Here is a 115,343-nt window from a genome sequence, read left to right on the forward strand (position 1 = left end):
GTGTTGAATGTATTCCCGGTAATCTTCACAATTGGGAATTGATGCCGGCGAACGCGGGAACTATCAGTGGACAAGGAACGTGTTGTGTTACCATTCAATGGACACCCGGATTTTTTGGCAATGTTACCCTCACCTTGAATTACCAAAATGTGCTCACTGGTTCCGGATGTAATCTTCCTGGTAACTGTAGTCATGATCCGGGATGCGGAGGAACAGCGACAATCAATATTACTGTGAAGCCGATCTTTGGAATTTCCGGACCAACAACTGTTTGTCCAAATACAACCAATGGTCCCTTCAATGGAATGAATCTTACCAACAACACTGTTGTTACGGGAACATCCTGGAAAGTACAGACACCCGTACCAACCACACTGACATTCGGTTCTACAGCAGCATTTAATGCCTATACATGGAACGCTGGTCCTGGCGCTTACTATGTTACTGCGTATGCGCCTGCAGGCGTATTCTGTAACGATTCAGCTTTTCTTCCTGTGAATGTTGTGAACATGATTGCACCCGATACAATCACAGGCCCGGATACTGTTTGCGCGGGAATTCCCTTCTTGTATAACACTGTTCCGAATATGGGCGGTGTGAGTTATAACTGGACAGTTACAAACGGAACAATCATTGGACCCAGTAATGGAAATAGTGTAATGATCCAATGGAATTTGGGTGGAGGAACCGTTTCTGTTTCACAGACACTCAACAATCCACCCGGTTGTACCAGTCCGCCTTCTCCGGTATTCTCTGTGTATACCTGGCCAAATTTTAGTTTGCCTGTAATAACACCGAGTGCTTCTATCGCATGTGTAAAGAGTACCATCACTTATTCGATACCACCTTCGCTGATAAACAATGGAACCTATACCTGGTCTGTGAGTCCTGCAACAGCAGGTAATATCGTTAGCGCGAACGGAACAAATCAGATTGTCATCAACTGGATTGATGCCTCCAATACTCCGATTTTTGTCAAATTAAAAATCTCCAGATGTTATACGGATTCAGTGATGTTTCCTGTGAATCTTCTTGGATTGCCACCTGTGCCTAACATCATCGCACCTGCAACTGTTTGTAAGAATAGTCTTGTCAGTTTTTCAACTTCAAGTCCCGGTCCGATCTGGAACTGGAATTTTGGTGATGCCGGTACCGCGAACACACAGTCAACTACGCATACATATCTGAATGCCGGTGACTACAATGTATCCCTTACCATTACTAATGTCAATGGCTGTTCGGATACCGCGTTTACAAAAATTCATGTCGACGATATTCCTCAGACGCCTGTAATCACCGGTCCTTCATCGGTGTGTTCAGGAAGTACTGTATCCTATACATTCTCACAGCCTGTATTCAACGGAGCAAATTATATATGGAGTGTAACTCCTCCCGGCGTAATTCAGACAGGGCAGGGGACATCTTCTATTGTGGTTAAATGGAATTCTCCTACTCTGACAGGTCTCGTTTCGCTGGTAGTTCAATCAAATTGTCCGCCTGCACCCGTTACACCTTTCCCAGTTGTTGTGAATGCACTTCCTGTTGCAGGTATTGCGATACCTTCACCGCTTTGTGTTGGTGCGCCACTCACATTTACCGGAAGTGGTGGGACAACCTATAACTGGAGTTTCCCCGGAGCTTCAAATGTAAACCTTACAAATCCTGCTGCACCTGTTGTTACGTATGGAGTTGCCGGAAACTATTCCGCTTCATTATCTATCATTGATGCAAATGGTTGTACAGCGAATAAGACTGTAAACTATACAGTAAATCCTTTGCCACTTGTTAATGTTACAGCGAATGGTGTTTGTACTTTCCCTGCAACTGTGAATATCAATACCATTAATACGGGAGGATATACTTATTTGTGGAACACGAGCGCTACAACAGCTTCCATTACACAAACCCTTACAGGCCCTACTTCATTCTCTGTGACTGTTACAAATTCTTTCGGTTGTACAAATACCGGATCAATTTTAGTAGCTGGCGGAATATGTGCACCAATTCCGGGAGTTTGTCCAGTGAATGATAGTCTTGATTTCATTGCTACTCCGCCTGTTTGTCTCACAGATTCATTTTTCAAATTGTACAACGGTAACCATACCGGATGGGATTTTGGAGATGGCGGAAATGCAGGAGCGATTAACCCTGTAGTTCACACTTTCCCGACTCCTGGCATTTACAATGTAACCATTATGGGTACTGCTTATGGTTTGGATGCGTTCGGTCAACCTTGTACCACTGCCATTGGCGCGGTTCATCCAATCACCATTCCATTTGATGCGGCCTTTAATGTTACTTACCAATGCAATGGTTTGGGACAAATGCAAACGATCATCAACAATACTTCTTTGTATTTGAACAGCGCGACTTCTTATTCATGGAAATGGTATCTGGATGGAAATTTGTCACCATTCAGTTCCGTACATTCTCCCACAAATCAATTATTCAGTGCGGGATCACACAACATCAAATTAATTATCTCCGATCCGGGAGGAACACAGGCAACTTGCACTCTGACGGTAGCGATTAATGTACCGGTTCCTGTAACCGCTGCGATGAATGCTCCTTCACCGGCACCTTTCTGTGCCGGCACTCCGGTTAATTTTTCTGATGCATCTTTTACTGCACCAACAGCATGGAACTGGGATTTCTACAACAATGGAGTCTCTACATCCAATTTGCAAAACCCACAATTTACTTATCCTTCCCCGGGTACTTTCACTTACAAGCTCACGGTTTCTGATCAGTACAGTTGTTCCAGTGTGACAACAAACAACATTACGATCAATGCGGCAGGAACAGGAACTATTACCATTGATACGACCTATTGTGATTCAATAAAACTGACTGCTTCAGGAATTGGTCCTTTCGTTTGGTCAAATGTGTTTACACAGCCTGTACCGGACAATCCTTTCTATGTTAAACAAAACGGTTACTACTCTGTTGTCGGAAACAATCCTTCCTTTGGTTGTCCATACAGAGTAACAGTTGGGCCACTCACCATTCGTCGCACTCCTAATCCTACAATCACCGGAAGGGTGCGTTATTGTCAGGGAGAAAACCTGGATTTGAAAACAAATACTGCAGGTGTTACAGTTGCATGGACACCTTATCCGACTGGTCCGGTACTGGGTACAAATCCAAATCTGACAATTGTCGCAAACACACCCGGAACATTTACTTACAAAGTCACTCTTACTTCAGCCAATGGTTGTTCCGCTTCGGATACAATCAGTGTTACTGTGGATCCGGTTCCATCCAGTGCAGTGATTGTTGCTTCTGGACCATTGACTTTCTGCGAGGGAGATTCAATTAATTTACAACTTTCTCCACCTGCAGCAACTTATCTCTGGTCAAAATCTCCAACACCACCTCTGTCTCCGCCAACCAATGCGGCTCCAATTTTGTGGGTGACACAGAGTGGGACGTACTCTCTGATCGCTCAAACACCTAACGGTTGTGCCTATCCGGCAATACCTCCTGTTACGATAACTGTTAATCCGCTTCCTGCAATAACCATCAGTGGGGATACAGTTATTTGCCAGGGAAAAACACTGAGCCTGACAGCAACTCAAATATCGGGGGCCTCCTATGTCTGGGTTGGACCTGCTACCAATACAAACACGAATCCTTTGGTGAAAACAAATATGCAATTTTCGGATGCAGGTGTTTATGTTGTCACTGTTACGAGTCCGAATGGTTGTACAATCACACGTTCAGTAAATGTGATTGTCAATCCAAGTCCTGCTCCACCATTCATAGTGTCTAATCCCGGAGGAGTATTGTGCGAAGGACAATTGTACAATCTCTTTGTGACAAATCCTGCCGGAGCTGGGCACGTTTACAATTGGAGTACCGGTCAAATGGGACTTAGCATAAATGCCGTGTTACAGGGTGATTATTCAGTCGTGGTGACCAATAACTTCGGTTGTAAAGCGAACTCGAATGTCCTCACCATTCATCCGACACCGGATCTTAGTTGTGCTCCAACCGGTTGCTATGAATTCTGCAATGAATGTGATTCCGTCACCATTCCCGGTCCTGCAGGATTAAATACATACAATTGGAATATTCTTGTAGGTAATGTATTCCTTCCATACAGTACGAATCAGAATCTCACAGTGCTTCCTCCCGGAGGGGCCTACCAACTGGTTGCAACGAATATATTTGGTTGCGCGGATTCAACAGATACGTTGAAAATTGATTTCAAAGATTGTTGCCCGGCTCCGGATCCATTTGCTTGTCTGGATACCTGTGAACATTTTGATAATAACATGCTCAATGATTTTGGCCCGCATCCAAATGCACCGAATGTAATTGTGTCTACATCAAATGTAAATTCACAGGCCGGTCCATCAGATTATTATTTATTTGTTCAGGATCAGCCCGGAAGTTCAAGAGTACTTGCCAGTTATTTATACGATGGTAAATGGTGTTGCGGAAGTTTCTGCTATGATTTCAGATTGATGAATGATGGTGGAACAGGTGCGAATGTCAACCCTTCGTTCACCATCATGAATGGAACTCTGGGCTTTACGTTTACTTCAACAGTCGTTGCCAACCAGGGTAACGGTTGGCATTCAATCTGTGCTCCGATTACCGATTGTAATCCTCCTCCTGTAAGTGGTGCTGGTATCTGGACTCCTGTAGGGGCGACTCTTCCGACGGATTGGCTGACGGTCCTCGGAAATGTTACTGAAGTTGTATTCCCGGCTGATTATACAGCCGCAACGAATGAGGTTTCCGCACTGGATAATATTTGTATTAATTCAAATGTTCCGAATATAGATGCCGGACCGGATACATCTGTTTGTATAGGTACAGTCCTTACACTTCATGTTACAGGATGTACAGGAACTCCGCAGTGGTCACAAATTTCAGGTGATACTTTGATTCCTGTTGGCAACGGTCCTATCGTTGATGTTATTCCAACTCAAAATACATGTTATGTAGTAACATGTTGTGGTATTCAGGCATGCTGCTGTGATACGGATACTATTTGTGTGAATGTATTGCCTCTCCCGATTATACAATGGAATTTTAATTACGGCCCATTGTGTCAGGGTTCTGATTCTGTATATCTCGATACAGCAAATGTGAGTGTCTATGTATACAATGTCTGGACTCCTCTTGCCAATGCGGGTGGAACCTGGACCTGGTCGGGTGTAGGTGTGATCGGAAATTATTTTTATCCAAATCTTTTAGGTCCGAATGGAGTTACATTAACCTACACCGACAGTGCAGGATGCAGCGCGTCACTGACCAAATATTTCAATGTCATTTATTGCTGTCCGGATACTTGTCAGGCCGATGCCGGTCCCGATCATGTCGTTTGTCTCGGCCAGCCATTTACTTTGAATACGAGCGGATGCGATTCATCCAAGTGGTATCAGCTTTCAGGTGATACGCTGATTCAGGTTGGAACGGGTAACATTGTCGATATCTTCCCTCAACAGGATGCATGCTATATGTTGGTGTGCTATCAGGGTTGTTGTGTGGATTCAGATACTGTTTGTGTAATTGTAAGTCCGCCACCTGTGATTCAGTGGAACTTTAGTTATAATCCTGTTTGCCAGGGATCAGACTCTATTTATCTGGATACGGCAAATGTCTCTGTGTATATTAATAATAACTGGGTTCCATTAAACAATGCTCCCGGTACATGGATCTTCTCCGGCGTACAGGTGATTGGAAATTACTTCTATCCAAATATTCTTGGACCGAATGCAATCACAATTACTTATACTGATAGTTTGGGTTGTAGTGCATCCATCACAAAATATATAGGTGTCATCTATTGTTGTCCGGATACTTGCCAGGCGGATGCAGGTCCTGACCATGTTGTTTGTCTTGGTCAACCGTTTACTTTGAATACGAGTGGATGCGATTCATCCAAGTGGTATCAGCTTTCCGGTGATACGGTGATTCAGGTTGGAACGGGAAACATTGTTGACATCTTCCCGCAACAGGATGCATGCTACATGCTGGTATGCTATCAGGGTTGCTGTGTGGATTCAGATACTGTTTGTGTAATTGTAAGCCCGCCTCCGGTTATTCAGTGGAACTGGAGTTACACTCCTGTTTGTCAGGGATCGGATTCTATTTATCTGGATACTGCAAATATTTCCGTTTACATTAATAATAACTGGGTGCCGTTAAACAATGCGCCGGGAACTTGGATATTCTCCGGTGTACAGGTAATCGGAAATTATTTCTATCCAAATATTCTGGGCCCGAATGCGATCACAATTACCTATACCGATAGTCTTGGCTGTAGCGCATCAATCACTAAATATATCGGTGTAATAAGTTGTTGTCAGGATACATGTAATGCCGATGCGGGACCTGATCATGTAGTTTGTCTGGGCCAGCCGTTTACTTTGTATACGAGCGGATGCGATTCATCTAAGTGGTATCAGATAACCAATGATTCATTGATTCAGGTAGGTACAGGTAACATTGTAGATATATTCCCACAACAAAATACATGTTACCTTCTTGTTTGTTACCAGGGCTGCTGTGTGGATTGGGATACAGTATGTGTTATGGTAAATCCACCACCAGTTATTCAATGGAACTGGAACTATACTCCTGTCTGCCAGGGTTCGGATTCCATTTATCTGGATACAACGAATATTTCTGTATACATTAATAATAACTGGATACCATTGGCCAATGCCCCGGGAACATGGAGTTTCTCCGGAGTACAGGTGATCGGAAATTATTTTCATCCGAATATAATCGGCCCGAATGCAGTTACAATTACTTATACTGACACTTTGGGTTGCAGTGCTTCTGTTACACAGTATATTGGAGTTATCTATTGCTGCCCGGATACATGTCAGGCCAATGCAGGTCCAGATCATATAGTATGTCTCGGTGAACCATTTACTCTGTATACAAACGGATGCGATTCATCGAAATGGTATCAAATACTGCAAGACACATTAGTGCAGGTAGGAACGGGAAATATCGTTGATGTGTTCCCGCAACAGAATTCTTGCTACGTCCTCGTTTGCTATCAGGGTTGTTGTGTGGATACTGATACCGTGTGTGTAATTGTGAATCCTCCTCCTGTAATTCAGTGGAACTGGAGCCATACTCCAGTCTGCATTGGTTCAGATTCTATTTATCTCGATACAGCGAATATTTCAGTTTACATAAACAATAACTGGATACCGCTCGCCAATGCTCCGGGAACGTGGACTTTCTCCGGTGTTCAGGTCATTGGTAATTATTTCTATCCGAATATTCTTGGTCCGAATGCAATCACCATAACATATACTGATAGTCTTGGTTGCAGTGCATCCATCACCAAATATATTGGTGTAATCAGTTGTTGTCAGGATACATGCAATGCCGATGCAGGACAGGATCATGTGGTTTGTCTCGGACAACCTTTCACACTCTATACAAGTGGTTGCGATTCGTCGAAATGGTATCAGATGATAGAAGATACTCTGGTGCAAGTCGGAACAGGAAATATTGTTGATGTTTTCCCGCAGCAGAATACATGTTATGTATTGGTGTGTTACCAGGGTTGTTGTGTAGACTGGGATACTGTATGTGTAATTGTAAATCCACCACCGGTTATACAATGGAATTTCAATTTCACACCGGTTTGTTTCAACGGTGATTCTGTATTACTCGATACTTCATTTATTTCTGTTTTCATAAATAATACCTGGGTACCACTTGCAAATGCTCCTGGATCATATTCATTCAACGGAGTAGGAGTAGTCGGAAATTATTTCCATCCTTCTTTGCTTGGATTGAATGCAATCACCTTCACATATACTGATAGTCTTGGATGCAGTACATCCATAACTAAGTATGTCAATGTGATCACATGTTGTATTAATACTTGTCCCGCGAATGCCGGACCTGATCAGACCATCTGCCAGGGTCAACCGGCGATTTTACAAACACAGGGTTGTGATTCTTCCGCGACGTGGTACCAAATGGGGCCTGAAGGACTCACACAAGTTGGTATCGGACAAATTGTAGACGTTATTCCTCAGCAAACTACTTGTTATGTGTTGATTTGTTGCGGAGGAAACAATTGCTGCTGCGACACAGATACAGTCTGCATCTTTGTGAATCCATTGCCGATATTACAATGGACAATGGTGTTCCCGGATGTATGCTCCAATGCTGGTCCTGTTTTGCTTGACACTGCAAATATTTTTGTCTTCATCATCAATGCATGGGTGCCGGTTGCAGGAGCAGGCGGCTCCGGAATATTTGTTGGGCCGGGAGTGACAGGCAATACATTTACACCTCCGGGATTGGGTACATTCACCATTACTTACTACTATACGGATGCTAATGGTTGCAGTGCTTCCATCAGCAAAACAATTAACGTCATCAGTTGTGGATGTGATCCGATCAGTTGCGGATGTAATAATGTGCCTCCGCCACCGGCACCGACAATCACTGTGATAAGTGTTGATCCGGATAATTGTCATAACGATGGATGTATTCACATTACCGCAACAGGTTGTTGTTTGCAATACAGCTACAGTTACTTTGATCCATGTAATCCGTTGTTGTCATACAGCGTACCACAGAGCCCGAATCCGTCCATACTTTGTAATCTGAGAGCTGGAAATTATATTATCTATGTTCAGGATGCATGTGGAAATTTTGCCCAGCAAAATGTAACCGTTCCATTGGCTTCCGGACCGCTCACTGCTTTCGTTCAGTATGGAATGTGTGGTGATTCAATCTGTGTTCAGGTAGAAGGTGGATGCCCTCCTTATTCATATGATTGGGGTGGAGGAGTGACAACACAATGTATCCATGTTACTGAACGCTGTGTAGGAATGAGCGTGACGATCACGGATAGTCGTGGTTGTTCGATTACAAAATTGCTTTCAGCACCGCAAATCAATTTCACTGATGTTGTGAATCCGGGATGTTGTTCCCCTACAGGAAGTATGTGTGTCACCGGTTGTTTTGGTCAGCCTCCTTATTCTTACTTATGGAGTAATGGCGCCACAACTCAATGTGTGTCCGGACTTCCAGCCGGTAATTATTGTGTGACAATTACCAACGGTGCAGGCGAACAATTTACCTGCTGTCATACTCTTGTGGATATGTCATTCACACCGCCAAATGTGAGCTTTAACTTCAACAATTGCGGAAGTATGGTTACCGCTGTCATTTCACAAACAGGTTGTGGTCAGTACACCTATCATTGGGAAAACAACAGCACTGAATTGTTCAGAGAAAGTGTGCATCCATGCGATTCACTCACATTTACAATTGTGGGCTGTGACGGGTCTCAAACACACTTCGGATTCAGAGTACCACAGGTGCTCGCGTCTATCAGTCCTGTGAATTGTGCCACAGGTTTTGGTACCATTTGCGCTTCTGTTGAATGCTTCCGTTGTCCTCCATATTCTTATTCATGGTCACCTTCGTTGCCATGGCAGGATAACGGCTCAGCTTGCTTCAATGCGCAGCCAGGTTTCTATAATCTGTGCGTAACGAATTCGTGTGGCGATGTCATCTGTTGTCAATTCTATTTGCCTCCGGTACTTAACTTCTCGCTGAACTTTAATGTAATTGGCGCGTGTATCGGAATTAACAATGGATCCGCGCATGCATTCGTTTCGGGAGGAACACCGCCATATTCCTATAGCTGGAGTAATGGAGGAACAACTCCTGCAATCAGCGGTTTGGCTCCGGGTGTCTATACATTAACTGTAATGGATGCAAACGGTTGTGTTACCACTTCCTCAGTAGTGGTTCCTTCACGCAGATGTGGTAAATGGATTGATGTGCATGTACTTCTCGATGGATTTTATCAAAACACAGGTTCAACTACTCCTATGGATAACCTCGGTGTAGGAGGTTGTTTGCACCTTGCCGGTGTTTCCGCGAATCCTTCGGATGTGGATACTGTTCGTGTTACACTTGTAGATCCGTTAACTCTTTCTTCTGTTGACTCCTCATTCGGTATCGTTCAAACAGATGGAAGTATGACTGTAATATTTGAAGACACCACACTTGATGGTCACAGTTATTATCTCAAACTCAATCATCGGAGCTCTTTGGAAACATGGAGTTCGGTGCCGGTGTCCATGACTGATCCTGTATACTATGACTTTACGGATGCTGCAACCAGAGCCTTCGGAGATAATCTCCGGGATCTTGGCAACGGTTTGTTCGCGGTATGGAGTGGTGATGTTGATCAGGATGGTGTAATCGGATTGACTGATTTTAGTCTTGTTGAAAGCACAAGTCAGCAATTCGTGTACGGATATGTTGTCAACGATATTACCGGTGACATCATGGTCGAATCTGCCGATTATAGTTTGATTGAAAATAATGCACAGTTATTCCTCATCAGTCTCAGACCGTAATTTTGAATGAAGACTTTCGAGCAATGAATGTTTTAGAAATTTAACAATTACCCCAACCCCGATTGTTAATTCAAAGCCTGCCAGTGTAACATTGGCAGGCTTCTTTATTGTTTTCTGTATCAGGAAAGGCAGAAATGTCAGTATTCTCCTGAAGCAGCGAATCTATGTTTATCATCTTTCACTGTTAATTATTTAATTCCCCCCAACTGAATTGGCGCAAATTGACTTTCTATATTTCGATAATTAAATATCTCCGGTCCACTCATGAAAAACAGACTTCTTGCTCTCCTGCTCCTCTCAGGAATTACCATGGTTTCCATTTTCTCCTGTAGCAAAGACGATAATACGGAACCCTCAAGTGGAGGAACTCCAAGTTCTAACCCTGAAAGAGACGCGGCACTGGCAGACTATACCAACAATTATCTCGGCAGTGCAGTCAGCTCTGCCGGTTGGACAGGTAGTACTGCTACTTGTAATGCCGGCACTGTGGCTCAGGCCACTCACGCTGCCGTGATTAAGAGGATCAATTATTTCCGCAGAATGGTTGGTTTGAATGATCACTGTACTTTGGATTCAACATTATTTCCTCAGCAACAAGAAACCGCATTGATCATGGATGCCAATCATTCCCTGAATCATAATCCACCGAATACATGGTTGTGCTGGACGGCAACTGCAGCCAACGGAGCGGGAGCAAGTAATCTTGCTTTAGGAAGTCATTCTTCCTCCGCGATTACAGCATTCATGAATGATTTTGGTTCGGGTAATGAACCTGTTGGACACCGCCGCTGGATTCTGCATTCACGTAAGCAAAAGTTCAGTTATGGATCGACTGAAGGTGCTATGGCTCTGTATGTTTTTGCAAACGATACAAATACAATTGTTCCTGATTTTATAGCCTATCCTCCAAAAGGGTATGTTCCGCAAACATTGGTATTTGGCCGCTGGTCATTCAGTATTCCGGGTGCAGATTTTTCTGCAGCGACAGTGACGATGACCGGATCGGGAAGTACTACTGTTCCGCTTAACGTTGTTTCAAGTACAGCGAATGGATATGGAGACAATACGATTGTTTGGGAACCAACCGGGATTAATTTATCCTCAACGAGTGATCAATCATATACAGTGACAGTTGCCGGTATTGGCTCAGCGGCCGCCGCATCTTATTCCTACACGGTAAAAATATTTAAACCCTAATCAAGGGAATCTTCCCGACTAAGTAGCGGGAGACCGGTTTCACCTGACAAGCGTATCGAAAGCTGCTTACCTTCCTCACTAAATGCCCAAACGTATAAATAGCGTATTGGATATTTTTTCCGGATGGCATTGATTGCATGTAAACTGAGATTCCTTGCCAGCCCTTTGTGTCTGAATTCTTCAAGAACAAGTGCAGAACAGAGATAAAGTGCCTCGTAGTTCTGACCAGGCTCAGTTTCTTCGAAAAGTTGATTTTCCGTAATTTCATTTTTCAGAAAACGGTGCATGACATCACTGGTTGTCGGTATTAGCAAAATCCAGACAACAGGACCGTCCCCATCAATTTCCTCGGAAAGAGTATTGGGATCAATGGTGTTCAGTTTTTCAAGCACATTCTGATCCACCTGCAATTGTTCCGGGTCATGTCTTACATCGAAAAAACTATCCGCGAGTGCGATCATTCGTTTCAGATTTTCAGACATAAACAGGATATTTTAATTAGTGAGATTCACATTACAAATATAGAGCATACTTTTCTGTTTCTGCAAAGTTTCAACTTGCGATCTGTTTTAAGACAGCAACAATTGAAAGTACTATTCTAAGTATTTCAGAAGAAAAATCAGGTCTAAAAAAGATAAATTGTATCTTCAGCTACGAAAAATCAAGCGGTGAAATCTATTTATATACGAAATTCTATTCGGGTAATTTTTCCACTTCTCTTTGTCTTTTTAATGGCAGGGAAAGATGTCAAAAATTCAGAGCAGGGAGTTTTTGATCAGGAGAATTGCAGAATTCAATTGATGAATAGTGTTGATAGTCTCAAACATTCACTTTCTCTACTCGAATCAATGGTCAGGCAGAAAATGCTCTCCGGTTCATCTGAATTTCGGAATGCATGGCATACATGCAGAATTTACTATCGTGCTATTTCTCCCTTTGTAAGTTTTTACAGACCGGAACTGGCTCAACTCTTGAATGGTCCTCCGGTTGCTTTGCCTGAAGAAGAAGATGAAGTTGCGGCCTTTCTTCCGCCGCATGGTTTACAATTGATTGAGGAAAAACTATTTCAGGGTTCAGGAAATTATAACCAAACGGAAGTCATTTCGGAATTAGCACTTTGTAGAACCAATCTTGAAGCGTATAAAAGTTCTGTAAAAGATACGCTGCTCCGTGAGCAGGATATATTCCATGCTCTCGAACTCGAAATGCTTCGTTATTTTCTACTGACCGTCACCAACATGGAGTCTCCCTATACACACGTTGCTTTTAAAGAGGGCGTTTCATACTATCACAATTTACCTGAGTTTTTTAGTAGCTGTTACCCTGAACTAAATGAAACAGACAGGAACGCTTGTGAATCTCTAAAGGCTGCAAGTTTGTCCTGTGCTGATTTTTTAAGCGAGCAGGATCATGTGAATCATCCCGATTATTTTCAACTCTATTCTAAATTCTACATTCCGTTGAGTGAATCTTTATCGAGATTCTTTTTTCTTCGGTGTCCGGATTATAATTTTTCATCCGGACCGGTAAATTTTATCACCCGATCAGTTTTTGATCCCGGCGCGTTTAATGTTTCCGGTTTTTTATCAGGGGCTGAAGCAAGGACAGGCACCTTGAGTGCTCAGTTGGGAAGATTGTTATTCTTTGATCCCGCGCTCTCCCAAAAAGATCAGCGAAGTTGCGCATCCTGTCACGATCCGCGAAAAGCATTTACGGATGGTTTGCAAAAAAGCATGGGAGCTCAGCACGGTCAGCAATTTCTCAGGAATGCACCGACAATAGTGAATGCTGTCTTTCAAAGAAAATTATTTCACGATGGACGCGCCTTTACTTTCGAAAATCAGGCCAGTGAAGTATTGAATAACCCGGATGAGATGCAGGTTGATTTTTCTGTGGTGCCTGACAAAATCAGAAAGTCCTCTGAATACATTCGATTATTCAAAGCATCTTTTACCGGAACTGAGGATACATTAATCAGCAATCGAAGTATTTTGAAAGCTATTGCAGCTTATGAGCAAACCTTATTTTCATTGAATTCGCGTTTCGATAAAGCAATTCGCGGAGATGAAAATATACTGGAGGCGAATGAAAAGGAAGGGTTTAATATATTTATGGGAAAAGGGAAATGTGGTACCTGTCATTTCCTTCCTTTGTTCAATGGAACCGCGCCTCCATATTATTCAGAATCTGAAATGGAAGTTCTTGGTGTGCCTGCATCGCCGGATACTGTTCATCCAAAATTGGATACTGATCCCGGAAGGGAAAAAGTTATTCCAATGCAGGAGTATCATGCAGCATTTAAAACTCCAACACTTCGAAACATTGAATTCACCGGCCCTTATATGCACAATGGAGTGTACACTTCACTGGAACAAGTTATTGAGTTTTATGAAAAAGGAGGAGGGAAGGGATTGGGATTAGAAATTAAAAACCAATCCCTGGCACATGATAGGTTGAATTTAAATCAGGATGAAAAGAGAAAATTGATTCTTTTTCTTTCGACACTCTCAGATACCAGCGGTTGTACAAATGCTCCGGTACGATTACCTGCTTTTGATTTGTCTTCTGATACGAGGGAGAGGATTGTTGGAGGGGATTACTAAGAAAGAGAGTAGTTGAATGCAACAGTTTAGTTTAATTTTGAATTTTTATCGGTATTTGAACTTGAGCTTGTAATTTATATGAATTTGGGCCTTTTTATTGTTATTTAGATTGGCTCCGACCGGATTCTCTTTTGTAAGCGGATTGTAATTCTTTATTAAAATATTGTTATTGAATATTATTTCATTAATTTTAATCTATGAAAGTTTGAGGCGCGTAGGAAGCGATACTAATCTTGATTTTTAAACAGCGATTTATCATGAAAAGCAGAATATTTTTCCTTTTAATTTTTTCATTGTTATTTTCAATATCCGCGAATTCACAGGATATTATCCGCACCAAAACTGATACAATAAAAGCCAAGGTTCTGGAAATTGGTCTTGATGAAATCAAGTATCGAAATTATAATAACCTTGACGGTCCCATAGTGGTAATTTCAAAATATGATGTTTATGAAATAAATTTTGAGAATGGAACAAAGATGCGGATCACGCCTGATCCCTATGATGTAAATATTGATGTTACTTTGAGAAATAAGTCAAGGTCAATTAAGTTTGAATTTTTTTCTCCTCTCACTAATGACATTGCATTTGGCTATGAAACGATGCTAAAAGTTGGTACGAACCTTGAATTCAAAGCAGCTGTGATTGGGCCCGGGGTCAATCAAAATACCAAGAAAACTTCTGGTTTTTTTGTAAAAGCTGGTGTTAAGTTTCTGAATAGGCCATCATACACTCAACGAGGTGTTAAGCATGTGCATCAATTAAATGGTGCTTATATTAAACCTGAAATAATTTTCAATATGTATTCTTACGATTTTGAGGATTATAATTATTCATATCCCTATACTTATCCTGTGACAAAAAAAATAGTCAGAGTGAGCTATACAAATTTAGCGGCGGATATTGTTTTTGGGAAACAACATATACTTGGCAATTTTATTACTCTTGATTATTATTTTGGTTTTGGTTATGGAATACGTTTGGCAAACAAAAAAACAAATTCACCTTATGACTATACCGGGAATTCAAGTTCCTATGAATATAGTCACGTCTTGCTAGGAAAAAACTTCCCATTAGTTTTGACTACGGGATTAACAATTGGTGTTCTATTTTAACTTGAATTTAGAAAAATTGTTAGAAGGAATGTGCATGAAAGTGGATGATTGTATACAAATCTTATGCAGGTTTCTGAAAATAATGGATGAATAACTTGCATTAGAATTGGTTATGCCGCTTCGCAAATTGAAGTGTAAGTGTATAAATTTTTCTTTTTTTTCAGGTGTGATTTGTTTTGGATTTTTTAGCTAAGTAATGATGGTATCTAATAGCTATGATTAGTGATTGTTTTTGCTAATTCTTTGATCAAGGATTTATTATAATCCATTCTGGGGATTTGGTGTTGGCTTCCATTCCGGTTCTTGGAAATATGAAAGTACTGCCTAATGGAACATATGATCTCAGTATTTTCAATCCAATTCCACTCGGATTTGAAACCACTGTTGGTGCCCGCTATTACTTTACTGACAATATCGGCACATATGTTGAAGCCGGACTTGTAAAAGTTTTATTCAGGCCTGATTAAATTTTAAATTCTTAACTTGTAAAATTCCTGAATGAAAAGCGCGGCTCTCACCGAGAGTCGCGCTTTTATTTTCTTAAAACTTTAAACCTACACTTACTCTTACTCTTACACTATATTTTTATCTCACCACCACAAATTTCTTACTTGACTTAATTTCATTTTGTAACAATTCTAAAGTATAAACACCGGCTGTCAGATCCTGAATTGCAACCCGTACATTTTCTCCTTTTATAGTTCCGGCCAATATGTTTTTTTCAATGGCTACTTTTCCATGACTATTCATCACCCTCAAACGAGTATCATTTTTTGAAAATGAATTCCAACTGATTGAAATTTCATCTCGTGCCGGACTTGGGCTTAGAATAATTTCAGTGACATTTGTATTGAATGTAACAACACTCGGATCCTCATTAATAATCAACGAATCACAGGATGTACATCCATTGGCATCTGTGACACATAGTTGATACTGGCCTGCGGGCAATCCTCCGATAGTGTCTGTACCTGTACTGATGACTGGTGGATACAAGGTATACTGATAAGGAGTAACACCTCCTTCAGCAGTAAAGGAAGTTGCTCCATCAAGGCAGCCTATACAACTTGTTGGGTATGTATTGATAGTAGTGAAGTGTACTGAATCCGAAATTGTAAAGTAAAGTGTATCCGTACAATTAAAAGCATCCTCAAAGCTGATCATATAATTATCGGGTTGCAAATTTTGAACAACGATGAGACCTGAGGAAAAGACAGTGTCAATAATATTAGCTCCAGCCTGTGTATGGATAAAAATGTGGTTTGGTATTATACCGAAAGTGTCGATCGAAATTGAATTGACAGAAGGAGTACATAAATCCTGTACAAAAATATCCGCGTTAGGCAAACAGTCGGGAGGGAAAGGCAAAGTAATTTCATACAATCCTGAGGTGCCGCCATATCCATTTTCCAATACATAAATACTATTCATGTGAATGTCGTCGTCCACGGGATGCGCAAAATCAGAAACAATCCGTGTGGCATTCAATGTATAATTTTGTAATGAAGAATTGAAAGAAAGATCCAGATGAACAAGATCCTGTGATGGATCCACAAAAGGTCCTATGGAAGTGTCAGGAACAGTTGTACATCCGCAGGAATCAAGACCTTCAGTCCAGCTGAGCATAAAACCGTCCATGCTGTAATCAGGATGGAGGATGAAAGATTTGTCAAATACTAATCCCAATGGCGAACGGTGCGCGGTGAATGTTCCCATGGATATTCCAAGATCACTTGCATCCAATACATTTCCATTGATAGTATCGCGGAATTTATCACAATCAGGACCAAAATTCTGGATAGGTTCGTCCGGAACTGTTAATGGATCTAATTGCGGGAAGTCAGGATCATTGTTCCAGAATCCATTTCTCCAGGAACGACTAAAATGTGGGATCAGCGGATCTGTGGCAGGATCAAAAGATGCATCCTGCTGTGGATTACGTGTATCTCCCATTCTCCATGGAAATCCATAGTGATGATTTCTTCTCAACCAGTTCATTTCTTCATTGTGATCACGATCACCGGAATTTTCTACACCAAATAAATTACCATCATGATCAAATGCCATATCAAAGGTGTTACGAATACCATTTGCGTAAACATAACCGCTATTCTCCAGCCATGCGCTGTCATTTTGAAGAATGATGGTGTTCGCATCATGAGTGGGAAGTTTGAAAACTCTTGCAGTGAGTGGTTCATTACGAACTCCCGGGTAGATTCCATAACGTGTCTGAATTTCACCGTGGTCTCCACGCGCTCCAGAGCAAATTACAAGACTGTCACCACTTGGATCCACTGTCATTCCACTGTATAAATGATCAAAATAATCTGCAGTCTTGTATGGGTCGGTTTCCATGAGTGTGGACCAGGTGCGTGTACCATTTGGCTCCAATACTCCACGCGCAATGATTCCGATAGTGAGTGGAGTGGAAGAACCATTGTTTCCACTGACATACATTATGCTGTCATGAATATCCATTCCCTGAATGTATTCCACTCCATGATCAGCAGTAGTATATACGAGTGAATCGTATGCAGGTCCTGATGAAGGTCGGATAACGACATAAATATTCCCCTGTGTATCCGTATAGTAAAGCTGTCCATCAACCGGATTATAGGAGACACGAATTGCGCCATCCCGTATTGTCAGAATTCTGGTTATCCCTATTCCGGGCGCCAATGCCTGAGGGTTGCTTTGAGCACAAACATCAAGAAGTACATTTTGAAATATCAAACTGAAAAGTAAAAAGAGGTAAGTAGAATGTTTATACATGATATAAATTTTTAGAATATAGAGTAAACATACAAAAAGTAAATTTGAGTTCTAAGGTTGAGTGATTGGTTGTCAATTGATATTAGATTTAATGTTGTCTATCCGGTCAATATTTTAGTAAATTTTCCTTTGACCCGTTTAGTTGTAAGAAGCTGAAATACAACTATATAGGAGGCTTTGAATAGCGCTGTTGATTGTCATGGTTGTGAATCAATTTTGTGTCAGAATTGTATCCTGAAATAAGTACCCTGAGATTAGGTTATATTTTGAATTGTCCTTATTTTTAAAAATAATATTGCTTCCTTGATTTCATGAAAAATTACCTGACACAACCTATTAATTTTGCCGGACTGACAAAAGGCGAAGAGCAGAGTACCTGTGGCTTGCATCAATCCATTGCGCAAAGAATCCACCTTTTGCTTGTAACCAATCTTGGTGAATTCAGAGTCGATCCGACCTTTGGATGCATCATTTGGGAGCATGATTTTGAAAATATGTCGAATCTCAATTTGTGGAAAGACAAAATGATGCGTTCTGTAAAGGAAGGTCTCGAGAAATTTGAAAAACGATTGTTTAATTGTCAGGTGAATATTGAATTGAGTCAGCAAGAATTTGATGGAGGAGAGGCATTAAGAAGAATAAAAAGAAGAGTGGACATTAAGGTGAATGCAAAGATCAAAAAAACAAATGAAGCATTTTTATTTGAAGAGACATTACTGATTAGTCCTGTTTGGCTGGATTAAGTTTTTATAATCTTAAAACAGCAATTATTTCTAGACTAAATTCTAAAAGCTCATTATTACTTGAATGGAGAGTAGCGAACTAACAACAGAACGCATCCGAAGCAGGATGCTTAAAAATGCGGCCAGGATCTGGGGAGCGGAGAGCGAAGATGTAGAATCTTCCTTCGACCCGCTTGTTACAATGATGATTGAGGCCTGTGCCTCTGAATTGAATAAAATCAATGGAGAAATACTGACCTCTCAATCCAGAATTTTAAACAGACTGGCGCAAATCCTGTCACCTGAAACTTTGGTTGGGCCTCAGCCTGCCCATGCGATTGCGCATGCTCGGTCTATAGAACCTTTCAGCGACCTGTCGAGAGATGTTCAGTTTTTTACCACTAAAAAAGTTCCTTCGTCGAATGCTTTACAAAAAGAAGTAAACAAGGAAATTTATTTTTCACCTGCGGATAACTTTCGAATATTTGACGCTGATATTAAGTACACGGCTTGCAATAATTTGTTGTATGAATACAAAACACCTACTTCAAGGCAACTGATTACAGAAGGTCCGGTTACTTCTTATCTCAATCCATCTGAAATGTGGATTGGGATTGAGCTTCAGTCCAGGATAACATCCATACGACAGCTTTCGTTTTATTTTGACTGGAAAAATGATCCGGAAGAAGAAAAATATTTGCACATGCTTCCGCTGACTAAATGGTCGCTCAATGGTATTCCACTGAAAGTAGAGCATGGAATTGTGCCATCTGAAGAAAAAGGAAGTCACACAAATGGAAAAATATCTGATCAATATGATGTGACCCTTCGAATCGAGGATTTCATTGGAAATTTTTACAAAAATCAATTCTATTCTCTTGAGGGTACTGAAATTCCGGATGGGAAGTTACAGGAAATGAAGACGTCTTATCCGAAGGAACTGGAAGAAGTTTTTTCCAATCAGGTTTTGTCAAAGATTCAGGGAAATTACCTGTGGCTAAAACTGCAATTTACTACTGCTTTTCCTATGAATTCTATTTCAGATTTGTATGTGTCTATTAATTCTTTCCCCATAATTAATCGTCAATTAAATAAATTTACATACCGTGTACAAAACAATCTGAATATTGTTCCTTTGGCAACAGACGATCTTTTTTTGGATCTGTTGAGTGTTCAAACTGCCGATGGAAAACCTTTCCTTTCCAATCCTCTTGGGACAGGTTTTAACAATGAAGCTGGTTATTACACTTTACGCTATGGTGGAGTAGAGAGATTCGACGATCGTCATGCAGTGGAATTATTGAACAATGTATTGGATTTGTTACGCGACGAAAGCGCAGCATTCAGCTCTCTTGGCAACGATTTCATAAGCGCGTATATTCGCCAAATCAATACGGCAATTGCAATGATTGAACACAGTATTGAGCAGAAAGGTCAGAAAGCAAGACCTGGAAATTTTCTACTCATCAATCCATACAATACGGATGAAAACATATATACGCTCTTTTGGTCTACAAATGGTTTCCTTGCAAATCAGATTAAAGCCGGAGTGAAGCTTCAGAATTACTCCGGTGTGGATGCTCGTGCCGAATCCTTGATGTTAATGTCAACAACCAGCGGCGGGAAGGATCCACTTAGTGAAAATGAAAGAATAACAGCATATAAAAAGGCATTGTTGACTCATGATCGGATTGTGACCGAACAGGATATTCGAAACATGTGTTTCCATGAATTTGGTAATCTTATTCAATCTGTTTCTGTAAGAAAAGCTTGGGAGGTTGTTGCTGATCGTAAACAGGGAATTCGCCGTGTTCTGGAAATCAATATCGTTCCTGCCAGAAACAATTCCTTAAATTCATATGAATGGAGGAATTTGGCAAAAGAATTCCAGGTAAAGTTGGATCAATATTCTGCGAATCTTATTCCACTGAAAGTTCTGGTGACCGGCCATTGATGATCTATAAAATTTGCATATGATTACTGAAGCTGAAATCAAATCATTTCTGTCGGATTTACCACTGGATCTTCGCGTCGAAGTCTTACTTACTGACTTGTCGAAGAAAGGCTATAACATTAATGACCTGCTCATTCAGCCTGTTGGTATTTTTAAAAGGAAATTCAGCAGAGATATTGCTCATGTGGAAACGATGGAAATGTCGAATTACAATGAGACAGTTGTACTGAAAGTAAATCGTGAAGGACTTTACGATGTGCTTCCCCAGTCTGTTTTTCATTATCCGGCCCAAAAGCCAAAACCTTTCAAGACAATATCTGAAATGGTGGAGGAGACAAAGCAACGGATTTTGGAAGAAGCTAATGCGAGGAAGTATTTTTTTGCATACGAGTCGGAGTTTTTTAAGCATCGCATCGCAACCGAAATACAGGAAAGAAAATTACTCGAAACCATTACCTACACGATGGATGATGAGAAAATTCTTTCTTATTGGGATCTGCCTGACTTTTTGGATGCACGTCAAAAGGGTATATTGTTTTACCTTTTCCCGATCATCTTTCGTATCCGTGGCTCCCTGGATCTCATGCGGGAAACTTATTCTATTATGCTGAGGCAAAAAGTTGTTTTTCAAAAGACTGAACCAAAATTGATTTCCAAACCTGCCGGATTGGGATTGAATAGACTTGGAGAAATGATACTTTCTGTGGATTCAATTGTTGGGGATAACGATTACTCTATATTTGAAGCCATTAAAATTTCTATTGGTCCGGTACAAAAGGAAAACCTGATTAATTTTTTACCAGGCGGAAATGGCAAGAGAATTTTAGATCATTTGAATTCAATGTTTATGCCCTTCAATGTTGAGCCTGAAATTGAAATTCTTACTGTTAAAAACACCTGGACGCTTGACAGCAAAGATAAAAAAGCCAGTCGTTTGGGCTATACTGCCTTTCTGACTGCATAGAATAAAATTTGTCCTGATAGAATGTCGGAATATTTCTTAAACCAAACCGCTTTTGAAGGCTTTGGCTACAGCTTCAGCTTTTGAATTTACCTGAAGTTTTTCGTAAATATTTTTAATGTGAAATTTGACAGTATCAATACTAAGATAACAGGCATCTGCAATTAATTTATAACTCATGCCTTTGACAAGCAGTTGCAGAATTTCTTTTTCCCTTTCGGAAAGATCAAATTCATTTTTTGTGGATACTTTTTGTATGGTAGAAAAGCGTTCAAGCACTTTTCGGGCTACAGAAGGACTCATTGGAGAACCTCCCAGATTTGCTTCGTGTATCGCTTCGAGAATGCGTGATGGGGCTGTATTCTTCAGCAAATAACCAGAAGCGCCGGCACAAATCGCGTCAAATATTTTATCGTCTTCTTCATTCGCAGTTTGCATCAACACCAGGGTATTCGGGAAGTGCGATTTAATAACCTTTACCGCTTCAATACCATTCATTCCGGGCATTTCAATATCCATTAATATGACATCTGGTAAACTCCGGTTCATTTTCTGGAGAATGTTGTTTGCATCCGGGAATGAACCGGTGCAAATTAAGCCTGGAGAACATTGAACAAGATCAGTGAGCAGTTCACGAAACATTCTGTTATCCTCGTAAATGGCGATTTTTAATGACATTCTTTAGCTTTCACTCTATGCAAAGCAATCTGTGAAATTGCTGATTTTACTTACCCAAGATAGGAAATTTATTCCAAGTATTGTGGCGCATTGACTCCCTTGAAAAGCATATAATTACTCAGTTTCATTGAACAATATTCCGGAACAATTAATTGGTTTGGTGAAGAGAGTTCAAATGATACTAATGTATGATTTTATTTTTTGGCATAGATGACTATTGATCCGGAGGCAAAATCATGAATGGCACGTTTGGATTTATTGGATGTTACAGTGAAGAAAGAAATTACTCCAAGGATTAACTTGACAACAAAGCGAACATAGGAATTTGCAAGAGATAAACGTTTCTCCTCATTTTTAAATCGTCTTACCCGTATTCCTGCGGCCAGATTTCCGACAGTAGTTCCAACACTCAGGCAAAATGGTTCGTAGATTACAAACAGTCCAAGGAATAAAAATCCACGAAGAGCACCATTGCTTTCTTCTTCTGATGTGCCAAACAAATTACTGATGATAAACATGCAAGTAATTAGTAAAACCTGGTCAACGATCAGCGACTGAAACCGTTTAATCAGCGGTGGATAATTGACTGGTTCGCTTTGAATTTCATCAAGTACATCTGGTTTCATTAGATAAATTGAAGTAGGGGATATGATAGAAATCGGAAACTGCCTGATGAATTAATCCATGGGGTAGCGAAGAAATCGAACGTTATCAAAGGGATCGAATTCATATTCTGCTTCTTCGTCAAGCAGAGTGAAGTTCTTGTCAAACACACCTTGCTCACATTTATAAAACTTGGCTTCATCAGGAAAGATCCATGCAAAAAATGCAAGACCATGCTTAGAATCCATATAAAATCCATATCCATTTTCCTCATGAAAATTATACTTACGGTTCCATTCACTATTTTGAGCGGATATTTTCTTGAACATTGCGGATGTAAATTTGAGCTTATTTTTTCTATACTATGAAAAGGAATTTTACACAACCGGTTTTCCGGTGATCTTAAAGTCGCCAACAGGGGAGACAGTTCGTCCTTCATAAGTAATACCCTGATCTATCAACTCTGCTTCTTTTTTTCTTCTCATAGAATAAGTCCGTATACTTTTTAACGTATCACGAACATTCTTCCAGTCACCTGCCAGAGCGAATTTCCACACTTTATTTACCTCATAACTTTCACTGAAGAAGTGATTCTGATATTGATGGAAGATTGAATACAATACCGTTTGGTACATGATATTCAGTTTATCGAAATTAACGGTAGAAGAACCATTGAATTTATCAGAGAGTTTTGGGAGTTTGGTACTGATTACTTTGTAATCAATTTCTTTAAGTTCTGAATGACTAAAGCTTGGTTTTTTAGATGGCGGTGGACCTGCGTAGCCCGCTGAAAAAGGAATTAATTTGTCTTCAAGATGACTATTAAATCTGAATTTACGTAAATCGTTAATGTTGTGTTTGGAAATATCAAATCCTGCGGCAATTGTAAATCCACTGTTTCCTACAGGTTTCCAGGTACGAGCCTGACTGGTTTTGCACAATGTTTCCAATCCGGGTATTTCGCCATTACGGCCTTTTCCCGGTTTCAGGCTTTGATTGTATTCACTTTTCAATTCCTGCGCCGGAACCTGGGTGGATCCTTTGGCAATGAAACATCCCATTGGGATATACAATTCTGAACGGAACCCCTCAAATTCGGCGGAACGTAATGTGCCGATGATGAAATCAATGTTATCGGTGGCGGCCATATGATGAAGTTGTATTGTAAAAATATGTGAAAATTTCAAAAAATAAAATACTTGATTTTTTCTGAATATTTAAAGCGGCACTGTAGAATGAAAATAACAATCTTTTTTCAATTTACGAAATTTTGGGAGAGATATAACGACAATTAATGTTGGGTATAGGCGAATAATTTTTACAAACCTTATAAAGATGGGAATAAATATATAATTATTGATTTCTTTAGTGATTAAATAAGGAAGCTGGCAGATAGCAAACATTCAGACGAGTAATTGATTCCGAACATTCACCTATCATGGACTGTTGCGTATCAGGTGAACCTGGGCGGCTCTCCAACAGTGACGCGGCAGGACTTACTATGAGTTCATTCACAAGACCGCTACTACTTCCGACAATCGAGGAATCCATGCCATTCACAATATATTGCCCTGCTCCGGTAATGACTCCAACCTGGAATTCCCTCATGATAGCATTGGAAATGTTGCGTTCTGTTTGTAACAAATTTTCAACTCTGGATAGATGTGCTGCAAGTGCTGCACGTCCTCGGGCATGCGCCGCAGTTCTTAATTCATCTAACAAAGATGTACGTGCGCCAGCATATGCTTCATGAAGTGAATCGGCCGCAATCCTTGAACTTGAAGCTGCAGTTCGTTCGGCGGCCTGCACATATTGCTCAAAGGCTGCACGTACCTCTCTACTTCTCGCGCCACGGCGTAAAGCTTCTGCAAGTGCTGCCCTTTGTTGACTTTGCGAAAGTCTTGCGAATTCCTGGGAACTTAACCTCATGAATCCACCACTTCTCAGAACTTCAAGAATGCCTGCAGCGCCGGCTAATATCCCTAATGCATCGATTATGCGAATAGACCAGGCATATATTGCATCATTATCCAGTTCTTGAAGACTATTGGTGTCAGGATCTGTAATTGCAACATAAAGACGACCTGCGGAAACTCCGGTTTGAATTCCACCGATTATAGCACCACCTGCTGCGATCCACCCAATCGGGCCCGAAGCAATGGCCAACAAGCCAAATCCAATAATGGTGAAAGTTACTCCCAGAGTAAGACTGGTTGCTTCTGCACTTATTCTTGAACGGTTTGTCATCGTACCATCGGGAATGTCAGGAAGCTCTGCTGTGGCGGATGTCGCCAGTGACGCACTTGGAACGTTTATAGTACTTTCTTCCACTAAAACTGCGTCCGCACGTGGAGGTATTGCATTCCTGATGATCTCACAAGTATCATCCCCATAATATCCGATAGCGCATCCCCTGATTTCAGGAATATTGTCAATTGCCCTGATGATTGCCTCCCGTCTTGCTCCAAAGATCATAATACGATAAATTGAAATTATTTAAATTAATTGATCATTACCATCGCACCTTTAACCTCTGTCATCGTTGTCCCCTGAACAGATACCATTGTTCCTTTCATTTCTGCTTTCACTGTTCCTTGTAAGGACAGATTCATGGTCGCTGAAATCTTCGTGTCCATCATTGAACTGGTAGTAAGCTTGTCCATAGTGGAAACCTTAAACTCTTTCATGGAATCCTGCTTCATGGAATCTTGCGTACTGAGAGACATTGCTTTCGTTGATTTGAGATTCAACTCACCACCAGCCTGTATATTTATGTTGTTGTCAGCTTTGATGTCAATTTCCGACGATTTAATCAGAATCTTCTTTTTGGATTTTAATTCGATTGTGTCGTCACCTTTTAAAATCAATACACTTCCTTTTGCATCCTGAATGGTAATACTGCCATCCTTATCATTCATGATGATGGTATTTCCACTTCTGGTTTTTAAGGATTTGATATCGTTGTTGTCATCACCTAATCCGGATTTAGCGGCACCGGTATACAAAGAGCCTACAATAAAAGGTTTGTCAACATCTCCGCCTTCGAAATCCACCATTACATCCTCGCCAATTTCAGGAATAAAATGCCATCCCTTTCCTTTTCCGCTATGTGGGGTGGCAATTCTTACCCATGGAGAAATTTCAGACCATGAAAATTTTATTTTTACACGATCCAGTTTGTCACTGTCCTTGTTATCCTTTACAATTGCAGGTTGCATTTCTCCTTTTCTGAAAACATGAGGATTTGTATAAGGAGGAACTTCAACTTTTGCAGGAATCGCAGTGAAACTGTTACTGTAGTTTCCCAGTCGGGCTGAACTGTGTGTTACCGAAAGGACAATATATTCAGGGCTGTTACCACCGGAACTAATTTTAAACCGATGGCCTGGTTTTAATTCCGCCTTACTGCTTTGACCCCGCACAGTAAGTGCTCTTGCCGTTGCCGCTTTACTGTCAAGGTCCTTGGTGATGTCTAGCTGTTTTTTGTTTACAACATTCAACAAATGCACTCTTCGGTTCGGATCAGTTCTTGCAAAGAGGCTTTTGGATTTTGATAATGCAGGCTGTGAAAAACCATCCCCGGATTTCAATGCCGCCATATCGCCTTCAATTTTTTCACCCTTGTGCGCGTCAGTGCCGCTGTATGAAAACTTATTCGGTTGGAGGTTGGCCTGATATGTAATGTGTTGGATGTCCACTCCATTCTGTAAAGTCAGACCGCTGTTTTTTGTTTTTCCGAAATTTAATTTTTCTCCATCATAATAAAACCACTCACCGAAACGTGTAGCCAGCCTGGAGATAAATTGAAAATCGGTTTCATTGTATTGAGCAATGTAATGCTGTTCGTCTTTATTTTCCGGATCAGCAGTAACATTAACGCCACTGTCGCCACACGATTTTTTTACAATCTGATCCAGTGGTTTTTTATAATAAGAAGTTGAACGTGGTGCATCTTCAAGCAGTATTGTATGACTCTGCCCGGAAATATGGAAAACATGACTATCATCCCGATCTTCAATACTGATTTCGGTAATTATCCCTTTGAATTTATTTTGTCCCATGGTTATGGAAACTTCCTTGCTTATGAAATTCATGACCTGAGTCTGGATATCAGAATTCGACATGAAATCCTTGTATTTCCATTGGAAGCTGAAATGATGATGTTTTGCAACGGATTGCTCCAGGACGAGATTGTTGAAGATCACTTCCTCATCAGCGATTTGAATTTTAACTTCCGGGGCATTCAGATAGGTAGTCATTTCTGGAAAATTTCAGGTGATTAATTTTTTATTGGAATGAATAGTGCTACTCGTTTGTAGGCCATAAATTTCGGTGTTCAACCACAGTGCCACCTGAGCTCGATGTACTGGTGATCGTGAGTTGGTTCGCGGAAATGATCACACGTTCAACCATAGCATTATCTCCGAAATTGCTAAAGCTGTCAACATAAGAGACCATGAAAGCTGTTTTGAATTCTATTTCTTTCAATCGCTGTTCGCCATCACGCTGGTAGAAGGTGATCTTCCCGTCTTTCACCATTGTTGGATCAAGTGTCCACTGGGCAAGCGAAAGATCTCCTGTGGATTCTACCTCCAGTTCAACTGTTCCACCGTGTACACGGGAACTTGGAAGTCCGGATGAATCAGTGGGCTGCTGAAAAGCATAGCGACAACTAAAGACCCTCCAGGTTTTTCCTTCTATGGTTAATGTGGCTTTAAATGACATGGCTCTTGATTTATTTAGTTAGTGTTATTGTTGAATTCTTGAATCAAAGATATAGGCGATGAAACCCTTCGTCAACTACCCAAAAGGGTGGAACATTCCCAGCTTATTTTTCCTTTCCAGACAATGGAACGGTAACTTCTCCTTTGGGATGATTCGTTACTTTGACAATAAATTTTGACAGCTCTCCACAATTCGGGCTGATTCCATTCTGTCTGATGAAAGAAGAAATCAATCCGCCTTGCGAAGAATTTTGTCGAGCAGGAATATGCCCGATAGCAGTGCTGCGTCCACCTTCCAGTGTGCATGCAAATGGATATTCGTCACGACTAAGTATACGTGGGACCTGGCTAGTTGTATTTCCATCGACGATCGTCATTGCCTCTTTTCTTCTCCCGGGATCAGAACCGGCATAAGTTAGTATTTGAGGATGTTCTGACATTTGTGCATGCCAGATGTTGTCGGCAAGATCAGGATATTGCAAATAATTAATTTCAAGTACAGGGTATTTTCCAGAGTTTTTCATAGGTCGTTTTAAAATTTGATTAAATAAAAAGAAACAGAATTTGATTTATTTTCATCTGAATGATTGGTTTGAGGAAATTCAATTCTCAAAAGATGCTTGTGGTCCATTAATGCAAAACAGGACTTTCGATTGAATATCTCAGGACGATAGTATTGCAGTAATTATTCTCATTTAAAAAACCAAAGCTAAGTGTGTTGTTTTTGCCATCGATTCGGTAATAGGTTGTTTGTTCTCCCATTTGCCCCGGACGAGGAGGAACAACCTGAATTGAATCTCCGAAATGTTCTTTGACATAGGCCCTGGTATAACGATTGTCTTTTGTAAGTTCGAAAATAACGAGACATTCTTTGATCGCTTTTGAATCCGCTATCGGAAGACGCAATTCTAATCCGCTGAACGGAAATTCCGATTTGTCTGAATGCCAAGAATAGACGGTAAAAAAGGCGTTTGATGTAATTGAGTCAACTTCTGTTTTCAGCGTCAGCAACTCTTCAATCTTTTCAATATCGCCGGAGCGATTCACTATCAATTTTTGAATAATCTGTTCCATTTCGTTATCGGGTAGTTGGCCTTTAATGTTGCTGAACGGTAGGGTGGTGGTCATGAGAATAGCAATTATGAAAGAGAGGTTCATGGTTTTACATTCTTGTCATAATAATCATTATAAGGCTTAGAGTAATATTCCCTATATGTTTGACCGGGTGCGGTACTGGGATGTTCTCCGTCAGCGAATATATCCGCAATCTCCTGACGTGATTTTTCTCTGTCACCGTTAACCTCGTAATCATCGTATGCTTTTTGATAATCATCCGATTTGGATCCGGCAATACCGATATCATCACCTCCATTTGTATTAATCTCATCCCTAACCTGTGCATTAGTGAGAGTGGCTTCACCTTCATCCTTCAAACCCGAATTTGCATTTTTACTTGCATAATCTGCCTTGGAAAGTTTACCGGGTGGAACGTATGGATCAGGAGTATACATTGCGTGTCCTGATTCATGTGCGAGAGACTGGGTCATTTGTACTCCGTCAGTATTGTTGGGGTCCAATACTATTTCTGATTTCGTGCGGTCGGCAAATGTGCCTTTACCGGGAGTGCCATATTTAAAAACCCATCCTTTACTTTGTAATGAAACCAAATTGTTGGCAAGGGTCGGGGACATTAAAACCAATTCCTGAACTTTTGGATTTGCCAGAGGGTTAGGTGGATTGTTGATCGCATCCATAAGCATGGCAATCAATACAGGTAAAATGGCCGGTGGAATCGAAGCAGCGCCAGGTCCCATTTCGCCGATCATTACAGTTGGAAGTCCGACAACAATAGATCCGCCGTGTGCAGTCATATCACCCATTCGGGCCGCTGGCTGTTTACCGATCATTACTCCCATACTACCGAGAATGATACTGTCAGGAGGACCTGTGCAAACGCACATACTTCCCATCGTTGCGGCAAAAACTCCTCCGATCATCACATTTGGTTTTCCCGGTGGCATAATTGGTCCGCCAACATGAGGAATTGGAGGAACTCCGGGTGTAACCATTGGGCATACATGCATATCTCCTACCCGTGCAGCTGGTTTTCCCATGGTAAAAAAATTAAGAGTTATGATTTAGAAATTAATATTCGAAAAGGAGAATTTAATAAAGGTTGATCCCTGAACTTACGGGTTCAGATGATTCACCTTTTTTATATCAGATCGGCCATTCGTTTTTGTGTTCCGCGTCGCCAACCTTGAGTTCTTTCGCGGAGATTACAAAGTGCTGACTCATTGGATTATCACCCATGTTGGTGAATGTCTCAGAGTAATTTACGATGTAACCGTTTTTGAAGGAAACTTCTTTCATTTTCTGTTCGCTGTCGCGTTTGAAAAAAGTAATCTTTCCGTCTTTGTGTTTGAAAGCATCCATCATCCAGGCTGCAAGGCCTGCATCTTCTGTGGATTCAACTTCCAGCTGGATGGTTCCGCCACGAACTTCTGAAGAAGGACGACCGGTTTTGTCTACATCCTGTTGCAAGGAATAAGAGCAATGAAATACACGATAATCTTTACCGTCTACTGTGAATTTGGCTTTGAATGACATGGTTTTTGGTTTTTAGAATTAGAAAATTATTGAAGTGTTTGGATCGGGAAATCAGATTGGCCATTCGTTTTTGTGTTCCGCATCAGCAACTTTGAGATCTTTAGCAGAGATCACCAGGTGTTCGCTCATCGGGTTTTCTCCGTGATTCGTGAAAGCTTCAGTGTAAGAAACAAGGTAGCCGTTTTTAAAACTGATCTCTTTCATTTTTTGTTCGCTGTCGCGTTTGTAGAAAGTGATCGTACCATCTTTGTGTTTAAACGCATCCATCATCCAGGCAGCGTGCGCTGAACTGTCTGTGGATTCAAGTTCCAGTTGAACAGTACCACCGCGAACTTCTGAAGAAGGGCGACCGGTTTTGTCAACATCCTGTTGCAATGAATAAGAGCAATGAAATACGCGGTAATCTTTACCGTCTACTGTGAATTTTGCTTTGAATGACATGGTTTTAATTTTTAAAGGGTGATTATTGATGTTTGAATTTGATAGATCAAATGTACAGCCCGGAGAGGGGGGGTGTCAACTACCTAAACGGGTGGAATATTTTTGTTTGGATTCCCGGGATTTAAAATTATTCCTAGGCTGAACCTGATTCAATAATTTCAAGATTTGCCCGAAGGCACAGGTCGAATTAAAAGCGTTTCAAGGTCAATCAGGAATAATTATTTAAAGGGGGTTTCAGGATGATGAATCAGCGTGTGATACTGGAGGAAAATCCGGCCGGTCAGAACCTATCTGACCGGCCGGATACTATTTTGAAAATACATTAAAGCTTTATCAGGCTTTATCGTATTTAGCAGTCCATTCCGCTGAATTAGGATCATCGCCTTTCTGACCATCCATTTTAATCATGAAGTTCTTCGCAGGGAAGTATGGCGTCATGTGAATATCCAGATAGATACGATCCTTTTGCTGAGGATCCTGTTCGAAACGCATGATCTTGAACGATTCAATCAATTTATCCGGACCGGTTACACTGTCCAGAAATTTGATGATCTGTGAACGAAGATCTTTCTCCGCTTTTGAATTCCAGTTTTCAAATGCACGGCGGTTCAGGAAGTCAATGAGCACCTTGGTGATGTAGTCGAATACACGCACTACAGAATAGGTTTGTAAACCGAGGTTATCTCCGTTGAAAAGTGTCTTCGCGGAGAACGCCATTACTTTACCATATTCATTTACCATTGGAACCAATCCGAGTTTTTCCAGGTTGGCGATTTCACTTTTCTTCAGATCAAAAGCTACACCATCCACCTCATTCATACCACCGTGTTTTTTACCGGCTGTTACCTGAGACATCAATGTAGTATACATTTTACCTGCCAGCGCACCGGAAGGAGGAACGTACAAATCTTCGTCTTCTCCAACATCCTGGAATTTACCGCGACCAACCAGCCAGTTGCAGGCCATCATCACATTCGAACGGTAAACATCACCACCGGTGAGATTAGCCGATTCAAAAAGTTCCATGACATCATCCGGATTATCCAGATGCTGAAAATCGGTTACCAGCATGACTTTGTTTTCATGGGCAAGTTTCGCCCATTTTTCAACCACTTTATTTGAGCCCAGGTAACCGGGTAACAACAAAATAGAGTAGTTGTCACGCAAATCCAGACGGTCGTAATTCGCTTTTAATTCTCCATTGACAGCATCGATGAAACGTGGATTGTCAAGGTCTTTCAGTTGCTCCGGATCGGCATTCATGATCGTGACATTTTTCAATTTGTCACTCTCTGTATTCTTATAAAATAATGCGACTGAGCGATAGGAACGTTCAAGATCACGCGTTGCTTCAACCGATTTGAGAAGGTTTTTCTTCAAAAGAGCTGCAGCGGAATCGGATTTCTGCTGAGCCTGATCAACTGCAGCGGAAATATTATCACTGTTTTGGAGCAAGTCAGCCCAAAGTTGTAGTGATTTTTTAATGGATTCGCGCTCTTGTTTTTTGTCGGATTCAGTAAGGAAGATTTTTTTCCTTGCTTTCCGTTCGGGGTTCATGTTCTGAACTCCGTCAATGACTGCTTCGAGTATATCAAATCCACCGAATTTGGCCAGTTTATTAGAGCTTTCTTCAAGGACTTGTGCCGGGTTCGCTACGCGTTCTCTTTCTTTCGCCTGGCCCTGTGATTGCTGTTGTTGTTGTGATTCTTCCATGTTGTTCTTAATTGGTTGAATAAAATTTAAAATACTAAATCAACGATTGAATTATTTAGCGTCTTCAATTTCCTGGATCAAAGCAAGCAATGCACCTACAAAAGCGCCTTTAGTATCCGGATTTTCAAGGATGGTTTTGAGCGATTTGTTGGATTTCAATTGCTTGATAATCTTCATGTATTGATCCTGCTTCTGATTCAGATCCTGAAGAAATTGGTTTTGGTTGGTAATTCCTTTTGTACCGAAATCCCCAAGATTGGAAAATGATAATGCTTCGTTAGTACTACTGCCATCTTCTTTTTCCAGTTCAACTTCAACCTTTGGCTTAAAATGAGCAAAGACTTCATCAACATTTTTTAAATCATAAACCATTTCAGGTTTTACCGGTGCTTCGTCGGTTAATTTCTCTACAACAAGTGTTCGGTTTTTTGGGATGTCCGCAATTGCCTCGCTGGCATCGGGCCGTATTTCATTGCCCCCAATTCCATAGTTAAACATAGTTTTAAAAGTTTGAGTTTGGAACAAATATACAAGTTTTGAGATTCAATCCAAATCAATTTCATCGTCAGAAAGGCCTTTTCCGGCCTGAATTTCAAGGGAAATTGAATACATAAGCCAATGCTCGGAAAATCTGAGAATTTAGAATATGCAAGGAATCAATAGCTCACCTGCCAGGGAAAGCGATGCCTTGGGTAACATCCAGTTGTTGTTCAAAATTTCTTTCCTTGCAACACATTTCCTCTGAGAGTACCATTTACCTTATATTGAAAGCCTCCATCAACGTCATCTCATCAAAAAAATCATCTAATCATAGTCCGGGTTTGAAAATTTCAGTCTTATGATTAACTTGGTCGCTAATTAAAACTTGGATTCCTTTTCTGATTGACTTCCCCTTCCCGAAGAAAGAAATCGGAGGAATATGTTCATTTATACCTGATTCAATTTAAACTAAAAAATTTTTATGGCTGATGTGATTAATTATTCAGAGGATCTGAAAAAAGCTGTTCGTATTGCACAATCTGTAGCGAAGGAATTTTCCAACCAGAATTTCTCCGCTCCACATTTATTAAAAGCTTTATTGCACAAGGATGTCGGTCTGCAACCGCTGCTCGAGAGCATGGACAAAGACATCTATTTTCTTGAAGAATGGGCAGAAGTTCGACTGGAAACGTTTCCAAAAGCCGGCAAGGTTACCGAGGACCCATCCGGCGATGATAAAATCTCAACCCTGATGGACGAAGCGGATTCTATCCGTTTGAAATTGTCCAAAGATGAAATTGACGCGACCTGCGCTCTTGCTGCATTGAGTATTCCCGGTCTCGGATTTTCTTATGATCAGCTGAAAACATTCCCGATGACGCACCATGAAATCATGACGCGGCTTCTTGAAAATGTTACACTGAAGCAGGCAGTGTCCGGTTCCGGTAATGCCGCAAATGCATCCGGTGGAAATCAGGGCGCAAAAGGTTCCGGATCAGCCTTGCTTAAATACTGTGTCGATAAAACAGAATTGGCCCGCGAAGGAAAAATTGACTCCATTGTCGGCCGCGAACGCGAAACACGTATGGTAGCGGAAATTCTTGGACGTCGTTCTAAACCAAATGTCATCATCTCCGGTGAGCCCGGCGTTGGTAAGACGGCTCTTGTGGATGGATTCGCATTGAGTATCATCAACAATCAGGTGCCTGATAATTTCAAGAACGCGAAAATATTTGAACTTGATTTCGGAGCACTCGTTGCCGGTGCTTCTTACAAAGGAGAAGTAGAAGATCGCTTAAAGAATATTGTCAAGGAAATTAAACAATTTGAAAGAGCAATCTTATTCATCGACGAAATTCATATGTTGCTGGATAAAAATGGCGGAGCCGCCGGTTCTTCCAATATCCTCAAACCTGAACTTGCAAGAGGTGAGCTCACCATTATCGGAGCAACCACGAATGATGAATACAGAAAATTCATTGAAGCCGATGAAGCTTTCAATCGTCGCTTTGAATTATTGCGCATTGAGGAGCCGGATGAAAAGACATGTCGAAAAATGCTGTCGACCATCATTCCTTACTATGAAGAACACCACGGAATAAAATTGGCTCCGGATGCTATCCCGGAAGCCATTAAACTGGCTAAACGTTATATCAAAGAACGTCGCTTGCCTGATGCCGCGATTGATCTCATCGATCGCACAATGGCTGTAGTAAAGATGACCGGAGCAACTTCAAAAGAAGAGGTTGTCGCCTTGCATGCCGGACTGGAAGAACTCCTCGCGAAACGCGAAGAATTAAAACCCGGCGAACTGGGAATGGAATTGAAATGGTTTTATACCCAGGCGAAAAACAGAATCTCCCATGTCCTCTTCAGTCAGCTCGAAGAAGAAAAAGACATTGACAAGTTTGATACGGATGAGGAGATCATCACCTACATCCGCAGTGTATTGCTTCGTTTGCAGGAACTCGCCGAGATCAAAAAAGAAATCGTAGACAAAGGAGATATTGCTTCTGTCGTTGCGCACAAGACCGGCATTCCGATGGGAAAACTTCAATCCCAGGAGAAAGAGAAGTTGATGAATATGGAGGGCATCCTCAAAAGTCGTGTGGTCGGACAAGATCACGCTGTGAAAGCAGTGGCGGAAGCGATCCTCGAATCAAGAAGCGGATTGAGCAAGCCTGGCCAGCCAATCGGTTCATTCTTCCTCCTCGGACCAACAGGAACAGGAAAAACAGAACTTGCTAAATCACTCGCCGAATTTATGTTCATGGATGAGAATTCCCTGATTCGTTTCGATATGAGTGAATTTAAAGAAGAACACTCCGCGGCATTACTTTATGGAGCGCCTCCCGGATATGTAGGGTACGAAGAAGGAGGGATGCTGGTGAATAAAATCAGACAACAACCCTACGCAGTTGTCCTCTTTGATGAAATAGAAAAAGCACATACATCGGTATTCGATCTTTTCCTTCAGATTCTGGACGAAGGAAAACTTCATGACAGATTGGGTAAAGAGGGCGATTTTTCAAATTCTGTAATTCTGTTTACCTCTAACATAGGAAGCGATTTTATTGTCGATAAAATCAACAAAGGACAAATCCCGGGAACGAATGAGATGATGGATATTATGGGCAAATATTTCCGCCCGGAATTTCTTGCCCGTCTTACTGAAATAGTACCCTTCGCTCCAATCTCAGAAGGTATCGTGTTGAACATCTTTAATATTCAGCTCAAGAGTCTTCTGGATCCGCTCACCAAACAAGGTATTGCTTTCACCATGACGGATAAGGCAAGAGAGTTTCTCGCTAAATCAGGCTTTACACCAAAATATGGTGCCCGGCCGATTAAAGGTGTAATCCGCAATCAACTGCGCAGACCAATTTCAAAAATGATTATCTCCGGTCAGGTTGGAAAAGGAGATACCATTACACTTGATATCAATGATCAAAATGAATTGCTTTGGGCGATCAATGGTAAAAGCTGATAGAAACTATAGAGAAAAAAAATGCCCCGCTGTCGGGGCATTTTTTTTGAACTGAAACTATTCAAGAGGCTTTTTCTTTTGACATTCGATCAGGTCTTTCTGTAATTCTTTATTTTCCCTGTCAAGTTTATCATTTTCAAGTTTCGTTACATCGAATTCATTCGCTTTCGGTTTGGCAGTTTTAAATTCAGAATATAAATCAAGAAAAGCTGTTGTTACTGTGGCAAACCTTGAGTACACGCTGTTCTTGAGAATTGAATCTTCGGATACCTTTACAGAAAATTGAGACACCTTTGTATTTGCAGTACCATACTTTGTATCCATTCCCGCAGGATCTTTAATGTTCAAAAGTGTTATGGCGCTCAATACACTATCTGCCATGCTGATATATTTATCATTGGCTTCCAGCTGTTTCTTCAGATTTGCATTTTCATCAATCAAAAGCCGATTGTGTTCCTTTGGATTTGCGAAATCAAAGTAGGTTACCGCGACAACAAGCCCGACTGTAACAAGGAAAAATGCCAGGAAGATGAAAAACTGCTTCATTCTGTCCTGTGAATTCAAAGGTTTCATAGATTCTTCTTAATTTATAACTACAATCAGAAAATTAGTCGGCAAGAAAACTCCAGCCTTTTTGTTTTGGTTTTTCTTCCTCTTTTTTATTCGTCTCCGCTTCGACAATTCGTTCACGAACGAATGAACCTTCTCCTTTTCGTTTGCCGATAAAGTCGAGCTGGCTGAGTTTACCAAAGAGATTGAAAAACATGCTAAGCATGCGATCTGCCGGTACAATACTTTCAGAAATATCCAGATGATTGTATTCAGTGCGAATTACATCCGTCAAAACACTCTCAAATTGTCCGGCACTTACTTCCGACCATTCGCTCAGATAATTAATCAATTCTTCTTTGTCCCGGTCCACCAGGCAATCCAGGGAAGTCTTCATCACATAAGCGAAACGGATAAAATACTCCAGCATATGTACCGGAGGTTGTTCCGCGATGATCCAGCGATAACGACTCAACTCATTTGCAGTAAAGAAAACTACTTTTTCCGCCATGAAATTGAAATTCTGGGTAAGGCTGGTATTCTGACTCTTAGTTTTTATTTTATGAATAATGCTGATTAGTGATTTACTGATTTCGCCAAGCTTATTTCCAAAATCATAATAGTAATCATACAAAAGTGAATGATTACGAACTGAACAACAAGGAGGAATGTAAGAAGTGTCAACGCTGAGACGCCCTGCAGACAAAAGAATTTTGCCTACAGGAATGAAATAATCCGGAATAGAATTGCTGTTTAGCTGATCCCCCGGTAAAATGCTCACACTATAAGCCGGAATCGTATAAGGCATACGTGGAGGCACTTCATCGGTATCCGGTTGTCCAACCGGGATACGTTCGAATGGATTGGCATTGATCAGAACATAAAACGACTTAGCCTTACTTTCGCCGGCATTGAATGAAGCATTCAACTCCTCAAATGTGAAGTGGTATTTTTGTGCAAGATTACTGCTGATTTCAATCCTTGCGCCTGAACGGGTGATGGCGCGACAGGTCAGCAAATCCGCGGAAATAAGTTTGCTCTGATCTACCTGTAATTTTACATCGAGTGATTTATCATTTTCTGTAGCGGCACTGACCAGTCCGTAATTATAATTGTTCAGTCCAACCCCGGCTGCATCACGTACATGATCAACTACCGACAATTCCAATTGCTTGAAATGGTCTTCGTTGATTTTCATCCCGTCGATCCAGTGAACAGGCAGATATTTAATTTCTTGGAACATAGTTTTTAAAATTTCCTGTTTATCGGATTAGGCAACAATGTATCGCTTTGGAGCAATAACTTCATGTTCTTTCATCTGATTTTGTTTCACTGATAAATGCGGATCAAGAATCCTGGATGTTTTCCACCAGGCGTTCGGCTTTACATAGAAAATCCACCCATAGGATTTGCTCATTCCATCCTGGTACTCAATTGGGTTTTCCCGATTCTTGTCATTGTATTCGGTAATATACATGAAGAACAGTTCTCCGAATTGCATATCCAAAGGAGCTTTGAATTTGAAATTGGAAATAGAAGTATCGTTGTATTTTTTAGGAAACTCGAAGCTCAGAATATAACTGTTTGAAAAATCTACAAGATCCAGATCAGGCATCTTAGTATTATCACTGTAGAACCAGAGTTTATACTTGCGTGAGGGAATCTGCATTGCTTTATCAAAAGTCGCGACAAAAAAGAATGGTAAAATAAATACCAGAAAGGCGGGAAGAAACAATGAAATATACTCCGGGTTTTTTCTCAGAATCAGGAATTTTGACAGTAGGAAAAAAAAGATCATACTGCACAACACAACACCAAGCGTGAATGAGAATTTTTTAAGGAAGATCATGTTTTCATTCCACTCCAATCGCGTATTGATATAATAAACATGAAAAATCGCGAAGCAAAGGGTAGTGAATTGTAATAAAACAAAAAGTTTGGAAGCCTCACCAATTCCCCCCAGGAGGATGAATCCGGGCAATGAACAAACAAAACTCAGCAGGATCAAATACCAGATGAATCGTTTGTTTGTGGAATTATTGATTCTCCCAACCGCACCCATCCCTGGTTTCGGGACCGAGCCTGCTGATTGTCCAAATAAACTCATTTCAACAAAAATTTAATAATTTAATGGCTAAAAGTAATACATTTATGAAAAGGGGTCAAATTATATAGTTCTCTAATAATCAGTTTATTAGCAAATATTTGCTTTTTTTGGATACGGATTAGAGTTATTTCAAATCAAATTGTCCTGCATTCAATTTTAACCGTTCATTCATAATTCAGCAGAGCATGTGATTCAATTGGAAATGTATGAATCATACAATTCAACCATATTGGATTCAGGAGCAAGAAAATTTGGACTCTGATAAGACTCTCAATCTGTTAACTTTTGTGACATTGTATGTTTGCATTTTCTTTATGGTGTAATTAAATAAATTCACCGACAATCTCCATGCGTTTACCGCCTTTGTGAATTCGTTGAGCCAAAAACAATGAATATTTCATTTAACAGACTAAATTTTTAGATAGCTTGCGCGTTAATTAATCTGCTGCGTCACGACCCCTGTTGGTCATAATCATGAATTTTGTGATTTCAAAGTATTCATGCAATTCATGAATCTGTGTATTAAGAAATGAATCATTTGTTTACTGTACGTATTCCTGTTTTTTGGACAGTGGTAGCTGTGGTGATTACAGCAATCCTGAGTTATTATTTTGTGAATACCATTTCCAATTCACACCGTCCCGTTCAGGTCACTTCGAACAACCCGATCCAGGTGAATTGTAATGAAATTAAATTTCACAGGAATCAACATTTCAATCTCATTCATCCACTTCTGTTTTCAGAAATAAGCGCTGAAGATGATTCGCTGATGGCAATCAAAAATGAAATTTCCCGATTCATCAATGATGAAAAAACTGCCGGAAGAGTTCAGGATGTTTCTGTTTATTTCAGAAGAATGGATACTCCTTCCTGGTTTGGAATTAATCAGGAAGAAGAGTATATTCTCGCCAGCTTGTTCAAGGTTCCAGTGATGGTCGGTATTCTGATGCAGGCGGATCGTGATCCTCGGTTCATGGATAAAGGTGTCTTTTACAAAGAGTATCCAAAAGAAGTGTTCAACCAAAATGTTCCGCCATTACCCGGAGGACATTTCTATCCCATCCGGACTCTGCTGGAAAGTATGGTTTCCAGATCTGATAACAATGCTTATGATCTTCTCTGGAAGAATATGGATAAAGCGGATTTCGATCAGTTCCTCGAAGACTTAAAATTGAAACCCTTTCATGTTACCGATACTGGCGAGTACAAATTAAATGTGATGGATTACAGCAAAATTTTTCGTGTCCTCTACAATGCAGGGTATTTAAGTCCGAAAAACAGCGAATTCGCATTGAAACTTTTGTCAAAAAGTGATTTCCAGGAAGGATTTATTACCCACATTGATAAGAAAGTCGTGGTTCCAAGAAAATTTGGATATCGTGTAAATTCAACCGAAGGAGATCTGAGTGAATTCGGTATCTTCTATGTGAATGACCATCCTTATCTGCTTGGGGTGATGACCCGTGGACTGGAATACAAAAATCTGAATAACATTCTCTCCTCAATTTCAAATATGGTTTATCAGAGAATGAAAGTTAGCCCCGCGAGTTAACAATTATATTTTCTTGGTTCTTTTTAGAGGTGCCCTTTAATTAGTGATTTCCTTTTTTCTTCTTGCACTCCATTCTACGTAAGTAATTGCAAGAATCAGCCAGGACAATCCCAATAAATATCCTCCTGCAACATCGCTCAAATAATGTACGCAGAGATAAATGCGACTGAATCCGATTCCGAAAATCAGGAATATTCCTGCAAGGAATGCATAAGACCGCATTTTTATACTCCGTTCACTTCGAATATACAGATAAGTAAGATACCCGTAAAACGCGACGGCAATGGTGGAATGACCGCTTGGGAATGAGAAGGAACCTTCAGCATAATATGCAAATTCGTCTGGCCTGTTTACCTTATAGATGTTTTTCCCCAGAACGATGGTTACTGCGCTCCCCAGAACAGTGAACAAAAGCGGAACAAGGTAATTGTACAACTTATAGTAAATAAAAATAATTGTGAGAGCCATAGTTAAACAAACTATCGTTATTTCATTCGCGATTTGTGTAAAAAGGAAAATTGATTTGGCTAAAAAATCCGTTCGAACTGAATAAAATAATCTGGCTACAAGTGAGTCAATGAGGGTTAAGCCCTGACTGTTCATCAGCTTTTCTGTGAGCTTAAATAGTAGTAATATATTCAATATAAAAACCACTGCAATAGCGCTCAGTGGTAATCCTTGAAAATGTAAAATCGAAAAACGATCCAGGATAAATTTCCAGGATTTTGGAAATTTTCTTTGCATATTGATTGCAATTCGGCTTCCCAGTAACTGGTCTCGAAGTCTGAAAAGGAATTTAATCAATCGATCCGCCATACTTTAATCTTTAAGAATAGGAATTAAGAAATTTGTTTTTGGGGATTCAGGCAGGAGGTTGAATTCTGTAATATTTCTGATTTTGATGGAAAAATTAAGCCTTTTACCCCGGATTTTATTGTGATTTTTATCATGCATTCTCACCATAATTTTAGTAAAATTGCATCTCCTAACCTAAAAAAAATCTACACATGAAAAAAGGGAATATTTTATTTCTTTCAATGTCTATCGCCGGTCTGGTGATGAGTACGCAATCATTCGCACAGGATAAGAAAGAAGAAACAGAAAAAACTGTAGCACCTGCAAAGGAAGAAATTGTCTGGAAAGAACGTTCAGATTTTCATAAAGTAATGTCAACCACATTTCATCCTATGGAAGATGGTGATTTTAAACCGATCCGTGAAAGAGTAGGGGAAATGGTAGCTAAGGCGGAAGCATGGGCCAAATCCGAAGCACCGAAAGGAATGGACAAGCCGGAAATCAAAGAGAAGTTACAACAACTGGTGAAAGAATCAGGTGAACTCAGAGATATGATCGTAGCGAAAGCAACAGATGCTGACGTGAAAACAAAATTAACGGCTTTACACGAAACCTTTCATCAGATTGCGGGGTTGTGTAAACCGGGAATGTAATCCTTTGTTTTTTCGATTAGCAGAAGCAGTATTCATTGAATAATAAAACAAGGCCTTTGAATTTTCAAAGGCCTTGTTTTATTTATGAATATCAATAGTTTTATTTCTATAGTCTCACTTTTCTGAACTTTATGGTTTTGCAAAAGCAGGATTGGAAAGAAAGTCATAATCCGTAAGTGTTTTCAAAAAAGCAATCATATCATCCATATCTTGTTGACTGAGCCGGCCTTTTTGAATCGCCTGCAGATTTGGATCCAGGTTTGCTGTGTAATGAAAATCGGTGTTGTAATGATTCAAGACCTCCTGCAATGTTTGGAAACGACCATCGTGCATGTACGGAGCTGTTACTTCAATATTTCGAAGACTTGGAGTTTTAAACTTCCCCATATCAGTACTTCTTAACGTTATCCTTGCCCGGCCACTGTCAGCAGAAATAGAATCCAGACCATTATTTCTGTATTCAAAATCTGTAAAAGTGCTTCCAAGGATATGGCAATGGTTACAATCACCTTTTGCCGGATCGGCAAAAAGGTTCATTCCTCTTGTTTCAGTTGCAGTGAGCGTAGCCTGCCCCAATTGATATTTATCATACTTTGAATTCGCGGAAAGCATGGTTCGTTCAAATTGTGCTATAGCCTTCATCACAAGTGGTGTGGTAACCGTAGATGTGCCGAATGCAACCTGGAATAAAGGGGGATAAACGGAGCTATTATTCAATTCAGAGATGCAGTTCGTAAGTTCCTCATGCATTTCTACCGGATTTTGTATCGGGCCGATTACCTGAGACTCAAGATCCGCAGCTCCTCCATCCCAGAAGAATCCATTTGCATAGCCAAGGTTAAACAATGGCATGGCGTTCCTTGTTCCCGGTACATGATCGATGCCGATACTGTACTGCAGCGTACTGTCAGCAAACCCATACGACTGCCGATGGCAGGAAGCACAGGACATCGTGTTATCACCAGAAAGGAGAGGGTCGTAAAACAGCTTCCTGCCTAATGCGATGCCCTCTACAGTCGTTGGATTGTCTGCAGGGATATTCATAGCCGGAAGCCCGGGTGGAATTGGTATGTGAATATGCGTATGCCCGTCACCGGTGGTCACAACCGGATCCTCGGTTTTGTCCTTCGTGCATCCGAAAAAAATAATGAGAAAAGAAGTAATACTGAACAGGATCTTTTTCATCTTCCTTTTTTATTCAATGTGATCAATCGAAAAAGATTGCGGGAAATTACCAAAGAGATCACTCATCCAGGGCCTGTCGTCAACCGAAGTGGATTGATGGTAATTGTTGTTATTGAAATCCACTGTAACCGGATTGGAGTACAACTGATTCAGGTTGAATTTCAAAAATACTTTTCGTGAATTACCATTGATCTCCAGATTAGTCAATGGAAGATCAACGGTCACCAAAACATTATCTGTGCCGTAATGGTACAGCAAGGAAGTATCACTTCCGGCAGTGGTTCTGAAGATTCCTTCATGTTTGAAAAAGATATACCCTGTATTCCAGGTCCAGATCATGCCATTAATCGGATCCAGATCACCTTCCTGTGCACCTGTATGATTTCGGGCGGTATCGATACCCAGATAAAAGCGCATTCGGGTATAAATGCCGTTAGGAATTCCGGATGCTGATATATGACAGGTAGTATCGATCGCGGCATTGATCAGGTCATAATTGTGTAGATTGTATTCCGTACTGTCTGCTTTAATCAGGGTAACATTTGTGAGATAGTACTTCAGCAAATCAACCTGGTACAAATTTCCGGCTGCATTCGTATAGATTTGTTGACCAAGTTGAATCGGTTGGCCATCCACTTCGTTACTGACATTGATCCGTAAACTACCTGTAGTTGAAACAGGCTCCGGTGAATCATCAACAGGGTCTTTCTTACAGGACGAAAAAAAGAGAATGGTTGCCAGCAGGCTGATTCCTGTCAGCTTCATCAGTATACTTTTGTACATTTTTCGGGTATTTCTGCTTGAATACAAATATAGGAAATTTAGGTGGATTTTAAGACGAGAAGTGATGCTCTCAGGCTGGTTTTTTCGCTGAATTCACAATTTGCAACTGACCTACATCATCATTGGCATTGACTGGAGTCATACGGAGACCGTTCGATGAAGCGCTAACTTTGTTATAAGTTAAATACCGGGAATCAATTTTGAATTCCGGTGTTTTCGATGAATGAATTGCATTCGGAAATAAACATTATTAAATTATGCCTACGCTCAATGAAAGAAGTCTGATCGGTCACAAGGAATTTCCGGCGGTATCTATTATCCTGCCATCACATCCTCAGACTCCTAAATCAAAATTGGATCGTGAATATCTCAACAGTCTTTTGTCGCAGGCGGAAGCACAACTGCTGACTCAATACAGCAGAATAAAGACAGAAAACCTGATGGATAAATTGCATCATGCAGTGAATACCATCAAACCAAATGAGATATCGAAAGGTTTAGCGATTTATGTTTCGGATACAATTGAAAAAGTCATTCACCTTCCATTTTCTGTTACCGAAAAAGTGATCGTCGACAGTTCATTCGAGATCCGGGATCTGCTGATGGCGGCAAAAATGAACAGGAATTATCTTGTTCTGATTATTTCTCAAAATAAAGTGAAATCATTCTTTGGCTATGGTTCTCACCTTATACCGGTTCACTTTGAAGGAATGCCGGATAATGTAAAGGATGTTTCAAATGAACACAGCTTTCCTGGTTGGGATTATCTGGATGCTCATGCCTATGAAGAGAAAAACATCCACAATTATCTCCGCTTTATCGACGATGTAATTGAGCAGGAAACCAAAGGCACCAACGATCCTGTCATTGTGATGGGAGATATTAAACTCATCGGTTTTCTGAAACACCACACACGAAATGCCAAAAAAATCATTGGTTTTGTAGAGGGGAATTATGAGCACGCTGATTTTAATGAAATCCGGACCAGGATAAGACCCTATTTCGATACCTTTGAAGGAAAGGAACAGGATTCAGCTTTCGAACTGTTGCAAATCGCGGTAAATTCAACAACTTATTCCGCAGGGATCTCTGAAGTATGGCGGGCAGCTGCTGAAGCGAAAGGAAGATTACTACTGGTAGAAAGAGATTACAAACAGTCAGCACGATTTGGTGATGATAGTTATTCAATACTCATTGACAAAGAAGTTGAAAGATCAAGGAGTAAAATTGTGGATGCTGTTGATGATATAATTGAAATGGTTTTGCTCAATCACGGGGATGTGGTATTTGTTGAAAATGGAAAGCTGACTTCCTTCCAGCGGATTGCATTGATCAATCGATATTGAGGAAGGAAGGAATCTGAATGTAGGATGACTTGGTTGTTGGAGAATAATATATAGAATTTAGGATTTCCTGATCATAGTTTAAATTCGTTCTAACCTTAGCAAACTCAAAGTCATGAAAAATGTACTTGTGCCAACTGATTTTTCCGGCAATGCAATGCATGCCATTCGATTTGCAATGGAATTTTGTCGCAAACAAAATTCAAAGGTTGTACTTTTTCATAGTTTCATAATTCCGGTTTACGCAACTGATATTCCTGTTTTTCCTCAGGCAGATGAAGAATTGCGCAAGGTTTCTGAAGAAGCGATTCAAAAATTGGTTTCTCAACTCAAATCAGAAAATCCTGGCGTTGAAATAGAATCACTGGTGACTCAAGGCTATGCGGAGGATGAAATTGTGGAAGCAGCTACTACTAAACATGCAGATCTTATCATTATGGGTACCCAGGGTGCTTCCGGATTGCGTGAAGCTTTGGTGGGGACCATCACCGCTTCCGTCATGGAAAATGGCCCTTGTCCTGTCATTGCTGTTCCGGAAGGAGCGTCAGTTGCTGCTTTCAGTAAAATCGTGTATGCGACCAGCTACGCTGAAGGAGATTTTCAACATGTGGAGGAAATCATTGACTTTGCCAGACCTTTTAACGCTGAAGTTGTTATTCTGCACATTTCTTCCGGTGAAATTGAAGCTACCTACGAATACGAATCTATCGAACGCTTCAAAGAGAGAATAGCCGAAGACAGTAAGTACGATAAAATTTCATTCCACCTTCTCGAAAACAAAAGTGTATACGAAGGCCTGAATAAATATCTGGATGAAGTAAACGCTGACCTGGTCGCCATGACCATGCACAAACGTTCTTTTGTACAAAAAATGTTCAACCGGTCCATCACCAGGAAAATGGCTTACCATACCCATATTCCGCTAATCGCTTTCAAAACCAACGAGCCTTTGTGAGTATCTGGTTCCTGAAAGTATTGTAATCATCTCAGAAGATATTGCACCGATCGTTTTGATATCCCGATCTCAAAAGGTAATTTTCTTCTCAAATTCTTTCCCAATGAAAAAACTATTTTCAATCCTGCTGGTTTCAGTTTGCTTCTGCAGCTTCAGTCAGGCCCAGGACCTGGCCTCTTTACGCGAAAAAATTGACGGAATTGCCGGAGAGCATTTGAAGAAAACGGATGGAATAGGTTTTGCCATTGTTATTTACAACAAAGGTCAGAAGGATTATTTTTATTATGGGATCAACGACCCTGGTACACGTGAACGTGCTGATTCATCTACCGTATTCGAAATTGGCCCGATTACAGAATCATTCACAGCTATAACATTTGCCGCTTTGACAGTGAAAGGGAACATTGGTCTGGATGATCAATTACAGAACTATCTGCCTGTTGATGTACCTGCTCCGGTTTATCAAAAAATAGTCTGTAGCCCGATGAAGGATCCTGAAAATCCATATGGAGTAGGGCAGGAAGGCACGAAGAAATTTACACCCTATGTTTGCCTGCCCGATGCATCGGAAAAACCTCAGCCAATTCTATTGTGCTATCTCGCGACACATACCAGCGGATTACCTGCCTATCCAAGTAACCTGAAATCTCCAATGGGTAAAAACGATCCGTATGTGAATTATTCAAAAAGTGATTTGTATTCTTTTTTAAAAAATTACCGACTGCTTGAGCCTGTCGGTTACGATTACCTTCATTCCCCGCTTGGAATTTCAATCCTTGGTCATGCGATTGCCTTGCATGAAAAGGATTCGTATGAAAATTTGGTTACAAAAAATCTGCTTTCTCCTCTCGGTATGAATCAGACTACCATCAACATTTCTGAAGAGGCGAAGTTTCATTTTATCAATGGATACAATGCTACAGGTAAAAAAGTTGCTCACTGGAATTATGATATCCTTGCTCCATCAGGCGCTTTTCATTCAACTCCTGCGGATATGATGCGTTTTCTGGAGGCGAATTTGTCAACCGGTAAATCTCCAATTCACGACATTCTGGATTTTACCCACAACCCTCGTATCCGCCTGAATACAAGTAATGGTAATCAGCAGGAAATTGCGTTGGGATGGAAAATCAGTCCACTTGGAATTGAAGAAAATAAGATAGTCTGGCAAGGCGGCCTCACAGGTGGTTTTGCATCTTATATTGGTTTTGTTGAAACCTCACACACCGGTGTAGTCATTTTATCCAATTGCTCGGTTCCCCTTGAAGACATGGGGCAAGCGATTCTCAAAGCGATTAATTAAAAAATGATAGAGCAATTTTTCCCAGCTTGAATTAAAACCGATTCTTCACATCTTCAAGAAAGTAAATTTGTGGGGTGGAATTAAATTACCACTTCTTGCTTTGGATTTGCAAACTTCCAAATACCGCATTTGTTTCCAGTCGTACACACGGCATTCCTTCTTTATAGGCTGAAGTTGTATAAATAGAGGTTCCAAATCCTGCTTTGTTTCTGTCTGGCGCCTGTATGCTACCAAACACGACATTCATCTCTATCCGCATCGGAATGCTGTCGTTGATGATTAGTTTGCCAGATCCGAAAACAACATTCATTTCAAGCTTCTGATCGCTGGTAGGCATTTGCATTTTAAACAAGTCGACTCTGCTGCTGCCAAATACCACATTATATTCTTTTTTGGTGCCATCGTCATCGATGTTCGCCTCATTAAATACAATATTGTTACTACCCCAGCTCCTGTTGAAACCTCCTGCAATTACTTTTACTCCCCAATAAATGAGAAGAATTCCAAAGAATACACGGAGGAAAGGGAAATGTATATCAAATACTTCACGGAGTATGATCGATAAACCGATCAATATAATTACTACACCCCAAAATACTGCTGAAGAAACAAAGCTCATGGTTCGGAGATTAGACATGTTCAGGAATTGATGGAAATAAAATTAGCAATTAATCTCAAATTCAGGAAGAATACGATGAAAAATTAAAGCTATGTAAGTGAAGAGATTCTCTATGACGTTTTCGCCGCTTATTAACCGATGGATTCACTTATTTTCTTTGGCTTTTTTCCGGAAGTACTTTTTGAAAAGAAAGTTGCTCTGAAGTGCCTTCATGTTTTCATTAAAATTCGCTGAACTTGAATCCAGATTCGCCAAAGTTTTTTTGAGATGTTCAGCAGCTACCGGATCGTTCAATAAAGTACCTGCAGGACCTTCACCGGAATTGATTTTTGCAACGGCAGTGTTAAGTTCAGATGTAATTTTGTTCAGATTTATACTCGACTGCTCAATTTCGGTCAGCGACCGATGGAAACTCAGGGAAAGATTGCTGCTGTCATTAATCAGACCTCCCAGTGTACCATGCCCTTCCTGCACACCTTTCACGACTGAGGATAATTCACCCGTGAAACTTTCCAGGTTCTGACTGATGTCTTCAATGTTTGTAAGTGTCTTTTTCAGACTGAATGCAAGAGTGGTATCCATCAGCACAGTATACAAAGTACCTCTGCTTTTGTTGATATTCCCGGTCAGAATCCTCAGATCCTCGGAAATGATGGAAACATTATCGTTGGTCTGGTTCAATGTTCTGAGCATTTGTTCTGTATCTATCCCTTTGATGGAGGGGAGAGTGGCTCCATCTGTAATAGTGGGCGCATTCGGAGTACCAGGATCTATATTGACAAGTTTGTTTCCCATCAATCCGTCGGTTCCAATACTTGTATAGGAATTCGTGCGGATGAAATTTAGAAGGTTTTCCTGTACACTCATGGTTACCCTTACGGAAGTATCGTTGATGATTTCCATTTTGTCTACTGTTCCGACATCAATCCCCCCGAAACGAACATTGTTTCCGATTTGTAATCCGCTGATATTGTAAAAAACTGAATGCACGATTATGTTTTTACCGAATAAATTTCTGTTGCTTCCGATCAGGTACAATCCGATAATCAGCAGGATTAATCCGCTGATAACGAAAAGACCGAGTCGAATACGATTAGAGGTTTCTTTCTCCATAAAAAACTGCACCTTAAATTTTGTCCAATGATTTCCTGTTCATTATTTACTGTAGTGTAATGTATTTTGTTCCGACTTATTCAAAAAATGCCTTCACTCTCAGGTCGGTATTTTTATACAATTCATCAAATGTTCCCTCCGCGTAACAGATTCCATCGATCATTACCGCCATCCTGTCCGCGGTCATCCTCGCGCAATTCATATCATGTGAAATGATGATGGATGAGGTATGGTATTTCAGTTGCATACTCAACATGAGGTTGCTGATTTCCTTGGCTGTAATTGGATCCAGTCCGGTTGTCGGTTCATCATACAACATGATTTCTGGTTTTAATACCAGGGATCTGGCCAGTCCGATTCTTTTTCTCATTCCACCTGATAATTCCGAAGGCATGAGGTTTAATGCATGATACAGTCCAACGTTATCCAGAGTTTCTTTGACAAGATCGTGAATTTCCGGCTTGCTCAGTTTTTTTCCATGTCTTCGCAATGCAAATTCAAGATTTTCGCCTACAGTCATACTGTCGTACAAGGCACTGCTCTGAAAAACAAATCCAATCTTGGCCCGCAGTTCATCCAGCTGCTTTTGATTGAGTTTATTTACCTCACCTCCATAAACCTGAATGGAGCCACCTTCGTATTTTAAAAGGCCTACTATACATTTTATTAAAACAGATTTACCACATCCGGAACGTCCCAATACAACCACATTTTCCCCCTTATGTAAGGTGAGATTAAAATCTTTTAAAACTTCGTTTTCCCCGAAGGATTTTACCAGGTGACTGATCTTTATAATCGGTTCCTGTATCACATGGCTCGCCTTGGCTTCTAATAAGGTGTTTATGTTGTTCTCTACAGTCATTTAGATCAGCCCTAAGAATTCTGTAATTTGAACGGCAATTAAATCAATGATAAAAATGAGCAAAGAGGCCACAACCACTGCGGAGTTAGCTGATTTACCCACGCCCTCTGTTCCTTTCCTTGAAAAATAACCTTTGAAACATCCAATCAGTCCGATAGCAAATCCGAAGAAAAAGGATTTGATGAATGATGGCATCACATCCGAATATTCAAGAGATTCAAATATCTGATGAAAGTATAGTGTGAAACTAACAGCGCCTTTCATCTTAACAGCAAGGAATGCTCCGTACAAGGCTATGGCATCACCAATGATGACCAATACAGGTATCATCAATGTTGTAGCGATAATTCTGCTGGAGACGATGTATTTGAATGGATTTGTTCCCGACACTTCCATCGCGTCGATTTGTTCGGTAACTCTCATTGAACCCAGTTCCGCTCCGATACTGGAACCAATTTTTCCGGCACAAATCAGAGCTGTGATTACTGGTCCTATTTCACGAATGATCGAAATTCCGACCATTGCCGGTAGCCATGACTCGGCACCAAATTCAACAAGTGTTGGCCTGGATTGCAAAGCGAGAACCAGCCCAATGATGAAAGTGGTTACTCCAACCAATCCAAGAGATTTGTTCCCGATTTGGTAACATTGTCGGATAATCTCTTTGAATTCATATGGAGGAAATAATACTTCTCTGAAAAAACGCGCAGCAAATGCGCTGATATCACCGGCTTCCTTAAAAAATGCTTTTACCTTCACCGGGAATATAGAAAATGGGTCTTTGGGTGAAACAGATGCATTCTTATGAGGCATACTCTTAAAAGTATTATATCCAAAAATACGGTTTAATCCTGATACTCCTAATGAGAGGTATCACCGTTCTTTCTGAGGATAATCATATTGTCTGATTTTCCGGAATAGCATTAAATTTTTGTATTGTTGTGTGGCATTTAATTTGAGGCAAATCCAGAGCCTGAAAATTGAATGTTATAAAATGAGTGAAAAATCAGGCAAAAGCGTTAAAAGTAAATTCCTTTCTGTCCTTGGACCGGGCCTGATCACAGGTGCCAGCGACGACGATCCTTCCGGAATTGCGACCTATTCACAAGCCGGGGCCGCTTTTGGTTTGTCCACGCTGTGGACAGCCTGGATGGTTTTCCCAATGGTTTCTTCTGTTCAGGAAATGTGCGCTAGAATCGGATTGGTCACAAGCCATGGACTTGCAGGTACGCTGAAAAGGAATTATCCAAGAATGATCGTGTATCTTATGATCATCTTTAGCTTCCCGGCCATAACGCTGAATATTGGTGCGGATATAGCAGGAATGGGTGCGGTGATGAACTTGCTGATTCCTTCCGTTCATGCCGGAATATTCTCTCTTTTCTTTACAATTTTTTTAATGGCGATGATTATTTATTTGCCCTACCGCAAAATAGCGAGGGTTATGAAATGGCTTTGCCTCACTCTGTTGTGTTATGTGATTGTCCCGTTTTTATCGGATCTTGACTGGAAGGTGATACTTCGAAGTACGGTGATTCCGGAGATTCACATGAATAAGGAATTCATTGGAATTCTCGTAGGAATTCTTGGGACAACAATTTCACCCTATTGTTTTTTCTGGCAGGCGAGCATGGAAGTGGAGGAGGTTTTACAAAAAAAAATAATTGTGGATAAAAAAATCCTCTCTGACATGAGATTGGACATCGATTTCGGAATGTTGTTTTCTAATGTTGTGATGTACTTTATTATTCTGACTTCCGGTGTGATTTTGTATTCAGGAGGGATTCATCAAATTGATACCGTTGATCAGGCAGCGCTTGCTTTGAGACCACTTGCAGGAAAATTGACTTACCTGCTTTTTGCACTCGGAATGCTGGGTACAGGTTTTCTGGCCATTCCGGTTTTGGCAGGCTCATTATCTTATATTATTTCTGAATCTTTCGGATGGGAAGAAGGGCTCAATAAAAAATTTCATGAAGCGAAAGGGTTCTACATGGTGATCATCATATCGTTGCTGGTTGCCTTGTCCATTAATTTTATTGGAATCAGCCCGGTTCAATCCTTAATCTACACCGCGATCCTTTATGGAATTACTGCACCAGTCCTGATTGCAATGATTCTGCATATTTGTAATAATAAGAAAATCATGGGTGAGTTTACCAATACAAAACGCTCAAATATTCTCGGTGCCATTACCCTGATTATTATGACTACCGCTGCGGTAACATTACTTTATTTCCAATTTGCAGGATAAAAAAGATCCGCCTTACATTTAATTTCCCGATCAAATCCTGAAAATTCTCTGAATTTTATTGCCAGCTTGGTGATAATTGTCACAATTCAGATCGTTGCCACGTGATAACTTTGGATCACAAAAAAATATTTTCTATGAAAAAGAACATGGGTACTGCCGATCGCGCGATTCGCGTAATCATTGCATTAATCGTTGCAGGTTTATATGCCGCCGGTACAATTACAGGAACTCTTGCTATTGTCCTGTTAGTATTAGCAGTTGTATTTCTGCTGACAAGTTTTGTGTCCTTTTGTCCCCTGTACACCCTCTTCGGTTTGAGTACAAAAAAGAAAGAGTAGTTCCTTCTCCGGATAATTCAGTATTAATTTCTTCTGAAAAATAAGGTGGCTACTATCTCTGAAGCAATTCTGAGAATGAGTATGCTGTATTGTTGCTTTTTGGGTAGCGGATAAGGAATGCTTTTATTCATCTTTTCCAAAAAGAAAAGACATTTGTGAAAAATTATAAGTAAGTCCAAGTACGATTCTGCAACTACTGCGAAGTTCATTCTGACTTGTTTCTTCAGAGACTGGTATTTGGAATAACATGTTCAGACCTATGTTTTTGAAATAAACATCAAGTCCGGCACCACTCATTATTTCCTGCACTTTTGTTCCTTCCTGGTATAGGTTAGAAATATACTCACCACCACTATGTTCGAAATAAGTTTGAATGGCAGGAATTAAAATCCAATTCCCTTTTTTGATTTTGTAAAATATGTTTGCTTGTGAAGAAATTGAGTTTCCGATTTTTTCACCAAAGGAATTGCTGTTGTTCAGCTTATACATTCCGTAAATACTTAATCCTGCATTTTTATAGCCGGCTATGTAATTTAAATAAGTGAAATAATCGGTACTACCTGTTCCGGGTTGCATCATTAAGTGTATGCGTTGCGATTCCTCATTGGTGATTGTAGATGAACCGGTCTCTAATTTTATTCCCAAACCTGTAATTAAACGCTGTTGAATCAAGTGGTCATCCATTCTTTGAATTGCATGGTATCCCGCGAACAAATTAAGATCTCCGGTACCACTTATTTTCATTGAAGTGCTTCCTGATCGATGGCTGTTCATCAGATAGGGGAGAACGGCGTTTAGTTCAATACGGCGATGGATAAAGTATTTTCCCCTGATTTCAACACTCCTGTAAATTTCAAAATCTTTCGTGGAATTACTGCTGATTCCCGTATGTCCTGCATGATCTATGCTTGTTCCTGGTTGACCAACACGAAGAGATCCATCGGGAAATAAACTTCTTGGCTCGCTCTGGCCCGGATATCCGCTGTAGCTTTTGTATTTGTATACAACGCCGATGGTACTTTGATTGTCGTATGGAGTGATACCCATAAAACAACCACACATCTCACATGCGAAAACCTGTGATTGCAAAAAGATAGATAGAAATATCCCTACCAAAAGGGATTGAAAAACCAATTTCATACTGTCAGTTCTGTTCTTCCTTTTCAATACGTTCAGAACCAACAGCCCCGGTTTTGCTGAATTTGTTGATGATTGATTTTACTTTGTCGAACAATTCATCAACCCAGGAATAAATCTTGCGTTCCAGATTGGTTTCTGTTTTGAAAATAAAACGTTGAAGCACGAGAGACAATCCAACCGCGATTCCGTTTTTCAGAAATTCGTTTTTGTTAATTTTTATTCCGGTAATCGATGCCAAGGCATTTATCGCCATGTTTTCCGGACGGAATTGATTTCTTACCTCACGCAATTGCTTGCGTAAATCTTCCTCCTGGTTTTTTGCCAGAGTTTCAAGACGGGAAATCTCTGCCTGTAGCTGTTCGCGTGTCTCAATCTTTTTCATGGTCCTTGAAAAAATTCCGGATAATAGAATTCGTTACTGGATTTTCAATCCAACGTTCTTTATTCAACGCAAGCAAAACGAAGACAAGGAGATAAAATCCCGCCACAATCAAAAATCCGGAAAATGCTCTTCCGATCCATTCTGAAAGAGCAAAAGCAACAGCAATGCTGACGAAGGCAAGAATGGCGAAGAACAACACCATTAGTATAATTCCGGAGGCCATACTTCCGGCCATTTTACTTCCCTTGTCTATCGCTTTTAGCTTGCTGATTTCACTACGCGTTTCTATATACTCTTTCGCGCTATCAACAAGTTCTTCAATTTCCTGCTTTTCCTCGTTTAACATAAGCTGCGAATTCAGATTAATTCTTCGGCTTCAGCTTCCACTCTTGATTTCATATCAGAAGCTGTTTTCATCGTTTGGCGAAATTTGTCTTTAGCCTTGTCACCCAGATCCCGAGCTGTATCTTTGATCTTTTTTCTTGTTTCACTTCCTTTATCAGGTGCGAGCAATACACCAATAGCAGCTCCTAGTGCAACTCCTCCAACCAATGCTAACAATATTTTTGAAGTGTTTTTCATGACAGTGAATTTTAAGATTCTTCTACAAAAATACTCCATTTTCATGAATTAAGGTCATGACGCCTATCATTTAACATTATGAGAATTTGCATTCAATCAGATACAGAAGAAAATATTTGATTAACTTGAGAACATCCATTTCTCTAAGATATGACATTTTTAACAACCCTTACTCCAAACTGAGATATTACTTTCAATCCGGTAAAGTCAGCAATGGTATGTGTGTATGAAATGCGAGAGACCGGGTATGACTTCTTTCAAAAAGATACTCCAGGAAATTATGTTTCCTGGGTAGCATTACAAGAATGTCGCTTTCAGTTTTGGCGATAAAATCATTAATAGCATCTCCCACATTCGTCATTTCTTTGAAATGATACTGGTGGTTGGTATTGATAAAACTTCTTTCCAGCTGATCGATAATTGATTCCCGTTTGTGAATATTCTCTTTTGTCAGAACAGTTAGAATGTCTATACAACTGTTAAATTGATTTGCCATCTGGAAGAGAACTTTCAAATGCGACTGCGAATGAATAGCTGAACCATCGCTTGCCAAAAGGATCTTTTTGGGAATACGAAATGGAGCATTTTCAGGTATCACCAACATTGGAATTGCTGACTGATTGATCATTCCTGTGGTAATGCTTCCAAGAATCTTTTCCCTGATTTTCCCTACTCCTCGCATTCCCATTACGATAAGGTCGGCATGAATAAAATTTGAGTAATGGTTAATTTCCTGTAAAGTGAAACCATTTTGAGATATAAAGGTGACAGGACCGCATTCTGGTCGTAGTTCTCTGAGCCTGCTGGTCATCTGTTTAAGCATGGAATCCGAATTCTCTTTCAATTCATCAGGAGTAATGATTATCTCAAGAGGAAGAGACTTCAATGGATTTGGAATGTGATACACATTCAACAAATGAACAATCGCGTTTCCTGCTTTTGCCAGGTCGATCGCATACAAAGCCGCATTAAATGAACTTTCTGAAAAATCAACAGGTACTAAAATTGTTTTCATAATCATTAAATATGTATCTGAAAGGTACTGCAACAATAGCTGGTATTGAATGACATGCGTCAGTTGACTTCAATTCGTATTATTACATCCGACTGTTTCATTCAAAACATTTGGAAAATTTCTATAGTTGTGAAGCAAGAAAAGTTGGCAGTAGATGACATTCGTTCTCCTGATTTGGACCTTCGTCATTGTTTTTCCCGATTATCCTGTTTAATTTTATAATTTAAATTCAAGATCATGAAACTAATCATTTGCCCCACTGATTTTTCATTATCAGCCACGAATGCTATTCGTTATGCATGTGGTTTAGCTGGTGAATTCAATTCCCGAATTATCCTTGTCCATACATTTGATTCAACAGTAATGTATTCGGAGGTCGTGATGACGGCTGTTCAGTATGCCGATGATCAGTTGAGATTATCTGCGGAAAAGAAATTGAACACTTTAATGAAGAAGTTGTCAAAGGAATTTAAAAAGCTAAGCTTTGAAATCCGCGTAGTGCAAGGATTGTCTCATGAAAAAATTGTTGATCTCGCTCAGGAACTTAATGCTGATATGATCATCCTTGGTACAACCGGATCATCCAAACTGGAAAGAATGTTGATAGGAAGTACCACCGCACGGGTGATTCGTGATGCACATTGCCCGGTACTTTGCATTCCAAAAAATGCGGAGTATTCATCTATTAAGAAAATTGTTTTTTCTACCGATCTTCATGAAGATAACATCAAAGCCGCAATGATGATTACACCGTTTGCGTCAAAATTCAAAGCGGAAATAATATTTCTTTTTGTGGATGATAAACACATACTTCATGCGGAAGAAGCTGTTGAAAAAATGACCGCTAAAATCAGGAAGATGGTTAAATACCCGTCTTTATCCGGATATATTTCTAAAAACACAAAAGTTGCAAAGGGAATAGAATATTTTCTTTCAAAGAAGCCGGCGGACATCCTTGTTATGTTTACACACCCGGTTCATTTTCCGTTTACTATGTTTCATAGCAGCATGACAAATCTGATGTCGCACCAGACAAAAATTCCATTACTAGCGCTGAAGCACGAAGATCGACCAATTATGGAAGCAGTTTGATTAAGTACATTTTTTCAGAGATTATTTTGCATTCAGATAATTTTCTTTTTCTTACCAAAGATTTATTTTACAATTTTATTTAGCTGGCTTAACATAATCCCGTTTCGGGTTGGGATTATTTTAATGAGAGAAGAGGAGGCGTTTTTTTTACTTCATTAATTTCAAAAAAAAATAGTCTTAAATAACAAATATCATTGCCATTTGTTTTTTTTGTTTTATCACAGGAAACGAAGTGATTGCTGTCATTGGTGTCTGGAACTCGTTCATGGTAAATTTGTATTGTTATTTTAGTAATCGTTAATAATACAAAAACCAAAGGCCATGACACTCATTAAAAAAAGTCTTGTTGACATGCCTGCCTACCGTTCTCTGCTTTCTGATTTCTTTGACACAGAGAATTTGAATTTTGATACCATTCTTCGTAAAGAATGGTTACCTCCTGTAAATGTTCTCGATAACGAGAAGTTTTATCAAATTGAAGTTGCTGCTCCCGGACTGAAAAAGGAAGATTTTAAAATCAAAATTGAAGATGGGATTTTAACAATTTCGGCAGAAACTAAATTAGAAAAAGAAGAAAAGGAAAAGAATTTCACCCGAAAGGAATTCAATTATTCTTCTTTCCTGCGTTCTTTTACCCTTCCTGAAAATGTCATCGAAAGCGACATCAAAGCGCAATATGTTGATGGTGTGCTTCGCCTTAATCTTGCGAAAAAAGCGTTGCACGTATCCAAAGCAAAAGAAATTGCTGTGATGTAAGCTTTTTGTGCTGAATGGAGGTTCGGTTCATCCGAACCTCCTTTTCTTTTAAAACAGGTAGGAGATTCCAGCGTACATATCCAAACCTGATCCATCTATTTTCGCTATCTCATCCATTATATCAGCTGGAATAATGTTAAGTGGAATATTGTATCCGTCACTTTGTACTTTTTCGATAGAGTATTTTACATTGTAATATTTGATGCCACCGATAAATGACATCTTTTTTCGGTTGCACAATTCAAACTCTATACAACCGTGCGGTCCGGATGAATTTTTGTAATCATAAATATTGTGAGCACTTCCGGAGATTCTGCTTCCATCTATATCCATTCGTCCGGCTGAATAAAATCCATATCCTGCACCAACGTTTATACTGATCCTTCGGATACTTTTCTTTAAAAAGATCAGGTATTTTGCAGTAGGGGCAACGACAAAGCGATGAAATTTTCCACTCGCATTAGACACGGGTTGATCCAAAACGCTGATTTGATACATGAATTCCGAACTGAGTTCAAAAGGATCGTAAAGCCTGTAACCAAGGTTTAATCCAACCGCCAATCCTCCACCTGCACTGATATTGATTGTGGTTCCATTCGTGGATTCAAATACCGGATGATTTTCCGTTCCACCACCGGCGCCGAGGCGAAATTCAGCCCTGATTTTTCCAACATCACCAGGATCGATACCCTGACATTTACCCAAGGTATTCAGGAGTAGAAATATCCAGGTCAGAAGTAGTAATTGTATTTTCATTCAGATAAAGTTTTGCCGGATAAATTTCATTTACACTTAATTCTGTACTTTGAAAATAGATTATGAAAAAACCGGTTTCGAGTGAAAACCGGTTTTTTTCCAAAAGAGTAGTAGAGCTTTAGTTCTTCATCCTTGTTAATTTATCCGGGTTCAGGATATAAATATTCTTATCACGGATATCAATGAGTTTTTCTTCCTTAAAATCAGAAAGCGTACGGATGACAGATTCTGTAGCTGTACCCACCATACTTGCCAGATCCTCCCTTGAAACAGAGAAAACAAGAGATTTGTCCCCATGATGCACAAATTGATTCTGCAGAGAAATCAGCGCGTCAGCGACTCGTTTCCTTACAGAGTTGTAGGCCAGGTTGATCAGTTTCTCTTCCATTTCCTGGAGGTTATTGCTGAGCAGTTTGATGAACTTCGCCGCGACATCACGGTTAGAATACAAGAGAGAGAAAAAATCCTGTTTTGGGATAATGCAGATTTCCGCCTCTTCAAGTGCTTCAGCGGATTCACGGTATTCTGTATTTTCAATCAAATCAATGTATCCGATAAAATCACCTTCATTTTGAATAGAAGTGATAAATTCCTTACCATCTTCATTTGTTTTAAAGGTTTTTACTTTTCCCTTGTTGATGAATACGATTCCATTGGGCTCATCACCTTCCATATAGATCATTTCTTTTTTCTTGAAATGATGTATTTTTCTCTCGGAAGAAAGTTTGCTCAATTCCTCGAGACCTTTGGCTTTTGCAAGGAACTCATTCAGTCCTTCGACATTTTTATTGAATTCCTTTTTGAAAATTTCATTTTTGCGTAAACGAGCTTCTACCGCATTCAGCAGCTCCATTTCTTCAAAAGGTTTCGTCAGATAATCATCAGCACCCATGCTCATACCTTTTCGCATATCCGATTTTTCGGCTTTTGCTGTAAGGAAAATAAACGGAATTCCTGATGTTGCCGGATTCTTGCTCAATAAATACAATACCCCATAACCATCCAGATCGGGCATCATGATATCGCAAATAATTAAATCAGGAGTTTCTTTACCGGCTAATTCAACCCCAATACGGCCATTTGGAGCCGTTACAACCGAGTAATTGGCAAGTTCGAGGATTTCGGAGATGTTTTCCCGCATATCCTTGTTGTCTTCTATAAGTAATATCTTTTTCATACTGCTGTGCTAGTGTTCAATGGAATTTTGACGGTAAAGGTAGTACCTTTATTGATTTCGCTGCTAAATTCTATGTTTCCTTTCAATAATTGCACATATCTGCGCACAATATTTAAGCCCAAACCGGTTCCCTGGATGGCAGTAACATTAGCAGCCCTGAAAAATCGCTCAAAAAGGTGCTCCTGGTCTTCTGCCGGAATCCCGATACCGTGATCTGTCACTTTAACAATTATTTGATCACCAATAATGGTGGTAAAATCGATTTCCTTGCCTTCCTGTGAATATTTTATGGCATTATTTAAAAGGTTAAAGCAAATATTCCGAAGTACCTGTTTGTCCAGATTTACTTCACGAATCTGGCCTTCATGCTTGTAATTGATGATTTGGCCCGGTTTTGCGACGATCTGAAGCTCTTCTTTTACGTCCTCTGAAAAATTAACCAAATCAAATTCGCTGGGGTGTGCCTCGATATTGCCTCCTTCGAGTTTCTCAAGACTCAGGAAATCATTGAGAATTTCAGTCAGGTTTTTTACAGACGATTTTACACGGTCAATGTGTTTTGCCCTTTTCTCGGATTCTTCGGGTTTATTATACTTTTCTAAAAGTGAAACAGAGGATAATATCGTACTTAATGGAGTCCGAAATTCATGCGATGCAATGGACACGAATTTGGATTTCATTTCATTAAGCGATTTCTCCTTTTCTAATGATAAGAGGATTTCTTTCTCCGCGTTTTTAAGCTCTGTAATATTTTGTACTACAATCAATGCTTCTTTTACAAAGCCTTTGGCATCTGGTAATGGCACAGAAATCATACTGTAGTTCCGTTCATTGTGTTCAAAATCAAGAGAAATACTTTCCCAGTTGAACACTTTCTGCATTTGATCTGAAACCATAGGTTCACCTTTCCAGAAGGGTAGTGATCCAACCGGCATTCCGGTGAGTTCGTCACGCTTGAGATTCAATTCCTGCAATTCCTTACCATCAATGAACACTGTTCTCATTGATTTGTCGATCACACAGATCATTCCGTTCGGAAAATTTCTCGCAATCGTACTGTACAATCGCTGGCTATCCCGCAAGGCATCTTCCACTTTTGCCCTGACCTCCATCTCCTCCTGCAAACTAGAATTCACTTCTGCCAGGGTATAATTGGCTTCCGCAAGCTCCTTCGTTCGCATTTCTACTCTTCCTTCAAGTTCCTCATTGACCTGGTTAATGATGTCTTCCTGCTTTTTTCTTTCTGTGATATCAATGATAAAACTGATGACGTAAAGTTGGTCTTTGATTTTAAAAGAACTTAAACTGATTTCAACAGGGAATTCGGTGGAATCCCTTCGTTTAGCAAACAAACTGAGACCTTTCCCCATTGGCCGGTTGTGCAATTCGTCATAATACTCATTGCGGTAATGGCCATGCCTTGGAGTGAAGCGGTCAGGAATTAGCAGCTCGATTTGTTTTCCGACCAAACCAATATCCTTATATCCGAATTGCTCAAGGGACCTGGGATTAGCCATCACGATTTCACCCTTTTTATTACTGATGATAATACCTTCAGTCGCATGCTTGAACATCGCGTCCAAATGCTGTGTGCTTTTTAGAAGCTTTTCCTGTGACTCCTTATATTTGATGATGGCAAACGTGAAGGCCCAAATAAAAAGTAAGGGCAGAATATTGGTTACAACATCTTCCGTTTCCGAAGGATTCTTTCGGAAATTGATGAAGTATCCGAGAATGATCATGCCGGAAAGCAATACGCTCGCATCAAAAGTCGTTCGGTTACCTGGCGACCAGATCGTCATGAGTACAATGAGAGAATAAACAAACTCAAGGTGAAGTGCCCGGGGCGCAAAACAAGTTAATCCGAAGATAATCAAGCTCAAAGCCAACCCGAAAAACTGAACTTTTTTAAACATAAAAGTTGTACCAATAAAACTGGTGATGGATAATTTCTTTCAAATTTAGAAATTCCTGACAAATACTAAAAGACATTCAAATGTTTGACATATTAACATTTAACGCCTGATGAAGATCAAACCTGGTAATGACTTCTGTCATATAGACATGGGAATGTTGAAGGTAGATTTGAAACATACTTCGAATTCGTATATCCATGAAAAATTTTAATATAAACCCAATTCGAAAAATTCTTGTGCCCACAGACTTTTCTTCGAATGCGAAGAATGCAACGGATTATGCATGCAACCTGGCCAAAACCCTGGATAGCAAAATAGTTTTGTTTCATTCGACACATCTTCCCGTTGTGTCAGCGAATGAAGTAATCATGGCTGTAGATCCGGTTAGCCTGGAAAAAGATTCATTAAATCATTTGAATTTACTCAAAAAAGAAATTGAAAAAAACTTTGGACAGGTTGAAATTGAAAATGTAACAACCATCGGTTTTGCTGTTGAAGAGATTATAGATGTAGTGAAGGAGCAGAAAATTGATCTGGTAGTAATGGGTACAAAAGGAGCCAGCGGAATGACCGAAATATTAATCGGCAGCAATACTGCGGATGTAATTGAAAAGTGTCATTGTCCGGTTTTAGCTATACCAGCTGAATCTCATTTTAAAGTTCCTAAAAAAGTAGTATTCGCGACCAATTATGCCGACAATGATTTTCAGTCCATCTATTTGTTGGCTGAAATAATGAAACCATTCAATGCTGAAATTGTAATTCTGCATGTAGACGATAACCAGGATAGCAAAATGGAAAGCAGGATGCTTGAATGGTTTAAAGGGCAGGTGAATACTAATATTCCGTACGATCAGTTTTTGTTTAATCTGATTTCCGGCAAAAACACAATAGAAGCTCTTGATCAGTTTATCATGGAAAATGATGTGGATATTCTTTCTGTTTCCATGCGGAAAAGAAATTTCTTTGACAAACTGACCAGTAAGAGTTTGACACGCAAGCTTGCCTACCATACTCATATCCCGCTTCTCGCATTTCATGCACACAATGTCGGCGGTACACCTTTGTTTTGAGATCGTCAAAAACCAACCTTCGGATGAAAAAGGATAGGGGAATCATTACTGCAAGTTCATTTTATCCCTGAGCAATACAACAAGAGAAATGTTCATTTTTCTTCAATCATTTTCGCGTTGGTTTTATCAGTAATTAGTGTGGTCTATCCATTCGCGGAAAGTTTCCGGAAAATTCTCTTCAACGTTGAGCTAAACTGAACAATTCTCTTCAGGATTCCTCCCGGAATCAATTGTTCATTTTTATTTAAAGGGAAAGAAATTGTGAGAATGAAGAACAAAGCGATTGTTTTATTGAGCTTATCTGTTTGTTACCTCTTGTATTCCTTATGGGTATATACGGCAGGAACCGCAGGACCCGCAATCACCATACACCCTGATGAAGCTGCTCAAAGAGGAAAGCTCGTTTATCAGAAATACAATTGTGCCGCTTGTCATCAGATTTTTGGTCTGGGTGGTTATCTCGGTCCTGAGCTTACGACAACCATGTCGCAACAAGGCAAAGGGGAAATTCTTGCAAATGCGTTCCTCATAAGTGGCAGCCCTAGAATGCCAAACCTGCACCTGCAACAGCAGGAAGTCGCTGATGTCATCGAATACCTGAAATATGTCGATCAAATCGCGCTTGCAGGAAAATACAGTGGATCCCCAATAGCTGTACGATGATAATTGCCAAATAAAATGAATCAAAATAGTTTTCAGCTTAACATTAAATATTAAACAAATTCATTGAAGAAATTAATTCCATAATGAAAAAATCAAAAAGATCCTGGGCCGAGCCCTATAAAATAAAAATGGTAGAGCTGGTGCACATGACCAGCCGTGAAGAAAGAAAAGTTGCTTTGGGAAAAGCCGGTTACAATACGTTCCTGCTCCATTCAAAAGATGTGTACATCGATTTGCTGACAGATAGCGGTACATCTGCTATGTCTGATCGCCAATGGGCGGGAATGATGACCGGTGACGAAGCCTACGCGGGTAGCGAAAATTTTTATCATCTCGAAGCAGCAATCCGGAAGTATTATGGTTACCGTCATGTAGTACCTACTCACCAGGGAAGAGGAGCAGAGAACATCATTTCAAAAATAATGATCAAACCGGGAGATATCATTCCCGGAAATATGTATTTCACCACCACTCGTCTTCACCAGGAACTTGCCGGCGGAACTTTCGCGGATATCATTATCGATGAAGCTCATGATTCACTAAGTGAACATCCATTCAAAGGAAATGTGGACATCAGTAAACTCGATGCCCTTGTTCGTCAGCACGGTGCTAAGAAAATATCTTATGTGTCGCTCGCGACTTCAGTGAATATGGCCGGCGGACAACCGGTATCGATGGCGAATCTGAAGGAACTGAGAGCTTATACAAATAAGCATAAAATAAAAATTATTCACGACATGACACGTGTCGCTGAAAACGCTTATTTCATAAAGGTCCGCGAAAAAGGATATGCGAATAAATCAGTTGCAGAGATTGTAAAAGAAATTTGTTCGCTCACAGATGGCGCGACGATGAGCGCGAAAAAAGACGCGCTGGTCAATATCGGTGGCTTCCTGGCATTGAACGATAAAAAATTGTACGACGAAGCCAGCAACCTGGTAGTGGTATATGAAGGTTTGCACACGTATGGCGGTTTAGCCGGACGCGATATGGAAGCGATGGCTATCGGTATTTCAGAATCAGTGCAAGACGATCATATTCGTGCCCGCATCGGACAGGTGGAATATCTCGGTCATCAATTGTTGGACATGGGAATTCCGATCGTTATCCCAATCGGCGGACATGGAATTTTTATCGATGCAAAAAGATTTTTGCCTCATCTGAAACAAACACAGTTTCCTGCGCAAACACTTGCTGCAGAAATTTATCTCGATTCAGGTGTGCGCACAATGGAAAGAGGGATTGTTTCCGCCGGAAGAAATAAGGAAACCGGCGACCACTATTACCCGGAACTGGAATTGGTTCGACTTACAATCCCGCGTCGTGTCTATACACAGGCACACATGGATGTTGTCGCGGAATCTGTTAATGAAGTATTCTTAAGAAGAAAAAAGATCAAAGGCTTGAAAATGACATTTGAGCCTCAGTATCTCCGTTTCTTCCAGGCGAAATTCAAGCCTTTATAGTTTAAGACGTAAGACAAATAAAATGGAAAGACAATTCAAACCCGAAAGCCTGATGATGTCATTCGGTTATAAACCGGAATGGTCAGAAGGCGCATTAAAATGCCCAATCTTTCAAACATCAACATTTGTTTTTAAGTCAGCGGAAGATGGAAAGGCGTTCTTTGAAGTGGCCTATGGTCTCCGTGAAAAAGGGAAGACTGAAAAACTCGGATTAATCTACTCGCGAATCAATAATCCGGATCTGGAAATTCTGGAGAACAGACTTACACTCTGGGATAAAGCCGATGATTGCGCTGTGTTTGAAAGCGGTCTCGCCGCAATCACCACTGTGCTGATGGAATTTTTATCACCCGGAGATCTTCTGCTTTACAGTTCTCCGCTCTATGGCGGAACGGATCATTTTATTCATCAGGTATTAAGCCGACTTGGAATTACAAGCATCGCCTTTCATGCCGGACATTCAGAGAAGGACATCGAATCCATGATTGAAAAGAGTGGAAAGAAAGACAAGCTGGGATTGGTTTACATTGAAACTCCGGCGAATCCCACCAATTCTCTTATCGATATGGAATTGTGCGCACGTATCGCCGCGAAATTTTCTACCCCTGCAAGAAAAATTCCTCTTGCTGTTGACAATACCTATATGGGTCCGCTATGGCAACATCCGTTGCAACATGGAGCCGATCTGGTATTGTATTCCGCCACAAAATACATTGGTGGGCACAGTGATGTGATTGCCGGTGCTTGCCTGGGTTCCTTTGAACTGATGAAGCGAATAAAAACTCTCAGGACTTTTCTGGGTAACATGGCCGGACCATGGACAGGCTGGCTCCTGATGCGTAGTCTTGAAACATTAAAGGTGCGAATGGAAACGCAAAGTAAGAACGCGATGAAAGTCGCTGACTTTCTCTCAAAGCATCCCAAAGTTGAAAAGGTTTATTATCTCGGTTTGATTAAAGAGAATGATCCTCAGCACGAAATCTACAAACGCCAATGCCTGAATCCCGGCGCGATGGTGTCCTTTGATATCAAAGGAGGAGAAGCGGAAGCTTTTGATTTTCTCAATCACCTTCGTCTGATCAAATTGGCGGTAAGTCTGGGCAGTACTGAATCATTAGCAGAACATCCTGCTACAATGACCCATTGCGATGTCTCCAAGGAAGACCGCGATCGCCTCGCCATCTCAGAAAAATTAATCCGCCTCTCCATCGGCGTAGAATATCCGGATGATATTATTTGGGATATACAGCAGGCACTTGAAGGAGCTTAGTTGTTAGTTATTAGTTATTAGTTATTAGTTATGAGTTATGAGTTGAACACTAGGGAAATAGCCACCGACGTAATTCTAAAATCTACAATCTACAATCTACAATCAGAAATCTACAATCAGAAATCTACAATCTAAAATCCATCCATGCATTTCAAAACCATATTCGAACCCTTCCGCATAAAAATGGTGGAACCATTATCGGTAACTACAGAAGCTCAGCGAAAGGAATTTTTGGAAGAAGCACATTACAATCCATTTCTCCTCAAGAGTGAACAAGTGCTTATCGATTTTCTGACGGATAGCGGAACATCCGCGATGAGTCAGAATCAATGGGCAGGGATGATGGCAGGAGATGAATCCTATGCGGGAGCAAGGAGCTGGACAAAATTTGAAAAAGTCGTGCATGATCTCACCGGCATGCCATACATTTTGCCAACGCATCAGGGTAGGGCAGCGGAGCGGATTTTGTATAGCCATCTCGGTGGAGAAGGAAAATATTTTATCAGCAATACCCATTTCGATACGACACGTGCCAATATTGAATTCTCCGGCGCTCTCGCGTACGATATTCCAATTCTTGAAGCAAAAGATTTTTCCGCGCATCATCCTTTCAAAGGAAATATGGATGTGGTAAAATTAAAAGAACTGATTCGAGAACTGGGAGCAAAAAATATTGCCGGAGTAATTTTGACTGTCACCAACAACAGCGGGGGAGGTCAGCCGGTGAGTATGCAAAATGCGCGGGAAGTTGGAAAGATATGTCACGAAGAAAATATTCTGTTTATCCTGGACATGTGTCGCATCGCGGAGAATGCCTACTTCATTCACGACAGGGAAGAGGGTTTTAAAGACAGAACCTTCAAAGAAATCGCGCAGGAAATGTGTTCCTATGCTGATGCCTGTATCATGAGCGCGAAAAAGGATGGACTTGTAAACATGGGCGGATTCCTTTCCCTGCGTAGTAAGGATTTATCGGATGCCTGTACGCAATTGCTCATTATTACAGAGGGATATGCAACATACGGTGGATTGTCTGGCAGAGACATGGAAGCAATCGCTATAGGTCTGGAAGAAGTCTTTGATCCCGCATACCTGCATTACCGGATCAGGAGCACAACTTATCTGGGCGAAGCATTATACAAAAAAGGTGTACCGCTGATTTATCCGGTCGGTGGACATGCTGTGTATATTGACGCGAAAGGATTTTATCCGAATATTCCAGTTGAACATTATCCCGGACAAGCACTAGTGTGTGAATTGTACAAAATGGGAGGTATCCGTTGTGTGGAGGTTGGTTCTGTCATGTTCGGGAAATACGATGACAAGGGTAAATTAATTCCTGCTCCGATGGAATTGGTACGTTTGGCTATTCCTCGTCGTGTGTATACGCAAAGTCATATCGATTTTGTTATAGAGGTTTTTGATGAAGTAATTAAGGCAAAAGATTCTGCACGAGGATTAAGAATTACTCACGAGCCGCATTTCCTCCGTCATTTCACCGCGCAATTTGAATTGATCTGATATTTGCACTAGAATCGGGACTTATTTTGATTTATGCATTTTCACAAATTTGAAAGTGAGAATTATCATGATGCTGTATAATTAATTTACGGTATTTCGCCGATTATGTCTATGGAAAAATCCGACAAGCTTGCGAAAACATTCCTCATCACAGCGATGGTTTGTTTGCTTGCCGGACTTTTGTTTGGATTGGCCGGTGGGATCCAATATGTAATACCGCTTTGGATGAAGGATTCATTTCCTTTCACACGTTTACGTCCATTGCACGTTTCACTTGTTATTACCTGGATTTTTACAGCCGCTTCGGGTGGTATTTATTATTATTTACCCAGAATTGTAAAACAACCATTGTATTCTCTCAAGCTGGGTTGGTTGCATTACAGTTTGCTGGTCATTACTATCCTCCTGATATCAGCCGGATATTTTTCCGGAATTTTTGGTGGCAGAGAATACCTGGAATTTCCTCCGGTACTTGGACTCCTCATCCTATCGTATTGGATCGTATTTCTGGTAAATTATTTCTCCACTGTCAGAAAATATATTGGCAAATGGCCAATCTATTTATGGATGTGGTCTGTCGGACTGATATTTTTCGCGTTCACTTTTCTGGAGTCCCAGCTTTGGATTATTCCTTACTTCCGTGACAATATTGTAAGGGATACGACAATACAATGGAAAGCATTGGGTTCAATGGTTGGCTCCTGGAATATGATGGTTTATGGAACGGCATTTTACCTCATGGAAAAAATAAGTGGTAAAACCAGTGTTGTATTTGCCCGAAAAACATTCTTTTTCTTCTTTCTCGGTTTGACAAATCTGATGTTCAACTGGGGACATCATACTTATATAGTACCTGCTTCTACCTGGATCAGGGATGTGTCCTATATTATAAGTATGACAGAACTTTTAATCCTTGGTAATATTATTTATCAATGGCGTAGTACAGTTTCAGAAATCAATCGTTTTGGAAATATCAATGCTTTCCGGTTTTTATCCGCGGCGGATATCTGGATTTTTCTCAACCTTATCCTGGCAATTCTGCTTTCGGTTCCCGCGATAAATTTGCACACCCACGGAACACATTTTACTGTCGCTCACGCCATGGGAACAACCATCGGAATCAATACCATGATTCTTCTGGCTTCTTTAATATATATCCGTGAAAATTATTCCGGTATTCAAAAAACATTAAAAGTATCATCCGGTTTTTGGATCTGTAATATTTCATTGATTATTTTTTGGTTTTCATTATTAATGGCAGGATTTATAAAATCACTTTCCCAGGGCCAGCTCACACACCAGGATATTCTCGCCCGCCAAATTCCATGGTTTTATGCAATTGCAATTTCTGGCTTGCTATTTTTAATTGGAATGATTCTAATTATCAAATCAGTTGTGATGACGAAGAGTAAATGATGAAGAGTGAATAGTTTGCAATCTGTTTAAATTCAAATATAAATAGACCAAACTAAACTCCTATCTAGGAGCCCAAAGCTGAAAACTCAGAACTCATAACTAAAAATTCAAAATTCAAAATTCATAATTCATACCACATAACCTGACCCCAGTCATTTACAACCTTGCATTATTATCGTTTATTTATATTCTGCGATAATTCTGTAATTATGAAAACGTATCTTCTTGTTACTCTCTCCCTGGTGCTTGTTTTTAGTTCTTGTAAGAAAGACGAAGAAACTACACCCACTCCGGAACCATCCACATTAAATATTCAGATCAGTCATGCTGTGGATGCGAATACTTTGTATTTCGATTCGCTTCTTTATACAAATGAAGCTGGTTACAATTATGCAATATCACGCGTATGGTATTATCTTTCAAATGTCCGCCTGATTAAATCAGATAGTTCAGAAGTGAAAATACTGGATTATCGGTTTATCGACGGCTCCCGACCTACACTCGGAAACCTGGATATCGGTTCAGTTGCAAAAGGATCCTACATCGGATTGGCTTATTGCATCGGACTCGATTCCGCCACCAATCAATCTTATTCATTACCGGTTACAACCGATAATCAGAATATGGAATGGCCAGATGGAATGGGAGGAGGGTATCACTTCCTGAAATTTGAAGGACATTTTGTCGACAGCGGGAGCACATTCGGCTTCGCCATGCATATCGGGACAAACAATTATCTGGTGAACGGAAAATTGTTTGCACCCATTACTATTGGAGATGGAGTCAATACTTTGAATATAGAAATGAACATGAACGAATGGTTCAAAAATCCGTCTGTTTATGATTTTAATATGGACGGAAATTATTCTATGAGCAGCATGATGGCGATGGAAAAATTAATGATGAATGGTGCAGATGTATTAAAAATTAAGTGATGAAAAAGACACTCTATTTATCCTTTGCGCTGATGTTGTTGATCGCGGGCATCAGCTCTGTTTCCTGCAAAAAAGATGCTGAGGAAACACCCACTCCGGAAACTCCTTATACTCCTACGCCTTACACCTTACGAGTTCCAACCGGTTGGACAACTCCGGTCATCCCGGATTTTAATCCAACAACCGTTGAAGGAATTCGTCTTGGGAGAATGTTGTTTTATGATGATATTCTTTCGATGAATGGAAGATCCTGTTCCTCCTGCCATCATCCTGACAAATCGTATTCCACTCCACTGTTCATCACAAGCGGAGGAGAATCTATTAGTGTACCACCGCTGATCAATCTGGCATGGAATACCGATTTTGAATGGTACGGACAAGTTGCTCATATGGATCACGTTCCACTGGGAGATTTTACCCCGGAATTTTTTGATCCGAATATGGATACAATTGTTGCAAGAATCAAAGCGCATCCTTTGTACCCTCGTTATTTTTATGAAGCATTCAATGTTAAGGATGTTGGTGCTATTTCTTCTGATGAGCTGAAATTAAAAACCTCTTACGCTATTATTCAATTTGTAAGGACCATTATTTCCGACAGCTCAAAATACGACAGAGTAATGCGTCATCAGACTGCCTTTACTCCTGAAGAAATGCACGGCAGCACAATCTATTATACTGAAGCAGGTGATTGTTTCCATTGTCACGGCACTCCATTACTCACCAACAACGTCATGACCAATAATGGTCTGGATACTGTGTTCACAGGAGAAAATCGCGGTTATATCAATGTCACTGGCCGCCCAACAGATCTCGGAAAATTCAGCGCGCCAACATTGAGAAATATTGAACTTACCGCGCCTTACATGCACGATGGAAGGTTCCAGACACTGGAAGAAGTAATCGAATTCTATAATTCCGGAGTCCATTGGAATTCTCCAAACATCGACCCCATCATGACCAAACCTTTCAAGGAATATGGACTCATGCTCAGTGCACAGGACAAGGCTGACCTAATCGCATTCCTGAAAACATTTACGGATACATCTGTGATCCACAATCCGGAATATATTAGTCCGTTTTGATCTTATAGTTATTTATTTTATTTCAAAAGGGGAGTGGTTAATACTGCTCTCCTTTCTTTATTATAAAAGGAGAAAGAGATGTTTTCTGCCGGGATATCTTAGAATAAATCATTAACTTTATTTTGAAAATAATTTAGAGCAAAAAAATATTTCATTTTTCATTAGGTTTCAACTTCGCGAATTCTATTTGAAGGATATGTTGAATTGATTATTTCACAATACAATTTCAAATACGAAAAATTACTTTTCACCAAACCTCAAATAATTTTGCACATACGATTCTGAATTACTTATTTTTCTTAATGATTTTAGTCATATGATGGCGTGTGGGAAGGGAATTTCTTCGTGGTTCAAATACTGATTACAATGAAAGAAAAAAACAAAGCTGGAAAAAACCAGTCCGACGATATGAAATCAAATTCTAAAGGCCTGAAATTTACCCGCTATTTTACTGAAGACACGGTTTCTCCTTTCGACCAGTTTGCTTATGAAAAAAGAAGTTCTGTGATTCGAAACCCGCAGGGAGATGCGGTTTTTGAAATGCATAATGTGGAAGTTCCCGGAACATGGTCGCAGGTGGCAACGGATATTCTGGCTCAGAAATATTTTCGGAAAACGGGTGTCCCCCAACAGGATGGAAGTCTGGGTGGAGAACATTCCATCAAACAGGTTGCGCACAGAATGGCGGAATGCTGGATGGAGTGGGGAAAAAACCACGGTTACTTTGAAACAGATAAAGATGCACAAGTCTTTTATGACGAATTGGTCTTTATGATCATCGGGCAATACGCCGCTCCAAATTCACCTCAATGGTTCAATACCGGATTGTTCAATACATATGGTATCAAAGGAACAAGTCAGGGTCATTATTATGTGGACCCGCAAACGGAAAAAGTTCATGTATCACATTCCGCATACGAAAGACCACAACCGCATGCATGCTTTATCCTTTCGGTGGATGATGACCTGGTGAATCCCGGAGGCATCATGGATCTTTGGGTGCGTGAAGCAAGAATCTTCAAATATGGTAGCGGAGTAGGATCGAATTTCTCATCTATCAGAGGAGAAAATGAAAAACTCAGCGGTGGTGGTTATTCATCCGGATTAATGTCATTCCTGAAAATCGGTGATCGTGCCGCCGGAGCAATCAAATCCGGTGGAACAACACGACGTGCCGCTAAGATGGTTTGTCTCGATCTGGATCATCCGGAGATAGAAAAATTCGTGCATTGGAAAGTGGAAGAGGAGAATAAAGTGGCTGCGTTGATTGCAGCAGGTTATTCTTCCGATTATGAAGGAGAAGCTTATGCGACTGTATCCGGACAAAATTCCAATAACTCTGTACGTATCCCCAACAAGTTTTTTAAAGCCGTTGATGAAAACCGCAATTGGGATCTGATCGCAAGATCGGATGGGCGTGTGACGGATTCTGTTTCAGCTCGTAAACTATGGGATGATATTGCTTACGCTGCCTGGCGCTGCGCTGATCCCGGCGTTCAGTATGATTCAACTATCAATGAATGGCATACTTGTCCGGAAGGCGGGAAAATAAGGGCTTCAAACCCGTGTTCCGAATACATGTTCCTCGATGATACTGCCTGCAATCTTGCTTCGCTGAATCTTCGTAAATTCTTTGATGAGGATACACTGCAATTCAATGTAAGCGCTTATCAGCATGCTTGCCGTCTCTGGACAGTTGTACTGGAGATCTCCGTGCTCATGGCGCAGTTCCCATCAAAAGAGGTCGCTGAAAAGAGTTATGAATACAGAACACTCGGTCTGGGTTATGCCAATCTTGGTTCTTTACTCATGTTCTCAGGGATTCCGTACGACAGTGATGAAGCACGCGCGATAGGTGCAGCAATTACAGCGATTATGACCGGTACAGCTTACAAAGCATCCGCTGAAATGGCAATGCAATTGGGCGCATTCAAACAATATGAGAAAAACCGGGAGCACATGTTGCGTGTCATCCGTAATCATCGCTACGCGGCCTATCATGCGAATGAAGCCTACGAAGGACTTGAAATCAAACCGGAAGGAATCGATGCAAAAAATTGTCCGGATTATCTTTTAAGCGCTGCCTGCAAGTCCTGGGATGAAGCGTTACAGCTGGGTGAATTGCATGGTTTCAGAAACGCGCAAGTGAGTGTGATCGCTCCAACAGGAACGATTGGTCTGGTGATGGATTGTGATACCACCGGCGTTGAACCGGATTTCGCCTTGGTGAAATTCAAAAAACTCAGTGGTGGAGGTTATTTTAAAATTGTGAATCAAAGCGTGCCCGGCGCGCTTCATAATCTCGGTTATACAAAAACACAGATTAAAGAGATTGTCAATTATGCCAAAGGAAGCGGCAGTTTCCATGGTGCTCCTACAATCAATGTAGAAACACTGAAAGCAAAGGGATTCACCAAAGAAGATATTTCAAATCTTGAAAAAGCATCCGCCGGTGCTTTTGATATTCGTTTTATTTTCAATCGCTGGACATTGGGAGAAGCCTGTATGAATCGTCTTTGCATCAACAATGAAGTCGAATCTAAACCTGGATTCAATCTCCTGCATCACCTTGGATTTACAGAGGAGCAAATTGAAGAAGCTAACGTGTATGTATGCGGTACCATGACAGTTGAAGGCGCTCCTTACCTGAAGGATAAAGATCTTCCTGTTTTTGATTGCGCGAACAGATGTGGTAATACCGGACAACGTTTCATTCAGCCATTCGGACATATTCGTATGATGGCTGCTGTTCAGCCATTCATTTCAGGAGCTATTTCAAAAACCATCAATCTTCCAAATGAGTCTACAAAAGAAGATGTAAAGAAATGTTATGATTTAAGTTGGAAGCTCGGTTTAAAAGCAACAGCTTTGTATCGTGACGGATGTAAGTTGTCTCAGCCACTGGCAACATCTTCCAAAAAGAAAGAATCTTCTACTAAGGAAGGAGCTGAAACCAAAGTGGAAAACATCATTTCCAATGAACCGCTTTCTGCCGAACAAGTCCTTGAAGCCGCAAGAAGAATTATCAATGAATCATCGGATACCAAATTCAAACGTCAGCTCAGCAACATCGTTCACCGCAAACGTTTGCCGGATAAACGTGGCGGGTTTACGCAAAAGGCAAAACTTGGCGGACATACCGTTTTTGTACGGACAGGTGAATACGGTGACGGTACTCTTGGTGAAATCTTCATCGACATGCACAAAGAAGGAGCATCCTTCCGTTCATTGATGAATTGTTTCGCGATTTCTGTTTCGATCGGTTTGCAATACGGTGTTCCGCTGGAAGAATTTGTGGAGAAATTTATTTTCACACGCTTTGAGCCATCCGGACCAGTGGATCATCCAAATATCAAGACTTCCACTTCTGTGATCGATTACATTTTCCGTTTGTTAGCGCTGGAATATCTGGGTAGGGAAGACCTTGTGCAAATTAAACCGGTAAAGAATGTTGCAAATCCGGCTCCCAATCCGGTTGTTCATACAAAGGAATCAGTTGTAAAGCATGAATTGAGTCCCGAGGTGAGTGCTGATCAAACCAATCAGTATCTCAGCAGCATGATGGGTGACGCTCCTGTTTGTTCCAATTGCGGACATATCACCATTCGTTCAGGCTCCTGCTATAAGTGCCTGAACTGTGGTACAAGTCTGGGTTGTAGTTAAAAATTGTTTGTTTGACTGAAAAATGGCCCGGACAATTTGTTTCGGGCCATTTTTTTTTGAATCAGTATTTGTTGAAGAATGAAAAGAGGTTTAACCTGAAAATTATTTTACAATGTGAAAATTGAAATTTGGTGTTTGCAGTGCGCCATACAATCGTACCCAGATTGGAAGCAGCATTTCTGTACCACGAGCCGTGGTAATATCACCAAGATCAATGATGTGTTTCCATCCGAATTCTTTTTCCAAAACCGTTCTCACTTTGGTTTTCGCGTTGTTGTCATTTCCTGAAAGAAACAAATCGTGATCTCCCGGAACCAACGCCGGATTCACCATAACTTTGCAATTGGTTGTGTTCAGTGTTTTTACCACAAATGCATCAGGATATGTGCGTTGAATTTGCTCACCAACAGAATCCATATTGCATACGGTTAGGGTAGGAGGAAAGCCTTTGGAGAAATCCAAGGGGTTTGAAATGTCAATAATGATTTTCCCTTTCAGATTCTCCGCGCCTGCAAGTTTCATGACTTCAAGACTGGCATCTCCTTTTACACAATTAAAAATGATGTCCGAGAATTTAGCTGCGTCCGCGAAAGTTCCCAATTTGCCCTTACCGCCGGCGCTTTGAACCCACGCAACACCTTTTTCATTGCTATCGGTTCTCGAACCCATCATGACCTCATGACCATTTTCGATTAATTTTCCCGCAATGGTAGTCCCCACTGCTCCTGTTCCAAATACTGAATATTTCATGTTGTATATTTTTTTTAGTTTATGAATCAATTTAAAAGTACACTATATTAAATTCGCTCCCTAAAATCTAAAATCTAAAATCTGCAATCTAAAATCTGCAATCTAAAATCTAAAATCCCACACCCACACTCATTTTCCCTACCTTTACCCCACAAAAGTACACCATACTATTGAATAGTTAATAGCTGTCAAAAATGATAGTATCTAACAGAAATAGCTGAATTCCTGATTCATAACGAATTAATTTTTTAAAAATGATAGTTAACGGAAAAGAATACGAGCTGAAGCTTCATGGACAAACATTTCACTGTGCTTTGGATGTAACCATGAATTACATCGGAGGGAAATGGAAAACAGTTGTTATCTGGTATCTCCGTAAAGACAAGAAGTGATTTGGAGAATTGAAAAAACACATTCCTGATATCACGGAAAAGATGCTGAGTTTGACATTGCGCCAACTGGAATCTGATGGATTAGTTGAACGTACTGTTTTCGCAGAAGTGCCACCCAGAGTGGAATACAGCCTGACGGCACATGGAAAATCACTGCTTCCCTTGGTAGAAGAAATGGCAGCATGGGGTCGCAAAAAGACAAAAGATGAAGGACAAATGGTAGAAGTGAATCGAAAGAAATCTCTTTCTAAAAAATGATCAGAGTTTCATTTTATCCAATTGCATGAAATATTTCTCCAGTTTTTGGGTACATTCAATGAAATTACTTTCGGATTCTCCGCTTTTACTTATTGTCCATTTCATGAAATCCTTTTTGTTTTCCTCAAGAATCCTTGTGTGAATGCTCAGGAGATAGGATAATGGAAGAAGCAATTGTTGACTGTTTTTTTCTTCCGGTGTTTTAGAAGTACTCTTTAATTCCGGACAAGCTTTATTCAGATATTTCTGAAAAGTTGATTCCGCTTCTTTTCGGTTTCCTTTGAATTTATCTCTGATCAATTGTGTAACCTGATTCCCCATTCCTTGGGCATCAAGTGGCGTTGATGCAATTTTATTTCCCGGATTGAGAGCATCCAGCCGTAAATTTGAATTCGCGAGTTTCTTCAGAGTATTCGAACTCGTTCTGTACTTTTTATCTGCAGAAATATTTTTCCATTCCGAATTGGCCAGTTCATACAGGTCATTTTGGACCGGACGAAAACCCAGTCTGTAGTAAAACCAAAACGCTCCTGACTGGATTCCTTCCGGATTGTTTTTGCCAATCTGGTAGGGTTCTGCTTCGAATACATTTGCGTTAAAGCGATGATGATACAACCTGATAATCTGAGAATAGATCCAGGCTGATTCACCTCCCCGGTAAGGTGGAAAAATATTTATTCCGATTTTAGACTTATGCCTGAAAATCCATCCGCCACCATATGCGCATGGTAATCCGTTTTTGAAAGCCATATATCCTACATATGCATCCAGAGGCAGTCGTCGGTTAGCGCGAAGAGAATACAAAGCGATGGTTAATCCTCGACCCGGTGAATATACTTCTGTTCCTTCTACATCCGCAAAAGTTACCGGGTCAGTTTCACGAAAAAGAGTACACAAAGCGATCCTTGCTGTATCAACGTATTCTTGTTTCTCCTCCGGATTCAGATATAGTTTATTGAGTGAAGTATCTTGCAGAAGTAATTTGAAATCCGGTTTTTTTATGAATTCTTCCTTTTGATAAAAATGCGTTCCTCCCTGAATGTGTCCAAATGTTCTCGAAAGTTTTTTGTCATTGTGATCAACATCAATGAATAATTTCAGGGAATCATACAAATAGTCCCGCAAATCCTGTGACATTTTCATGGAATCGAAAAGTGAAAGGATTTGTTCGAGTCTTTTATTCTCATTGCCTAAAGAAAGTGTCAGCCATTTATTAAGTGGAAGATCTTTTTTTTCCGACAAATCTGTTTCAATCGGAAGCAAACCAAACCTGAGAATTTCAGGAGCAAAAATATCTGAGTTGTCGACACCGTCAATTTTCACTGAATTTGGAAATTCTTTATTGAGCCATTGTACCAATTCAAAACTGAAGGAACCGGTCATCGCGGAACCAGAAATTCCGGATCCGCTCAGTGTCACTTTGTTTTTGTGAGAAGAAGAAGAATATACTTCCTTAACTTTTTCTGAAATTCTTTCAAGTTCTCCATAGAATTTACTACGTAATTCTTCGGACCTGGGATGTGCTAAACAAAATAAAAGCAGATCATGATATTCCATCAAAACCTTCAGCTTGGTTATACTCTTCGCTCGGAGTTTCTCAATTAGTGCTGAAAGTTGCTGATTGGTATAATTTTCAAAATTCAAATAAGAAGTTCTGAACTGAACAAGATCTTCAGATTCTAACAATGATTCAATGGTATTTGATTTTTTCATCATGGATGTACCAATCCTTAAAAAGCAGGATCTGGGCACACCCAATGTCAATTTTGGAGGCAAGCTTTATCATGATTTGTGTCAGGGTAATCAATGATAAATGTCATGATGAGAAAAAAGTGATTTAAATAAATTCGAATAATATAAAAACCTGGAAAAAATATGCCTTTTTATCATCAAATGGGAAAAATTCCTGCTAAACGCCACATTGTTTACCGTCAGGAAAATGGAAGTCTTTACCACGAGGAATTGGTAGGTACGCAGGGATTTAGCGGACTGTCTTCGCTGGTGTATCATTTGCACCCGCCAACAAGAGTTTTACGCACCGGTGAACCATATTCAGTTCAGCCAAAAGTCGCTGTTGAAAACAACATGCGCAGTTTGAGTTTCCAGGGATTTGAGATACCTGCTGAATCTGATTATTTGAAAAGCAGGAAAGTCCTGATGGTTAACAATGACATGCAGATTGGACTCGCGGCACCAAAAGGAAAGATGGAGTATTTTTTCAAAAACGCGGACGCGGATGAAATGATATTCATTCACAAGGGTGAAGGAACACTGCATACCATGTATGGTAACGTTGATTTCGAATATGGAGATTATCTGATCATTCCCAGGGGAACTGTATACCAGTTGAATTTTAAAACTGATGATAACAGATTTTTGTTTGTTGAATCGCATGGTCCGATCACAACTCCGAGGAGATATAGAAATGATTACGGACAAATGCTGGAACATTCTCCTTTCTGCGAAAGAGATATTCGCCGACCGGTAGATCTGGAAACTCATCCGGAAGAAGGAGAGTTTACAGTTTTGATCAAAAAGAAAGGAACAATTTTCCCCTACGTATATGCTTCGCATCCTTTCGATTTAGTGGGTTGGGATGGCTATCATTATCCGTATGCATTTTCAATTCATAATTTTGAACCATTGACCGGCAGAATTCATATGCCACCACCAATTCACCAGACATTCGAAGGAAATAATTTTGTGATTTGTTCATTCGTTCCTCGTTTGTACGATTATCATCCACAGGCAATTCCTGCGCCTTATCACCATAGCAATATTGATTCCGATGAAATTTTGTATTACGTGGATGGAAATTTCATGAGCAGAAACAATATTCAAAAGGGACAGTTGACTCTGCATCCTGCCGGTATTCCTCATGGACCTCATCCGGGTGCGATTGAAAGAAGTATTGGACAGAAAGAAACGAAAGAGTTAGCAGTGATGATTGATCCTTTTCATCCGGTCATGATTACTCAAACCGCGATCGAATTGCAAGTGCCGGAATATTATTTGTCATGGCTTGAAAATCCAAAAAATGTTAAAACAGAATCCATAAATTAAAAAATCATACTCATCACCAATGGAAACACAAACAACAAAAAAAGCGGAACCTAAAATTACAGAGGATTTCCTTCCCATCCAGGGAACCGATTACATCGAATTTTATGTTGGCAATGCAAAACAGGCTGCACATTATTACAAAACAGCTTTTGGATTCCAGTCACTCGCTTATGCAGGATTAGAAAGCGGTTTGCGTGACAGAACATCTTATGTGCTCCGCCAGGGAAAGATTACACTTGTACTCACCACACCTTTGAATAGTCAGTCACCTGTTTCTGAACATATCAAAAAGCATGGTGACGGTGTAAAAGTGATCGCTTTCCTGGTAGATGATGCGGAGAAATCCTTCAATGAAACTGTAAAGCGGGGCGCAAAACCTTATCTTGAACCAACTATCGAAAAGGACGATGATGGTTATGTAAAACGTGCCGGTATCTATACTTATGGTGAGACGATCCATATGTTTGTAGAAAGACGAAATTATAAAGGCTTGTTTTTGCCATCTTTTGTGAAATGGGAATCAGAATACAACCCTACAGAGATTGGATTGAAATACGTCGATCATTGTGTTGGAAATGTTGAATTGGGACAAATGAATACCTGGGCCAGATTTTATGAAGATGTTTTAGGTTTCAGAAATCTTATTACCTTCGATGATAAGGATATTTCAACGGAATATACTGCCCTGATGAGTAAGGTGATGATGAATGGGAATGGACGAATTAAATTCCCGATCAATGAACCCGCGATGGGCAAAAAGAAAAGCCAGATTGAAGAGTACCTTGATTTCTATGAAGGAGCCGGTTGTCAACACATCGCTGTTGCTACTGATAACATCATTGAAACCGTTACTCAAATGCGTCAGCGCGGCGTGGAATTCCTGTATGTACCTGGCACTTATTATGATACGGTTCCGGAACGTGTAGGAACGATAAAAGAAGACCTGGCAACATTAAAACGACTTGGCATTATGGCCGATCGTGATGACGAAGGTTATTTATTGCAGATATTTACCCGTCCGGTTGAAGATCGCCCGACTTTGTTTTATGAAATAATTCAAAGAGAAGGAGCAACCTCATTTGGAAAGGGTAACTTTCAGGCCTTGTTCGAATCTATTGAAGCGGAGCAGGCCAGAAGAGGAACTTTATAAGCCCCCTGTTTAAATGAAAAACGAGATCCCCCCCTTATCCCGAAAAACTGCAGTTTCCACGGCTGAATTTATTCACTGTGGAGATTGCAAAGTTAAAGATTGTTCTGTTTTGCGAAATTGCAGCACTGAATGCCTGGATGTTATTTCCACATCTAAAAAAATGTGCAGGTTTGTTGCAGGACAAAGAATACTGATGGAAGGTAATCAGGCCAGGGGAATCTATTTCGTTGAAGAAGGGAAAGTAAAGATTTATAAATCCGATAACAAAGGCCAGGAAATCATCCTACGTTTCGCGCGTGAAGGGGATATCATCGGGTACAATACGGTTGAAGAGAATTCAGAATATCACGTTTCCGCTATCGCGATTACTGATACAGTCACCTGCTTTCTGGATGCGGATACCTTCAAGGATCTGACTCGTAAATATCCTGAATTTGCTTATGAACTGTTGCAGTTTTATAAACTTCAATTGCAATTAACCGAACGAAAGGCGTTCAAGATGGCTACCTTGACTGTTCCTGAAAAGGTCGCTGATGCATTGCTTGCTATGTACGAAGCTTATGGAGCAAATGGAGATAGTAAGACTCTGAACCTTACACTGAGCCGACAGGATATTGCCAGTCTTGCAGGAACTACGAAAGAACAAGTGTCAAAAGCAATCTCTGATTTAAAGGTACAGGGTATTGTAGATGCTAAAGGGAAAACCATAAGTCTTTTGGACATGCGGAAATTACAGCAGATCGCGAAAGTTTGATTTACTCATTTGTTGAAATAAAAGGAGCATCATTTTAACGGTGATGCTCCTTTTTTTTGATAAATGCGGGAGTTGCCTTGGGAAGAAATTTGTCAAGTTTCAAATTTTTCTTACAAATTTATTTCATTCTTCTCAATTTATGATGTGGATCAGTTTCACTTCCTCTTACATTTTGTTCTTTTGTATAAGAAATGTATGATTTTGGAATAGGCCAGTTTCTTGATTGGAGAATTCCGGATAAAATGCAAATTCGATTTTCAATATAAAAGGATTAGAGATGTATGATAAAATGAATCCGATTGATGTTCGTATAAGAAAGTTTATAGCGCAAAATCAAACTTTAACTTTAGCCACCTGTCAGGATGGTGCTCCTTATTGTTGTTCACTTTTTTATGCCTTCGATGAATCCGCAGGCCTGTTGTATTTTATGTCTTCCCGGGATTCCAGACATTCAAGAGAAATGATCGCGAATTCCCATATATCAGGAACTATTTTAAATGGTGAACAATCTGTGTTGCGGTTACAGGGTATTCAGTTTTCTGGAGAAGCTTTTATTCTGGAAACCGAAATGCAGCAACAGGCGAGGAAAATTTATCTTCAAAAATATCCTGTTGCCCGACTTAATCCATCGGAACTTTGGTACATCCGAATTGATTGGATTAAAATGACGGACAATACCCTCGGCTTTGGTACTAAACTTATTTGGGATCGTGAAATAGCTTTTCGTCAGGCAGCTTCATAAATCGACTTTACATTCTAAAATGTAAGCGCGAAGTACAGAAATTCTATAGATTTGCCTGCTAATTTTACGGGCTATGAAGGTACTCATCGTTGAAGATAACAAAGAATTAGCTCAATCGATGGATGCGTATCTGCAATCAGAAGGATACCTGTGTGAGATTGCACCCGATTTTAATACTGCTGAAGAAAAAATCGGACTTTACGCCTACGATTGTATTTTAATAGACATCAGCCTTCCTGATGGAAGCGGACTGGATCTGGTAGAAATTCTTAAGCAATCAAAATCCCGATCCGGTATCATTATCATTTCAGCCAAAGGATCGGTAGATGACAGAGTTGCCGGCCTTGAATTGGGCAGTGATGATTACCTGCCAAAACCATTTCATCTTTCCGAATTGAGTGCCCGAATGAAAGCGCTCATTCGACGAAAAAATTTTGAAGGAAATACAGAGATCAAAATTGAGGATTTATTTATTGACCCGGCCTCTCAAGTAGTAAAAGTAAATAATAAAGATCTGGTACTTACCCGTAAAGAATACGATCTTTTACTTTATTTTGTAATGAATAAGAATCGCGTGGTTACAAAAAATTCAATCGCGGAACATCTCTGGGGTGATGACATGGATCAGGCTGATGAGTTTGATTTTATCTATACTCATATTAAAAACCTCAGAAAGAAAATTCTTGAAAAAGGAGGAAAAGATCGTTTGGAAACAGTTTACGGTATGGGTTATAAATTTTCTGTTCAATGAAGCTGCTGCAAAGAGCCACGCTCTATTATGCGGTCGTCTTCCTGGTTTTATTACTTGTCCTGACAGGACTATTTTTTGGAATCATCCAGTTTTTCTTTTTAAAAAGTCTGGATAAATCACTATTGAAGGAAAAGAACAAAGTGGAATTTACTTTGTCAAAAAAACATCTGCCTGAAGATATGATCTTTGATGCGGATGAAGAAGTTGAGATTTCCGAAGTGCCCCGGACAGAATACCGCAACGATAGTTATCATACAATTTATTATACAGATGAATGGGATAAAATATCCGGAGTGAAAGAAGAGGATGAACCCCATCGTGAGCTAATTACTTATATTCATTCCAACGGGAACCTTTATAAACTGGCAATAAGAAAATCCATGATTGAATCCGAGGATTTATTGTGGAGCGTATTGCTCATTGAAATAGTAATTCTGGTTGTCCTGATGGGTAGTTTTCTATTGGTGAATATCTGGATTTCCCGTCGTTTGTGGCAGCCATTTTACTCTGGTATTAATAAAATTAAGGCCTTTAATCTTTCCAGTGGAAATGAATTAATCATTGAGCATTCTGACATACGTGAATTTGAAGATCTGAACCAGGTGCTGCGTTCCATGTCTGTTCGCCTGAAAAAAGATTATCTCTTGCAAAAGCAGTTCACGGAAAATGCCAGTCATGAATTGCAGACTCCACTCATGGTGATTCGATCCAGAATTGAACTGCTCATCCAGCAACCGGATCTACGCGAAGAGCAGGTTAAATTACTGCAGTCAATCGATAACGCGTGTTTGAAATTAAGTCATATTAATAAAGCACTACTTCTTCTCTCCAAAATAGAAAACAAACAGTTTTCAAAGAAAGAGAAAGTGTATTTGAAACCGCTAGTACTTAAAGTCCTGGAGAGCTTTCAAGATAGAATTCTTCTGAAATCATTGACGCTGGCCACGTTTATTGATGAAGAAGCAACAATGACACACGACAGCACATTAATTGAAATACTATTTACCAACCTGATTCAAAATTCAATTCGCCACAATTTCAATGGAGGAGACATTCAAATCACCATCAGACAGGGATTTGCGTCTTTTGTGAATACTGGGGACGCCCCGGATTTTGAGCCGGAGCAAATGTTCGAGAGATTCAGAAAGTCGGGAAAAAAGGAGGAAGGTACAGGTCTTGGGCTGGCAATTGTCCGGGAAATATGCAAATCCGGTTCTGTAAATATTTCTTATCAGTATGAAACAGATAAACATACCATACAACTTGTGTGGTAGAACAGATTTCCTTTAGATTGTTCCGGTACATTTGTTTCATCATTTATTATATTAAATGAAAATGTCCAAATTTTCAAGCCATATCCTATCATGAACCAAACCCACATTCATCTGTTGTTAAACCATGTCGCAATTCTTGGTTCCGTATTTTCAATAGTTTTATTGATAGCCGGAATGGTGCTGAAATCTGATGTCTTGAAGAAAACAGCTATGATTGGATTCGTCATTGCAGCATTGGTTGCAATTCCCGTTTTCCTAACCGGTGAACCTGCAGAGGAATCTGTCGAAAATATCGCCGGCACCATCAAAGCTACTATCGAGGAACATGAGGAGTCTGCGGAAATATCCATTTGGCTGGTAGAATTTATGGGCGCAGTTTCACTTCTGACATTTTTTCTGGCAAAAAAATCAAATACCATCAATAAAGGACTTCTTTCGTTTTTGCTCCTTCTTAGTATTGTCGCTGCCGGTTCAATTTCCTATACAGGATTCCTTGGCGGTAAAATAAGACACACAGAATTATCAGGACTAAACACCAATGCTACCGGGCAACCGGACAAGGCCGCAGAAGAAGATGACGATTAATTTGTTGCTTTGTAGTCTTATCCATGACCTTTGACGGAAGGTTTTTTAGAGACATTTTTTACTGTTATTTCTGGCTGAATCCCTTATTGCAGGGTCTTTTAAAGCGCTTCCATGGTGGCTGTGCTTAGAGGTGATTACTGTTTTATTTATTCAGCCATTATCCTGACATTTGTCATCCCGGTATCCTGTGACTGGGCTACTTTTGTTTAATTAATAAGGAATTTCTGTGAAAATTAGACTTACCAAACTGTTTCCTTTTGAAATGGCTCATGCATTGTATGGTTATGATGGGCCGTGTAAAAATATTCATGGGCATTCCTATCGCCTTGAAGTTACACTCATCGGTGAGCCGGTAAATAACCCAAAGGATCCCAAAAACGGAATGGTAATTGATTTTTCTGATTTGAAGAAAATTGTAAAAGAACATATCGTTGATGTGTTTGATCATGCGCTTGTCTTGAATGGAAATTCTCCTCACCGTGATATTCCGGATCTGGAAGCAACATTTGAAAAGGTAATTTTTGTCAACTACCAGCCAACATGTGAAAATTTGCTGGCTGATTTTATGAAGAGAATTCGTCCTCTCATGCCGGATTATGTGCAACTCAAAGTGATTCGTTTACATGAAACCGCTACCTCTTACGCCGAGTGGAGAACGGAAGATAATTAAGAGAAAAATGGATATTCAACTGATCAGAAAGTACAATGTCGCCGGTCCACGGTATACCAGTTATCCGACCGTACCATACTGGGATCACTCTCCAACTGTGGAAGAATGGTTCAAACTTGTGAGAGATACTTTTATCGCGACCAACAAGGAAGGAATTAGTCTGTATATTCATTTGCCTTTTTGTGAAAGCCTCTGTACATATTGTGGATGCAATACCCGTATTACTGTGAATCATGCAGTAGAACTTCCTTACATTGAAACAGTCTTGAAAGAGTGGGCGATGTATGTGAAACAATTTCCTGATAAACCAAGGATCAAGGAAATCCATCTTGGCGGTGGCACTCCCACATTTTTCAGTTGTGAAAATCTGGAGAAACTTATTAATGGAATTTTAAAGGATTCAGAGATAGCTCCGGGTCATGAATTCGGTTTTGAAGGTCACCCGAATTATACACAGGTAGAGCAGTTGCAGAAATTGTATGACATGGGATTCCGTAGAGTAAGTTTCGGGATTCAGGATTTTGATCAAAAAGTTCAATATACAATTCACCGTACACAAACCTACGAGCAGGTAAAACTAGTTACCGAAGCTGCAAGAAAAATCGGATATGAATCTGTAAATTATGATTTGATTTATGGGTTGCCCATGCAAACAATGGCGACTATTACAGATACGATTGAGAAGGTACGCGAATTAAAACCCGACAGGATCGCGTTTTACAGTTATGCTCACGTTCCCTGGATAAAACCCGGTCAGCGTAGATTTACTGAAGATGATTTGCCACAGGGAGAAGAGAAGAGAGCGTTGTATGAAAAAGGCAGATTGATGCTGGAGGATTCCGGATACAGGGAAATTGGAATGGATCATTTCTCATTGCCGGAGGATTCATTATTTAAAGCTTATTCTGCAAAGAAACTCCACAGGAATTTTATGGGGTATACAACTACTGATACCCAATTGTTAGTAGGATTAGGAGTTTCAAGTATCGGGGATTCCTGGACCGGCTTTGCTCAGAATGTGAAAGTTTTCGAAGAGTATGTCAAAATGGTCAATGAAAATAAACTGCCGATTGTGCGCGGACATATTTTGACCGATGAAGATCTGATCATCAGAAGACATATTCTTAATCTGATGTGTCATTTTGAAACAAGCTGGGAAGAAAAATCCATGCAATGCGAAGCCTTTTACGAAGGACTTGAACGATTGCAGGAAATGGTGAAAGATGACTTACTGTTGATTTCACCCTATCGTATGGAAGTAACGGATAAAGGCAGAGCCTTTGTTCGAAATATCTGTATGGCTCTGGATGCCAGACTTTGGAGAAAACAGCCCGAATCACAGATCTTCAGCCAAACGGTTTAATTGAATTTCCAGGTAGATTTTATTGCCTCTTTCGTCAGTATCAGAGTGTTAAGCTAAGCTTTACAAACCTTGTCCTGATGCATCCCATCGCTTATCTTCGCCGTCCCGCATGGCCTGGAAACGAACCATTTTCTTGATTTTTATCTTGACTTCCGTTTTAAAGGGTTTGTCAGCTGCAGTACCGGACGATACCTTATCCGGTTCACAACAGTCACGTTTCCTCGTTTTTCCTTTTGCCATTCGTTCTCCCGAAACAAAATGGGGTTTAGGTCTGGCTACCGCATTTTTTTTCAAAGCAAATCAGAAGGAGGAGAACCTGCGCACTTCCGATGTTAGCCTGGTAGGATTGGCTACACAACGTGAACAATTATTGCTTGTCTTGAATTCCACGGTATTTTCATCCATGGAAAAAAGAATTTTCAGGATGCAGGTTTCATACAGTTATTATCCGGACAAAACCTGGGGAATAGGAAACCATTCACCCGAATCGGCTAAGGAGAATTACGATTACAAACAGTTTTATTTCAATCCGCAATTACTACACAGGATCGCAGGGAATCTTTACATAGGAGCCAGTTATGAATTCCAGGAAGTGCACGATTTTTCATTTCGCAGCAATGGCATATTCAGTCAACAATCCATTCCCGGGAATAATGGAGGAAGAACAAGCGGATTCGGACTACTCCTGACCTGGGATACCCGCAACAATGCATACAGTCCCAGCCACGGTTTTTTTTCAGAGATCAACTATACATCTTTTGACCGGGACATTGGCAGCCAGTTTTCTTTTTCGACATTTTCCCTGGATGTTCGAAAATTCTTTCCCTGGAGAACGAATAGTGTTCTTGCATTGCAGGGAATAATTAAATTGAGTGATGGCAATATTCCGATCAGAAATATGGCCATGCTTGGAGGAACTGAAATTATGAGAGGGTATTACAAAGGCCGGTACATGGACAAAGGCATGTCCTCTATTCAGGCTGAATGGAGGCAATACTTATTCTGGAAGCTTGGACTGGCAGGTTTTGTCGCTGCCGGGGAAGTGAGTCCGGATATAAAACATTTCTCATTGCCCGGAATTCATTACACTTATGGCTGTGGATTGCGTATCCTTGTAAAAGAAAAGGAAAAAGTAAACCTGCGTATTGATTATGGTTGGTCCAAAGAATCATCCGGTTTGTATGTAATGCTGAAAGAAGCTTTTTAAATTTGATTCAGGTTTAGTTTGATTATTATTATTTACAAAACACATCGTCATGGCAAAAATCAAACTTCAGAATATTTCAACACGAGCTCCGAAAAATATCGATAAGGAAAAAATAAAAAAGGAGATTCCGAAACTTCAAGCCAGATTAGAAGAATTACAGAATCTTTTGTATGCCTCATCTTCTCATGCTGTACTTGTCGTCCTGCAGGGGATGGATGCTTCCGGTAAAGATGGTGCGATCAAGGATGTTTTTACAGCTGTCAATCCTATGGGTTGCAGGGTGATTCCATTTAAGAAGCCAACAGAAATCGAGATGAAACATGATTTTCTCTGGAGAGTCCATCAGGTGGTTCCTGAAAAAGGAATGTTGTATGTTTTCAATCGATCGCATTATGAAGATGTCATCATTCAACGTGTTCACAAATGGGTAGACGAGAAAACCATTAAACAACGCTTCAGACAAATCAATAATTTTGAATCGCTTCTCACCGAAACCAATACTATCGTTTTGAAATTTTATCTCCACGTCTCAAAGGAAGAGCAAATGATTCGACTGGAAGAACGATTGCATGATCCTTCAAAGATGTGGAAACACAATGAAAACGATCTGAAAGAAAGGGAGTACTGGAATCAATACATGAAAGCATATGAAGATGCTTTTTTGCACTGCTCAGAAAATGCAGATTGGAATATCATCCCTGCGGATCAAAACTGGTATAAGGAATACCTGATTTTGAAAATTGTTGTGGATGCAATGGATAGTTTAAAACTCAGATATCCGGGCTTAAAAAAAGAGATTTGAATGGATGTGCAAGCCAATATTCTTTGTTGTCGCTAATTAGAAACCTCATTATTAAGGATTTGCCTGCTGTCAAAAGTCCTTGGTCGTTCTATCCTTCCTCTTTATCTTGCAAACCTTGTCAAAAAAATAAAAATAGATCACACTATGCTTTCTGCAATTGAAATTTCACGGAATACAAAACTGGATAACATTGTCGATGTTGCTGCAAAACTTGGAATCAATAAGGACGAAGTTATTCCTTATGGTAAGTACATCGCTAAGGTTCCGCTGACTTATATCAATGAGGAAAAAATTAAAAAAAGTAACCTGATTCTTGTTACCGCGATAACTCCTACAAAAGCAGGTATTGGAAAAACAGTGACTTCGATTTCACTTTCTCTCGGATTGAATAAAATAGGAAAGAAAGCTTCCGTTGCATTGCGGGAACCAAGCCTTGGTCCTTGTTTTGGAATGAAAGGTGGGGCTACAGGAGGCGGATACGCGCAAGTTTTACCGATGGATGCAATCAATCTTCATTTCACGGGAGATTTTCATGCGATCACATCGGCTCACAATATGATTTCCGCGTTGCTGGACAATCATCAATATCACTACCACAATAAGCCGGAGCAATTGGAGTCCATTGTCTGGAAAAGGGTACTGGATGTAAATGATCGCACACTGCGAAATATCATTACCGGACTGGGACAGGGAAGCAAGACTGATCTCGTAGAAACAGGATTTGATATCACTCCGGCTTCTGAAATCATGGCATTGTTTTGCCTTTCCACGAGCCTACTGGATCTGGAACGTCGCATCGAAAATGTTGTACTTGGTTACAAACAAGATAAATCTCCTTTTACAGTGAAAGATCTGGGCGTAGCAGGCGCAATCACAGTATTGCTTAAAGATGCACTGATGCCGAATCTGGTACAGACTACTGAAAATACTCCAGCCTTTGTACACGGTGGGCCTTTCGCGAATATCGCTCATGGTTGCAATTCACTGATCGCTACTAAAATGGCTTTGTCTGTTTCTGATTATGTAGTCACCGAGGCCGGATTTGGAAGTGATTTGGGTGCAGAAAAATTTCTGGATATAAAATGCAGACTTGCAGGATTACAACCCAAAGCAACTGTGCTGGTGCTTAGTACCCAGGCATTAAAGCTTCACGGCGGAGTACCGTATGAAGAAACGAAGAAGCCTGACCTGGATTCAATGATCAAAGGTATCCCGAATCTTGAGCGTCACGTTGAAAATCTGCGTTCGTTTGGACAAAGTGTTGTTGTTTCACTGAATCACTACCCATTCGATTCTGATAGCGAAATTGATTACATCAGAAATTGGTGCAAGGATCGTAATGTGGCATTTGTTGTGAACTATGGTTTTGAAAAAGGAGGAGAGGGTGCAAGTGATCTTGCACGTGCTGTCGTGAAAGTAATCGAAGAAACTCCTTCTTCATCAATTCGGTTCACTTATGATGATGTGGATCCGTTGAAAGTGAAAATTGAAAAGATCGCCAAGAAAATTTACCATGCTGGCCAGATTGTATTAGGGCCAAAGGCGGAAACAAAACTGAAAAAATTTGAACGCATGGGCTGGGCAAAACTTCCGGTCTGTATTGCTAAGACTCAATATTCCTTTAGCGATGATCCAAAACTGATCAATGCTCCGAAGGATTTTACACTCACCATTCAGGATGTCGTCATCAATGCGGGCGCGGGATTCATCGTTGCTATCGCGGGTGAAATCATGCGTATGCCCGGATTGCCCGAAGACCCTCAGGCAGTACGTATCAAACTTGTGGATGGTGAAATTGAAGGCTTGAGTTAATTGCTGTCACTAAAGTTCGGAACCTTTATACTTCATACCAGCTCTGGATCAGTCCTGAAGGGAAGGATTGGGATTGGATTAATTTTAATTTCTGAAAAGGGCGGCCGGGTTTGAATAATGGTACACCATTACCAAGCATCACCGGAATAGTCGATAAAATGTATCTGTCAATCAGGTTTTCCTGCATCAGGGTATTGACGAGCACTGCTCCGCCATCGATGAATACATCCTTTCCTGGTTTCAACTTAAGATTTCTGATCAAGGTGCAGGGATCTTCATTCCAGAATATCACATTCTCGTCTCTTCCTTGTTTGGTTTTTGTGATGACGTAACATTCTCTGCCTTTGTGTGGAAATTCAATTCCAAATCCAAGTACCTTATCGTAGGTTTTTCGTCCCATCACTACAGTATCTATTGTGCCTACGAAATTGAGGTAACCATAATCTTCAGGAGGACTTTCCACAACAGATAGAAAATCCAGATTGTCTTCCGGTCCTGCTATGTAGCCATCAATACTGACTGCGATATACAAAATGATTTTTCTGTTTCCCATGGGGGTCAGGGATTGATCAGTCTTATTTTTTGCGGATGTGTTGAAATGTCTGAAACCAAAAAGTAAATTCCGCCGGATAGATTTTCCAGGGAAAATTCTTTTTCTGTTTCATTGGCATTAAGGATATCAGAAAATATTTTTTTACCTGAAATATCCAGAAGATAAAATGGGATGTTCCCTGAATAATTATTTCTGCTGATTAAAAAGTGAGCAGATGAAATGGCTTCAAGAGTAAAGGGATTGTCCGGATTCTGAATTTCTTCTACTGAGTTCAACGCCGCGCATGTGACAGCCTGATACGGTTGATTTGAAAAACCGGATTGACAGGTATTGCAGAAATAGCTTTTTAAAAAGCAACTTGCTTTTTCTACCAATTGAGGCTTAGGAAATGAACAATGATTCGTGCTTAATGGTACCTGATAGTATTTTGAACAAATTCCATTTGCATTCAATTTTGAATACACCACTTCAGAACCGGCTGTCCAGTAAAAAGGCTGACAGATGCAGGAAATGACTTGTCCATATTGAGGAGGAACCACACAGTCAAATTCATCGTGAAAATTGATGACAGGAATATTTCCGTTGTTGAGTAAAAAACTATCTTTTGTAATGGATCCGCAGGAGTTTATTACAGCCCGAACCTGATACGTATCTGTCAGAGCATTACCTGCAGTATCCAGCAATCCTGCTCTGGAAATTGCGTTTGGATCAAAAGCATTCGCTTCCGTTTGATCCCAGAATGTTGAATTCAAAGCTGTGATTCCACCTGCACTTTCTCCTCCAACAAATAAATAGTTGTTGTCAATATGATACTGAGATGCATTCGCATGGATATAACGAAATGCTGCTCTTGCATCCTGAGCGGCACAATAAGTTGCAGTTATAATATCGGTAGGGTTCTGCTGACAAAGAAGGCATATGCTGAAAATGTCAGTAGCTGCACAATTCCAGCCTAGTCTGTATTCTATTGTAGCGGCAACAAATCCCCGTCTGGCATACTCCATACATTGATAATCCATATCATGTCTGCTGCCTGCGAGAAATGCTCCACCGTGAATCAACAGGATAAATGGCCGGAGAGGGAGAGAGTCAATCAAAATGTCAGGATAATAGATATCCATCTTGAGATTTTCCCTGACGTTTGTAAATGCGTGTACCGGATTAGAAAAAACAATATTGCTATCGATGCGAATTGCGGAACTGTCAAAAAAGGCAGTTTCTGAAAATCTGTTGGACAAACAATAGTTTTGACTAAAGCCAGTTTTGGGAAGAAGTGGTATGGATAGGAGTAACAGGAGTAAAATTCGAGACAGAATTCTCATTGTATTGATTTTCTAACTTTAATGATGGTTGTGTTAATCTGAAATTTTAGACTTCTGTTTTTCACAGTAGTTTTTTTTATTAAATTAACATAAATGAAAATGCACATAAGGAGAAACAAAGTTCGCGGCGGATTCTGTCATCCAATTCGCCTTCCAAGATATTAAAAAATGAATTGTTAAATTCATTCTTAGCCAGCAAATGATCAGAATCAAAGAGAAATTTGTTTGCTCAATCGTGGAATTATAAACCTTAGGGGCTCCTGTATAAGAAATTAACATTTGTTCTTTTCCTCAGTATCAATCCTGCCATTTAAATTTCGCGCTTTGATGAAGTAGAATTCAATTTTCCGCTCTTGAATGAAGAGCTTTTGACAATTGGCGCCGAACCAGCAACAACACATAGTTATTATTGGTTAAACTGACTTTGCTCATGAGAATTTTATCTTTCATTTAGCAAATTTGTATTTATAATTCCTGAGAAGCCATGGCAGTCGAATCACAAACCCGAAATGTATATTCTGTTTCCCTGGATTGGGATTCCAATTATGATTCTGCAACATTGCATGCAGGCGACAGGTCTCCGTTGATGATTGGACCTCCTCCTGAATTCAATGGGAGCAATTCGATATGGAGTCCGGAACATCTTCTTATTTCCGCGCTTTCATCTTGTTATACAACCACATTTATGCATTTTGCAAAATTGTTAAAAACTTCTGTTTCACGTTTGCATGTGGATGGTGTGGTTGAGTTCGAGAAGGAAGAGGGGACTCCAATGGAAGCAAAACGATTCATCTTACATCCGGTGATAGAATTCAGTAATAATCCTGGTGAACATGTCATCGAGAATCTTCTTGCAAAAGCCAGAAAATACTGCATCATCAGTAACTCCATCAAAGGGGAAGTCATCATTGAACCTAGTGTCCGCTTAAATTAGACCGGAGCGTATTTTATTCATTCTCTTTGTATCTTGATTCTTATTTTTAATGTATCAGAACTCAAAGAGTGTTACGCTGTTGAATCAGATTTATGAATTTCCCAAAAGCAGTTTTTCCTGTTTACTGGAGTAAGCAGCATGGAGCTTATATTACTTTAATAATTTGTTGGATGATTGGGGTGTTTCTGAGCCCTAAATTCAGCTGGCTTCAACCGGTTGTGCTTGTATTTCTTTTGTCGGGTTTTAATCTGGTTGAGTTGATACTTGAGAAATACAAGAGAAAAACGCCATTGCCTCAGGGTCGTAAAATTTGGTTGTTCATTTATTCAATCATCACTCTTCTTTTTGGACTTTTTACACTTATAAAAGTTCCTTTACTCAGGTATTTACTGCCTGTTTTTATTTGCTCTGGCGTGATTTTTATTTTGCTTGCCTTAAAAAGAAAACAAAAATCGGTTTTTGCCGAATGGCTGACTTTTGCTGTCTTTTCATTATCAGGTTTGTTGGCTTTTTCTCCCGGAGAAGTCCCTGAGCTTTCATGGATCATCCATATCACTCTCATCATGTCTCTTTATTTTGGTTTGAGTATATTTTTGGTTAAATTTTGGTTGGGGAAACTAATGTCTTATGGCGGACTGATTTATGTCATGTCCGCTATTCTTTTTATGTTCTTTTTTTACGGCGAAAGCCGGATCGTGTATGGGGTAGGGGCTTTAATGCTCCTGAAATGTATGATTCCAATTGTGGCAGGACCATGGTACAAGAATCTGCCAATTAAACGAATTGGAATGCTCGAAGCGATCTTTCATCTGATCTTTCTGATCATTCTTGTGTTGAACTTCCCGCATACGAGTGAATTTTAATTTTCAAAGAAAAATAGAAATAGAATCTCCTTAAAAACCTTCCGGAACCAGGAACAATATGCCCGTAACAGAAACTGCTCTCAAATGTTACCACTGTGGTGAAGATTGCAAAGATGAAGTCATCCGTCTTGATGATAAGGTATTTTGTTGCGATGGATGTAAATTGGTTTTTGAAATTTTGCAGGAAAACAATCTATGCTCCTATTACCAATACAATACTTCACCCGGACAATCCCCGAAAGGGAAATTTTTGGAAGAGCGCTTTGCATTTCTGGACGACGAGCAGGTGAAGAAAAAGCTTATTAATTTTACGGATGGGAAATACTCCACCATCAATTTTTACATTCCTCAGATGCACTGCAGTAGTTGTATCTGGCTGTTGGAGCATTTGAGCAGGATCAATGCTTCCGTAGTTCGTTCACAGGTGAATTTTTTGAAGCGTGAAGTAATTGTTGTTTTTGAAGAGCAAAAAATATCTCTGCGCCAGATCGTTGAAATGTTAACCACTATTGGTTATGAGCCGGTAATTAATTTGAACGACCTCGAAAATCAACGAGCCGCTCCCAAGTCGAAAACCAGAATTTATAAAATCGGTATTGCAGGGTTTGCATTTGGGAATATCATGTTGTTTAGTTTCCCTGAATATTTTTCACTCAGCGATTACATTGAACCGGGATTCAAAGGAATTTTCAGTTATATTAATCTTGCCCTTTCTCTCCCTGTTTTCTTTTATTGTTCATCTCAATTCTTCATTTCGGCTTTCGCCAGTCTGAAACAAAAATTCCTGAACATCGATGTACCGATTGCGCTGGGAATTCTGGTGATGTTCGTCCGGAGTTTAATCGAAATACTTTCCGCTTCCGGTCCGGGGTATCTGGATACGATGTCCGGTCTTGTTTTTTTCATGCTTGTCGGACGCACATTTCAGGATAAAACATATGAAACTCTTTCTTTCGAAAGGGATTATAAATCCTTTTTTCCGATTGCTGTGATGTGTCGCAGAGCGGGAAAAGAAACATCCGTTCCGGTATCGCAATTGGTTGTTGGCGACAGGATCTTAATCCGCAATGAAGAATTAGTACCTGCCGATGCGGTATTGATCAAAGGGAATGCTCAGATCGATTATTCATTTGTCACAGGAGAATCCATTCCGGTGGAAAGAAAATCCGGCGAATTGATTTATGCAGGTGGAAAACAAAAAGGTACCCTGGTGGAGCTGGAAGTAGTCAAGGAGGTTTCTCAAAGCTATCTCACACAATTGTGGAATAAAGACGCTTATTTGCAAAAGCATGAAGATGGAAAGTTTCAGCAATTGGTCAATCAGATCAGCCATTATTTCACTTTTGTAATTGTTGGTTTATCGTTATTGGCTCTTGCATTCTGGTTTATTCAGGGCGATCATTTGAGAGGATGGAATGCATTTACGGCTGTACTTATTATTGCCTGTCCTTGTGCTTTGGCAATTTCTTCTCCTTTCACCCTTGGAAATATTCTGAGAATCTTCGGCAGGAATGAGTTTTACCTGAAAAATTTTGCGGTCATAGAAAAACTTGCAAAGATTGATACTATCGTTTTTGACAAGACAGGAACACTTACACGAAACAATACCGCTTCAGTTGACTTTCACGGAGATGTCCTTACTCCTGAAATGAATCAACGCATTCGTTCGCTGGTTCATCAATCCTCACATCCCCTGAGTCAGCATATTGACAAAAATCTGATCACATCTGAATTGCTTCCTGTAAGCAACTATCAGGAAATTCCCGGCGAAGGACTTCAAGGGTTTGTTGCCGAAATGCATGTAAAGATTGGATCAGCGGCGTTTACCGGTGATGTGAAGGATAATCAGGAGCAATTGGAGCTTTCAACACGTGTTTATGTAAGTGTTGATGGAGCGGTGATCGGGTATTTTTCATTTAGAAATAATTATCGCGAAGGATTGGAAGAACTGGTGCAGTCACTTGTAAAACGCAAATTTGATCTGGTGGTGCTTTCCGGTGACAATGATTCGGAGAAGAAATATCTGCAAAAAGTATTCGGCAAGGATGCGAACATTCGTTTCCGTCAATCTCCTGCTGAAAAGCTCCACGTTATTCAGGATCTTCAAAATCAAAAGAAGCATGTTTTAATGATTGGTGATGGTTTGAATGATGCCGGTGCATTGAAGCAAAGCGATGTAGGAATTTCTATTTCTGATGACATTAATAATTTTTCTCCTGCCTGCGATGCAATTTTAAATGCAGGGAAATTTAAATGGCTGGGTAGCATTCTTGCCATTTCAAGATCCAGTCATCGGATTATCCTGGGCAGTTTTATAATTGCATTATTTTATAACGTACTGGGCTTATATTTTGCAATGCAGGGAACCCTTTCTCCGGTTATTGCTGCTATTCTGATGCCCGTTAGTTCTGTATCCATCATTGCTTTTACTACAGGCATGTCAAATCTGGTTGCAAGAAAATAAGTGAATTGAAATGGTTCCCGGACTGCATGAAATTGCTTCATTCGGCCATAAAAAAGATCTTCAGAATTATTTCTTACTAAGCTGTTTTTTCGCACTTGTGAACATTATGTTAATAAGTATAAGTGATTGAAATACATGGATATAAAACCGTGATTCTTTTAAAAAAAATTACCTGACGAATGTCACTTCTTTGCCTGATAATCATCATGAAGGGGACTATCTTTTGGGAATATTTTTGAACGCATTACAATTTATCACATGAGTGTAATCTTTCTTCTTATTCTGTTTAGTCTGCTGCTCGCAATAGGGTTTTTAATAGCCTTTATTTGGAGTGTAAGGGATGGTCAATATGAGGATGATTATACTCCATCAGTGAGAATTCTATTCGATAACGACTCAACACAACAAACCAATAACTCTACAAACGAGGATTTATGACCACCGAAAAATTCCGTTACGACAATAAGATTGTCCGAAATTTTGCCGTCGCCACCATCATTTGGGGCCTTGTCGGCATGCTCGTAGGGCTCATCGTTGCTCTGCAGTTAACGAACCCTAAGCTCAATTTAGCACCTTTCCTGACATTTGGACGGCTAAGGCCATTGCACACCAATGCGGTCATTTTCGCGTTTGTAGGTAATGGTATTTTTATGGGAGTTTACTATTCATTGCAACGCCTTCTGAAGGCAAGGATGTTTAGTGACCTCCTGAGTAAAATCCATTTCTGGGGATGGCAGCTGATCATCGTTGCCGCTGCTGTAACATTACCTCTTGGTATTACGACCAGCAAAGAATATGCTGAATTGGAATGGCCGATCGATATCATGATCGCGTTGATCTGGGTGGTATTTGCCATCAATCTATTTGGAACAATTTTCAAAAGAAGAGAACGGCATTTATATGTAGCTATTTGGTTCTACATAGCTACCATTATTACAGTGGCTGTATTGCATATTGTAAATTCACTTGCATTGCCGGTGAGCTTCCTGAAAAGCTACTCTATTTTTGCCGGAGTTCAGGACGCTTTGGTGCAGTGGTGGTATGGACATAATGCAGTTGCGTTCTTCCTGACAACTCCATACCTGGGACTGATGTATTACTTCGTTCCAAAAGCCGCTGATCGACCGGTGTATTCGTATAAATTATCGATTATCCATTTCTGGGCGCTTATCTTCCTGTATATCTGGGCAGGACCGCACCACTTGTTGTATTCAACTCTTCCTGACTGGGCACAATCGCTCGGGGTGGTCTTCTCCATCATGCTTATTGCTCCGTCCTGGGGTGGTATGATCAACGGATTGTTGACACTTCGCGGTGCCTGGGATAAGGTTCGTGAAAGTGTAGTATTGAAATTCATGGTTGTCGCGGTGACTGCTTATGGTATGTCGACTTTCGAAGGACCAATGCTTTCTATCAAGAGTGTAAATGCAATTTCTCACTTTACAGACTGGACTATCGCTCACGTACACATCGGTGCTTTGGGATGGAATGGTATGTTGACTTTTGGTATTCTGTATTTCCTGATTCCAAAACTGTATAATACTTCTTTGTTCAGTAAAAAGCTTGCCAACTTCCATTTCTGGATGTCTACTTTGGGAATTCTGTTCTATGCAATACCAATGTACTGGGCAGGATTTGCACAGTCACTGATGTGGAAAGATTTCACACCGGATGGCGTATTGCGTTACCCTAACTTCCTTGAAACAGTGGTTCAGATCATGCCAATGTACATTCTTCGTGTATTCGGTGGTTCACTCTACCTTATTGGTGTAATTGTCATGATTTACAACTTGTGGAAAACCTCTGCTGCCGGCAAGTTCATCGGTGATGAAGATGCAGAAGCGGCACCACTTGCAAAGATTGCTCCTGAGTCTCATGGACACTGGCACCGTTGGATCGAACGCAGACCGGTTCAATTCATGTTATTCGCGCTCGTTGCAATTCTGATAGGTGGTATCGTTGAAATCGTTCCGATGCTTACGATAAAATCCAATGTGCCTACCATTGCTTCTGTAAAACCATATACTCCTCTTGAATTGCAAGGACGTGATATTTATATCCGGGAAGGTTGTTACACTTGTCATAGCCAGCTCATTCGTCCGTTCCGATCAGAAACCGAGCGTTATGGTGAATACTCAAAAGCAGGTGAATTCGTATATGATCACCCGTTCCAGTGGGGTTCAAAACGTACAGGTCCTGATCTGGCCAGAGAAGGAGGCAAGTATCCGAACTCATGGCATTACAACCACATGATGGATCCTACAACCATGTCACCTGGTTCAATCATGCCGGCGTACGAGTTTATCATAGAGAAGGATCTGGATATCTCTTCCACAGCAGCGAAAATCAGGACCATGCAAAAACTTGGAGTACCGTATCCTGATGGTTTTGATGCTGAAGCAAATAATGCACTTGCAAAACAAGCAGGGGAGATTGCTGCAGACCTGGAAAAGAATGGAATCAAAGTAGATTCTCGCAAAGAGATTGTTGCCTTGATAGCTTATCTGCAACGTCTTGGAACCGATATAAAAGTGAAAGATCAACCTACTGCTCAGAAGTAATTAAACATTCAAAAAAAGGAAAGCCATGTTTAAAAACTATTTGCAAGGTATCGAAGGAATCGCCACATATCCTTTATTCTCACTGGTGGTATTCTTTCTGTTCTTTCTTATCATGGGGATTTGGGTTCTCAGGTCTAAATCATCCTCCATGCAGGAACTTGGTTCCATGCCATTAAACGATAATCCAGAAAATCAATCAGAAAAAAATTAAAACGTGCACGTATGAACACGAATAAAAATAAATTTCTACGCTTCTTTCTGTTGTCAGGAGGACTTCTCTTCGGTGCTGTTCAATCCATGGCACAACAGGTAGCCGTAGCTGATTCTACAGCCAAATCTGAACCGGTTCAGATTCCGAAAATGTTTTTTGAACCATCAACATACATCTGGCTGTTGCTCGGAATCATAGTGATAGCAGTGATTTTCACGCTAACACACACCATCAACGTCCTCACCAGGACCCTGGATGAAAAGACTGCTGCCGTATCCGGCACCACTCCACGCAGCGCTGAATATGTACATCGTCAAACCGGTTGGAATAAACTGATGCAGATGATGACACGATCAGTTCCTGTTGAAAAGGAAAAGGATGTTATGCTGGATCATGATTACGATGGAATTCGCGAATTGGACAATCAACTACCACCCTGGTGGGTATGGGGATTTTACATCACCATCATCTTTGCCTTTATCTATCTTGTCAATTATCATATCGCAGGTTCGGGCAAACTTCAATATGCCGAATACGATGAAGAAATCCAAATTGCAAATGCAGCCAAAGAGGCCAGGTTAAAAAATGATGCAAATTTTGTCACTGAGGCAAATGTGGTTCGCTTGTCTGAAGCAAACGATTTGTCACAAGGTAAAGATGTTTACGTCAAATTCTGTGTGGCTTGTCACGGAGACAAAGGGCAAGGAAATGTCGGACCAAACCTCACAGATAATTTCTGGATCCATGGTGGTGGAATAAAAAATGTATTCGCTACAATTACAAATGGTGTACCTGCAAAAGGTATGATTTCCTGGAAGAGTCAGCTTTCACCAAAGCAAATTCAATTGGTGGGCAGCTATGTACTGTCTCTTGAAGGTACCAATCCTCCGGGAGCGAAAGAACCTCAGGGAACAGTCTGGCAGGAATCAGTTGCTGCAGATAGTACCGCAGCAAAATCAGATAGTACAAGCGCTGTTGTTGATTCAACAGCAAAGAAAATTTAAGTAAAGGAACAGAATAGACATGTCAACTCAAGCGGTTCCGGGCGGAACAGATGATTTTCGCGATTCTATATCGACCATCAGCAAGGATGGTGACCGGGCCTGGATTTATCCGAAAAAGCCTAAAGGCAGACATTACAGCAAAAGGACGATCGTTAGTATCGTCCTTTTGGCGCTTATGTTTGGTGGCCCCTTCATGAAAATTTCAGGTCATCCCCTGATGTTGTTCAATGTTTTGCAAAGGAAATTTATTGTATTCGGAGTGCCTTTCTGGCCACAGGATTTTTTCCTCTTTGTGTTGGCGATGCTGACATTCTTTGTCTTTATTATTCTGTTCACAGCCATTTTCGGCAGGGTATGGTGCGGTTGGGCTTGTCCTCAGACTATCTTTATGGAAATGGTTTTTCGCAAGATCGAATACGCCATTGAAGGGGATGCTAACCAGCAGAGATTATTGAATAAATCACCCTGGACAGGAGAGAAAATTAGAAAGAAGGTCTTGAAAAATTTAATATTTTTCTTGTTAGCATTTTTGATAGCCAATACATTTTTAGCTTATATCATTGGTATTGATGAATTAAAACTTCTGGTTACCGAAGGCCCCGGAAAGCATATGGGTGGCTTTGTAGCACTTGTGATCTTTACTGCCGTGTTCTATGGAGTGTATGTCCGCTTCCGCGAACAGGTGTGTCTTATTGTTTGTCCCTATGGGCGCTTGCAAGGAGTTTTGCTGGATAGAAATTCTGTAGTCATAGCCTATGATTATGTTAGAGGTGAAACCAGAGGGAGAATTCAAAAAAGCGAAGAACGCAAAATTGGAGATTGTATCGACTGTCATCAATGTGTGCATGTCTGCCCTACAGGTATCGACATTCGAAATGGCACACAATTGGAGTGCGTGAATTGTACCGCTTGTATTGACGCATGTGATGATGTCATGGAAAAGGTAGGCTTTAAAAAAGGCCTTATCAGATATGCGAGTGAGAATAGTATCGCTAAAAAGGAAAAATTCAAAATAACCACCCGTGTTGTAGGCTATTCAATTGTATTATTGATTCTGCTCACAACTCTTACCACTTTGCTTGCATTGAGGACCGAAGTAGAATCAACTATACTTCGTACTCCCGGACAAATGTACCAGAAGATGGATGGTGGAAAAATCAGTAATTTGTACAACATACAATTGGTCAATAAAACCTTCCACAACCTTCCGATTGAAATCAAACTGAATTATCCTGCCGGTGAAATAAAATTCGTGGGACCGCCACCGACAGTATTAAATGAAGATGCCGTGGTAGAAGGAGTTTTCTTTGTTATTCTGCCGCAATCTGAAATTGTAAAAGTGAAAACACCGGTTTCAATCAATGTGATTTCAAATGGTAAGGTATTGAAGGTTGTAAAAACAAATTTCCTGGGACCAAATACAAACTAAAAAATTATGAAATTCAACTGGGGTTGGGGTATCTTCATCTTTCTTGTGATCTTCATGAGTTTTATGCTCAACATGGTTTACCGTTGCACACAACAGAGGGTAGATCTGGTAAGTGAAAAATATTATGAAAATGAATTAAAGTACCAGCAAAGAATTGATATGGAAAAAAACACCGCCGCGCTGGAAAAGAATCTTAAGATTTTAAGAGAAAGTGGGAAGGTACAGTTTGAATTCCCGCTAAGTGGGGGAGTCCGTTCCGGTCAGATTACTTTTTTTAAACCGGATGATGCCCGACAGGATTTTGTTGTCCCTGTTTCCGGAAGTAACGGAAATTTTCAAGAGGTGAATACCTCAAAAATGAAAAAAGGCTGGTGGAATGTCCAGGTTCAGTGGAGTCAGGATGGACAACCATTTTATTCAGAACAAAAGTTACTAATTGATTAGATCATGTGGTTGTATTCTGCATTTTTGGTCGGTTTTCTTGGCAGCTTTCATTGCGCAGGCATGTGTGGCCCTATTGCTCTGGCCTTACCGCTTGACAAAAAGTCGAATTGGTCATTTATCATCGGGCGGTTACTTTATAATGGAGGAAGAGTCTTTACTTATTCGGTTCTTGGCCTTCTTGTTGGACTAATCGGACATACAATTGCGATGGCTGGTTTTCAGAAGGTGTTGTCCATCGGAACAGGAGTGATGATTCTCCTGATCGCATTCCTGCCATACCTGATCAAACGTACGAGTCAGTTCAATTCATTTCTTACAGGATACACATCAAAGATCAAATCTCTATTTAAAAAACTATTTGGTCTGAAATCGAAAAGGACGCTCTTTTTAATTGGAGCTGTAAACGGCCTTCTTCCCTGCGGGTTTGTTTATCTTGCTCTCGCCGGTGCAGCTGCAACAGGAACAATGGAGGAAGGAGTTGGCTACATGATGCTGTTTGGACTTGGAACCATCCCCATGATGCTTACTCTAACCATGGCGGGGAATATTTTTAGTCCTCGTACCCGTAGTTTTATCCAGAAAATATCTCCTCTGATTGCTATTTCAGTTGCTGTATTACTCATAGCAAGAGGGATAACCATTGACAATCATTCATGTTGTAAACATCATTGATCAGGTCAGATTTCATTTTTTATCGGACGAAATTTTATACGCTGATCATAAGGTTTGGGATTTAGGGTTTTTCTTGTTGCTGAATTTGAAACAGACTCTTTTTTAGTATTGAACAGGTATCAAATTTCTTCTTATCTTCGTTATTCCTGAATTCAGTATTCTTCAGCATCTGATTATGAATCACGAATTGAATATTTCCATTGCTATTCTGATGCTTAGGCTGGTTACCGGCATTCTATTTTTCTTTCAGGGTTATGATAAGATATTCAATATAAAAATAGAAGGTGTCGTTCGCACGTTCAGTGACACTATGAAGTCAACCTGGATTCCTTTGTTACTTTTGCGACCTTTGGTTTATCTTAGTTCCTATATTGAAATGATTTGTGGAGCCTTGTTGTGTTTAGGCTTATTTCGTGAATACAGCTTGTTTATGCTTGCCGCTGACATGGTGTTTGTCGCCTTTGCTTTCAGTTCAATCAAAGCGATGTGGGACATGCATTTTTACCTTCCCCGCATTATTTTTTTAGCGGCACTGTTACTTCTTTCTCCGGAAATGGACCGGTGGTCTCTTGACCAATTTATTTTTAAATTGAAATAGAACCTTTTGCTTTTACAAAAAACAGCTTCCCATATCTGAAATCAGGATTCGCTTTAAAATAAATAAGCCGGACTAATGCCCGGCTTTTAAAATGTTTTTTTGAATTCCCTTGCCTGTCTGACAGCTTACAGGCTATCAGAACAGGAAAGGTACCAACCACATGAACACTAAAATTTTTAGCTAGCTTTGAGCGGATCGTAATTGATATCCACTGTAATTTTCGCTTCAGAAGAGACTTTATCTTTTACCAATGAAGGGACCTCGATGTTAAAGTCGGAGAGCAGAATATTGAATTTTGAAATCCCTGTGGTAATTGCACCGCCTTTTACCGTGAGTTTTCCATCCGCAGTTACTTCTTTTGTTACTCCGTGAAGAGTCATATTGCCTTTCACTTTCACGGGATAGGTACCATCTTTTGTCAGGTTTACTTCTTTAATATTGATGATATTTCCTTTGAATACCGCTTTTGGATATTTATCGGATTCTACATAGTTTTCATTGAAATGCTCCTGCATAAGCGCCTTTTCAAAAGAGAAAGCTTTCATGAGCAATGCAAATTCCATTGCGCCTGTTGAAGCGTCAATAACGCTGGTAGCTTTTTCATTTGCCCCTGCGATCTTCTCAGGTGAGGAAGGTGAAGTCGCATCAAATGTTATCTTGCCTGCTTTTGTAAAGTAACGGTTTTGTGCATAGATGCTTCCGGTACCAATAAAAAGCGCGATGATCAGGATTATTTTTTTCATGGTTATTTTGAAACGTTTGGTTTAGATTTAATGATTAAGAACTTGATCTGTTCTGTAAATTAATTTGATTCATTGGAAATTACACAGTCTACAAGAACTACATCCATAAGTATTCCTGTGCAAATTCCTTTTATCTTTACTTTTTCTCCACTTTTTAATGAAGCAGCATCGCTTTGAAAATTCTTGTCGAACTGACATCCGATACCTGCAAGGTCTCCGCCTTTGAGTGTAATATTGAGAATACCTTTTTCGTCTATTCCTTTGTCAGAAATAGTACCATTCACTTCAATTACTTTTCCGAGATACTTTGAATTCGCAGAGTTTTCATCTCCTTCATATTCTTCTACAAGTGCAGTAGCTTCTGAAACACATACAGGTGTTTCATTGATAATGCTTCCATGTGGCTTGTTGAACAGATAGTATCCAAAAGCAACAGCTGCTGTTAAGAAGATGGAGGCAGTCAGAAGGATCCTTTTCATATTATTTGTTTTGGTTTAAATATTCTCAATTGGTTATCAGAAGAAACAAAGCAAGGATAAACACGAGCCCTGCCAGTAACAAATCTGTCAGTATTGGGTTGCTACTCATTTTTGATTTTGACATCGTTTTCATTTTTCCTGTTCCAATTATACCCCAAAAGTAATGGAGGAGTTTGCAGTTTCTAAGCGGAATTTGCTGAACGGGAATAAAACGATACTGAGCTGGCAATTGTGTTTAAAATGTTCCTTTTATCAATATTTAACGGTAAATAACCCTTTAGATTCTGTATTCAATGTGAATCAGTTTAAGAGCATTGGTGTGATTTACGAGGATATTAACATAAAATCATGCCAGGAAAACCGGATCAATTCAGATTGGTCTGAAAACAACTAAAAAAGAGAAGAGACTTTAGAGAAAATTCCAGAAAGGAGGAATTATTAACAAGTAAGAAAATGTGTAGAAAGAGTCAAAAAAAATGAGTGTTTATGGGCTATTCAGACCCTCTTACTCCTTTCCTGCTAGCCATTCCTTAAATAAGGGTGATCGTTCGGTGCTTACAATAGTGTCCAGATTAATCGGAGGTTTTAAGTTGATTTTAACCCTGGACTTTGAAAAAGAGAACATTTGATCGATAGAATTGATACTGATGATGAATTGCCTGTTGATCCTGAAAAACCGCTCCGGATCGAGCATTTCTTCCAGTTTATCGAGGTTGTAATCAACATGATATGTGTGATTATCCGTCGTTCTAAGAAAGTTGATCTTCTCCTCTGTATAGAAATAAGCAATATTTTCGGCATCGATTGCTTTAATGTGTTCTCCAAATCGTATCAGGAAACGTTTTTTAAACTCAGGCTGAGGTTTTCTTAAGGTCTCTAAAAGCAGCCCGAAATCAGGCATTGGAGGATTGGGAGTTTTGATGTAAATGCTTTTGTACTTTTTAATCGCTGCAGCCAAATCTTCTTTTTTGATAGGCTTCAACAAGTAATCTACACTTGTTACTTTAAATGCCTGAACTGCATATTCATCGTATGCAGTAATAAATATTACGGGTGTTTTTACTTCTGTCAGTTTGAAAATCTCAAAACTTGATCCATCTGCAAGATGGATATCGAGGAGAATCAAATCCGGAGTTGCGTTTTTGTTCAACCATTCCACCGCGGATTTTACACTCACGATAATATCAAGCACCTGTGCATCCGGCTCCAATTCATTGAGAATCTTTTTAAGTCGTAATGCAGCGGGTTCTTCGTCTTCGATGATAAGAATGTTCATGATACGTTTTCGTTTAGCAATGGTAAAGCTACAGTAAAATGATCTGTCGCATGATCAATTTTTACAGGTAATTCCGTGAGCAATTTATACCTGCTCACGATATTTTGCAAGCCCAGGCCGGTGGATTTTTCTTTCTGTATTTTAGGATTCACATTATTACGGATAAAAAGCATACCCTGTGAAATGAATAAGTCAATAACCAATGGTGTTTCTTTGGAAACAGAATTGTGTTTGATAGCATTTTCTGCCAGCAACTGAAGTGTCAGCGGAGGAATGAGGAATTCATGCCTTGAAGATTGTTCAAGATTAATATTCAGTGTCAAAGAATTTCCATACCTTTTTCTTTGAATAAATATATAATTGTCAAGAAGATTCAATTCTTCATCGAGCTGAATCAGGTCCTTGTCCCTGTACGTGACAATATTTCTGAAAAACTCCGAGAGTCGTTCAACATATTCAACGGCTTTTGTAGGATTGTCTTCAATCACTGTGATCAGTGTATTGAAACTATTGAAGAGGAAATGAGGATTTACCTGACTTCGAAGAGTCTCAAATTGAAATTGTATTTTTTCTTTCTGCAAACGATCCACTTTTCTCAATCGATCTTCCCGTCGCCGTATGAGGAAGTAAAAAATCAATGAAGCGGTTACAAACATCAGGCTTCTGAACCACCAGCGCTGCCACAAAGGAGCATGAATCACAAGAGAATATGCCGCTTCGGGAGAATCATTTTCCAATGAATTCAGACTTCCCCGTACTCTGAACCTGTATTTCCCGGGAGGGAGTTTTGGAAATGTGACCGATCGGTCATTCGTTTCCTGCCATTTGGTTGTATATCCTTCGAGCAAATACGCATAGTGTATCCGTGTTGGGTCTGAATACCAAATGCTGGAAAAACTAAAGCGCAGATTGTTTTCGTCATAATCAAAATTTCTTTGTTTCTCCGGATCGATATCCTCCATGAACAAAGAAATACCTGTTATTTTGATCGATGGTTGTGGCCAAGCCTGATAAGCAAACGGCCGGTAAATTAAAATCCCCGCTTGCGCGCCTATCCATATATTTCCATAGCGATCTTGTGAAATGGAATTTGGATCAGGATTCAATTCTTCGAGACCTTCTTCCGGACCGTGATACAGTATTTTACCGGTCGCCGGATTAAGTACATCGATACCGTTAGTATGTAATATGCAAAGATTCCCATTTTTATCACATTGAATGGAAATCGGAGATGCATCACTTAACCCATTGGCCACTGAATAATTTTTAAATGTTTTACCATTATAGACGGATATTCCTGCGTCGGAAGTTGCCAGCCAGATATCTCCGTTCAATCCTTCGCATACAGAATGAATTGTATTGCTGGGCAGCCCATCCTTCTTAGTAAAAAATCGTAACTGGTTATTTTCAATCATTGCCAGCCCTTGCTCATCGGTTCCCATCCAGATTCTGCCTTTCCGGTCGGGTAACACGAAGTACACATAATTGTTATTCAGAATATCTATTTCAGGTGTAGCCTCGCAAATTAAAACTGCATCATCCGATTCGCCATACTTCAGGATTTTGCATTTGACAACACCATTGAAACCTGTAATCCAGATGTTGTCTCCGGTACCGTTAATGGATAAAATACTGCTGTTATCAAGATTATCCTGACCATGAACTTTTTTTATTTTACCATTCTCCGGGTTCAATCTGAATACCCCTTCTCCCATAGTGCCAATCCATATAAACCCGTAGGAATCTTCAAACAATGAAACAATGTCCGTGAGCAGTTTAGGTGCTGTTACAATGTATTTCTTAAAAATAAATCCTCCGGTTTTTGAAGGGGTTGCTTTGACTAATTGTTGGTCCGGACTGAACCATATATTGCCTTTTCGATCTGCAAGGATGCAATGATTTAAATGAAAAGGCATTGTATTCGTCCCGTATAAAAATCTGAGTTTTTCTCCACTTGAGCGGATCAGGAGGTTTCCTGAAGCTATCCAGATGTTTTGTTCAAAATCACAAAGAATATCACTCGCTTTCGAAAGTTTGATTTTGGTATCCAGGAAAACCAAGGGTAGCAAAGAGCCGGAACTGTCCACAATCTGAATTCCGTTTTCTTCGGTTGCAAGCCACACCTCATGTTCCAGCTTGACGAGACCATTCAATTGGCCGGAATTCCAGTTTTGAACACTTGGGATGAACTCCGGTTTATCAGAGTGAAGTGATACTCTGCAAATTCCCTGGTCCTGCATTCCGATCCACAATTGATTTTGATGGTCGAGCGAGAGGGTTCTGACAATGTTGTCAGGTAAACCTTGTTGGGATGTAAGTGAAGAGATTTCCTTTTTATCGTGACTGATACGAAGAAAGTTCAATCCTTTGTCTGTCCCGACGCACAATCTTCCATCCGGTAATAACAAAGCAGCATAACAGTAATTGTCACTCATTCCATCAGCAATATTGATATTGACAATGGAATCGTTTTTTAAATAAAAAATTCCTTCTCCTTTTGTTGTAAAAAAGATCTTTCCTTCTGTATCCTGAACGAAAGAGCTGATAGGTGAAGATACCGTATCGTTTGAGACCTTAAATGGAGTTAACAGATTTCTTTCGAAGGTTTCAATTTTTCCGTTTTCAAATCCAATCCATATTCTCTTTTGCTTGTCTTCAAACATGGCGGAGACCGGAGAATCAATAGTATCTGTACCCGTAACAGGGGAGAAGTCAAAACCATCAAAACGGAAAACGCCACGATCCGTGCCTACCCATAGCATTCCCCAATGATCCAGCATCAGTTTCTGGATTCTTGGTTTGAATAGTTCAGTTTTTAGTTCATAAATTTTAGAAACCGGAACAATTGCGTTCGCTGTCTGAGTAAACAGCAGGATAAAAAATAAAAAAACTATGAAGCGGTGGTTTGCTGGCTTCATAAAATCAGGATTTTGGCTTTAATTCAGCTTTTACATCAATTCCTATTTCGGAAGCGATTTTTTCATGCACAACTTTCGGAACCTTGATGCTGTGGTCGGCCAGCAGAATGTTGAATTTTGATTCAATGTAAATGATGTTATTTTTTATTGTAACACTTACTTTGACAATTCTTTCCTGTTCGATTCCGTGAATTGATAATTTTCCTTTTGCTCTCAGAGTGAAAGAACCTTCATTTTCAAAATTGACATCTTCAATAATTTTACCGGAGAAAATGACTTCGGGGTAAACTTCCGTTTCCAGAAATTTATCATTGAAATGCTCTCGTTGCAATCCGCTGTTAAATCCTTCGAACGTATTCAGTGTAACTTTAAAAACGAATACTTTTTTTGAAATATCAAGAATACCTCTTAACTGATTTGATTTCGCGCTGATAATTTCCTGTGGTGCCTCCGAACGAAAGCTGACATAACCGTTGTTTGTTGAATACAATTTTGAGCCAGGAGGTGTGGCCGATAAAAATGAAATCGCAACAAGCAGGAGTAAGAAAATACGATTTCGGCTAATGGGATTCATGTGTTTGTATTAATTCTGAAGTGAAAATACAAAATAGATTTGTCATATAGCGGAGCTTCAACATCTGAATTTCATTTATTCTTTCCATCGAGGTAGTTCAGGATTTTTGCGGTCGAGCCGGTTTGATTTTGAACGTACTCTTTCGCGATTTTCCCGGCAGCTTCAGATTTTGAGGGGTTGAAAATGAGGGTAGAAATCACATCTGAAAATTCCCGGATATTCTGAACAGGGAAAGCTCCCTGCTGTCTCACGAGTTCTTTTGCTTCCCTGAATTTTTCAAAACGGGGCCCAAAGAGTACCGGAATGCCGTATGTAGCGGCTTCAAGGATGTTGTGAATGCCTTTGCCAAAACCGCCTCCAATGTAAGCTACATTCGCGTAAGCATAAGCAGAAGAGAGCAATCCTATAGTGTCGACCAGCAGGAGATCCGCTACCTTCAAATCATTTTCTGAAGCGCTGGAAAATAACACTGTTTTCAGGTTTGGGTGAACTTTCCTGATATCGTTTTCAAGTCTATGGATTGAATCCGTGTTAACTTCATGCGGAAAGAAAATCACACGAAAACCATTTGTGATGAGGTTGTGAAGTTCAGGGATGATCAATGTTTCATCTTCCGGCCAGGTACTGCCTGCTATGAATATTTGGTGTCCTTTTGAAAATGATTCAAGTTGAGGGATTCGTTTTGCATTGGATAGAAAACCCGCGACACGATCAAAACGGGTGTCACCCGTTACGGTACATTCATTGATTCCGGCTTGCTGCAGTAATTCTTTGGAAGTGTCATCCTGAACAAAGAAATGTGTAACCATTTTCAGCATGTTTCTGAAGAACCTGCCATACCATTTGAAGAAGATTTGTGAGGGGCGAAAAATGGAGGAAACAAAATAGACAGGAATTCGTTTTTTATTAAGTAGTGCCAGATAATGGTACCAGTATTCGTATTTTATAAAAAAGACGAGGTCGGGTTGAATCGTACCAATAAAACGCGTGGCATTTCGTGCACTGTCCAATGGAAGGTACAGAACATGTTGCGCAAGCGGATAATTTTTCCTGATTTCATATCCTGAAGGAGAAAAAAATGTAAGAATGATTTCGATGTCAGGATTTCTCTTTTTTATTTCTTCAATGAGTGGCCGACCCTGTTCAAATTCCCCGAGAGAAGAACAATGCACCCAGTAACGAAGGGATTTTTTTGGTTGAAGGGTGGATAAAATGCTGAACAGATTTTTTCGGCCCTCCAGCCATAATTTTGCTTTTTTATTACCTGAGATTGCAGCCAGCCTGACACCTGTTTGGTATAAAAGAAGAGCAAGTGAATAGATGAATTTCATCCCCGGTAATTAGTCGAAATAAAATTGTTTTGGAGCGCGTTTGTAGATGGGGATTATCCATGCTACCCGAAATCCAATTAGCAAATCGGTTCGTTTACGCGTATCTCTTTCGCGTGTATCGAAATTGTAACTTCTTCTGTTTTGTGTAAACGCCTGAGTAAATTCAAATCCTCCGTAGAAATTTACAAGGCGTTTATTCCCGAAATTAACATAGCCAATAAATTCAGTGATGGAAAGTCCGTTTGTCAGCCGGTCATAACCTTTAGCATAATCCCCTTCAATCGATGGATAACTTCCGCCCTTTGTTTCAAAACGAATTTTGTGTTGCAGTATTCCGGCACCGACAGTAGCCATGATTCCTGAATTTTTATTCGGGCCTATCCATGGAAAAATTTTACCTCCTTTGATTTCAAATTTCAAACCACGTTCAACAAGTGCAATGGTCGCGAACTGTCCTTCAGCATTGATGAAATTTCCACTTTCGTCACGCAGACTGTCCAGAATTCCATTTTCTTTTACCTCCTCACTAAAAAGGAAATTTCCATCAAACCCCAGAACGATATTGTTCTTGAATTTGTATTGAAAAACACCCCCTACATTATAATTTTCGCGAAATCTTTTTGCCATATCACCACCCGGAAACTGGTAAGCAAAAGTAGCGCCGATCATCGCGAAATTTACAGAAGAGTCACGAATACTAATTTGGGCATTTGAAGATTGAACGATAAAAAAAAAGAGAATGCCGGAAATAAATTTCTTCATAGGGCGAATTTAATAAAAGCGCTGAGTTCTATATGAGCGGTTAACGTGAAGATGCCGACATTCCTTTATTGTATTCTTCTGATTTCCCCCTGGGAATTGACAAGGATTGAAATTCAGATTTGCGAATCATTTTACAAAGGAAAACAATTTGTCCGCTATGATATGCATAGTGGACCAGTTGCCTTTGAATTGCACGCAGCACGCTATGGGGTTCATTTCGGATTGTTATAGTATTAAGTAAATCCTCTCCTTTCAGACCGTTCAGTGTCGAGAATAAAGCTTCCCAGCCATTGTTCCAGTCAGCAAGGATTTCTTGTCTGTTGCCTGTTGGATTTTCAAATTCGATGTCCCTGTTTCTGTTTGGTTTTTCACCATCTGTAGTAAGGAAATCAGTGAAACGGGAGCGAAGATTGCCTGCAATGTGACGCATAATAATGGCTACACTATTGGATTCTGAATCAGGCTGAAAGTGGAGCTCTTCGTCACTGATCTGCGCGATTGCCAGCTCAGCATTTGATTTCATGCCTTTGAAGCTTTTGAGGCTTTCGAGAAGATATATTTCGGAAACACTGCTCATGAACGTTTCAAATTCAGGTCGTCGGCTGTAAACTGATAGGGGAGGAACTGGCTGATGCTATTGGACACAAGAACTTTTCCGGTTTCACCCACCATGATCAGCCGGATGTTACCGTGGTAACGATGCTCATACTCTGCAATAGCTTGCCTGCAGGCACCGCATGGGGTGATAGGCTTATCGATATGAAATAAATCTGACATGGCTGTAATAGCAATGGCTTTGATTTTGACACCCGGGTAATTTGCTCCGGCTGCGAAAATCGCGACTCTTTCGGCACACAATCCGATCGGATAACTGGCATTCTCCTGGTTATTTCCTCGCATCACAATTCCGTTTTCAAGAAGTACAGCTGCACCTACCTGGAATCTGGAATAAGGCGCATAAGCCTTGTTCACGCTTAATCTTGCCTCTACGACCAGCCGCTGATCATCATCGGGTAGTTCTGAAATATTACTGTATTCTTCAAACTCAGAAAGGATTTCTACTTTTTTCATATTTTATAAATGGAGGATAAAAGTAAACAGAAATAGCTTAATTGTGTAGAATATCCCAAGTTATGAACTAAATCCTCGATCCCTTTGAGCTATATTTGCACTCTGAAAGTAAGCCTGATTACAATCCTTACATGAGAGTCGCATAATTGTTAATTTTTAACCATAGAGAAGTAAACATTTTGCCACTTTCTGCCGTATTGAAAGGGTTGCTTCACTAAAAATACAGCCTCAGGTTTGGAATTTATTTCCATCTTTGTGGCTGCTATTCACAACTAACTGAAAATGAAATCCAAACGCATTATTTCCGGACTTATTTTGTGTACCAGCATACTTGTTGCTTTGGGGTCCTGTAAAAAAGACGCAGGAGAGGGCGGAACATCCACCATCACCGGTAAGGTTATTGTATATGATTTTGATCCCGGATTCATCAGTGTAGGGGATACCTTCCCGGCAAAGGACGAGGATGTTTACATCATTTATGGAGCGGACCATGCTACCTACGATAACGACTACAAAACATCGTATGACGGTACTTATGAATTCAAATATTTGCAAAAAGGCCAATACAAACTTTTTGCTTATTCTAAAGATTCCACAGGGGCATCAAACGGAACTGTGAACGGAGCCGCGCCCAAGATTCCGGTGTTCGTAAATGTTGAGATTACTGACAAAAATCAAACAGTGGTAGCCCCTGATATTATCATTCTAAAAAATAATCAGTAACAAAAATGAAAAGAATCCTTTTCCTTATTGTTCTTATTGTACCCGTGCTTTGCGGAACAGCATTTTCTCAAAGTAAGAAGGACATCAAGAAGAATAAGATTAAATCCGTAAAGGTTACCAATACGGTCATAAAAGATGGGAAAGATCAAACCCTCAACGAATCTTTTCAGCGTTTTGATGCTTCAGCGGAAGTAATCGAGGAAATTAATTACGATGATGATGGTGGTATTAAATCTCATTTCACTTATACTCTGAACAAGAATGGAGATAAGACGGAAGAGATAAGTTATCAGGCTGATGGAAAGATCAAGAAAAAGAAAACCATCAAGTATGATGCGAATGGAGATAAAATAGAAGAGATCCATACCGATGCGAATGGAACTTTTATTGATAAGGACGTTTTCACCTATAACGCGAATGGGGACAGGACAACTGAAATAACCCTGGACAGTAAAAATAATGTCATTCATAAAGTGATTCTTTTGTATGATAATAAAGGGATGAAAGTCAGTCGTAAGAGTTATGACGCAAAGGGTAACCTGGAGTCAGAGAAAAAATACGTTTACGAATATTAATTCGCGCTGTGAATCAACTCGATCCAATACTGGCTGAATTTGAGCCAATCACGCTCCAGCAAATGGACAACGTTAAATTGTTGGACCGGGTGGATACTAAATTCATGTTCCGTGATTCGTATTTACCCGAATTGCTGGAAAAAATGAAGGCAGATTATTACGTTCTTGAAGCAGGAAGTAAGAGATACACGCATTATGAAACGCTGTATTTTGATACTGAACATTTCGGATTGTATTTGCGACATCACAATGGCAAATTAAACCGATTCAAATTTCGTTCTCGTCGTTATGTCGAATCCAATCTTCATTTCTTTGAAGTGAAATTCAAAAACAATAAAGGCAGAACAGTCAAGGACCGGATAAAACGTCCTGAAATTGTACAACAGATTTCTGATAAATCGGAGGAACTCGTTCGGAGTATTTCACCTGTGGATCCAACAACCTTACATGCTAAACTGTGGGTCAATTATTTGCGAATTACATTTGTAAACAAAACCTCGCAGGAAAGACTTACCATTGATACGGAACTTCAATTCAAAGATGCTAATCACACTAAGGATTATACTGGTCTGGTCATAGCCGAAGTAAAGCAGGGGAGTGGCAGGGATAAAAGTCCATTCATTGATCTGATGAGGGAGAACTCCATTCTTCAGAAATCAATAAGTAAATACTGTCTTGGTGTTATCAGCCTCAATCCCCATATCAAAAAGAATAATTTTAAACCTACAATTTTATATTTATCCAAATTACTGAAATAAGCAATGAACGATCCAGCAGCATTTGAATTATTTGACAAATTATCCGATAAATTTTTTATCCGGTTATTGATCGACGTCATTTCGATGTTGATCCTTGTACGGTTAATCTATTTTAGGATTTATAAGAAGAAGGATTATCTGTTCACCTTCTTCCTTTTTAACATCATCATCTTTGTCATCACCTACCTGCTCAACAAAGTTGATTTGAGTATGGGTGCCGCATTTGGTTTGTTCGCGGTCTTTTCAATGTTGCGCTACAGAACGGAAGGTATTTCCACAAAGGATATGACCTATCTGTTCATTGTAATCGCTATGGGATTGATTTGCGCGGTGAGTAAAGCCACTTATTTTGAGCTTGGTATCATTAACGCCATTCTCATAGCATTCACTTATGCATTGGATGGAAACTGGCTGGTGAGAAATGAAATGATTAAAACAATTCAATATGAAAATATTGAAATGATTAAGCCAGAACACCATCTGGAACTGATCGCGGATCTTAAAAAGCGCACAGGACTTGATATTCACCGTGTGAGCATCAACAAGATTGATTTTTTAAAGGATATCGCCGTAATAAAAATTTATTTCTACGAAGACACCGTTTCGAAAAAGAAGTAATGTTTAAATCGGGAGTTAGAATTTCTTTATTGCTTATTGCTCTTTCCATCTCTGGCATAGCCAGGGCACAGGACGATGCGGGACTTTGGTCTAGTCTGACACTTCAGCATAAATTTACGCAGAAATGGACAGGCATCGTTAGTGAGCAGCTTCGGTTGTATGATAATATGTCAAGGATTGATCAGTATTTCACGGATCTTTCTCTGGAATATTCAATTACAAAAAAGTTTAAAGCTTCGTTGAATTACCGGCTTATGTCCAAAAACAAGGATGAATACTATAGTACACGTCATCGTTTCTATCTGGATCTTGCCTATCGGGTGAAGTTGAACCCTGTGAGTATCTCGCTGCGGCAGCGTTTTCAGGAACAGTTCACGGATCTGAATTCAAGTGATCTGGGAAAAGTTCCCGAATGGTATTCACGCACTAAACTCGGAGTAAAATTAGACCTCAACAGGAAATATGCGCCGTACCTTGCAACTGAAATGTTTTATGTCATAGACAATGCAAATGAACAGGACCAGGTTATTGATCGTTACAGATATGAAGCCGGAATTGACTACGAGTTTAACAGAAGGCACAGTGTCAACATCTTTTACCTGATTCAGCACAGCCTGGTCAGTCCGGCGAATGATT

General features: G+C 40.2%; 104 protein-coding genes (2 of these 104 only partly in view). 57 read left to right on the forward strand and 47 right to left on the reverse strand.

The features are described from left to right. Window positions 1-10,373, forward strand: the 3' portion of a protein-coding gene (locus tag IPP86_10270; protein ID MBL0138899.1) for a PKD domain-containing protein. It extends 1,000 nt beyond the left edge of the window; 10,373 of the gene's 11,373 nt are visible here — the last part of the coding sequence; its start codon lies beyond the left edge, outside the window; the stop codon is at window positions 10,371-10,373. A gap of 264 nt (window positions 10,374-10,637) precedes the next feature. Further along, window positions 10,638-11,570: a hypothetical protein gene (locus IPP86_10275; protein MBL0138900.1), complete on the forward strand. Its 933-nt coding sequence runs from the start codon at window positions 10,638-10,640 to the stop codon at window positions 11,568-11,570. Here the strand turns inward: IPP86_10275 and IPP86_10280 are convergent. Then, the gene (locus IPP86_10280; GenBank protein ID MBL0138901.1) at window positions 11,567-12,052 is read right to left on the reverse strand and encodes a hypothetical protein; all 486 of its coding nucleotides are present in this window, start codon (window positions 12,050-12,052) and stop codon (window positions 11,567-11,569) included. The genes IPP86_10275 and IPP86_10280 overlap by 4 nt on opposite strands. 186 nt (window positions 12,053-12,238) lie before the next feature. Between IPP86_10280 and IPP86_10285 the strand changes: the two genes are divergently transcribed. The 3 genes from IPP86_10285 to IPP86_10295 all read left to right on the forward strand — a co-directional run bounded on the left by IPP86_10285 (window position 12,239) and on the right by IPP86_10295 (window position 15,755). Continuing rightward, window positions 12,239-14,173 carry a hypothetical protein gene (locus tag IPP86_10285; GenBank protein MBL0138902.1) on the forward strand — a complete coding sequence of 645 codons (1,935 nt, stop codon included), beginning with the start codon at window positions 12,239-12,241 and terminating at the stop codon, window positions 14,171-14,173. 257 nt (window positions 14,174-14,430) lie between these two features. Next, window positions 14,431-15,288 (forward strand): hypothetical protein, encoded by an 858-nt coding sequence (locus IPP86_10290; GenBank protein ID MBL0138903.1) that lies wholly within the window; start codon window positions 14,431-14,433, stop codon window positions 15,286-15,288. 311 nt (window positions 15,289-15,599) lie between these two features. After that, window positions 15,600-15,755 (forward strand): hypothetical protein, encoded by a 156-nt coding sequence (locus IPP86_10295; GenBank protein MBL0138904.1) that lies wholly within the window; start codon window positions 15,600-15,602, stop codon window positions 15,753-15,755. A gap of 118 nt (window positions 15,756-15,873) precedes the next feature. Here IPP86_10295 and IPP86_10300 read toward each other — a convergent pair whose 3' ends face one another. Further along, window positions 15,874-18,060, reverse strand: a complete 2,187-nt coding sequence (locus IPP86_10300; GenBank protein MBL0138905.1) for a hypothetical protein — start codon at window positions 18,058-18,060, stop codon at window positions 15,874-15,876. Window positions 18,061-18,371: 311 nt separating this feature from the next. On the opposite strand from IPP86_10300, the gene IPP86_10305 reads away from it, so the two are divergent. From IPP86_10305 to IPP86_10315, 3 genes are all read left to right on the forward strand, one after another. Then, window positions 18,372-18,803, forward strand: coding sequence for a GPW/gp25 family protein (locus IPP86_10305; protein ID MBL0138906.1), 432 nt, complete (start codon window positions 18,372-18,374; stop codon window positions 18,801-18,803). Between the two features lie 64 nt (window positions 18,804-18,867). Then, a complete protein-coding gene (locus IPP86_10310; GenBank protein MBL0138907.1) occupies window positions 18,868-20,736 on the forward strand; it encodes a type VI secretion system baseplate subunit TssF in 1,869 nt (622 codons plus the stop codon). 19 nt (window positions 20,737-20,755) lie between these two features. Further along, a complete protein-coding gene (locus IPP86_10315; protein ID MBL0138908.1) occupies window positions 20,756-21,700 on the forward strand; it encodes a type VI secretion system baseplate subunit TssG in 945 nt (314 codons plus the stop codon). A 36-nt stretch (window positions 21,701-21,736) separates the two neighbouring features. On the opposite strand, the gene IPP86_10320 is transcribed toward IPP86_10315, so the two are convergent. From IPP86_10320 to IPP86_10385, 14 genes are all read right to left on the reverse strand, one after another. Next, entirely contained in the window at window positions 21,737-22,375 is a 639-nt protein-coding gene (locus IPP86_10320; protein MBL0138909.1) for a response regulator transcription factor, read from the reverse strand. Between the two features lie 194 nt (window positions 22,376-22,569). Beyond that, complete coding sequence (locus IPP86_10325) at window positions 22,570-23,001, reverse strand: RDD family protein (protein ID MBL0138910.1); 432 nt, start codon at window positions 22,999-23,001, stop codon at window positions 22,570-22,572. A 51-nt stretch (window positions 23,002-23,052) separates the two neighbouring features. Then, on the reverse strand, window positions 23,053-23,307 hold the full coding sequence (locus IPP86_10330) for a hypothetical protein (protein ID MBL0138911.1): 255 nt from the start codon (window positions 23,305-23,307) through the stop codon (window positions 23,053-23,055). A gap of 48 nt (window positions 23,308-23,355) precedes the next feature. Then, window positions 23,356-24,165 carry a hypothetical protein gene (locus IPP86_10335; GenBank protein ID MBL0138912.1) on the reverse strand — a complete coding sequence of 270 codons (810 nt, stop codon included), beginning with the start codon at window positions 24,163-24,165 and terminating at the stop codon, window positions 23,356-23,358. 178 nt (window positions 24,166-24,343) lie between these two features. After that, entirely contained in the window at window positions 24,344-25,453 is a 1,110-nt protein-coding gene (locus IPP86_10340) for a hypothetical protein (protein MBL0138913.1), read from the reverse strand. Window positions 25,454-25,479: 26 nt separating this feature from the next. Then, window positions 25,480-27,237 (reverse strand): type VI secretion system tip protein VgrG, encoded by a 1,758-nt coding sequence (vgrG, locus tag IPP86_10345; GenBank protein ID MBL0138914.1) that lies wholly within the window; start codon window positions 27,235-27,237, stop codon window positions 25,480-25,482. A 46-nt stretch (window positions 27,238-27,283) separates the two neighbouring features. Further along, window positions 27,284-27,703, reverse strand: coding sequence for a phage tail protein (locus IPP86_10350; GenBank protein MBL0138915.1), 420 nt, complete (start codon window positions 27,701-27,703; stop codon window positions 27,284-27,286). Between the two features lie 103 nt (window positions 27,704-27,806). Next, window positions 27,807-28,226, reverse strand: a complete 420-nt coding sequence (locus tag IPP86_10355; protein ID MBL0138916.1) for a hypothetical protein — start codon at window positions 28,224-28,226, stop codon at window positions 27,807-27,809. 106 nt (window positions 28,227-28,332) lie between these two features. After that, complete coding sequence (locus tag IPP86_10360) at window positions 28,333-28,860, reverse strand: hypothetical protein (protein MBL0138917.1); 528 nt, start codon at window positions 28,858-28,860, stop codon at window positions 28,333-28,335. Continuing rightward, window positions 28,857-29,816 (reverse strand): PAAR domain-containing protein, encoded by a 960-nt coding sequence (locus IPP86_10365; GenBank protein ID MBL0138918.1) that lies wholly within the window; start codon window positions 29,814-29,816, stop codon window positions 28,857-28,859. The genes IPP86_10360 and IPP86_10365 overlap by 4 nt, the downstream gene beginning before the upstream one ends. A 106-nt stretch (window positions 29,817-29,922) precedes the next feature. Beyond that, complete coding sequence (locus IPP86_10370) at window positions 29,923-30,312, reverse strand: phage tail protein (GenBank protein MBL0138919.1); 390 nt, start codon at window positions 30,310-30,312, stop codon at window positions 29,923-29,925. 51 nt (window positions 30,313-30,363) lie between these two features. After that, window positions 30,364-30,753, reverse strand: a complete 390-nt coding sequence (locus IPP86_10375) for a phage tail protein (GenBank protein MBL0138920.1) — start codon at window positions 30,751-30,753, stop codon at window positions 30,364-30,366. A 333-nt stretch (window positions 30,754-31,086) separates the two neighbouring features. Further along, a complete protein-coding gene (locus IPP86_10380) occupies window positions 31,087-32,466 on the reverse strand; it encodes a DUF5458 family protein (protein MBL0138921.1) in 1,380 nt (459 codons plus the stop codon). 51 nt (window positions 32,467-32,517) lie between these two features. Continuing rightward, complete coding sequence (locus IPP86_10385) at window positions 32,518-32,964, reverse strand: type VI secretion system contractile sheath small subunit (protein ID MBL0138922.1); 447 nt, start codon at window positions 32,962-32,964, stop codon at window positions 32,518-32,520. A 463-nt stretch (window positions 32,965-33,427) separates the two neighbouring features. Between IPP86_10385 and IPP86_10390 the strand changes: the two genes are divergently transcribed. Beyond that, the gene (locus IPP86_10390; GenBank protein MBL0138923.1) at window positions 33,428-35,932 is read left to right on the forward strand and encodes an ATP-dependent Clp protease ATP-binding subunit; all 2,505 of its coding nucleotides are present in this window, start codon (window positions 33,428-33,430) and stop codon (window positions 35,930-35,932) included. Between the two features lie 57 nt (window positions 35,933-35,989). On the opposite strand, the gene IPP86_10395 is transcribed toward IPP86_10390, so the two are convergent. From IPP86_10395 to IPP86_10405, 3 genes are read right to left on the reverse strand one after another with little or no spacing between them, the layout of a single operon-like run. Continuing rightward, window positions 35,990-36,505: a hypothetical protein gene (locus IPP86_10395; GenBank protein ID MBL0138924.1), complete on the reverse strand. Its 516-nt coding sequence runs from the start codon at window positions 36,503-36,505 to the stop codon at window positions 35,990-35,992. A gap of 34 nt (window positions 36,506-36,539) precedes the next feature. Beyond that, window positions 36,540-37,724 (reverse strand): hypothetical protein, encoded by a 1,185-nt coding sequence (locus tag IPP86_10400; protein ID MBL0138925.1) that lies wholly within the window; start codon window positions 37,722-37,724, stop codon window positions 36,540-36,542. A gap of 27 nt (window positions 37,725-37,751) precedes the next feature. Continuing rightward, window positions 37,752-38,588, reverse strand: coding sequence for a hypothetical protein (locus IPP86_10405; protein ID MBL0138926.1), 837 nt, complete (start codon window positions 38,586-38,588; stop codon window positions 37,752-37,754). Between the two features lie 529 nt (window positions 38,589-39,117). Between IPP86_10405 and IPP86_10410 the strand changes: the two genes are divergently transcribed. Next, window positions 39,118-40,140 (forward strand): serine hydrolase, encoded by a 1,023-nt coding sequence (locus tag IPP86_10410; GenBank protein MBL0138927.1) that lies wholly within the window; start codon window positions 39,118-39,120, stop codon window positions 40,138-40,140. A 36-nt stretch (window positions 40,141-40,176) separates the two neighbouring features. Here IPP86_10410 and IPP86_10415 read toward each other — a convergent pair whose 3' ends face one another. Next, entirely contained in the window at window positions 40,177-40,884 is a 708-nt protein-coding gene (locus IPP86_10415; GenBank protein ID MBL0138928.1) for a phosphatase PAP2 family protein, read from the reverse strand. A gap of 263 nt (window positions 40,885-41,147) precedes the next feature. On the opposite strand from IPP86_10415, the gene IPP86_10420 reads away from it, so the two are divergent. Continuing rightward, on the forward strand, window positions 41,148-41,588 hold the full coding sequence (locus IPP86_10420; protein MBL0138929.1) for a hypothetical protein: 441 nt from the start codon (window positions 41,148-41,150) through the stop codon (window positions 41,586-41,588). Window positions 41,589-41,717: 129 nt separating this feature from the next. Here the strand turns inward: IPP86_10420 and IPP86_10425 are convergent, their stop codons facing one another. Together IPP86_10425 and IPP86_10430 are read right to left on the reverse strand one after the other, a co-directional pair. After that, window positions 41,718-42,773, reverse strand: a complete 1,056-nt coding sequence (locus IPP86_10425) for a c-type cytochrome (protein MBL0138930.1) — start codon at window positions 42,771-42,773, stop codon at window positions 41,718-41,720. Window positions 42,774-42,782: 9 nt separating this feature from the next. Further along, window positions 42,783-43,556, reverse strand: a complete 774-nt coding sequence (locus IPP86_10430; GenBank protein ID MBL0138931.1) for a hypothetical protein — start codon at window positions 43,554-43,556, stop codon at window positions 42,783-42,785. Window positions 43,557-43,813: 257 nt separating this feature from the next. On the opposite strand from IPP86_10430, the gene IPP86_10435 reads away from it, so the two are divergent. The 3 genes from IPP86_10435 to IPP86_10445 all read left to right on the forward strand — a co-directional run bounded on the left by IPP86_10435 (window position 43,814) and on the right by IPP86_10445 (window position 47,157). After that, window positions 43,814-44,902, forward strand: a complete 1,089-nt coding sequence (locus IPP86_10435; GenBank protein MBL0138932.1) for a hypothetical protein — start codon at window positions 43,814-43,816, stop codon at window positions 44,900-44,902. A 112-nt stretch (window positions 44,903-45,014) separates the two neighbouring features. Then, window positions 45,015-45,854: a universal stress protein gene (locus tag IPP86_10440; protein ID MBL0138933.1), complete on the forward strand. Its 840-nt coding sequence runs from the start codon at window positions 45,015-45,017 to the stop codon at window positions 45,852-45,854. Window positions 45,855-45,957: 103 nt separating this feature from the next. Continuing rightward, on the forward strand, window positions 45,958-47,157 hold the full coding sequence (locus IPP86_10445) for a serine hydrolase (protein MBL0138934.1): 1,200 nt from the start codon (window positions 45,958-45,960) through the stop codon (window positions 47,155-47,157). 85 nt (window positions 47,158-47,242) lie between these two features. Here the strand turns inward: IPP86_10445 and IPP86_10450 are convergent, their stop codons facing one another. The 4 genes from IPP86_10450 to IPP86_10465 form a co-directional block, all read right to left on the reverse strand. Beyond that, window positions 47,243-47,794 (reverse strand): hypothetical protein, encoded by a 552-nt coding sequence (locus IPP86_10450; GenBank protein ID MBL0138935.1) that lies wholly within the window; start codon window positions 47,792-47,794, stop codon window positions 47,243-47,245. 126 nt (window positions 47,795-47,920) lie between these two features. Continuing rightward, window positions 47,921-48,889: an MCE family protein gene (locus tag IPP86_10455; GenBank protein ID MBL0138936.1), complete on the reverse strand. Its 969-nt coding sequence runs from the start codon at window positions 48,887-48,889 to the stop codon at window positions 47,921-47,923. A gap of 76 nt (window positions 48,890-48,965) precedes the next feature. Beyond that, complete coding sequence (locus tag IPP86_10460; GenBank protein MBL0138937.1) at window positions 48,966-49,751, reverse strand: ATP-binding cassette domain-containing protein; 786 nt, start codon at window positions 49,749-49,751, stop codon at window positions 48,966-48,968. Continuing rightward, window positions 49,752-50,564 (reverse strand): ABC transporter permease, encoded by an 813-nt coding sequence (locus tag IPP86_10465; GenBank protein MBL0138938.1) that lies wholly within the window; start codon window positions 50,562-50,564, stop codon window positions 49,752-49,754. A gap of 181 nt (window positions 50,565-50,745) precedes the next feature. On the opposite strand from IPP86_10465, the gene IPP86_10470 reads away from it, so the two are divergent. Further along, window positions 50,746-52,005, forward strand: a complete 1,260-nt coding sequence (locus IPP86_10470; protein ID MBL0138939.1) for a divalent metal cation transporter — start codon at window positions 50,746-50,748, stop codon at window positions 52,003-52,005. 134 nt (window positions 52,006-52,139) lie between these two features. Next, window positions 52,140-52,343, forward strand: a complete 204-nt coding sequence (locus tag IPP86_10475; GenBank protein ID MBL0138940.1) for a DUF2892 domain-containing protein — start codon at window positions 52,140-52,142, stop codon at window positions 52,341-52,343. 123 nt (window positions 52,344-52,466) lie between these two features. Here the strand turns inward: IPP86_10475 and IPP86_10480 are convergent, their stop codons facing one another. The 5 genes from IPP86_10480 to IPP86_10500 form a co-directional block, all read right to left on the reverse strand. After that, window positions 52,467-53,483, reverse strand: coding sequence for a hypothetical protein (locus tag IPP86_10480; GenBank protein MBL0138941.1), 1,017 nt, complete (start codon window positions 53,481-53,483; stop codon window positions 52,467-52,469). A 4-nt stretch (window positions 53,484-53,487) separates the two neighbouring features. Beyond that, on the reverse strand, window positions 53,488-53,865 hold the full coding sequence (locus IPP86_10485) for a hypothetical protein (GenBank protein ID MBL0138942.1): 378 nt from the start codon (window positions 53,863-53,865) through the stop codon (window positions 53,488-53,490). Beyond that, window positions 53,852-54,211, reverse strand: a complete 360-nt coding sequence (locus IPP86_10490) for a phage holin family protein (protein MBL0138943.1) — start codon at window positions 54,209-54,211, stop codon at window positions 53,852-53,854. Before IPP86_10490 ends, IPP86_10485 begins: the two co-directional genes overlap by 14 nt. 11 nt (window positions 54,212-54,222) lie before the next feature. Beyond that, window positions 54,223-54,447 (reverse strand): YtxH domain-containing protein, encoded by a 225-nt coding sequence (locus IPP86_10495; protein MBL0138944.1) that lies wholly within the window; start codon window positions 54,445-54,447, stop codon window positions 54,223-54,225. Window positions 54,448-54,640: 193 nt separating this feature from the next. Next, window positions 54,641-55,462, reverse strand: a complete 822-nt coding sequence (locus IPP86_10500) for a universal stress protein (GenBank protein ID MBL0138945.1) — start codon at window positions 55,460-55,462, stop codon at window positions 54,641-54,643. Between the two features lie 237 nt (window positions 55,463-55,699). Here IPP86_10500 and IPP86_10505 point away from each other — a divergent pair, with 237 nt between their 5' ends. Beyond that, window positions 55,700-56,554 (forward strand): universal stress protein, encoded by an 855-nt coding sequence (locus tag IPP86_10505; GenBank protein ID MBL0138946.1) that lies wholly within the window; start codon window positions 55,700-55,702, stop codon window positions 56,552-56,554. Window positions 56,555-56,875: 321 nt separating this feature from the next. Beyond that, window positions 56,876-57,310 carry an Hsp20/alpha crystallin family protein gene (locus IPP86_10510; GenBank protein MBL0138947.1) on the forward strand — a complete coding sequence of 145 codons (435 nt, stop codon included), beginning with the start codon at window positions 56,876-56,878 and terminating at the stop codon, window positions 57,308-57,310. 48 nt (window positions 57,311-57,358) lie between these two features. On the opposite strand, the gene IPP86_10515 is transcribed toward IPP86_10510, so the two are convergent. The 3 genes from IPP86_10515 to IPP86_10525 form a co-directional block, all read right to left on the reverse strand. Then, window positions 57,359-58,066, reverse strand: coding sequence for a hypothetical protein (locus tag IPP86_10515; GenBank protein ID MBL0138948.1), 708 nt, complete (start codon window positions 58,064-58,066; stop codon window positions 57,359-57,361). A gap of 118 nt (window positions 58,067-58,184) precedes the next feature. Further along, complete coding sequence (locus tag IPP86_10520) at window positions 58,185-59,243, reverse strand: response regulator (protein ID MBL0138949.1); 1,059 nt, start codon at window positions 59,241-59,243, stop codon at window positions 58,185-58,187. Then, window positions 59,240-61,159, reverse strand: a complete 1,920-nt coding sequence (locus tag IPP86_10525) for a PAS domain S-box protein (protein MBL0138950.1) — start codon at window positions 61,157-61,159, stop codon at window positions 59,240-59,242. The genes IPP86_10520 and IPP86_10525 overlap by 4 nt, the downstream gene beginning before the upstream one ends. Window positions 61,160-61,356: 197 nt before the next feature. Here IPP86_10525 and IPP86_10530 point away from each other — a divergent pair, with 197 nt between their 5' ends. The 9 genes from IPP86_10530 (at window position 61,357) to IPP86_10570 (ending at window position 74,251) form a co-directional block, all read left to right on the forward strand. After that, complete coding sequence (locus tag IPP86_10530; protein MBL0138951.1) at window positions 61,357-62,232, forward strand: universal stress protein; 876 nt, start codon at window positions 61,357-61,359, stop codon at window positions 62,230-62,232. A gap of 267 nt (window positions 62,233-62,499) precedes the next feature. Continuing rightward, complete coding sequence (locus IPP86_10535) at window positions 62,500-62,895, forward strand: cytochrome c (protein ID MBL0138952.1); 396 nt, start codon at window positions 62,500-62,502, stop codon at window positions 62,893-62,895. An 83-nt stretch (window positions 62,896-62,978) separates the two neighbouring features. After that, entirely contained in the window at window positions 62,979-64,361 is a 1,383-nt protein-coding gene (locus IPP86_10540) for a tyrosine phenol-lyase (protein MBL0138953.1), read from the forward strand. 22 nt (window positions 64,362-64,383) lie between these two features. After that, window positions 64,384-65,631, forward strand: a complete 1,248-nt coding sequence (locus IPP86_10545; protein MBL0138954.1) for a cystathionine gamma-synthase family protein — start codon at window positions 64,384-64,386, stop codon at window positions 65,629-65,631. 144 nt (window positions 65,632-65,775) lie between these two features. Then, a complete protein-coding gene (locus tag IPP86_10550) occupies window positions 65,776-67,152 on the forward strand; it encodes a tryptophanase (GenBank protein ID MBL0138955.1) in 1,377 nt (458 codons plus the stop codon). 111 nt (window positions 67,153-67,263) lie between these two features. Beyond that, window positions 67,264-68,568: a cbb3-type cytochrome c oxidase subunit I gene (locus IPP86_10555; protein MBL0138956.1), complete on the forward strand. Its 1,305-nt coding sequence runs from the start codon at window positions 67,264-67,266 to the stop codon at window positions 68,566-68,568. Window positions 68,569-68,777: 209 nt separating this feature from the next. Continuing rightward, window positions 68,778-69,503 carry a hypothetical protein gene (locus tag IPP86_10560; GenBank protein ID MBL0138957.1) on the forward strand — a complete coding sequence of 242 codons (726 nt, stop codon included), beginning with the start codon at window positions 68,778-68,780 and terminating at the stop codon, window positions 69,501-69,503. Next, the gene (locus IPP86_10565; GenBank protein MBL0138958.1) at window positions 69,503-70,588 is read left to right on the forward strand and encodes a c-type cytochrome; all 1,086 of its coding nucleotides are present in this window, start codon (window positions 69,503-69,505) and stop codon (window positions 70,586-70,588) included. The genes IPP86_10560 and IPP86_10565 overlap by 1 nt, the downstream gene beginning before the upstream one ends. Window positions 70,589-70,954: 366 nt before the next feature. Next, on the forward strand, window positions 70,955-74,251 hold the full coding sequence (locus IPP86_10570) for a vitamin B12-dependent ribonucleotide reductase (GenBank protein MBL0138959.1): 3,297 nt from the start codon (window positions 70,955-70,957) through the stop codon (window positions 74,249-74,251). Window positions 74,252-74,353: 102 nt separating this feature from the next. Here IPP86_10570 and IPP86_10575 read toward each other — a convergent pair whose 3' ends face one another. Beyond that, window positions 74,354-75,001: an NAD(P)-binding domain-containing protein gene (locus IPP86_10575; GenBank protein MBL0138960.1), complete on the reverse strand. Its 648-nt coding sequence runs from the start codon at window positions 74,999-75,001 to the stop codon at window positions 74,354-74,356. 254 nt (window positions 75,002-75,255) lie between these two features. Between IPP86_10575 and IPP86_10580 the strand changes: the two genes are divergently transcribed. Together IPP86_10580 and IPP86_10585 are read left to right on the forward strand one after the other, a co-directional pair. Beyond that, a complete protein-coding gene (locus tag IPP86_10580; protein MBL0138961.1) occupies window positions 75,256-75,393 on the forward strand; it encodes a hypothetical protein in 138 nt (45 codons plus the stop codon). 42 nt (window positions 75,394-75,435) lie between these two features. Then, window positions 75,436-75,651: a winged helix-turn-helix transcriptional regulator gene (locus tag IPP86_10585; GenBank protein ID MBL0138962.1), complete on the forward strand. Its 216-nt coding sequence runs from the start codon at window positions 75,436-75,438 to the stop codon at window positions 75,649-75,651. Here the strand turns inward: IPP86_10585 and IPP86_10590 are convergent, their stop codons facing one another. Further along, on the reverse strand, window positions 75,652-77,367 hold the full coding sequence (locus IPP86_10590; protein MBL0138963.1) for a hypothetical protein: 1,716 nt from the start codon (window positions 77,365-77,367) through the stop codon (window positions 75,652-75,654). It lies immediately after the preceding gene. Window positions 77,368-77,526: 159 nt separating this feature from the next. On the opposite strand from IPP86_10590, the gene IPP86_10595 reads away from it, so the two are divergent. The 12 genes from IPP86_10595 (at window position 77,527) to IPP86_10650 (ending at window position 89,824) form a co-directional block, all read left to right on the forward strand. Further along, window positions 77,527-78,714 (forward strand): homogentisate 1,2-dioxygenase, encoded by a 1,188-nt coding sequence (locus tag IPP86_10595; GenBank protein MBL0138964.1) that lies wholly within the window; start codon window positions 77,527-77,529, stop codon window positions 78,712-78,714. A gap of 19 nt (window positions 78,715-78,733) precedes the next feature. Next, a complete protein-coding gene (gene hppD, locus IPP86_10600; protein ID MBL0138965.1) occupies window positions 78,734-79,864 on the forward strand; it encodes a 4-hydroxyphenylpyruvate dioxygenase in 1,131 nt (376 codons plus the stop codon). 160 nt (window positions 79,865-80,024) lie between these two features. Then, window positions 80,025-80,618 carry a Crp/Fnr family transcriptional regulator gene (locus IPP86_10605; GenBank protein ID MBL0138966.1) on the forward strand — a complete coding sequence of 198 codons (594 nt, stop codon included), beginning with the start codon at window positions 80,025-80,027 and terminating at the stop codon, window positions 80,616-80,618. Window positions 80,619-80,895: 277 nt separating this feature from the next. Continuing rightward, entirely contained in the window at window positions 80,896-81,360 is a 465-nt protein-coding gene (locus IPP86_10610; GenBank protein ID MBL0138967.1) for a pyridoxamine 5'-phosphate oxidase family protein, read from the forward strand. Window positions 81,361-81,433: 73 nt separating this feature from the next. Beyond that, on the forward strand, window positions 81,434-82,111 hold the full coding sequence (locus tag IPP86_10615) for a response regulator transcription factor (GenBank protein ID MBL0138968.1): 678 nt from the start codon (window positions 81,434-81,436) through the stop codon (window positions 82,109-82,111). Next, on the forward strand, window positions 82,108-83,385 hold the full coding sequence (locus IPP86_10620; GenBank protein MBL0138969.1) for a HAMP domain-containing histidine kinase: 1,278 nt from the start codon (window positions 82,108-82,110) through the stop codon (window positions 83,383-83,385). Before IPP86_10615 ends, IPP86_10620 begins: the two co-directional genes overlap by 4 nt. A 90-nt stretch (window positions 83,386-83,475) precedes the next feature. Next, window positions 83,476-83,970 carry a hypothetical protein gene (locus tag IPP86_10625; GenBank protein MBL0138970.1) on the forward strand — a complete coding sequence of 165 codons (495 nt, stop codon included), beginning with the start codon at window positions 83,476-83,478 and terminating at the stop codon, window positions 83,968-83,970. 262 nt (window positions 83,971-84,232) lie between these two features. Further along, on the forward strand, window positions 84,233-84,640 hold the full coding sequence (locus IPP86_10630; GenBank protein MBL0138971.1) for a 6-carboxytetrahydropterin synthase: 408 nt from the start codon (window positions 84,233-84,235) through the stop codon (window positions 84,638-84,640). A 7-nt stretch (window positions 84,641-84,647) separates the two neighbouring features. Next, window positions 84,648-86,003: an oxygen-independent coproporphyrinogen III oxidase gene (hemN, locus tag IPP86_10635; protein ID MBL0138972.1), complete on the forward strand. Its 1,356-nt coding sequence runs from the start codon at window positions 84,648-84,650 to the stop codon at window positions 86,001-86,003. A 133-nt stretch (window positions 86,004-86,136) separates the two neighbouring features. Continuing rightward, window positions 86,137-87,210: a BamA/TamA family outer membrane protein gene (locus tag IPP86_10640; GenBank protein ID MBL0138973.1), complete on the forward strand. Its 1,074-nt coding sequence runs from the start codon at window positions 86,137-86,139 to the stop codon at window positions 87,208-87,210. A gap of 49 nt (window positions 87,211-87,259) precedes the next feature. After that, window positions 87,260-88,012 carry a polyphosphate kinase gene (locus tag IPP86_10645; protein MBL0138974.1) on the forward strand — a complete coding sequence of 251 codons (753 nt, stop codon included), beginning with the start codon at window positions 87,260-87,262 and terminating at the stop codon, window positions 88,010-88,012. Window positions 88,013-88,156: 144 nt separating this feature from the next. Then, the gene (locus IPP86_10650; GenBank protein MBL0138975.1) at window positions 88,157-89,824 is read left to right on the forward strand and encodes a formate--tetrahydrofolate ligase; all 1,668 of its coding nucleotides are present in this window, start codon (window positions 88,157-88,159) and stop codon (window positions 89,822-89,824) included. 25 nt (window positions 89,825-89,849) lie between these two features. Here the strand turns inward: IPP86_10650 and IPP86_10655 are convergent, their stop codons facing one another. Together IPP86_10655 and IPP86_10660 are read right to left on the reverse strand one after the other, a co-directional pair. Further along, a complete protein-coding gene (locus IPP86_10655; protein ID MBL0138976.1) occupies window positions 89,850-90,377 on the reverse strand; it encodes a dihydrofolate reductase in 528 nt (175 codons plus the stop codon). A 5-nt stretch (window positions 90,378-90,382) separates the two neighbouring features. After that, complete coding sequence (locus IPP86_10660) at window positions 90,383-91,615, reverse strand: alpha/beta hydrolase (protein ID MBL0138977.1); 1,233 nt, start codon at window positions 91,613-91,615, stop codon at window positions 90,383-90,385. A gap of 568 nt (window positions 91,616-92,183) precedes the next feature. Here IPP86_10660 and IPP86_10665 point away from each other — a divergent pair. The 11 genes from IPP86_10665 (at window position 92,184) to IPP86_10715 (ending at window position 102,879) form a co-directional block, all read left to right on the forward strand. Beyond that, window positions 92,184-92,633: an OsmC family protein gene (locus tag IPP86_10665; protein ID MBL0138978.1), complete on the forward strand. Its 450-nt coding sequence runs from the start codon at window positions 92,184-92,186 to the stop codon at window positions 92,631-92,633. 92 nt (window positions 92,634-92,725) lie between these two features. Continuing rightward, entirely contained in the window at window positions 92,726-93,496 is a 771-nt protein-coding gene (locus tag IPP86_10670) for a YwiC-like family protein (GenBank protein ID MBL0138979.1), read from the forward strand. Window positions 93,497-93,554: 58 nt separating this feature from the next. Continuing rightward, complete coding sequence (locus IPP86_10675) at window positions 93,555-95,960, forward strand: heavy metal translocating P-type ATPase metal-binding domain-containing protein (GenBank protein MBL0138980.1); 2,406 nt, start codon at window positions 93,555-93,557, stop codon at window positions 95,958-95,960. Window positions 95,961-96,218: 258 nt separating this feature from the next. Next, on the forward strand, window positions 96,219-96,398 hold the full coding sequence (ccoS, locus tag IPP86_10680; GenBank protein ID MBL0138981.1) for a cbb3-type cytochrome oxidase assembly protein CcoS: 180 nt from the start codon (window positions 96,219-96,221) through the stop codon (window positions 96,396-96,398). Then, complete coding sequence (gene ccoN, locus IPP86_10685; protein MBL0138982.1) at window positions 96,395-98,521, forward strand: cytochrome-c oxidase, cbb3-type subunit I; 2,127 nt, start codon at window positions 96,395-96,397, stop codon at window positions 98,519-98,521. Before ccoS ends, ccoN begins: the two co-directional genes overlap by 4 nt. 25 nt (window positions 98,522-98,546) lie before the next feature. Further along, window positions 98,547-98,732 (forward strand): CcoQ/FixQ family Cbb3-type cytochrome c oxidase assembly chaperone, encoded by a 186-nt coding sequence (locus IPP86_10690; GenBank protein ID MBL0138983.1) that lies wholly within the window; start codon window positions 98,547-98,549, stop codon window positions 98,730-98,732. An 11-nt stretch (window positions 98,733-98,743) separates the two neighbouring features. Beyond that, on the forward strand, window positions 98,744-99,736 hold the full coding sequence (locus IPP86_10695) for a c-type cytochrome (GenBank protein MBL0138984.1): 993 nt from the start codon (window positions 98,744-98,746) through the stop codon (window positions 99,734-99,736). Between the two features lie 19 nt (window positions 99,737-99,755). Continuing rightward, a complete protein-coding gene (gene ccoG / locus IPP86_10700) occupies window positions 99,756-101,165 on the forward strand; it encodes a cytochrome c oxidase accessory protein CcoG (GenBank protein ID MBL0138985.1) in 1,410 nt (469 codons plus the stop codon). A gap of 6 nt (window positions 101,166-101,171) precedes the next feature. Further along, window positions 101,172-101,609, forward strand: a complete 438-nt coding sequence (locus tag IPP86_10705; GenBank protein MBL0138986.1) for a FixH family protein — start codon at window positions 101,172-101,174, stop codon at window positions 101,607-101,609. A 3-nt stretch (window positions 101,610-101,612) separates the two neighbouring features. Beyond that, a complete protein-coding gene (locus IPP86_10710; protein MBL0138987.1) occupies window positions 101,613-102,281 on the forward strand; it encodes a sulfite exporter TauE/SafE family protein in 669 nt (222 codons plus the stop codon). Window positions 102,282-102,456: 175 nt separating this feature from the next. Beyond that, window positions 102,457-102,879, forward strand: coding sequence for a DoxX family protein (locus IPP86_10715; GenBank protein ID MBL0138988.1), 423 nt, complete (start codon window positions 102,457-102,459; stop codon window positions 102,877-102,879). A 176-nt stretch (window positions 102,880-103,055) separates the two neighbouring features. Here the strand turns inward: IPP86_10715 and IPP86_10720 are convergent, their stop codons facing one another. The 9 genes from IPP86_10720 to cdd form a co-directional block, all read right to left on the reverse strand. Continuing rightward, window positions 103,056-103,622, reverse strand: a complete 567-nt coding sequence (locus IPP86_10720; GenBank protein ID MBL0138989.1) for a YceI family protein — start codon at window positions 103,620-103,622, stop codon at window positions 103,056-103,058. Between the two features lie 59 nt (window positions 103,623-103,681). Then, window positions 103,682-104,101, reverse strand: a complete 420-nt coding sequence (locus IPP86_10725; protein MBL0138990.1) for a hypothetical protein — start codon at window positions 104,099-104,101, stop codon at window positions 103,682-103,684. Between the two features lie 505 nt (window positions 104,102-104,606). Beyond that, window positions 104,607-105,377 (reverse strand): response regulator transcription factor, encoded by a 771-nt coding sequence (locus tag IPP86_10730; GenBank protein MBL0138991.1) that lies wholly within the window; start codon window positions 105,375-105,377, stop codon window positions 104,607-104,609. Beyond that, complete coding sequence (locus IPP86_10735) at window positions 105,374-108,295, reverse strand: histidine kinase (GenBank protein MBL0138992.1); 2,922 nt, start codon at window positions 108,293-108,295, stop codon at window positions 105,374-105,376. The genes IPP86_10730 and IPP86_10735 overlap by 4 nt, the downstream gene beginning before the upstream one ends. A gap of 4 nt (window positions 108,296-108,299) precedes the next feature. Further along, entirely contained in the window at window positions 108,300-108,869 is a 570-nt protein-coding gene (locus IPP86_10740) for a YceI family protein (GenBank protein ID MBL0138993.1), read from the reverse strand. Between the two features lie 71 nt (window positions 108,870-108,940). Then, window positions 108,941-110,200, reverse strand: a complete 1,260-nt coding sequence (locus IPP86_10745; GenBank protein ID MBL0138994.1) for a polysaccharide pyruvyl transferase family protein — start codon at window positions 110,198-110,200, stop codon at window positions 108,941-108,943. A gap of 9 nt (window positions 110,201-110,209) precedes the next feature. Then, window positions 110,210-110,962 carry a hypothetical protein gene (locus tag IPP86_10750; GenBank protein ID MBL0138995.1) on the reverse strand — a complete coding sequence of 251 codons (753 nt, stop codon included), beginning with the start codon at window positions 110,960-110,962 and terminating at the stop codon, window positions 110,210-110,212. A gap of 40 nt (window positions 110,963-111,002) precedes the next feature. Continuing rightward, a complete protein-coding gene (locus IPP86_10755) occupies window positions 111,003-111,539 on the reverse strand; it encodes a DUF1572 family protein (protein ID MBL0138996.1) in 537 nt (178 codons plus the stop codon). Next, on the reverse strand, window positions 111,536-112,033 hold the full coding sequence (cdd, locus tag IPP86_10760) for a cytidine deaminase (protein ID MBL0138997.1): 498 nt from the start codon (window positions 112,031-112,033) through the stop codon (window positions 111,536-111,538). Before cdd ends, IPP86_10755 begins: the two co-directional genes overlap by 4 nt. Window positions 112,034-112,315: 282 nt before the next feature. Here cdd and IPP86_10765 point away from each other — a divergent pair, with 282 nt between their 5' ends. The 5 genes in view from IPP86_10765 to IPP86_10785 are tightly spaced (at most 8 nt apart) and all read left to right on the forward strand, a layout consistent with a single transcriptional unit that may run on beyond the window. Beyond that, complete coding sequence (locus IPP86_10765) at window positions 112,316-112,756, forward strand: hypothetical protein (protein MBL0138998.1); 441 nt, start codon at window positions 112,316-112,318, stop codon at window positions 112,754-112,756. Between the two features lie 5 nt (window positions 112,757-112,761). Further along, entirely contained in the window at window positions 112,762-113,331 is a 570-nt protein-coding gene (locus IPP86_10770; protein ID MBL0138999.1) for a hypothetical protein, read from the forward strand. Window positions 113,332-113,339: 8 nt separating this feature from the next. Next, a complete protein-coding gene (locus tag IPP86_10775; GenBank protein MBL0139000.1) occupies window positions 113,340-114,089 on the forward strand; it encodes a polyphosphate polymerase domain-containing protein in 750 nt (249 codons plus the stop codon). A gap of 3 nt (window positions 114,090-114,092) precedes the next feature. Continuing rightward, the gene (locus IPP86_10780; GenBank protein ID MBL0139001.1) at window positions 114,093-114,707 is read left to right on the forward strand and encodes a DUF4956 domain-containing protein; all 615 of its coding nucleotides are present in this window, start codon (window positions 114,093-114,095) and stop codon (window positions 114,705-114,707) included. After that, window positions 114,707-115,343, forward strand: the 5' portion of a protein-coding gene (locus tag IPP86_10785; GenBank protein MBL0139002.1) for a DUF2490 domain-containing protein. It continues 38 nt past the right edge of the window; 637 of the gene's 675 nt are visible here — the first part of the coding sequence; the start codon lies at window positions 114,707-114,709; its stop codon lies beyond the right edge, outside the window. The genes IPP86_10780 and IPP86_10785 overlap by 1 nt, the downstream gene beginning before the upstream one ends.

This window comes from Bacteroidota bacterium (genome assembly GCA_016720935.1).
In the GTDB taxonomy this organism is placed as follows: domain Bacteria; phylum Bacteroidota; class Bacteroidia; order AKYH767-A; family 2013-40CM-41-45; genus JADKJP01.

Excerpts from the sequence above, each read along its gene's own strand:
- IPP86_10275 (MBL0138900.1), top strand. The coding sequence starts at position 10,638 with ATGAAAAACAGACTTCTTGCTCTCCTGCTCCTCTCAGGAATTACCATG.
- IPP86_10280 (MBL0138901.1), bottom strand. The coding sequence starts at position 12,052 with ATGTCTGAAAATCTGAAACGAATGATCGCACTCGCGGATAGTTTTTTC.
- IPP86_10290 (MBL0138903.1), top strand. The coding sequence starts at position 14,431 with ATGAAAAGCAGAATATTTTTCCTTTTAATTTTTTCATTGTTATTTTCA.
- IPP86_10295 (MBL0138904.1), top strand. The coding sequence starts at position 15,600 with ATGAAAGTACTGCCTAATGGAACATATGATCTCAGTATTTTCAATCCA.
- IPP86_10300 (MBL0138905.1), bottom strand. The coding sequence starts at position 18,060 with ATGTATAAACATTCTACTTACCTCTTTTTACTTTTCAGTTTGATATTT.
- IPP86_10305 (MBL0138906.1), top strand. The coding sequence starts at position 18,372 with ATGAAAAATTACCTGACACAACCTATTAATTTTGCCGGACTGACAAAA.
- IPP86_10310 (MBL0138907.1), top strand. The coding sequence starts at position 18,868 with ATGGAGAGTAGCGAACTAACAACAGAACGCATCCGAAGCAGGATGCTT.
- IPP86_10315 (MBL0138908.1), top strand. The coding sequence starts at position 20,756 with ATGATTACTGAAGCTGAAATCAAATCATTTCTGTCGGATTTACCACTG.
- IPP86_10320 (MBL0138909.1), bottom strand. The coding sequence starts at position 22,375 with ATGTCATTAAAAATCGCCATTTACGAGGATAACAGAATGTTTCGTGAA.
- IPP86_10325 (MBL0138910.1), bottom strand. The coding sequence starts at position 23,001 with ATGAAACCAGATGTACTTGATGAAATTCAAAGCGAACCAGTCAATTAT.
- IPP86_10330 (MBL0138911.1), bottom strand. The coding sequence starts at position 23,307 with ATGTTCAAGAAAATATCCGCTCAAAATAGTGAATGGAACCGTAAGTAT.
- IPP86_10340 (MBL0138913.1), bottom strand. The coding sequence starts at position 25,453 with ATGATCTTTGGAGCAAGACGGGAGGCAATCATCAGGGCAATTGACAAT.
- vgrG (MBL0138914.1), bottom strand. The coding sequence starts at position 27,237 with ATGACTACCTATCTGAATGCCCCGGAAGTTAAAATTCAAATCGCTGAT.
- IPP86_10350 (MBL0138915.1), bottom strand. The coding sequence starts at position 27,703 with ATGTCATTTAAAGCCACATTAACCATAGAAGGAAAAACCTGGAGGGTC.
- IPP86_10355 (MBL0138916.1), bottom strand. The coding sequence starts at position 28,226 with ATGAAAAACTCTGGAAAATACCCTGTACTTGAAATTAATTATTTGCAA.
- IPP86_10360 (MBL0138917.1), bottom strand. The coding sequence starts at position 28,860 with ATGAACCTCTCTTTCATAATTGCTATTCTCATGACCACCACCCTACCG.
- IPP86_10365 (MBL0138918.1), bottom strand. The coding sequence starts at position 29,816 with ATGGGAAAACCAGCTGCACGGGTAGGAGATATGCATGTATGCCCAATG.
- IPP86_10370 (MBL0138919.1), bottom strand. The coding sequence starts at position 30,312 with ATGTCATTCAAAGCCAAATTCACAGTAGACGGTAAAGATTATCGTGTA.
- IPP86_10375 (MBL0138920.1), bottom strand. The coding sequence starts at position 30,753 with ATGTCATTCAAAGCAAAATTCACAGTAGACGGTAAAGATTACCGCGTA.
- IPP86_10380 (MBL0138921.1), bottom strand. The coding sequence starts at position 32,466 with ATGGAAGAATCACAACAACAACAGCAATCACAGGGCCAGGCGAAAGAA.
- IPP86_10385 (MBL0138922.1), bottom strand. The coding sequence starts at position 32,964 with ATGTTTAACTATGGAATTGGGGGCAATGAAATACGGCCCGATGCCAGC.
- IPP86_10390 (MBL0138923.1), top strand. The coding sequence starts at position 33,428 with ATGGCTGATGTGATTAATTATTCAGAGGATCTGAAAAAAGCTGTTCGT.
- IPP86_10395 (MBL0138924.1), bottom strand. The coding sequence starts at position 36,505 with ATGAAACCTTTGAATTCACAGGACAGAATGAAGCAGTTTTTCATCTTC.
- IPP86_10400 (MBL0138925.1), bottom strand. The coding sequence starts at position 37,724 with ATGTTCCAAGAAATTAAATATCTGCCTGTTCACTGGATCGACGGGATG.
- IPP86_10405 (MBL0138926.1), bottom strand. The coding sequence starts at position 38,588 with ATGAGTTTATTTGGACAATCAGCAGGCTCGGTCCCGAAACCAGGGATG.
- IPP86_10410 (MBL0138927.1), top strand. The coding sequence starts at position 39,118 with ATGAATCATTTGTTTACTGTACGTATTCCTGTTTTTTGGACAGTGGTA.
- IPP86_10415 (MBL0138928.1), bottom strand. The coding sequence starts at position 40,884 with ATGCAAAGAAAATTTCCAAAATCCTGGAAATTTATCCTGGATCGTTTT.
- IPP86_10420 (MBL0138929.1), top strand. The coding sequence starts at position 41,148 with ATGAAAAAAGGGAATATTTTATTTCTTTCAATGTCTATCGCCGGTCTG.
- IPP86_10425 (MBL0138930.1), bottom strand. The coding sequence starts at position 42,773 with ATGAAAAAGATCCTGTTCAGTATTACTTCTTTTCTCATTATTTTTTTC.
- IPP86_10430 (MBL0138931.1), bottom strand. The coding sequence starts at position 43,556 with ATGTACAAAAGTATACTGATGAAGCTGACAGGAATCAGCCTGCTGGCA.
- IPP86_10435 (MBL0138932.1), top strand. The coding sequence starts at position 43,814 with ATGCCTACGCTCAATGAAAGAAGTCTGATCGGTCACAAGGAATTTCCG.
- IPP86_10440 (MBL0138933.1), top strand. The coding sequence starts at position 45,015 with ATGAAAAATGTACTTGTGCCAACTGATTTTTCCGGCAATGCAATGCAT.
- IPP86_10445 (MBL0138934.1), top strand. The coding sequence starts at position 45,958 with ATGAAAAAACTATTTTCAATCCTGCTGGTTTCAGTTTGCTTCTGCAGC.
- IPP86_10450 (MBL0138935.1), bottom strand. The coding sequence starts at position 47,794 with ATGTCTAATCTCCGAACCATGAGCTTTGTTTCTTCAGCAGTATTTTGG.
- IPP86_10455 (MBL0138936.1), bottom strand. The coding sequence starts at position 48,889 with ATGGAGAAAGAAACCTCTAATCGTATTCGACTCGGTCTTTTCGTTATC.
- IPP86_10460 (MBL0138937.1), bottom strand. The coding sequence starts at position 49,751 with ATGACTGTAGAGAACAACATAAACACCTTATTAGAAGCCAAGGCGAGC.
- IPP86_10465 (MBL0138938.1), bottom strand. The coding sequence starts at position 50,564 with ATGCCTCATAAGAATGCATCTGTTTCACCCAAAGACCCATTTTCTATA.
- IPP86_10470 (MBL0138939.1), top strand. The coding sequence starts at position 50,746 with ATGAGTGAAAAATCAGGCAAAAGCGTTAAAAGTAAATTCCTTTCTGTC.
- IPP86_10475 (MBL0138940.1), top strand. The coding sequence starts at position 52,140 with ATGAAAAAGAACATGGGTACTGCCGATCGCGCGATTCGCGTAATCATT.
- IPP86_10480 (MBL0138941.1), bottom strand. The coding sequence starts at position 53,483 with ATGAAATTGGTTTTTCAATCCCTTTTGGTAGGGATATTTCTATCTATC.
- IPP86_10485 (MBL0138942.1), bottom strand. The coding sequence starts at position 53,865 with ATGAAAAAGATTGAGACACGCGAACAGCTACAGGCAGAGATTTCCCGT.
- IPP86_10490 (MBL0138943.1), bottom strand. The coding sequence starts at position 54,211 with ATGTTAAACGAGGAAAAGCAGGAAATTGAAGAACTTGTTGATAGCGCG.
- IPP86_10495 (MBL0138944.1), bottom strand. The coding sequence starts at position 54,447 with ATGAAAAACACTTCAAAAATATTGTTAGCATTGGTTGGAGGAGTTGCA.
- IPP86_10500 (MBL0138945.1), bottom strand. The coding sequence starts at position 55,462 with ATGAAAACAATTTTAGTACCTGTTGATTTTTCAGAAAGTTCATTTAAT.
- IPP86_10505 (MBL0138946.1), top strand. The coding sequence starts at position 55,700 with ATGAAACTAATCATTTGCCCCACTGATTTTTCATTATCAGCCACGAAT.
- IPP86_10510 (MBL0138947.1), top strand. The coding sequence starts at position 56,876 with ATGACACTCATTAAAAAAAGTCTTGTTGACATGCCTGCCTACCGTTCT.
- IPP86_10515 (MBL0138948.1), bottom strand. The coding sequence starts at position 58,066 with ATGAAAATACAATTACTACTTCTGACCTGGATATTTCTACTCCTGAAT.
- IPP86_10520 (MBL0138949.1), bottom strand. The coding sequence starts at position 59,243 with ATGAAAAAGATATTACTTATAGAAGACAACAAGGATATGCGGGAAAAC.
- IPP86_10525 (MBL0138950.1), bottom strand. The coding sequence starts at position 61,159 with ATGTTTAAAAAAGTTCAGTTTTTCGGGTTGGCTTTGAGCTTGATTATC.
- IPP86_10530 (MBL0138951.1), top strand. The coding sequence starts at position 61,357 with ATGAAAAATTTTAATATAAACCCAATTCGAAAAATTCTTGTGCCCACA.
- IPP86_10535 (MBL0138952.1), top strand. The coding sequence starts at position 62,500 with ATGAAGAACAAAGCGATTGTTTTATTGAGCTTATCTGTTTGTTACCTC.
- IPP86_10540 (MBL0138953.1), top strand. The coding sequence starts at position 62,979 with ATGAAAAAATCAAAAAGATCCTGGGCCGAGCCCTATAAAATAAAAATG.
- IPP86_10545 (MBL0138954.1), top strand. The coding sequence starts at position 64,384 with ATGGAAAGACAATTCAAACCCGAAAGCCTGATGATGTCATTCGGTTAT.
- IPP86_10550 (MBL0138955.1), top strand. The coding sequence starts at position 65,776 with ATGCATTTCAAAACCATATTCGAACCCTTCCGCATAAAAATGGTGGAA.
- IPP86_10555 (MBL0138956.1), top strand. The coding sequence starts at position 67,264 with ATGGAAAAATCCGACAAGCTTGCGAAAACATTCCTCATCACAGCGATG.
- IPP86_10560 (MBL0138957.1), top strand. The coding sequence starts at position 68,778 with ATGAAAACGTATCTTCTTGTTACTCTCTCCCTGGTGCTTGTTTTTAGT.
- IPP86_10565 (MBL0138958.1), top strand. The coding sequence starts at position 69,503 with ATGAAAAAGACACTCTATTTATCCTTTGCGCTGATGTTGTTGATCGCG.
- IPP86_10570 (MBL0138959.1), top strand. The coding sequence starts at position 70,955 with ATGAAAGAAAAAAACAAAGCTGGAAAAAACCAGTCCGACGATATGAAA.
- IPP86_10575 (MBL0138960.1), bottom strand. The coding sequence starts at position 75,001 with ATGAAATATTCAGTATTTGGAACAGGAGCAGTGGGGACTACCATTGCG.
- IPP86_10580 (MBL0138961.1), top strand. The coding sequence starts at position 75,256 with ATGATAGTTAACGGAAAAGAATACGAGCTGAAGCTTCATGGACAAACA.
- IPP86_10585 (MBL0138962.1), top strand. The coding sequence starts at position 75,436 with ATGCTGAGTTTGACATTGCGCCAACTGGAATCTGATGGATTAGTTGAA.
- IPP86_10590 (MBL0138963.1), bottom strand. The coding sequence starts at position 77,367 with ATGATGAAAAAATCAAATACCATTGAATCATTGTTAGAATCTGAAGAT.
- IPP86_10595 (MBL0138964.1), top strand. The coding sequence starts at position 77,527 with ATGCCTTTTTATCATCAAATGGGAAAAATTCCTGCTAAACGCCACATT.
- hppD (MBL0138965.1), top strand. The coding sequence starts at position 78,734 with ATGGAAACACAAACAACAAAAAAAGCGGAACCTAAAATTACAGAGGAT.
- IPP86_10605 (MBL0138966.1), top strand. The coding sequence starts at position 80,025 with ATGTGCAGGTTTGTTGCAGGACAAAGAATACTGATGGAAGGTAATCAG.
- IPP86_10610 (MBL0138967.1), top strand. The coding sequence starts at position 80,896 with ATGTATGATAAAATGAATCCGATTGATGTTCGTATAAGAAAGTTTATA.
- IPP86_10615 (MBL0138968.1), top strand. The coding sequence starts at position 81,434 with ATGAAGGTACTCATCGTTGAAGATAACAAAGAATTAGCTCAATCGATG.
- IPP86_10620 (MBL0138969.1), top strand. The coding sequence starts at position 82,108 with ATGAAGCTGCTGCAAAGAGCCACGCTCTATTATGCGGTCGTCTTCCTG.
- IPP86_10625 (MBL0138970.1), top strand. The coding sequence starts at position 83,476 with ATGAACCAAACCCACATTCATCTGTTGTTAAACCATGTCGCAATTCTT.
- IPP86_10630 (MBL0138971.1), top strand. The coding sequence starts at position 84,233 with ATGGCTCATGCATTGTATGGTTATGATGGGCCGTGTAAAAATATTCAT.
- hemN (MBL0138972.1), top strand. The coding sequence starts at position 84,648 with ATGGATATTCAACTGATCAGAAAGTACAATGTCGCCGGTCCACGGTAT.
- IPP86_10645 (MBL0138974.1), top strand. The coding sequence starts at position 87,260 with ATGGCAAAAATCAAACTTCAGAATATTTCAACACGAGCTCCGAAAAAT.
- IPP86_10650 (MBL0138975.1), top strand. The coding sequence starts at position 88,157 with ATGCTTTCTGCAATTGAAATTTCACGGAATACAAAACTGGATAACATT.
- IPP86_10655 (MBL0138976.1), bottom strand. The coding sequence starts at position 90,377 with ATGGGAAACAGAAAAATCATTTTGTATATCGCAGTCAGTATTGATGGC.
- IPP86_10665 (MBL0138978.1), top strand. The coding sequence starts at position 92,184 with ATGGCAGTCGAATCACAAACCCGAAATGTATATTCTGTTTCCCTGGAT.
- IPP86_10670 (MBL0138979.1), top strand. The coding sequence starts at position 92,726 with ATGAATTTCCCAAAAGCAGTTTTTCCTGTTTACTGGAGTAAGCAGCAT.
- IPP86_10675 (MBL0138980.1), top strand. The coding sequence starts at position 93,555 with ATGCCCGTAACAGAAACTGCTCTCAAATGTTACCACTGTGGTGAAGAT.
- ccoS (MBL0138981.1), top strand. The coding sequence starts at position 96,219 with ATGAGTGTAATCTTTCTTCTTATTCTGTTTAGTCTGCTGCTCGCAATA.
- ccoN (MBL0138982.1), top strand. The coding sequence starts at position 96,395 with ATGACCACCGAAAAATTCCGTTACGACAATAAGATTGTCCGAAATTTT.
- IPP86_10690 (MBL0138983.1), top strand. The coding sequence starts at position 98,547 with ATGTTTAAAAACTATTTGCAAGGTATCGAAGGAATCGCCACATATCCT.
- IPP86_10695 (MBL0138984.1), top strand. The coding sequence starts at position 98,744 with ATGAACACGAATAAAAATAAATTTCTACGCTTCTTTCTGTTGTCAGGA.
- ccoG (MBL0138985.1), top strand. The coding sequence starts at position 99,756 with ATGTCAACTCAAGCGGTTCCGGGCGGAACAGATGATTTTCGCGATTCT.
- IPP86_10705 (MBL0138986.1), top strand. The coding sequence starts at position 101,172 with ATGAAATTCAACTGGGGTTGGGGTATCTTCATCTTTCTTGTGATCTTC.
- IPP86_10710 (MBL0138987.1), top strand. The coding sequence starts at position 101,613 with ATGTGGTTGTATTCTGCATTTTTGGTCGGTTTTCTTGGCAGCTTTCAT.
- IPP86_10715 (MBL0138988.1), top strand. The coding sequence starts at position 102,457 with ATGAATCACGAATTGAATATTTCCATTGCTATTCTGATGCTTAGGCTG.
- IPP86_10720 (MBL0138989.1), bottom strand. The coding sequence starts at position 103,622 with ATGAAAAAAATAATCCTGATCATCGCGCTTTTTATTGGTACCGGAAGC.
- IPP86_10725 (MBL0138990.1), bottom strand. The coding sequence starts at position 104,101 with ATGAAAAGGATCCTTCTGACTGCCTCCATCTTCTTAACAGCAGCTGTT.
- IPP86_10730 (MBL0138991.1), bottom strand. The coding sequence starts at position 105,377 with ATGAACATTCTTATCATCGAAGACGAAGAACCCGCTGCATTACGACTT.
- IPP86_10735 (MBL0138992.1), bottom strand. The coding sequence starts at position 108,295 with ATGAAGCCAGCAAACCACCGCTTCATAGTTTTTTTATTTTTTATCCTG.
- IPP86_10740 (MBL0138993.1), bottom strand. The coding sequence starts at position 108,869 with ATGAATCCCATTAGCCGAAATCGTATTTTCTTACTCCTGCTTGTTGCG.
- IPP86_10745 (MBL0138994.1), bottom strand. The coding sequence starts at position 110,200 with ATGAAATTCATCTATTCACTTGCTCTTCTTTTATACCAAACAGGTGTC.
- IPP86_10750 (MBL0138995.1), bottom strand. The coding sequence starts at position 110,962 with ATGAAGAAATTTATTTCCGGCATTCTCTTTTTTTTTATCGTTCAATCT.
- IPP86_10755 (MBL0138996.1), bottom strand. The coding sequence starts at position 111,539 with ATGAGCAGTGTTTCCGAAATATATCTTCTCGAAAGCCTCAAAAGCTTC.
- cdd (MBL0138997.1), bottom strand. The coding sequence starts at position 112,033 with ATGAAAAAAGTAGAAATCCTTTCTGAGTTTGAAGAATACAGTAATATT.
- IPP86_10765 (MBL0138998.1), top strand. The coding sequence starts at position 112,316 with ATGAAATCCAAACGCATTATTTCCGGACTTATTTTGTGTACCAGCATA.
- IPP86_10770 (MBL0138999.1), top strand. The coding sequence starts at position 112,762 with ATGAAAAGAATCCTTTTCCTTATTGTTCTTATTGTACCCGTGCTTTGC.
- IPP86_10780 (MBL0139001.1), top strand. The coding sequence starts at position 114,093 with ATGAACGATCCAGCAGCATTTGAATTATTTGACAAATTATCCGATAAA.